Origin of the sequence: Catellatospora aurea, assembly GCF_042663325.1 — a bacterium.
Classification (GTDB): domain Bacteria; phylum Actinomycetota; class Actinomycetes; order Mycobacteriales; family Micromonosporaceae; genus Catellatospora; species Catellatospora aurea.
On sequence record NZ_JBHTAC010000024.1, the window covers coordinates 1 to 103591 of the forward strand.

Here is a 103591-nt window from a genome sequence, read left to right on the forward strand (position 1 = left end):
GTGAGCCCGGTGGGGCTCACGGCCGCTCCCCGCACGTCGCCAGGTCAGCCGCCCGCGATCACGCGAACGCCAGCGAGCCCACCCCGGCACCGGCTGCACCCGCGGCGAACCAGGCCGGAGCCGTGAGGACCACAGCCGCCACCAGGGGCACGGCGACGGGCGCCAGCATCATCAACTCCGTGTGATGACAGGCCAGCCAGCCCTGGCAGGCCGGCAGCGGTGTGCCGTACGGACCCCACGGATTCGGCGACGGCGTGACGCCGTAGCCGGGAGTCACCGGGCTGGTGACCGGCACCCGCACCTCGATCGGCAGCGGACCCGGCACCGGAGTGGGTAGCGGGCGCGGCACGGGCGTGGGGGCGGTCACCGGCGGCGGCGGGTTCTTCGGCGCCTTCGGAATGGGCGCCCGCCCGTAGAAGATCATTCCGGGCGCCCCGTTCTCGGTCCACGCCCGCATCGTTCCCTCGCTGGAGGGGATGAGGGGAATCGTGGGAAGTTGCGGGCCGGGGAGCACGATGCGGCCCTTGGCTCTCGGATCCGCCTGGAGGTGCTTGATGTAACGGGCCAGGTCGACGGGACCCTCCGTCCGCCCGTACCCGTTGCCGGGCTTGACCTCCCAGACATAGATAATGTCCTCACCCCAGAAGATGATGTCTGCTTCGCCGGGGTTTCCAGGAGTATTGCCGGAGGCTCCTGGAATGGTGTTCTTCTGGTAGTTCTTCGTGCCCTTGATGTCGACGGTGACCTCACCGCGGATGCCCTGGAACAGGAAGAACACCCAGATGAGCATGCCGTAGGCGAGCACGGTCGCATCGTGCCCGGAAACCGTCTTCCGGGAGTTGCGGTTCTTGCCGCTCGGCTTCAAGCCGGACGGGTCGGAGAAGGTCACCGGGTTGTTCGTGCCGTACACGTATCCCTGCAACTGCTGCGGATCCATGAAGTCGGCGACCGGGTCGACGCTGACGAACCTGCCGATGACGGGGTCGTACTCGCGGGCGCCCAGGTGGGTCAGCCCTGTGGCGTCCTTGGTGCCACCGACGAATCCCTTCTGATCCGGCCAGGACCCCGGGGGTGTTCCGCGGCCACCGCCGTACGGCGTCGTCCGCCGCCAGGTGATGGCGCCGGTAGCCGCGTTGATGGTGCACGCCGCCGTTCCGTGGTGATCGGCCACCTGGTAGGAGACGCCGGACGCGTTCCGCAGCGCGACGGCCTTGTCGCCGAAGGAGTAGTACCGGGTGCCGGTCACCACGCTGCCGTTGAGCGTGAGCTCCATGCCGGGCAGGTAGATGGTGGTCTTGCCACCCGGCTCCTTGCGGGCGATGCGGCTGCCACCCGCGTCGTAGACGTAGGTCGTGGCCTGCCCCCCGTTCGGCTTGCTGCTGGCCAGATGGCCCTCGGCGTCCCAGGTCAGGATCTGCTCACCGGACGGTGTCGGCGAGGTGCAGTCGTTGGTCGCGGTCGTGTTGGGCCGGCAGGTCGTATTGCCGGCCGGGTCGTAGCCGTAGGTGTAGGTCCTGTTCCCGTTGGGGCCGGTCTCGTCCACCCGGGTGAGGCTGTGTGGCCGGCTGCCGCCCTGAGCAGGCAGGGTGTAGTCGCGGACGGTGTCGGTGCCACCGCTCGTCGAGTGGATGGTCTCGACGTCGCGGTTGCCGACCTTGTCGAACGACCACGACTCGTGGTAGCGAGCCGGGCCGCTCACGCCGGTCGCCGCCACGCCGTCGGCGCACTGGCCCGCCGTGCCGTCATGCGACCATGCCCTGGTCAGGCGGCGCAGGCCGTCGTAGGTGAAGCACTGGATGTCCGCCTGGCCGCCACTCGGGGTGTCGGCGATGGTCAGGATGTTGCCGGCGGCGTCGTATCCATAGCGGGCGTCTCTGTCCACGGTGGCGATGCTCTGGCGGTCGACCCGGGCGCGGGTGACCCGGGCCGTGCCGCGCTCGTACTCATAGGTCAGCCAGGCCTTCTTGCCGGTGCCGCCGTCGTGCAACTCAGCCTGCAGGAGTTCACCGATGTTGCCGTAGGACACGGACGTCACGTAGCTGGTCGTGCCGGTCAGGCTGGTGGGGCGCAGCAGGCTGTCGTACGTGGTCGTCACGGCCTCCGCCGCCAGCCCTCCGGCTTCGGGCATGCCCGCCGACTGCACCGTGCCGTCGACGTTGTAGGCGGTGGTGAACTCGTAGGACTTGCCGAGCAGCGACCCGACGCCGCCGGCGGGAAACGTGTACCGCACTTTCAACGGCCGATACAGCACGTCGAGCGTGGCGTTGACCGTGGTGTAGGTCTGCCCGTCCACGAAGCGCTGGCTGTAGTGCAGCTGACCCTTGGCACCGGTCAGGGTGTCGTATGTCCAGGAGGACAGCTTCGTGCCGGTGCCGACGTCGCCGCGCCAGGTCTCGACTTTGCGGCCGAGCGCGTCGTACTTGTGCGAGACCTTCTCGTTACGCGCATCGGTCGTGGATTTCACATCGCCGGAGGCGTTGTATGTGTACCGGGTGTCGCCGGAGTCCGGGTCCTGCGCGAGGATCTTCTGGTTGCGCTGGTTGTAGTCGAAGTTCCAGCGGTTGCCCAGCGGGTCGGTGACCGTGTCGATCGAGCCCGCCGCGGTGTACGTGTAGTGGGTCACGTCAGCGGCGCCCGTGGGGCTGGCACCCTCGTACTCGTGCAGCTCGGTCATCTGGCCACGGGCATCCGTGACGGTGGTGGTGGGCGTGTCTCCGGCGGGCGGATCGACACTCACCCGGTTGCCGTCGTAGGAGGTGGTGGTGACCCAACGGGCGTCGCCCGCAACCGAGAACGTCTCGACGATCTGGCGGCCGGCGTCGTCGAAGGTCAGCGTGGTCTGCCCGTTGACGGAGCCTTCCGGCGTCACGATCGGCACGTCACCCGGGGTTCCCACCGCCAGGTAGGCGGCGTTGTTCTTGTACGCCCGGCCGTGACCGTCGTGGTAGGTGTCGCTCAGCAGCCATCCGCCGACCCCGGGCATCTGGGTCTGCCTGACGCGCAGCATGCCGTCGTACAGCTCGTGGCTGGCGCGGTAGCTGCCGTCGTTGTTGATGCGCTCAGTCGTGATCACGCTCGTCTTGTCCGCGCGAACGGAGTACGTGTATTTGACGTTCGGGGTCGCGCCCTGTGACTTGTCCCGATCGGGCAGCCACACGCCCGTCAGCCGCCCCAGCGCGTCGTAGCCGAGATCGGTGCGCCTGAGGTTCGGATCCACGGTCGCCGTCACCTGGTTGAAGGCCGGGTCCATCGTCGTGGTCGTCACGTGGTCCGCCGCGTTGGTGACCTTGACCTGGGTGGTGAGCCCGAATGTCTCCGTGTACTCGGTCAGCGTCGCGTAGGGGCGTCCCTCCTCGATCGCCCGCGCGTCCTTGACGGACAGGTCTCTGCCGTAGTCGTCGAGGCTGGTCGTCTCGCTGACGGTGAGGTAGACGACATTGGCGCCGTCGAAGTGGTCCAGCTGTTCCACCCGAGTCGGCGATCCTTCGACGGGCGGCTGCCCCCAGGCGTGGAGGTCATAACTCGTCCGGGTGTCCGACAGCAGCTTGGTGGTGAGGTCGGGGTTGGTGACGCCGCAGTCGTCGGCCACCGTCCGCACTCGCGCACCGAGCGAGTACATGTAGGTGTCGGGATTGTCGACGTACCAGGTGTGGGTGCATTTGTCGTCGTCGTCCTCGGCGACGTCGCCGAGGTCCTCCACCTCGACGGTCCGGCCCCACGTGGGGTCGAACTCGGTATTCGTCCTGGTCTCCCGCCAGACGGCGTTGCCCTGCGCGTCGTCGGGCATCGCCGTGAGCGTGCGGGCCACATCGGCGCGTATCATCGCCGACTCCTGGGTCCCCCAGCTCTCGGTGCGGGTGTGGGTGATGCGACGCCAGGGCTGCTTGATCGTCTTCGAGACGATGTCGGGTCCGTTGTAAAGGATCGTTTCCAGCTCATGGCCGGACCACTGGTCGTGGTCGGTGTAGCTGGTCCCCGTCGAGTCGGAGCGGGTGACCGTGGGCCGGCTCCCGTCTGCCACCTTGCCGCCGGACATGCCTCGCAGAAAGAAGTGCTCGACCCGCCCGGGCATGCTCTGGCCGTTGCCCGTGCGGACGGTGACCTGCTGGTAGCCCCGCCAGTCGGCCCACGTCAGGTCCTCGGTCTTGGTGATGCCGTCCGGCTCGCTCTTGCGCCACGCTGCGTCACCCACGTACTCGAAGGCCGTGACCATGTCATCATTGCCGCCGACCAGGTCGTCCTCGACCACGGAGTCGACGACGTACTTGTGGAACCAGTCCGTGACCTCGTCGTCGTCATCACCACCGAGCGGGTTCCACTTCACCGGGAAACAGCGCTTGGTGGAGCTGCCCGGCGTCGGCAACGCGCTCTTGTCGCAGTCCACGTCGGCGTAGTTGATCGTCATCTGCGCGCCCGAGTCGGTCTTGACCGTCGACAGGCGGTAGCGGATGAGCGGCCCGAGATTGTCGCCGTCGCGGACGATGCGGTTCGGCAGCTGGATGCCGTCGAGCTGCGTCGCCGGCATGGTGACGGTGGCGCCACCCCAGTGCCCCACGTGAGTGATCTTTTTGAGCCAGAGAGTTCGCGACGCGTCGTCATTGGCCTTGAACTCGTGCTCCAGCGCCCACGACTCGACGGGGGACCAACCGGTCGCATTGCGGAGTTCGGTTTGGATCTTGGTCAGGCGCTTACGGGTGAAGAACGTCGCCGACCCTTGGGTGTGCTCGCAGTGGGTGTCCGCCGGGCAGATCAGGTCCTCGGGAACATCGGGCCAGGACGCGGCGGTCGCCTCGGTCAAGTCCTGCGGGTCGCAGTCGACGCCGCCACCGGGCAGGCAGCGCTCCGCGGTGCTGAAGACCACCCGGGCCGGAGCGTCGGTCGCGTAGACCTGGCCGGCGCGCTGTCCGTAGTCGATGCGGGCGAGGTATCCACCCCGGTGGTAGGCGGCGCCGTCGACGTCGGTGCGGCCACCACGGGCGAAGTGGTTCGTCTCCCGGTCATAGAAGTAGGAGATCACGTTGCCGCGGGGATCGACCACGTAGTCGAGATTCCACCGCCACGCCTGGTCACAGTACGAGTCGTCGAAGCCGGTCGCCTGATAGCACGGCTCACCTGAGTCGTCACCGTAGACGGGCGCCGTCCACGTCGACTCCGTCTGCTCCTTGCCGGCGCTCCACCCGGGCAGCCGACCCAGCCCGAAAAAGTACTGGGTGCCGTCCGTCGACGTGACCTTCCAGTACTCGCCGTTGTCGTCGCCATTGACGGTGCCCACCATGCGCTGAACCTTGGAGCCGTCATCGTTGGACAGCTTCCACGTGTCGTTGTCGATCTTCACAAGATCACCGGAACGGCCCGACAGCACGATCGAGCCGTTGTACGACGCCCAGCACCTGTCCCCGGAGCCGGTGTGCCCGTCATCCGAGCAGGGCTTGTAACGCCGCTCGATGTAGCCGGGCTCATAGGCGAAGCCCTCGCCGATCCAGGAACCCTGATTGTTGGTGGCCGACGTGCGACCGTCGACGGCCTGTGAGGAGTACGACAGGGCCACCTGCGGGCCTAGCCCTCCCGGAGTCTCCGGGCTGCGGATGGGGTAACTCCACGAGAACCCCCCGGAGCTGAGCGCCGTCTCCCACGACGAGGACAGCGCGAGCTTGGTTGCCTTGTAATCGCCCTTGGTCGAAGAATCACCGGCTGTCAGGGCGAACACCGCCGCGCCGGTGGCTGCCAGGTCGACCTCGGCGGAGACCGTCTGCTCCACCTGGTTGTTGATCGAACGCACCTCGGCCGGCTTGCGGCACTCCGGCTTGTCCGGTGCCGTCAGCGCACAGGCCGGCATCGCGACGACGCGCAGGCGGGATCCCCAATCGCCACCATAAGCATGAGCGAACTGCCCGTAGCGGGTGGTGAGCTTGACCCGTCCCCCGGCCGCCTCGCCGTCGACGCGGCGCAGGGTGAACATCGGTCCGTCGACGCCCGATCGCGAGGCTGCGACGCGGTCGACGACCTGCACCGAGACCCGCCTGACCGTGGGGGTCGCCCCCGTCGCCCGCTCGTTGCCCGCCCGCGGGGTGGATGCGACGGCGATCGGCAGTCCGCCCACCAGAATGGGGACGGCGGCGGCCGAGACCTCCGTCTCGACCGTGCCCGCAGATGGCCACCGGACCGTATCGGGGCGGGTCAGCGTTCGGTTCGCAGACGGGTCCGGCTTGGGCTTCTCCGACGCCAAGCCGCTGCCTCTCGCGGGCGCCGCCTGCGCTTGAGTCCTGGGCGCGGCGCGTTCAGCCGCCGCCGCCGGGGGGACATGGACGAACCCCGCCACCAGCGCCACCGACAACGCCGCCGACAGATGCGGGACGACTCGGGCGCGGGCCAGGCGGGACAGGACACGGGAAGCGAACACTTCTGAACACCACCGAGGAGAGCATGAGGACAGTCCGGCATGTGCGGTTCCAAGAGCACTTGGACGGGCACGTTACGACACAGCCTCGACACTCGCTGTCCCGTGCGGTTCCTCCCAAAGGCCAGACGGGACTCACGATGCGATCGACGTCGATGGAGGCGGGCCGATCTCCACCGGAGATCACACACCGTGAGCGGGTACCCGATTCGCGGCCCACAGGAAAATTCATCTATGACATGACTCATAGCCGGACGCCGTCACCGGCGCGGATCCTTTCGCGGCGTCGCCATCCGCAAGCGCGCCAGACCGACGGTGCAGAGCCGACGCCACCGCCGGCCGGTGCAGTAGCCGCCGGTCAGCGGACGAAACGCGATTTCGGGAGCAGCCGAACCGGACCGGTCAGGAGCCGGTCCTGGCGGCATCGCGGAACACCTGGCGCTGCGGCGACTCGCCGCTCTTGCGCGGCCACTGCGTCGGGGTGCCCGCACGCAACGCGGGCGCCAGTGCCCGGAACACGCGTTCCACCGCGGCCTGGTCGTAGTCGCGGTAGTCGTCGGTGGCGAGCAGCCACAACCCGCCGTGGCGCAACTGCCGGACCTGGCCGAAGGCGCCGGATGCGGTCAGCGCGCCGGCTCCGCCCACGACCGCGGCGAGTTCTTTCGGCAGGATCGTCAACCACGAATAGCCCCGCAGGAACTCGCGGCAGTGGTTCACCGAGCTGGTGTGGTCCCACCATGGACGGGGGCGTTCCGGGCTGCGCAACGAGGTCTCGAAGGTGGTCTCGCCGTTGAACGTGTAGTCGATGTCGCCGAAGCCCGGGTCGAACTCGTCGGCGAACGGCCAGGCGGCTTCGAGGTAGCGCTGCTGGCGATCTTGTCCGCGCACAGGGTCGGTGAACTCCGGCTCGTCCAAATAGGCTTCCAGCCGAAGCCAGTCCGGCGAGTCCGCCAGCCGGCGCGCGCGGAGGTAGAGCAGCCGTCCCGACCGGTGGCCGTGCTCGTCCAACCGGCCGAACCACATCGACGCCTGGGCCGGCATGTCGGCGAGCTGCGTACGCAGCCACCGCATGCCCGCCGCCGAAGCGTTGCGCTCGGTCGTCGTGGACTCGAACGCCGTCTTCATCCGCGTGCACTGCACGACACCGAAGATCGTGCCGGGCTCGCCCAGCGGACCGAAGGGCGTCGGCGGCCGGCCGACGGTGGCGGTAAAAGGCGCCACCGCTGCCCGCGCCTCGGCTGCCACCCGGGCTGACACGTCGTCGAACCAGCGGTAGGCGATCTCGCCGAAGGAGCCGGCCGTGTGTTCCACGTTCAGCTGCACCTCTAGGGTGAACTGCTCATTCACAGCCGTCTCCCTCCGTCGACGTGGCCGTATCCGCGACGGTTTTCGTCGTCCCTCTTGTTGCGGGTCCAGTAGATGATGACGCCATGGAACTGCGGGCTGGGTCGCCCCTTGTCAGCGGACAAGTCGATCATGAGTGTTCGGCTCGCATCGCCCGGATGAGGGCGGCTGAGGTCCGGTTCGGCCAGGAGTCTGCATGGCCCGCCACCGCCGCTCAACGCGCGACGACCCCTGCCCCGAGGGCGGACCAACCGTCCACGCACGTCATGCCGGACGGACGCCTGGTCGGGCAGGTGCGGACCGGCTCGTCGTAGACGTTGGCGGCCGGCCTACGGTCTTAACAGCGGCGGATGCAGCGATTTCGCAGTGCCTCGCCGGTACAGCCGAGCCGGCCTGCCCGCACCGAGAGCCCGATGGGCATCGGTCTCCACGACGAAGCCCGACGTACCGGTGATCTTCCGATGAAAGTTCGGCGGATCCAGTGGCACACCCCAGACGATCTCATAAACCCGGCGCAGTTCAGTCATGGTGAAAGTGCTGCCACAGAACGCGGCAGCGACGGGTGTGAACTCGAGTTTCGCGCGCGCTCGCTCCAGGCCATCGACAAGGATCTGGTCGTGGTCGAAGGCGAGGGGATCTGCCGTACGTCCAGCGTCGTCGAGGGGTTCCCAATGTGCCCGGGCAGCGTCCGTGCCCGCGACCGGAGTCGGCAGGTTTGGAGCGATGGCGAGATACGCCACCGACGCCACCGGGCCACGGGGATCCCGATCCGCTGCGATGTAGGTGCGCAACTGCTCCAGATGCAGCGTCGAACCATCGAGGCCGGTCTCCTCCGTCAGTTCCCGTAGTGCCGTCGCTTCGAGACCTTCCGGCAGACGCACGAATCCACCCGGCAGCGCCCTGCCACCGAGGAACGGATCCTTGCCCCGCACGACTTGCAGCACGTGCAGCCGATCATCACGAATGGTCAGTATCACCAGGTCGACGGCTATCTGAAACAACGTAGGCAGTCGCTGGACGGCCATCCTAACGCTCCCTTGATCGAGGTATTGACATATTTACGTCCTTCGGTTAGCGTCCTAGCTTCACGACTTCTTGTCACCTCGACAATATACCCCCGCATGACGACGAAGTTGGAGACCCCTCATGGACGGCAATGGAGGCAACACGAACGGCAGAGTTCCACGACAACGCAGCACGCGCGCCAGTTCCAGGCGCACCGACGAGGAGATCCGGGACTACCGGGCCGCGACCCGGCATCTTTGTGCGGGCATGTACCTCGACGCCGACTTCCGACGCAGAGTGCTGCACGAAGTGCACAACGACAACCGTCGGCGAGTGGCGCCGTCGTTCGGATTCCGGCTGACCCCCGTGTTGGTACACGGCTGGCGCGCCTGGCGCATCGACCTGTGCCTGCACCTGGCCATATGCGCCCTGGCCTTGGTCGTTCTGTGGTGGGCGCCTCTCAGCGGAGCCGTGTTGATCGGAACACTCGGTGCGTGGCGCACGACCCAGGCGCTGTACGGCGTCACGCGACAGCTCTACGCGTACTTCGTCCAACGCAAGACCGAACATGAACTGCGACAGGTCCAGTATCGCTTCAAGGCGCTGGGCTTGGTGATGGCCGGCTGCCTGGCAATCGGCGGGCTCGGGCTGCTCGGCCTGTCTCTTCGAGGCTCCAGCGGGGTGGGTGAATGGCCCCTTCGTGGAGGTCCGCTCGACACCGCACTGTTCTCCGCAGCGCTCGTGGCGGCCGTGTCCGCTGCCGCCGCCCGTCGGCAGCGAGCACTGAACCAGCTGCACGACGAGGAAGCCGTGAACCAGCAACCCAGCAGCACCCGCCAGCGCATCATCGCATGGCAGGAGTCGCACACGTTCACGGTCTACTCCGGTTTCGATCCATTCATCGGCAGCGGACAGCGCATCCATCGGCGGTCCTGGTCCTTCGCCCAACCGTTACTGGAGGCCGAGGATCCGACCACGGTCTTTCATCCCGCGACGCTGAAGGAGCGCGAGTTCTCCGTTCCGCCCTTCAGGACGCACGAACTCGTCGCACACCTCCACGAGCGACTCCGCGCACTGGCAGACGAAGCCGATCCCGAGATCCGGCTGCCGGGACTCGACGTCGGCGACCGGATCATGCTCAACGGCGCCTACGTCGACGACTATCGCGAGGTGCTGGAACGCCCGACCACCGAGGCCACGAGGCAAATCATGGCCAATCCGAGTGACGCCGCCCGCCACCATCTGGCATGCCAGGTCGACTCCTGGGGTGGAGAGGTGGTCACCACGGTTTTCGTGCACACCTCCCTGCAGGGCAAGACGCTCTACATCGAGTTCTCCACGTACGCGCTGACGCCCACCAAGTCCACGTATCAATCGATTGACGTCATCGGCGCGACCGGCCCGGGCGCCATCCGCCGAGCCGTCGGGCGGGACCTCGCCCAGCTGCCCAAGGTACTTGGCCACGTCTGCCAGCTGGGGAACGAGCTGGGACTCGGCGTGAGAGCACGCAGAGCGGGGGTGGACCGCACCACCAAGTCTCGGCGCGGGTCCGACATCGGCGCCCGGTTCAGCACGCGGGAGGATGCCTCACAGCAGCCGCATGAGCGCGATGCACCTGCCCCGGCGAATGCCGACGCCGACACGAACTTCTTTCAGCTGGCCGACATCCACAAGCACGCCCAGGTCATCGAACGGCGACTGCTCTCCTCCATGATCCATTTTTTGAAGAGCAAGCGTGTCGACACCTCAGAGTTCAGGCAGCGCGCAACGGCGATCCTCAACAACGGCGTGATCAACCACGGAGACATGTCGATGACCGGCACGGCCGTCGGCCAGAACGCGATCGTCACCACCACCCCCGCACCCGCGGCCGGCTGACCCATGGAGGGTCCCATGACCAATCACAACAACGGTATTCAGAATTTCGGTCCCGGACAGATGACCATCACCGGGACCGCGGTCGGCGCCGGCGCACGGGTTCACTACTCACCCACGAGCGCCGCCGAGGAAGTGACCGAGCGATGGGACGTCGGCGTGCTCACCGTGGTGGCCGCCGAGGCGGGCGCGATCGGCACACTGGCCGCCGGCAGCACCGACCATCGCGAAGCCCGCCACGACGGCCGCACGTTCCACGAGTTCACCGTCGGCTACCCCGGGGGCAGTGCGAGACTGGTGTCCCTGCAGCAGTCCGACCGCGGCCAGCAGTCGACAGCCACCGCCTACCAGGCGATGCGCCACCGCTACCGCCCTCGCATAGTCGTCATCGTCGGCATCGCCGGCGGCATCCACCCGGACTTGGAAATCGGCGACGTCGCCGTGGCGAACCAGATCATCCACTACGACTCTCGCCGCGAGGATCCCGGAGAGACCAGACGACGGGCCAACGTCAACAAGGTTCCGCACTGGGTGCAGAACGCCATCAACGACTTCTTCGCCGAGCACGGCGAACCCGCCCGGTTCTCTCCACCGGACACCGCTGGATACATCGCACGGCCCGGCCCTATCGGCTCCGGCGAGTCGGTCATCCGAGACGCGAACAGCACCATCCGCGACTACCTGCACACCGTCAACGACAAGACCTTGGCTGTGGAGACCGAGGGCGCCGCCCTCGCTCAGGCCTCATACGAAGACGACCAGCATCCGGACGGGCCGAAGGGCTGGATGGTCATCCGCGGCATCTCCGACCACGCCGACCCGGCCAAAGACGACAGCCGGCACGACCTCGCGGCTCACAACGCCGCCCACACCCTCAGGGAACTCCTCCCGACGCTGATGAAGTGGATTGCCGAGACGGCGGGAAAACAGTGAACGACTTCATGCTGGGGGTCGTCAGTTCGCTCGTCGCCTCCGCCATCGCCGTCGTGTGCGGGTGGCTGGTCACCCGGCAGGGCCGGCGCTGGCTGACCCGACAACTCTCCGCGTTGACCGGCATCGGGATCGAACGCGCCTACGACCACCAGACGCTCGCGACCACAGACCTCGCCGCCGACCTCGCACAGGCCCGGTGGATCAAAGTCATGGCCGGTCGAGGGAACGAACTGACCCGCGAGTCGTTCCGCCCGGTATGGCTCGACGCCACCGGGCGGCTGGAATTCGTCGAGGTGCTGTTGCCTGATCCACGGCCGTCAGGCAGCTGGCTCGATCAACGGGAGCGGGAGGTGTGCCGCATCGACCCCGCCTTCCGCGGTGGTGTGCTTCAGGACCAGGTGCGCAACAACATCCGCTATGTCGAACAGATCGCGGAAAGGCATGAACGGATCCGGCTCAAACTCTACGACCTTCCCCAAGTGGCCCGGGTCATCGTGACCGACCGCGTCGCCTACCTGACTCCATACGCGGCACACCAACATGGCCGTCGCTCACCCTGCATGGTCTTCCGCAACCCGAGCACGTTATACGATCATGCGTTGCGCCTGTTCAACACGGCCTGGGAACGGTCGGAGCCGTCGACCGGACGGCTCACCCGCCTGCATGCTGCTCCGCGCAGCAGAACCGACAACTGCTGAGACTGCGCCGGGAGCGATGTCAGGAGCGCTTCGTTCCCAGGGCGTCGACGCCGGGTGGCTGAGGCCGACGGCCCACGCACCGCCGAGTAGGTCCGCAGGTCGTCGGCCAAGCCCGGGCGGTCAGTCGGGCCGGTTGAGCCGACGGCTCAGCCACACCACGGTCAGCACGAAGAACACGGCGGTCAAGCCGCCTAGCCAGCTGAGGTCCGCCACCCACTGATCGGTGGTGTGTCGCCACAGCGCGTCCGGAGGCGCCGCCGGGCTGCCGGTCCGCAGGTCCATCGAAGACGCGGTGGCGGCCAAGCCCCACCGGGTGGGCAGTAGCGCGGCGAAGAATCCGGCCGGCCCGCCGTCGGACAGGTCGGCGGCGGCGCCGTTGAGCGCGATCTGGCCGATCGCGACGAACGTGTTCCAGTTGACCGCCTGCTCGATCTTGTTGGCGAGCACCGAGATCAGCATACCGAGAGTCATCGCGGCGACGGTGGTCGCGGCGAGGTTCACGAACAGCTCCACCGTCGGCGGAAACGTGTGCGACGCGGTAGGGCCGGGTTTGAGGCCTACGAAGATGGCGGTGATGATGGCGGCCTGCGCGATCGCGGCCACCGCGAACACCAGCCACTTGGCCACCACGACGGCCGCCGTCACCGCCCCGGTGCGGTGCTCGCGCTTGATGACGTGGAACTCCGACACGATGTCGCTGTATGTCAGCGCCTGGCCGGACAGCATGCAAAGAGTGATCAGCAGGCTCAACGTGCCCAGTGCCGAGCGGCCCGGCCCGAGCCCATCGTCCTTGGCCACGGCGGCCGCGACCAGCGCACCGCCGACCGCGACCAGCAGCGGCAGCCCCGCCACGAGCGGGGTGGTGATCCGGTCGCGCCACCCGCGCTCGCTACGGTTCTTGGTCGAGCCGCGGGCCACGACCAGGGCGACTTGGCGCTGGATGAGCACCGGGAGCTGGCGCGGGAATCGCTTGAGCGGCCCGAAGCGCTGCCGCAGCCGGCGGGTGGCCGAGGTCGTGGCCTCAGCCTTGATCCGTTCCACCTCCTGCCGCGCCTCGTCCGCGGCGGGGCCTTGCGCGTAGCGCTGCGCCAGCACGTCGACGTCGGCCTTGGCGGAGTCCTTGGACAGCTTCTGCATCAGGTCGGCGTAGCTGTCCATACCCAGGTCGGCCAGCATCCGGTCAGGCGGACCGGAGTAGACCGGCCGGCCCTGGGTAGCCAGCACGAGCAACTGCCGGGCGTGGTTGAGGTACTGCGTGGTGTGTGTGATGACGATGACCAGTCGCCCCTCCTTCTCCGCGGCGTACTCCTCCAGCATCTTCATGACCTCGCGGTCCATGCCCGCGTCCAGGCCGGAGGTGGGCTCGTCGAGCATGAGCAGCTCCGGCTCGGCGAGCCGCTCCAACGCGATCGAGACCCTCTTGCGCTGCCCGCCCGACAGCGTCCCGACGAGCTGGTTCATCCGGTGCACCACGTCGAGCTGGCGGCACACATCCATGATCCGCTTCTCGCGGTCCTGCCGGGATGCCTTCGGCCGACGCAGCCGGTCGGAGTAACGCAGCAACTTGGCGACGGTGAGCGTGCGATGCAGGTGGTCGTCCTGCGGTACGAAGCCGAGCTTCTCGCGCACCTGGTCGCCCTGATCGCGCAGGCTGAAGCGGTCGTAGAACAGCTCACCGCGCTCGGTGATGCCCAGCTCCTTCATCAGGGCGTAGAAAAGCGAGGTCTTGCCCGCGCCCGACGGACCGAGGATCGCCAGCACGGTGCCCGCCCGCTGGACGAGGTTCATGTCGGTGAGGCGGACGGTGTCGCCCGTCTGCGCGGACACGTTGTACACCACCAGCTTGCACTCGCCGGGGACGAACCGTTCAAGCTTGGCACCGTCGGCCGAGATCTGGTAACGGTAGCCACCGAAGTCGAAGTGGTCGCCCGGCTCCAACCAGGCGTGGGTGATCTGCTCCTGGTCGATCCACGGGCCGTGCGCCTGGGCGAAGACGACCAGCCGGAACTTCTGCCCCGCCCGCTCCAGCGCGAAGTGCCGCGGGTCAGCGTAGTAGAAGTCAACGTACTCGACGTCGTCGGCCTGCGCCGAGCCGAACACGGTCCGATCGCCGAGCGGGATGACCGATCGCGCCGACACCACGGGTGGATCGTCGATCGCGCGGTGCTGCTCCAGCCATGGCCGGTCGGCGTCGCCGCCTTCGATGCCGGTGTTGGCCCACCCCGGGATATGCGGCTCCAGCACCCCGAGCACGTGGTTGACCCAGGGGCCGTCGGGGTGGGACCGAGCCAGCCGACGCCGGTACGCGGCGATGCGGCGCTGGGCGTGCTCCTGAATGCGCACCACGCGGGACCGGGCGACCACTTCGTGCCGTCGCGCCTCGTGACCGGCCGCCGCCAAGGCCGCCTCGGCGGCGTCACGGTCGCCCTGTGCCCTGCGCCGGCGCTGCTCGAACGGCTTGATCCGGCGCAGCCGGTCGCGCTCGCGGCGGGCCCGTACGAACTCTTTCGGCCGGCCCGCCTCGACCGTCCGGCGCTCGGCGGCCTCGGCGTCGGTCAGTGGTGCCGAGGCCGTGGCCAGGGCAAGTTCGGCCTGTGCCACGTCGGCGTCCGCGCGCAGCAGCCGGATCCGCGCGGCCGCGAGCTCGCGTCCGGACCGCAGCCGCGCGGACTCCAGGGTCAACCGCTCGCACTCGAACGCGTCCTGTGCCATGCGGATCAGGAATTCGCGGTGCGCGGTGGTGGCGGTCCGGGGCGCCTTTGCCGCCGACCGTGCAGGCTTCTCGGGCAGCCCGGCCAGGCCGTCACGCCACCCGTGATACCAGTCGGCGAACCTGGCAAACGGGCCGTAGAACACAGTTCTCATCGAGTCGGCCATCGGCTACGGGCAGACGATCCGGGCGATGATGGACCGGTTGAAGGCGGCCGGCGCCGGGTCCAGCGGCCCCTCGGGGCCCTTGTCGGGACGGTAGTACTTCGAGTAGGAGCCGACTCCCTCGGTCGTGATCGAGGCCGCGGGCACCCCGTACTCGATCAGGATCTTCTTGACCACCTCTGCCCGGTCCTTGCCGGTCCTCTGCTGCTCCTCCTTGGTGTTCCAGCGCGCAGTCGTGCCGAGCAGCTCGATGTAGGGCTCGCCGGTGACGGCGCGGAACCTGTCGGCGTAGGACTTCAGGAAGCGCCGAGCCGCCGGGGGATCGCGCAGCTCGGCGGTGCCGGGTAGGAAGCCGACGTCGCCGCCGTTGGACAGGCGCTGCTCGCCGCAGCCCACCGGCGGGAGCGGCGGCTTCGGGATCTTCACCAGGCTCACCGGCCGGACCCCCGTCAGCGCCGTGTTCGCGTGCGGCGGGTCGGTCAGCGTGTCGACGCACGGCGCACCGCCCGCCCGCGCGATGGCCCGCCATATCTCCAGCACGGTGTTGCGCATCGCCGGATCGAGCTGGTCCTGCGGAGCGGCCACGTCACCGAGTCCCATCAGGATCACCCGGCGGCCGGCGAGTTCGGGGATGGCCTGCTTGGCCACGAGCGAGGCCACCACCTCGGTGGGATCGGCCTCCAGCATCCCCTCGCCCCGGAAGTCGAGCGGGGCCGTGGTCTGCAGGCCCGAGTCGAAGAGCACGACGGTCCCGCCAGCGGGCGTGGCCCGCGCGGCCAGCCGCAGCGCCTTGAGCGGGTCGGCTTCCGCCTGCACCGATCTGATCTCCCCCATCGCCGCGAGCACGTCGGCGGTGAAGGTCTTGATCTCCTCCGCGAGCGGACCCGCGGCCTTGGTGGTGGTGGAGAAGCGCTCCTGCACCGCCGGTGAGGGGTCGCCGTCAACCCGGTAGACGACCAGCGGCTGCTCGGCTTCGGCGGCCGAGGAGACCAGGCTCGATAGCGCCGCGGGCAGCTCGGGCGACGGCATGTTGGCGCGCGCGCCGAGCGCGAAGGTCAGCGGGCCTGGCTGCGACGGGCAGATCCCCAGGTCGGCGTCCTCGCGCTGGAGATACAGGTAGCCGCCGACGGCGGACGCCAGCAGGACCACCGCTGCCGCGGCGAGCAGGACCCGGCGGGGAGAGCCGCCACCGCGCCGGCGGCGGTACGAGCGGGAACGCGGGCGGGAACGGGACGGCATCAAAGCTCCTCTGCGGGGAAGGGTGGTGTGGCGATCTGGTGGGAAAGGTCCTGGCGGACGGCTCGTGTGGGCCGCCCGCAGATCGGCGGGTACGGGCTCACGCCTCCTCGGGCAGGTAGACCTCGGTGAGGGCGGCGTCCTGTGCGCGCTCGGCGATGCTCGTACGGGCCCGTTTCTTCAGCTCCTCACCCACGTTGAGCAGCTCGACCTCGTCGGCCCATCGGATCACGTCGGCGATGGCGCTGCGCCGCTGCCACATCTCGACGTTCGCCCGCGCCTCGGCCAGCGAGCGTGCCGCCTCCGCGGCGGCCGCGACCGCCTTGTCGTGCTCTTTGCGGGACTTGGCGAACGCCGCGTGGGCCGGCTGGTGGGTGAGGTAGGCGCCGATCATCGCGACGAGCCCGGTGCCGATGTAGAGCCCCAGGAAGACGAGGGATGCGCCGAGAACCGGTGCCTGGCCGGCCGTCTCGGCCGCCGTCGCAGCGGCACCCTGGCCGACCACCTCCACCGTGCCGGTCCTGCCCTGCGGGTCGGCATTGGTCAGCCGTAGGTAGAGCCCCGCCCCACCGAGCAGCAGCCAGGCAGCCGCAGCCAGCACCGCGAAGTAGGCCGGGATCCAGTTCTCCCCAGCACGCAGCAGGCGCAGGATGACGCCCACGCAGTGCGCGAGGAAGAGCACGCAAGCGGTGAACCCGACCACGATGACGAACAGCAGCCAGTTCTGCTGGCTCGGCATCGCAAACTGGATGATCTGGAAGAAGTTCCCGAAGTCGGCGAGCGCGGCGAGCAGCAGCGCGAGGACGTACACCCAGACGCCGATCGAACGGCCGGCGACCAGCGCGGGGTCGACGAAGTCGCGGCGCGGGACGTCCGGCAGCACGGCGTCCGGTTCGGGCACGGTGGGCAAGGCCGGAGGCGCCACCTGAGTACGCCACGCAGGCAGGCGCGGTTCGGCGTTGCCGCCGAAGTCGCTGGGAGAGGGCGGCACTGTCACTCCTCGGGTCGTCGCGGAACGTCGGGCTCGGTCAGTGGCTGCGGGCGCAGCTCCTCGGTGCCCGTCAGCCGGGCGTAGGCGGCGTCGCGGGCGTGCCTGCGCTCGATCAGGTCGCGCTGGTCGGCCTCGTACATGACCGTCTCGTACGCCAGCTCTGCCTGCGCCTCGATCAGCTCGGGCATCAGCTCGTGCTGGTATATGGCCCACTGCTTGACGAGCCGGGCCATCTGCACCGCGGTGTACCGGTCGATCAGGCCGTCCAGCACGTGCGGCGTCGCTTCGTCGACCGCTGACGGCAGCAGCCGATTGACAGTCGCCAGCAGGTCGTTCTGGAACGGACCGTGGTCGACTCGCCCCGGCCGAAAGGGCTCCTCGGCGACCGGCCCCTCATCTTCTCGCTGCCAGAACCACCTCATGCGGTTCCCTTCTGATCGTCGTCGAGGCCGAGGACCCAGGACGGCAGCTGTGGCCCGACGGGGCGCAGCTGCGTGTTCAGGGCCCGGCCCTGCTCGTGGAAGAGCATGAGATAGCGCCAGTAGCCGGCGACCCGGCGCAGCACGTGTGCGTGTACGCGCCGTACGCGGGCCGCGGCCACCCGGCGTTCGGCGTCGACCCGCTCGGTCAGGTCCAGGACCTCGGCCGCCAGCCGCTGGTACTGCGCCAGCGTGGCCAGGTAGCGCTGCTCGGCCTCATCGGCGGCTCGGGCGTGCTGGACGAGGCGGCGGCCGCGGGACAGGTATGCCGGCCGATCCTTCTTGATCTCGACGGCCCGGCGGACCTGCTGCGCCTGCTCGTCCAGCGGCTCGGCTGCGGCCTTCAACCGCTGCTGGTGCTCGTCGAGCCGCGCGCGCAGATCGACCAGCTGCTCCCGGGCGGTCTCCAGCCTGCTGCGCAGCGGCTGAGCGCGGTCCTCCCAGCCGATCGCCTCGTGTGTGGCGAGCTCATCGAACAGGCAGGCCAGCATGGCGACGTACGGCGTGTTCACCGGCGTCACCGCGTCGGCCGGCACCATCGCGGCCGACGGCGCCGTGGCGAGTTCCCGCCCGTCCAGTACCGGCGACGACTCGTCGGTGCGCTCGGCCGGCTCGTCCGCCACGACGAGCGGCAGGCTGGACTTACCGTCCCGGCGGCCATTGCGCCGGTCAGCCCAGCGCTGCCACAGTCCGTACCGGACCGGTCGCGCCGGTCGCCCGGTCCACTCGCGATAGCGGACGTCCGCCGACATCCTCACCATTGCCGCCACCTCGTCCCCGCTCACAGCCGGTTGGCGTCGTCGAAGGCGCCGATGTCCAGCGCGTGCACTACCAGTGAGGCCGAGTTCGCCGCGGCCTTCTCCGGCTCGTAATAGGTTTCGCGCTCGCGTCCCCAGTCGGAGATCGCCTTCACCAGCAGCCAGGGCACTCGGGCCTCAGCCGCGGCGGCGTAGAGCGCGTGCCCCTCCATGTCGCCGCCGATCGCCCGGCTGTGATCCCTGCGCAGCCTCTCGCTGTACTCTGCCGAGCTCACCAGCACTCCGGACGCCAGCATCAGGCCCTTGGAGAAGGTGACCTCATCTTTCAGCGGCCAGTCGGTAGAAGCCGCCTCGATCCGGGTGACCATGACGGCGGAGGCGCCGGCACGGTCACCCTGCAGCTCCTCCCGGTCGTCGAACACGATCTTGCGGTCGAGGTCGTACACCGACGACGCCATCAGCACGTCGCCCAGCTTCTGGGGTCGGTGCTCCCACTTGTCGCCGAGGCCGAAGCAGATCCCCACCATGATCACGAAGTCGGGGCCCCAGCGCCGGATGGCCTCGGCGGCGGCAAGGGTGGCACCGCCGGGTCCGTTGGCTCCCTGTCGCGGGACCTGGACCATGGCTACCCGGGTGTCACTGACCGTACCCAGCTCGTAGATCACATAGTTGCCCTCGAAGGATCGCACTGGGGTGAATCCGTTCGTGGCCTTAACCGCCGCCAGGACGGCGTCGCGTTCGACGGGTGTGACGGTGAGCAGGAGCATGCGTGCTCGATTCACGGAATCTCCAATCAGGTCCAGCGCGATGTCCCGGGAGGCGCGCTGCGCGTTGATCGCAAAGCTGACGGACAGGTAGGTGACAGGCAGCGTGACGAGCCCCAGCAGGCCCAGCAGCCAGCCGATCACCAGCGAGTACGGGGCCTGCGCGGCAAGGCCGGGCGGGTCGCGGAACACCAGCTGCCAGGCCAGCCAGTGCAGGGCGGAGACGAAGTCGGCCGGGCGGCCCGCGCAGGTCGTGGCGGCGCACAGGTTCCGCTCCCACTCCGCCACCCAGACAGCGCAACTGAGCAGCACCGCGGCCACGCCGAGCAAGTAGATCGGCAGGAAGCCGCCGCGGTCGGCCTGTGGCTTGCGGTAACCGGTGACCGGGCCGGTCGGCAGGCGCAGGAAGACCTCGCTGTCGGGGCCGTACGGCGAGGTCATCGAGGTGCGGACGACCGAGCGCATCGCCCGCGTGGTGACTCCGCCGAGCGTGAAGACCAGCACCTCGCGCACGACGAAGGTGGCGGATTCGCCACCCCACTCCTGCCCTGCCTGCCGGGAGTAGGACTGCACCAGCCGGTTCATCTGCGACGCGGTGCGGTCGATCAGCTGCCGGCCCGGCCGGTCACGGCTGTCGTGCAGCAGCGGCACCGACCAGTTCCAGCCGGGCAGCGACTCCGCGGCGATGCTGTCGAGGGTGCGCGGGGTGCGGCCGAGGATCCTGCGCAGCGCGTCGGCGTCGGCAACCACGCGCGCGGTCATGGACATAGCCACATACGCCATTGCGCCCACCACCAGCCAGAGCCCCGCCACGACGAAGGTGCCGAACAGCGCCAGCACCGTCGCGGCCAGCATCGCGGCCAGCGGCGGGGTGGCCATGACCACGACGTCCCAGCGCCGGTCGATCAGCCGCAGCAGGCGTCCCCGCAGACCGAGCGGCAGGTGTGGCGGGCGGCGGGCGGCGGGCAGCTCCAGCACGGCGAAGCTTGCCGGGCTCTGCCACACCAGACGGCCCTCCCGCGCCGCGTTGTAGAGCAGCACGGACATCGGCCCGCGGCCGCGGGCCAGGCCGACCGCGCTGCGGGGGCGCAGGTGGGCGGTCGCCTCGGCACCGCATTCCGCGGCGCGCACCGCGCGAGCGGCCCGCCGGCAGGCGGCGAAAGTGACAGCGTCCATAACCTCACCAATCGGATTGTCGTGGCCTGGTGACTGGAGAACCGCCGCACGCGGCTCGTTCGCCCGGCCGGTGTGCTCGGCGCCCCGCCCGTCGAGCGATCAGTGCGCCGACCCTACGTGCGCAGGCCTTTGTGGACAGTCGTCCGCGGGTACGCCGGGCAGCGGATTTCGCGGCGTCGCCGTGCACGTACGGCGCGTGACGGAGTCCTTCCGGCCGGGCCGCGGACATCCCCTGTCGAGCGCGGCCACGCATCGTGTCGTCGCATCCCGCGATCCAGGCGCTTGACATGAACGATCGACGCGGGTGGAGCGGATGAGAGGGCAGGCGTGGCTGGTCCCCTTCGGGTCGGTCGTGTGGTGCGGGCGGCCCCTTCGTCCCCGAGGTTGAGCCCCACCGGCTGATTGATCAGCTTGAGCATCTCCGCGATGCTGGAACCCGCGCACGCGCATCCGGACGACGGCCTGTTCCGGGCCGACCGGTGTCCAGCTCGACGGCATCGCGCCGGCCGGCCACGCCGGACGTCCACCGGACAAGCGAGGGGTCGCCCGCATGGGAATCAGGCCGACCGACAGTGATGTCGCCGCCGCTCTTCGTACTTTCGGGCTGCGGTTGAGCACGCTGCGCCGAGAGGCCGCCGTGCCGGTCGGCGCGCTCGCCGGGAACGGCGGCATCCCGGTCGGGCGCACCCAGCTCTACGAGATCCTCGGCGGGCGGGTGCAGACGCCGCCGAGCTGGGATCTCGTCCAGGCGCTGGTGCAGCACTGCCGCCGCCACGCCGCAGCGCGGCAACGGGTGCTGTCGGTGCCCGTCGACCTCGCCTACTGGCGTCGCGAGCACGGATTCCTGGTGCAGCTGTGCGACCGGGCCCGAGCCGAGGAGGATCCCACCGCCGTGCCCGCTGGCCGGACGCTGACCGTCCAGGGGATCTACCGCGGGCCGGTGTCGCCGGCCGCGGCCGGGCCGCCGGCATATCTGGGGGTGGTCACCGGCGACATCCGCCAGGTGCGCTGCGCCGACGTGTGGGTCAACCCAGAGAACACGGATATGATCATGGCGCGGCCGCAGGAGTTCTCCGTATCCGCGATCATCCGCTACGACGGCGCACGGCGCGACGAGGCCGGACGGATAACCGTGGACACCATCGCAGACGAGCTCGAGAAGAAGGTGGCCCCGATCCGCCCGGTGGCGCCGGGCACCGCCATCGTCACCGGCGCGGGCGAGCTGCGCCAGCGCAACGGCGTGCGGTACATCGTGCACACCGCGACCGTGCACGGCGAACCCGGCACCGGCTTCCACCCAGTCCGGGGGATCGCGCGCTGCGTGGAGAACGTCCTGCTGGAACTGGACGGGCTCGACCTCGACCTGCCCGAACGGTCATGCGTGCTGTTCCCGCTACTGGGCACCGGCGTGGGTCGAGGCGACGTCCGTGAGCACGCCGGCGCCCTTACGCACAGCGCCGCCAACTACCTGCGGTCGGCGCGCCGGAGCCGGATCGGCACGGTGCTGTTCCTGGCGTACACCGATCTGGAGCTGCAGGCATGTCTCGCGGCCCTCGGCGAAGCCGGTGTCGTGGTCCGGGCCTGACTCTTCGGATCCGGCCCGGCAGGTGGATATGAACCCGACGGCGATGTGGATCCGGATCAAGCTGACAGAGCCCTCGTTCGTTTGCGTTTCCCGGATTTGCCGGTAAGCCCTCAGTCGGCAGCCCGGTGGTCGCGGGGGTGGGGGCCGAACGGACCTGGCCCGTGCCATCGCCGTTGCCCAGGGTCCGGGTTGTCGGACACCGAGACTAACCTGCTGCAGATGACGAAGCTCGATCCGCCGCCGGCACCCGCACATCTCATCGAGGCGGTGTACGAGATCTTCGGCAGAAGGTGCCTGCTCTGTGCGGCGGAGCGTCCACTGAACGTCGCCCACCTTATCAACCGCCGTGACGCCCGCCATCTGGCGCAGCGAACGGTGCAGGGTTTCAATCCGGAGCAGCGCGCGACACTGGAAGCCAGAACGACATCGTGGCATCCAGGCGCCGTGCGCCGGAATGCCGAGCGCTACCACCACAATCTCGGAAACATGGTTCCGCTCTGCGCCAACTGCCACACTCTGCTCGACGGCACGAAGTACCACGACGTCACCGAGGACCAGGTGATCAGGCGCCGTGACGCCGCTCTGAACACCCCGGAAGTCCTGCGGCGGGTCATCGGCTTCGTCCGGGCCGAGATGTCGGGGCGGCCCAACCGCTGTGACTGCGCCGCGTTTGGCCGGCAGCGGCATTCGCGTACGGTCGACCCGGACGTTCTGAGCGCGCCGATCGGGTGGCTGTCCCGAGGATATCGGCGGGGGGTCATCGCGGACGATCCGTACGTCATCTCAGCTCCGCGGACCCACTGCTGGGACTGGCTACTCGACCACCTGCATCTCGGTCTTCCGTTGACCTACGGCTGTGCTAACCGGGTAGGCAGATGCGGGGAGCCCCCCAGGCCGGCGACAACGTTGTACGGCGAGCTGTCCGCGGGAGACATGGCCGAGATTCTCGGTATCGATGCAAAGCATCTATATCAGGAGTACCTGCGAAACCACGACGCGGATCCGTTCGGCATCCGCCTGGGACAGCGTCTCACGGCCCAACTGGAAAACCGGATCTGGATGAACACCGACCTCCAAGACCGGATCCACGACAAGATCCTGGAGCGGGTTGCCGACGAGTATGCCCGAAAGCCGCTTCGCGAGCGCGCTGCGGCCGGAGACCCGTCCGCACTGTATGCCCAGGCCACGCAGCTCGAGTCGACGAACCAGCGGGAACAGGCCATCGCCGTGTATCGCCAGGCGGCGCAGGCCGGAAGCGCCGATGCGATGCTCGATCTCGGGGTCCTACTGTACGAGGAAGGTGATCACGACGAGGCTGAATCGTGGCTGCGGACCTGTATCGCGGCGGGAGGTCCGTCGTTGAAGTCCCGTCCCCTCATGGCCCATCACCACTTGGCAGTCCAGCTCGCCGCACACGGCGAACTGGACGAGGCCGAGCAGCTCTATAGGGAGGCGGCTCAGGCGGGTAACCACGGATCGGCAAACAACCTGTCCACGCTGCTGCGGCGGCGAGGGCACGTCAAAGAGGCTGCACGCTGGCTCATGCGGGCCGCCAAGGCCGGCAACGCCAATGCCGCCTTCACGATCGGAGCCGAAGCATTGAAGAGCGGCAACCGTGCACGTGGCGAAGCGTGGTTGCGGCGGAGCGTGGAGGACGGCAGTTCCCTTGCCTTCGCAGTACTCGTCGTCGAGCTGGCCAGACAGGGACGGACCGCCGAGGTGCAGCAGCTGATGAATCATCCGTCGGCAGCGCGTCACCTCGAACAGCCGGTTGAGGTGCAGTTCTTTCGTTATTTTGCCGACGAGTCGGCGGACAGATGAGCGGCGCGAATCATGAGCAACGGGGACGGAGACGGAAGGCCTCTCGGACGCCCCTCTTCACCGCAGGCGACGACCAGTACACCGCGCTGCGGAGGGCACTCGATGCCGCACTGCGCGAGGCTCGGCTGCCCGCACTGGAGTGTTGCTCCGAAGATCAGGCAGAGATGCCTGCGCTCACGCACGGGAACGAACTCGCTGAAGGAATCAACGCTCCAAGGCGGACGAGGACGAGGCGGCGATAGGAGCGTAAGCGCCGATCGCCGCCAAGGGGCCATCACTGCTGGTCCTTACTCCTCCGCCGCACGACATCGAGTACATGCGGCGCCTTCGCTGCGGGTACTGATCGGGCATGCGCCGCATGCCGCACAGACGTATCGGTTCGGAACAGTCCGCGCCCAGCACGGAGACGCGAGAGCGTCCCGTCCGAACACACGCTCGACCCAACCGAGGCCGGTGACCTCTGAACTCGGTACGTCGCGCGTGGGCTCGAGGAGCGGTATCCGCGATTGGCAGCCGCCGCACCTCTCATGCCCCCATCTGAAACCGCAGTCTCGGCAGGTGACCGAGAAGACATCGCCTGCTCGGGTCACCTGTTCCGGCCCGGCGATCGCGTCGCAGCCTGGGCAGAGCGCCTCGATGGCCAGGTTCGGGCGCTGGCGCTCGCGCAGTTTGCGATGAACTCTGATCCAGGTGCGACAAACCTGGGCGTTGAATGCCAGCGGCCTCGTAGATGTCGAGGACGTCCTCGACGGCGATGGCACTCGCCGCGAGCTGTCTGATGGCGAGTTCCACGTCGGCCGGTGCGGCAAGGCCGACGTGGAACTCGCTGCAGCAGGTGGCTCGATGTTCCCGCCGGGAGCGCTGCTGCTGGTGATCGCCCGGGGCGATACCACGGGCACCGACAGGTTGTGCTCCGACGTTACTGCCGGGCTGGTCCAGGAGCGACATGCATGACGGGTGGTCCCCGCCTGGTCCCCTCTAGCGGCGTCCCGGGCATGACGGGACTCGTGGCAGATCTACCTGATCCCTCATCGCGGACGTTGGCTACCGAGATCGACCTCTACGATGCCTCTGTGAGCAGCGAACGCGCGGTGAAGTACTGGGATCCGATGCCGCATGTCGCCGTAGTCCTCCGGTCGTTGCCACAACACGGCCTGCGACCAACGCGCGACGAGATCTTTCAAGGCAAGTGGGAGGAACGCAACTGGCGCAACCCACCCGGACCCTTCTACGGAGCCATGACGGACAACTGCTGGGTCGGCCGGCTTCACGCACCCCGACACGTGCTGTACGGCGACGACATCGAGTACGAGCAGGAGTTCTTGTACCGGCAGCCGCGAACAGTTCAGGAACTCCAGGACGTGATCGTCGCCATGCAGGAGGATCCCTGGGCCGGTTGGGCGTGCGACGGTGACGCCTGGTGGACCCCGAGCCTCGTGCGGCAGTGGTGGCGCGAGCGCGGTCGCCTTCGCGACTGGATCACCGCGAAGTACCGCGAGTGGAGCGCCTCGGACCGCGCCGACGAGCGGGAGGCCGCGAACGGGCTCACGGACTACGTTGCCTACCTCGACGGCGACCTCGCCAGCCACCTGCAGGCATACATGTACTTCCTCGACAACGGTGCCGGTCCCGCCCTCGGTGACCGCCTGCCGGCACTCTAAGACCGCCGGCGGTGTTGGCGCGACCGCAGATCCGGATACCGATCGGCTCACCGCGCTCGGCGGGCTGTCTCCCCTTTGAGCTGCCGGACGGTTGGCGGGGCACCACGTCTATGTCGATGAACGTGCGTGGTGCCTGCGCTCATACCTCGATGCGGAGCCACACATCGCCGGCTCGCAGCCAGGAAACCGTCGCGGCCCTGGCCGGACCGCATCACCACACGGCCCGGTACTGCTGCCTCGCGTTGATCCGTAACGGTCCAAACGTCGTCGACCAGTTCGGCGCGGAACACTCGAGTCGATCGCTCATTGTGGATCCGCCGTGTCAGGATCGCGCGGTTGCCGCGCACCGCCAGCCCGTCTGGAGAGCGCACAGGACTGCGCCAACTGGTGACCTCGCCAGTCAGCGGCGATATCCGCGTCAAGAAGGTGTGACCCTCACGCGGGCTGGAGTACCACGCCAACCACACCTGGTCGCATTCCGTGGCCGCTGCGAAACCAGCCAACGGCCACTCGGGCAGCCGACCACCCGGCACCCAGATGACCTGGCCTCGGTCACCCCAGCCTGCGAGGCCGGCCGCTGATTGCGGATGGCCTCCATAGATCCCCTCATCACCGTTAGCAGTCCAGATCGAGCCGCCGCGGTCGGTCACCAGGACGTCGATGTCGTCACCGATGCAGAATGCGATCTGCTGCTCCCCTTCAGGGAGAGAACAGTTGCGTTCGGCGGCCACGAACCCGCTTCACCCCGGGGGACGCGACCCTCCACGAGCACCAGCCTCGCGGCGGCTCCCACACCACCTCCACGCCGACATCGTCCGACACCGGCCCCCCTTCGCTCGCAACCACGCAGCACCGAGACGGAGCGTACGGAGCGCAAACCGTCGCAACAACGATCGGGATGCCACTCGGCCGGGGAGCGGAGGAATGCCCCGCCACCCCCGGCCAACTTTGATCACCATTCCGCACGCGGAAGCAGGGTGTGGACCAGGGTAGGACCAGGGCCGGATCAGCGGAGACACCAATGAGAAGCTGCGGAGGGCGACATTGGCTCGTGCGCACCGATAGTGACCCGACGGCGATGTGGCTCTGATAGGAGGCGGCATATCCACCTCCAGCGGCGCTCAAGTGGCCGCCCCCGTGCGACCTGGCCTCGGCCGCCAGCAGCGATCCCTCAGGCGTACCAGTACCCCACGGCTTCGTTGCTGCTGGCTGCGTCGGCGTAGAAGCGGCGGAGTTCGTGGACGAGCTTCTGCAGGTCAGCCAGTGGTCTGCCTGGTCTGCCGCCCTCTCCTGAGCTGTAGGCACCGGTGAGATCGGCGGTTTCGTAGCGGCGTTGGAACTCTTCGTCGGTTAGTTCGATGAGGGCGCGGCTCGAGGAGCTCCTGGAATGCGGCAAGCAGCGGCGCGGGCAAGCGTCGGCGCGACCGAGGCGACCGCCCAGGCGGGCAGCGTGAGGTCGATGTCGAGAACGCCGTCGTCGCCGACGGTCAGCGTGCTGCGGTGCAGGCCGTCGGCGACGTGGCGCAGCTCGGCGGTCTGTTCCCGCGTGATGTTGAGCGGGGCGCCCATCTGGTACCAGGCCTCGGCGACGTTCCCGTGCTCCCAGTCGAGGATCTCCACGGTGAGCTCGGTGCCCGGGCGCAGTCCCTCGACCCGGTGCCGGACGCGGCGCTCGGGGCCCATCTCGGCGAGGGCTCGCGTCTCGGCGTAGCCGTTGCGGGACGCGAGCCCCGTCGTGCCCATGTCTGCGGGGTAGTTGTAGAAGATGGCCGACACGTCACCCGTCGCGGACGAGCGGGTGATGGCGCCGTCGGGCAGCTCGGCCAGGAGGCGGTCACCGAGGCGGTGGAGCATGGCCATCGCGTGGAACGTCGGCTTGTGCAGGCCGTTCTCGTTGACGAACCCGAAGCCTCCGTGGAAGGGGCCGATGCCTCCGCCGCCCTCCTCGAACACGTCGGTGAAGGTCCAGTAGGAGATCGAGTCGGCCAGCGGCGCGCCCTTGAGGAACGCCCGGACGATGTACGCGGCGGCGAAGAGCGTGTCGTGGATCGCGTCGCGGCTCGACGGCGAGGTCGACCACTCGGTGATGTGCAGCTCGGCATCCGGGTACGGGCTGTTCTCGATGATCGTGCGCAGGACCTGCAGGTCGGCATACGTGGCGTCCTTCTGGCGCGTGATCGCTTTGAGGGTGCCCAGGGAGTCCGCCGCGTAGTCGGTCGGATACAGGTGGGTGGACAGGAAGTCGATCGGCAGCCCGCGCTGCGCGCAGTACTCGATCAGCTCGTGGATCCACACCGGCTGCCAGTCGAGCTCGTCGGGATCGGTGGCCACCGCGGTCTCGACCTCGAGCGACGGGTCGTGGGTCTCTCCGGAGTAACGGGCGTCGGGGACGAACACGCTCGTCGACGGGCCGCCGACCCGCAGCCGGGGGTCGATGGCTTTGATCGCGCGCGCCGTGGCCTCGTACAGCTCGAAGTACTCGGTGCGCGTCCCGGTCCAGAAGTTGGGCACGAGGTTCGGCTCGTTCCACACCTCGAACGGCCACTGCCGCACCTCGTCGATGCCGTACCGCTCGATCCAGTGCCGCACGGTGGCGTCGACCAGCGCGACCCATCGGCCCATCTCCTTGGGCGGGCTGCAGTGCGCCTTCCACCAGAACAGCGTCTCGGTCCGGGTGGCGAGCTCGCGCGGCATGAACCCGAGCTCCACGAACGGGCGGGCGCCCGCGTCGAGGATCGCGTCGAACACCTTGTCGACATATGCGAACGTGTAGACCGGCTCGGGCAGCGGCTGGTTCGGGCCGAAGCCGCCGCCGTTGTCGGTCCGGTAGACGAACATGTCGTCGTGGAACAGGCCGTGGAAGCGCACGTGCCGGGCGCCCAGCACCTGGACGGCCTCGCGGAAGTGCGCCTGCCAGTCCGCCCGCAACGCCTCATTCGCGCGGCCGGCACCGACGCACTCGTTCCACACATGATGCAGCCGTACCTCGGCGGGTTCCTGTCCGTCGATCAGCAGGGCTGACGTCGCCTGCTCAGTCATGAGCAGCTCCTTCGCTCCGTCGGTGAGCAGGGCTTGCGAGCCCGGTGGGGTCGCTGACCCGGAACCAGTCCACGTCGACGTAGCCTCCGGGCTCGGCAGTGGCGTAGTTGAAGAGGGCGAACCGGTATCCGGTGAAGTGCGCGAGGTCGTATTGCATCCGCAGGGTGTCGCCCAGCCACGTCCAGTCGCCGCCGTCGTACGAGTACGCGAACGACGCCGTATCGACGGCATCCCGGAAGTCGACGTCAGCGCGCAGGTAGACGACGTCCGCCCGCAGCGGCACCGGTGCGCTGGTGAAGGCGATGACGCCGTCGCCGCCCGCCCGGCGCATCACCAGGCTCTTGGTCGCGCCCTCCATCGTCACGGCGATGTATCCGTACTTGCGCTGGTAGGCGGAGATGCCTGCGATGTCGCCGTCCTTCATGTGCGAGACGTCCAGCGAGATGGCGCCGGAGCTCGCGGGTCCGAGCGTGCGTTGGGTGAGGGTGTTGCGCGCATCGAGGATGCTCGACGCGATGCTGCCCGTGGTCAGCCGCAGGTGTCCGGGCCGCTCGGTGAGCGACCAGAACCGGTTGTCCGGGTTGTGGTTCCACTGCCACTGGAGCCCCAGGTCCGACCCGTTCCATGCGTTCTCGGCGGACGCTGCCAGGTGGTCCGCGTTGGCCGTGTTCCAGTGGCCCGCGCGCTCGAGGAGGTTGGCGAAGTCGTCCGAGGCGACGACGGCGGCCCCGTCACCGGCCGTCCGTGCGGCCGCCGCGGGCGCTTGCGGATGGAGCGCGAACACCGGCCACCCGTCGTCGTCCCAGGTCACGCCGATCAGCTGAGGCGCACGACCCAGCGGGCCCTCGTCCTGGAACAGCATGGCGTACCACTGTCCGTCGGATGTCTGGAAGACTCCTCCCTGGGCGACGCCGGTTCCGGGTCGGCCCCCGACCGTCACGCCCTGGCTGAGCACGACCCGGCCCTCCCACACGCCGCCGGCCGACTGCGGCGTCAGCGACGTCGACCGCCACAGCACCTCCTGGCGGATGCCACCCGACGGCCACTCGATCATGAAGACGTAGTAGTAGTCCCCGATCTTGTACGCGTGCGCGCCCTCGGCATTCAGTCCGCTGGTCTGGCCGACGTTGGCGTCCTGCACGAGCCGGGTCGCCGGGCCGTCCCAGGCAAGGGTCCCGTCGTCGTGCCGCCGCAGCCTGCGCAGGTCGATCGACCCGCCACCGTAGACAAGCCAGACGTCGTCGCCGTCGAACAGCAGCGACTGATCGTGGGCGTACCCGTCGAGCACCGACCTGGTCCACGGCCCGTGCTCGATGTCGGGAGTCGAGTAGACGTACGTCTGCTGCGTGGTGAGGCTGCCGACCGACACGTAGTAGGTCCCGTCATGGAACCTGATGCTCGCTGCCCAGCTGCCCTGGCCGTACGCGTCCTGGCCGTTGCGCAGCGCCAGCGCGTCCGTGTCGTCGAGGATCGCCGCGGTGTACCCGGCGATGGACCAGTGCGCCAGGTCGCCCGAGCGCATGATCGGGACGCTCGGCGCGAAGTACATGGTCGTGCTGACCATGTAGTAGTACCGGCCGTCGAAGATGACGTCCGGGTCGGGCACGTCCGCGAAGATGACGGGGTCGGTGACGTCTGCCCGCGCCCCGCCGTCGCGGATGTTCACCTCCGGCCGGTCCATCAGCGCAGCTCGAGCGCCACGGTGACGTAGGAGTGGGCAGGCAGCTCGACCTCGAGCCCTCGGGGGTGGGGGTGCACGCCGGCATGGTCGGTAGGGGCGACGGCGTCGAGCTGTTCGGCAGTGTTGTGCGCGTCGAGCGCCTTGGCGGTCAGCACCCGCGCTGTGTGCCCGACGACATCACGGCCGCGCAGGTCCAGGACGAGGGTGCGGTCCGTGTCGGCGTCGAGGTTGGACAGCGAGACCAGGGCGGTGTCGCCCTTGACCGACGCGGACGCCGAGACGAGAGGCAGCTCGGTCGCGCCGACGGCGCGAGTCTCGACGCCGCGCAGGTGCACCGCGAGGGCGGCGGCGTCGTGGTGGCCGGTGTTCATGGCGAAGACGTGGTACGTCGGGGTGAGCACGAGCGCCCCGCTGTCGGGGTCGGTGAGGATCATGGCCTGCAGCACGTTGACGGTCTGGGCGATGTTCGCCATGACCACGCGCTCGGCGTGCCGGTGGAACGCGTCGAAGTGCACGGCGGCGACCAGGGCGTCGCGCAGCGTGTTCTGCTGGTACAGGAACCCGGGGTTGGTGCCCTTCTCCACGTTCCACCACGTGCCCCACTCGTCCACGACCAGGCCGACCTTGCGGTGTGGGTCGTAGCGGTCCATGACCGTGGAGTGCCGGGTGAGCAGCTCTTCCATGCGCCGGGCGCGGGCCATGGTCACGTACCACTCGTCCGTGCTGAACCCGGTGGCGTCGCCCTTGTCCGACCACGGCCCGGCCATCGTGTAGTAGTGCAGCGACACGGCCTGGAACGGGCCCGCCGAACCGGCTCGGTCCGCTGCCAGGTCGTCGAACGAGCGCATGAGCGTCTCGGTCCAGTGCAGGTCGGCCTCGTTCGCGCCCGCCGCGATCCGGTACAGCAGGTTGCCGCCGTGGTTGCGGCAGTAGGTGGCGTACTGCCGGGCCAGCGACGCGAACTGTTCGGCGCGCAGGTTGCCGCCGCAGCCCCACGCCTCGTTGCCCAGTCCCCAGAACGGCACGCGCCACGGCTGTTCGCGCCCGTTGGCCCGCCGCAGCGCCGCCATCGGTGAGTCGTCCGCCCGGGTCAGGTACTCCACCCACTCCGACATCTCCGCCACCGACCCGGACCCCACGTTCCCCGACACGTACGGGTCCGCACCGAGCAGCTCGCACAGGTCCATGAACTCGTGCGTGCCGAACGCGTTGTCCTCCACCACGTCGCCCCAGTGCGAGTTGACCATCCGCGGGCGGCTCTCGCGCGGGCCGACGCCGTCACGCCAGTGGTAGTCGTCGGCGAAGCAGCCGCCCGGCCAGCGCAGGTTCGGGATCGAGATCGCCCGCAACGCCTCGACCACGTCCGAGCGGATGCCCCGCACGTTCGCGACCGGCGAGTCCTCGCCCACCCAGAACCCGCCGTAGATGCACCGCCCCAGGTGCTCGGCGAAGTGCCCGTACACGTGCCGGCTGATCGTGGCGCCGGGCAGGTCGAGGTCGATCACTGCGATCGTGCTCGTCGTCATCAGATTCCTTCCGTGGATACTCCGGCCTTCAGGCCGGAGAGGAAACGGAGCTCCTGCGCAGCAGGACAGGCACAGCCGATCCGCCGCCTCGGCGGACCGGCGTACACGCTGGCGCGCAAGGCGGAGGTGCGCGCAGAGGTGCTCACAGCTTGGTTCCCTTCGACCGAACCGGGCTAGCGGGGCGCGCGGCGTTGCGCGCGTGAGTGCACGGCCCTACGCGCCACCGCGGGTGGAGCCACGCACCACGAGACTGACGGGCGCGACGACGTGCTCGGCTGGGCCGGTCCAGCCCGCCATCTGCCGGCGCAGCAGACCCACTGCGGTCTCGGCGACACCTTCATGGTCCGCGTCGACGGAGGTGAGGCCGGGCGGGACGAACCTCGCCATGTCGAGGTTGTCGAACCCGGCGAGCTGGACGTCGACGGGCACCCGAAGCCCGCTCTCTGCCAGGGCCGCGATCGCGCCGAGTGCGATGACGTCGGTGACGGCGAAGACGCCGTCGAAGGGCAGACCGGACGCGATGACGTCGAGCAGGGCCTCGCGTCCGGCCGCCGACGTGTAGGTGGAGACGGGCACCACATGGCGTGCGTCGACATCGAGGCCGGCATCGCGAAGTGCGCGCTCCCAGCCAGCGCGGCGGTCCGACGACATCATGTGCGCGGTGTCGAATGTGCAGCCCAGCGCAAGGATGCGTCGCGAGCCGTGCTCGATCATGTGCGCTGTCGCGAGGCGGGCGCCCTCTTCGTTGGCCAGCCGCACGTGGTTGAAGCGGTCGGGCACGTCACGCTCGCCGAGCAGCACGATCGGCTTGGGCGTGCGCACGCGGTCCAGCTGGTCGCGGTCGAGGCCGGCGACGGACAGCAGGACGCCGTCGTAGTACTGCAGTCGCGCGACGCTCACCGCCGCCATCTCATGCTCCGGGCTGGCGCTCGTCCGCTCGAGGACGAGGTGCCGTCCGTCGGCCTCGATCAGCGGCGCGATCTTGTCGGCGATCTCACCGAAGTAGTCGTGGAAGCTGGGCACGATGAAGGCGACGGTGTCGGTCCGTCCCGCGCGCAGGTGTCGCGCGGTCAGGTTGACCTCGTACCCCAGAGCCGCGACGGCGGCCATGACGCGGGCACGCGTCGGCTCGTTGACCGGGAGGCGCTCGTTGAGGACGTTCGACACGGTCATGGTCGACACGCCCGCCTCACGGGCGACGTCCGCCATCGTCACCCTCGCCATGTGTATCCTCCTGTGCGCGACGTTCTGCCACCCCAGCAACCTCTGACGAGAGGCTCGCGGCTCGGCCATACCGCGGGGTGCCGTCATATTATCGATAAAATACGGCTTGGCAAGTGAGTCCTCCGCGCCTGACGGCTCGAGATCGACGGCGTCACCGCCCCGGACCCGCGGTGCGCGTGCCTTTCCCGGTGTCCATCCGGCGGGCAATGCCGACAGATGGTGACGATGTCGGCGTACGAGCGAAGGCACCCAGCCGGGTACGGCTCAACGTACCCGGCTTCGCATGATCCAGAGTCGACTGTCGCGACGCCGGGTGGGGCATGCCGCCTGTCGGCGTTGGGTAGCTCGTCGTCCGCCGGAAGAGCGGCGGCGGGCTCGAACCAGCGCGGCCGGCCGGCCGCTTCGCGCACGCCGCGCCGGGCAGCTGCCAGGTCCGAAGTGGCCGAAATGAACGGGCAGTCACGCTGCGGAATCGATCGCGTACGGAGCTGGGTGCGTTCAGCCGCACCTACCCGTCCACGCCAACCTGTACGCCGGCAGGGCGTCGTTCTGCAGGGTGTGGCGCATGCGGCTCCTCGCGTGTGGACCGGGACGTCACGGCGGAGTCTCGGTAGTTGCGCGGGGCTTGACGGAACTCGATCGCCTCTCTACTTTATCGCTAAAATCACGCCGCGGTTAAGACGCGAGCCCGAATTCGCGTCCGCGGCGCACAGCTTCCGGTCAACATCGCCCGGACAGTTTTCTCACAGCAGAGAGGTCCGGACAGTTCCCGAAAGGAGAGACATGAAGCGCACCCTTAGACTCGGCGGCCTGCGCCGGGCCGGGCGGCAGCTCGCCGTGGCCGCCACGGCCATGGCACTGATCGCCCTGCCCGCCTGCACGTCGGACGAGAGCGCGGACGACTCGGAAACGCTGAGCCCCAGCAACCCGACGACGCTCTCGGTCTGGATCACGTCGGCCCAGCAGGCCCCGGCACCCGACAACAAGATCACCAAGCTGCTCAAGGACAAGCTCGGTGTCACCCTCACGTACGAGATCGTCACGCCGGACAACGAGGACCAGAAGATCGGTGTCATGCTCGCGGGCGGTCAGTACCCCGACCTCATCGGCACCGGCGACCTGAAGCAGCGTTTCCTGGAGGGCGGCGCTCTGCGGCGCCTGGACGACATGCTGAAGACTGGGACCTACCCCAACCTCGCCGCGCACGTCAAGGACGACATCAAGAAGATGAGCTACTCGGGCGATGAGGTGGACAAGGGCCTGTACATCTTCCCGAACTACAACCGCTTCTACGGCGACATCACCGGCGGCACCTACTACGGTCCCGCGTTCTGGATCCAGAAGCGTGTGCTCGCCGACGCCGGCTACCCGGACCTAGGCAACATGACGCTCGACCGCTACTTCCAGCTCATCTCGGACTTCAAGGCCAAGCACCCCCAGACCAACGGCGCCCCGACCGTCGGCTTCGAGATTCTGGCGTCCAAGGGCCGTGAGTGGGGTATGACCAACCCGCCGGCGCTGCTGGCAGGCTCCCCGAACAACGGTGGCGTCATCGTCGACGGCAACAACAACGCGTCGATCTACGCCGACAAGGACGCCGCGAAGAACTTCTACAAGGTCCTCAACCAGCAGTACAACGCGGGCCTCGTCGACCGCGAGTCCTTCACCCTGACGTTCGACCAGTACACCGCCAAGCTGGCCACCGGTGCCGTCCTCGGCATGCACGACCAGGGCTGGAACTTCGGGACCGCCACCCAGTCGCTGCAGAGCGCCGGCAAGGACGAGAACACCTACGTGCCCCTCATGCCCGTCTACGACGGGGTGACGCCCTGGTACGCCGACCGCGCCGTCATGAACATCAACCAGGGCTTCGGCGTCTCGGTCTCCAGCAAGCAGCCGAAGAAGGCACTGAAGTTCCTCGACACCATGCTCAGCGAGGAGTGGCAGAAGACGCTCTCCTGGGGCATCGCCGGCGAGGACTACCAGGTCGGCGCCGACGGCGTCTTCTCCCGCACGGACGAGCAGCGCAAGAACTACAAGGACATCACCTGGCGTTCCCACAACCGTCTCGACGCGCTGCTCGACATGCTGCCCAAGCACCAGGGCAAGTTCTCCGACGGCAACGCCTACAGCCCCGACGACCAGCCCGCCGAGTTCTACGCGACGCTGAGCGACTACGACAAGAACTTCATGGCCAAGTACGGCAACAAGAAGACCTGGCTTGACTTCGTGAACAAGGCGCCGGACAACCCCAAGTACTACCCGGCCTGGAACATCAAGCTCTCCGACGAGGCCAACCAGGTCAACCAGCAGCTGACCGACACCAGCGTGCAGAACCTGCCGAAGATCATCGCCGGCAATCCCGCCGACTTCGACAAGAACTGGCAGGCCTACGTCGACTCCATCCACAAGGTCGACGTCAAGGCGTACGAAGACGCCGTCAACGCCGGCATCAAGAACCGTCTGGCCAACTGGTAACAGTCTGCGAGCAGTCGTGGTGGGCGGCATGCGCCCCCACCACGACGCGTTCTCGATTACCGCCCACTGCTCCTGACGAGGTTGGACAGATGTCGGACACCACGGTCAGCACCCCTGTGCCCGCCTCCGGGGCCGAACCGGCCCCGGAGCCCGCGAGCACCTCGCGTGCCCAGCGGCGCAAGGCCCGAAAGAACGCGGCGAAGGATCCCAAGCGCAAGATCACCTGGGACAGGGTCTGGGCGCAGCGAGCCCTGCTCGCGATGGCCGTCCCGCTGCTGCTGTACCAGATCCTGTTCAAGTACGTCCCGGTCTACGGCTGGGCGATCGCCTTCCAGCGCTACAAGCCGGGTCGCGGCAGCATCTGGAACCAGCAGTGGGTGGGCCTCGAAAACTTCTACAACCTGTTCACCGGTGTCAACGGTGAGCGGTTCCGCCAGGTCGTGGTCAACACGATGGGACAGTCGGTCCTGACCCTGATCGTCGGGACCTTCGGGGCCATCGTCCTGGCGCTGCTGCTGAACGAGGTCAAGAACCTGCCGTTCAAGCGGATCATGCAGAACATCACGTACATGCCCCACTTCCTCAGCTGGGTGATCGTGGCGAGCCTGGCATCGGTGGCGCTCTCGCTGCCCTCCTCCGGCGGGTTCATCAACCAGGGCCTCATGAGCCTGCACATCGTCGACGAGCCGGTCCTGTTCCTGACCCAGCCGAACTACTTCTGGGAGATCGTCGCCGGGACGAACCTGTGGAAGGAGCTGGGCTGGAACACGATCCTCTACCTGGCCGCGATCACTGCGATCGACCCGGGCCTGTACGAGGCCGCCGAGGTCGACGGAGCGGGCCGCTATCGCAAGATGTTCAGCATCACGCTCCCGAGCATCAGGCCAACGATCGTCGTGCTGCTCATCATCAACAGCGGCTGGATCCTGTCCACGAACTTCGAGCTGCCGTACTTCCTCGGCAACGGCCTGGTGTCCGAAAAGTCCGAGACCATCGACGTCTTCGTGCTGCGCTATGGCTACCAGCTGGGCAACTACAGCCTCGCCGTCGTCGCGGGCATCTTCAAGACCATCGTCGCCGTCATCCTGGTGGGCTCGGCGAACCTAGCGGCCAAGCGCCTCAACCAAGAGACGCTGGTCTAGGAGGACTTCATGTCAGGCACCACTGTCGCGAAGCCTCTGCCGCGGCGCGCATCACGTGGCGGGTCACGGCGTCGCAAGCGGACGGTCGAGCAGATCATCTTCACGACGCTCAACACGACCTTCCTGCTGGCCCTCGCGGCGCTCATGATCTACCCGCTGCTGAACACGCTCGCCATCTCCCTCAACGACGGCAACGACGCCGTCCGTGGCGGGATCGGCATCTGGCCTCGGGTCTTCTCGCTGCAGAACTACAACGTCGTGTTCAACATGACCACGATCTACCAGGCGTTCGTCATGAGCGTCCTGAAGACGGTCGTGGTGGTGGCGACAAACCTGCTCTTCACCTCGATGCTCGCCTACGCGCTCAGCCGCAAGGAGTTCATCTTCCGCCGCTCGATCACCCTGATCTTCGTGCTGACGATGTACTTCGACGCCGGGCTGATCCCCAACTACCTGCTCATCAGGGACCTGGGCATGCTGAACAGCTTCCAGGCCTACTGGGTGCCGACGATCATCAGCGCGTTCAACCTGATCGTCCTGCGCACGTACATGAAGTCGATCCCCGACGAGATCATCGAGTCGGCACGGACCGACGGCGCGGGCGAGTTCCGCATGTGGTGGCAGATCGTGATGCCGCTGTGCAAGCCCGCGCTGGCCGTGGTGGGTCTGTTCGTGGCCGTGGCCAGCTGGAACTCCTGGCTGGACACCCTGCTCTACAACTCGGGCGATCAGGCGTTGTCCACCCTGCAGTACGAGTTGCAGAAGCTACTGGCGAGCTCGATGAACGCCGGCATGAACTCCGTTGCCGCCACGGGCAGCGCGCAGTCTGGCGGGCAGGTCACCACACCGATCGCGCTGCGATCGACGATCACCGTGGTGGCGGCCGTCCCCATCCTGTTCGTCTACCCGTTCCTGCAGAAGCACTTCGTGTCCGGTCTCGTGATCGGCTCCGTGAAGGGCTGACGGCGGCGGGCTCCCTCCTGCCGCGGCAGGCCGACCCCGTCCTCAGCACCCCGCAACTCCACACACGGAAAGGCCCCGACCATCTTCCGTTACCACCCCGCGTCGCGACTGTGGCGCATCCTGGACTCGCTCGGCTCCGTCATCGTGATCAGCCTGTTCTGGCTCGTGAGCCTCGGCCTCGTCGTGACGGCGGGAGCGGGAACGGTGGTCGCCTACGAGGTGTGCCGCCGCTACGTCCTGGGCAAGGACGCAGGCCTCTGGGCCATCGCCACGAAGGCCTTGCGGCAGAGCTGGAGGCAGGCGACCGTCATCGGCCTGCTGGCCGTCCCGGTCGCGGCCGCGGGCATCCTCACGCTCTCCTACCTGCCCACTCTCGGGCTGGCCGAAGTCTGGGTGCCGCTCATTGTCGTCGGACTTTTCCTCCTGCTCCTGGTCTTCTGGTGCCTTCCCCTCGCAGCGCGCTTCACCAACCCCACCTGGCGCCAGTTGCTCAACGGGCTCACGTTGGGGCTGACGACGCCCAGCCTGACGTTCCTGCTCGGGATCGCCGTGGTCCTCGGGGGCGTCGCCATCTGGAACTTCATGCCCGCGGTGTTCGTGATGCCCGGCCTGATCCTCCTGTGGTGGTGCTACCTGCTCGAGGGGTTCTTCGTCGCCCGGGGGTACGTGCAACCGGAGCCGAAGGAGGCGGAGGTCTGACGCTCTCCAGCCGAGGCCGCTCAGATTTCGAGTCGCAGCTCGAGGTCACAACCGACGCCGGTGTCACGGTCGTGACCTCCTGCGCACGCACCAAGGGTGCCTCGTCGAACACCATCTGCGGTGGCAATCCACTCTAGAAATCGAGATCATCAATGGCCAGCAGCGCTCTTACTTTCCCCGTCCCTGAGGCTGAGGTTACCGGCGTGGAGCTGCACGTCGCGAAGTCTGGTTCCGACACCGCCGCCGGAACCGCGCAGACCCCCCTGCTCACGATCGGTGCTGCCGCGGCGCTGGCCCAGCCGGGGGACACCGTCGTCGTACACGAAGGCGTATACCGCGAGTGGGTGAACCCGCCGCGCGGCGGTACGGCGGCCGCGCCGATCACCTACCAGGCTGCGCTGGGCGCGGATGGCCTGTTCGAGAAGGTGACGATCTCGGGTGCCGAGGTGATCGGCGACTGGCGTCCGCACGCCGGCCCGGCGGGCCGGGTCTGGGTGGCGACCGTGCCGAACTCCCTGTTCGGGTCGCGCAACCCCTACCTCGAGCGCATCGGTGGGGACTGGTTCTTCGACCAGGTCAACACCTGGCACACGGGCGAGGTGTATCTCGACGGCAAGTCGTTGTACGAGTCGCCGACCATGGCCGGCGTCGAGCACCCCGAGGTCACCGTCGACTCGTTCGACCAGGCGGGCTCGCTGCTGACCTGGTACTGCGAGGTGGGCGACGACGTCACCACGATCTGGGCGAACTTCGGGGGCGCCGACCCGGCCGAGCACCAGATCGAGATCAACGCGCGCAAGTTCGTCTTCTGGCCCGCCGCCACGGGCATTGACTACATCACGGTGCGCGGCTTCACCCTGACGAAGGCCGCCACGCAGTGGGCCCCGCCCACGGCGCTGCAAGAGGGCCTGATCGGCCCGCACTGGTCGAAGGGCTGGGTGATCGAGGACAACACGATCACCGACTCGAAGAACGTCGGCGTCTCGCTGGGCAAAGAGGCCAGCACCGGGCAGAACGAGGCCGCCGCCGGGCCGAAGGGCGCCAAGGGCGGCACACAGCGCGAGCGCGAGGTGATCCAGCGGGCGCTCGCCCTGCGCGGGCCCGCCGCGGGCGAGCCGCACCCGTGGGACCGGGATCACGTCGGCTCCCACACGGTGCGCCGCAACACGATCCGGGACTGCGAGCAGGCCGGCATCGTCGGGCACCTGGGGGCGGTGTTCTCGACCATCAGCGACAACCACATCTCCCGCATCCACGTGAAGCGTCAGTGGCACGGCGCCGAGGTGGCCGGCATCAAGCTGCATGCCGCGATCGACACCGTGATCAGCGGGAACACCATCCATCACACGCACCGTGCCCTGTGGCTCGACTGGCAGGCCCAGGGCACCCTGGTGCGGCGCAACGTCTTCTACGCCTCGACCTCCGAAGACTTCATGGTCGAGGTCTGCCACGGCCCGTACCTTGTGGACTCGAACCTGTTCCTGTCACCGTGGGCGGTCAAGGACATGTCCAGCGGCGGCGCCTACGTGCACAACTACATCGCCGGTCGCATCGCGAACTGCACCGAGCACCAGCGGTACACCCCGTACCACCTCCCGCACTCCACGGCCGTCTACGGAGTCTCGAACATCCTCGGTGGAGACAACCGGTTCTACAACAACGTCTTCGTCGGCGACGGCGCGCGCGCCGAGCACACCGAACCGCAGCCGGAATCGACGCTCGCGAGCTTCTGGTCCGGCGCGATCGACATGGACGGCGTGCCCGGGCAGGCCACCTTCATGCCCACCCCGGTGGGCACCTCGCAGTACGACGCCTACCCGACGGCGCAGGAGTACCCGAACGAGCACGGCAGCGCGATGGCCGGGCCACGCCTCCCGGTCTGGATCGAGGGCAACCTCTACGCGGAGGGCGCCGAGCCGTTCCGCGCGGAACCCACGGCCATCATCACAGGCGCATCACCCGTGCGAGTCGAGGTGCTCGACACCGCAGCCGGCACCCTTCGCGTCGAGGTGACCCACCCGGGCACCCACGTGGTCGCCCCGGTGACCACCGACCGCCTCGGGACCAGCTACCAAGCCGAGATGGGCTACACCAACCCCGACGGGTCTGACCTGGACCTGAGCGCCGACCTCTGTGGGATCCTCCGAGGTGAGGTTGTGCCCGGGCCTTTCGCCGCATCGGCGCCCGTCACCCGGATACTCGCCGCGCCAGAACCGGCGGGCCGGCGCTAGGACCGTCCTGAACAATCCGGTTTCTGGGGCCTTGGCGTCCGCGCGGGCGACGGGGAAGGCGTCTCAATGGCCGTCAAACGGCAGTCAGGTCACAGCGTGGGCCGTCGGCACATCTCGCAGGCATGATCATGAAGACTTCCGTGGCCATTCCCGCTGGCCGTCAGCGCATCTGAGAATGCCACCCAGGAAGCGTCACGCCACAACCAAGATCAAAGATGCCCTCGCCAGGTGAGACATACCAAGTTCCGTGGGCGGGGTCTGTGAAACCGTACGCTCATACGTGTAAAAACCGTGTCTCGAAGATCATCGAAGCCCGTTCCCGGAACCTCGGAAACGGGCCTCTACCCTACATTACACACTGTCGGGCTGGCCGGATTCGAACCGACGACCCCTTGACCCCCAGTTGTTGTGAGGGTCAGCGGTGTACCAGGCAACGTTTGCCGAGGTCGCCAGAACTATAAAGTGCCCCAGTCAAGGCTCTGTGATTGCACCATTTCCGCACTGCGTTTGCCCAGCATAACCGCATGCCGGACAGCGACTCCACTCCGAAGCCCGCCCAAATCGGAATTCCTCCAACCGGACGACCGCACCGGCTCCGGGGCCGTCGCGTCTGCTGCGGGATGGTCTGGAGCGACGGCCCGATCGCCCCGGTGAACGGCAGTTGGCCGGTAACCGGTGCCGCGGCGTGGTCGGCGTCCAGGCGTCGGACCGCGTTGACGCGGGTGTAGTAGCGCATGAGCGTTGCCGGGTCGTGGCGAAGGCGTTCGGCGCGATGAACTACGTCGCCACGTTCGGCTTCGGGATTGGCGTCGGCACCGCCGCCAACAACGCCGCCGGGCGCACGGAGTTCATGCCAATTCAGCTGCTGGTTGGCTGCCGCAGCTGTGAGGCGATCTGCGTCGCTCCCTGGGGGTGGCAGGAGCATGCGGGTGGTGAGGGTGCCGGTCATCGGGAAGGTGCGGGCGAGCCCATGCGGATGGGCCCGCCCGCAGGTTCAGTGTTCGGTCGGGTGGATGACCGCGACCGGGCTGTGGGCGTGGTGAACGAGCGCGCCGCTGACGGAGCCGAGCAGCAGCCCAGCGAATCCGCCGCGGCCGCGGCAGCCGACGACCGTCAGCGTGGCGCCACGCGACGCTTCGACCATGCTGTACTCGCTGTTGAGGCTGCGGATGGCGCGGGTCTCCAGCTTGAGCTGCGGGTGGGCGGTGATCAGCGCGGAGGTCGCGTCGGCCAGCAGTCGCTGTGCCCGGTCCTCGGCGGCGCGTTCGGCTTCGGCCTGCCGGTCGGTGTCGTCGGCGCCGAGCTGGAGCCAGGGCTGGGGCCAGTACACGTGCGTGGCGACCAGTGGCACGTCGCGGCTGATGGCTTCGTCGGCGGCGAAGGTCAGGGCTGCTTGCGCGGCGATGGACCCATCGATGCCGACCAGGACCGGCCCGGCGGCGACGGCGGCCGGCGTGGGCTGCTCGTGGCCGGGCTCGGTGGTGGCGTCGGGCACTGGGGGGCGCACGACGATGACCGGCCCGTGGGCGTGGGAGGCGACCTGCGCCGACACCGACCCGAGCAGCAGTTCGGCGAACCCGCCGACGCCCCGGCAGCCGACGACGGTCACGGCCGCGGTTCGGGACAGCTCGATCAGCGTCGGGACGGGGCCGCCGGCGACCTGCCGCGCGTGGACTTCGTCGAGGGTCGGATGCTGCTTGCGCAGGGTCTCGACGGCGTCGGTCAGGCTACGGTCGATGGCGTCGCGGGTGTCGGTCTCGTCGTAGTACGCCGCGGCCATGGGTTCGATGCCGAAGCCGTACAGGGGGCCGAGGTAGCCGTACACCAGGTGCAGGGGCGCCTGGCGGCGTACGGCGAGGTCGGCGGCGTAAGAGGCGGCGGCGAGGCTGGAAGGCGAGCCGTCGACGCCGACGAGGATCGGCCGGGTGGTCATGTCGGTCTCCTGTTCAGGGGGTGGGGTTGATGGACTCTTCGTAGGGCCGCCGGGTGCTCGGTGCCGGCGGGCCGGGTTGTGCGTAGCCGACGCGGACGCAGACCTGCGGGTGACCGAGGCCGGGCAGCAGGAGGCGCAGTTCGTCGCGGGTGCCGGGGACCTCGGTGACGTCGCTGATGGGTGCGCTGCCCAGGCCGTGGACGGTCGCGGTCAGCAGGACCGCGGACAGGGCCTGTCCGGCGTGCAGCCAGGCGGCCGGGGTGTCGTCGTCGGTGAACAGCACCATGTAGCGGGCTCCGGCGTCGGTGTCGCGGCCGGGGTGCATGGTGTCGCCGCCGAACGGGGCGTAGTCGCGGATCGGGACCCGCCGCGCGACTGCGCGAACGGTGGTTTCGGTGGACACGCCTTCGCCGCTCCACGGGGGCCGGTTCGTCCAGTCGGCCAGTTCGGCGCGGTAGTCCGGGTCGGACAACTGCAGCGCGCCGGCGCGGACCGCGGCGAGGGCGAGGACCGCTACCTGGTCGGCGCGGACGAGGTGGACGTGGGTGTGCTCGAGTTCCCCGGCGGTGGTCAGTGCCCGGCAGGTGGCGTCGGTGACCGGTTGCGTGGTGAACGGCCTGCGGTCGGTGTGTCGACGGCCGATCGCGGCGAGGGCCTGCAGTTCGGCCAGGGCCGGCTCGTGCGGGCCGACGATGCGGATCTCGGCGAGCAGGTCCGGGTCGGCCGGGTCGGGCAGTTCGCGGACGTCGGCGTCGAGGCCGGCGGCGGCCAGGGCGGTGCGGGCGTGGTGCAGGCCGGCGCCGCAGCTGACCGTCAGCAGGCGGCCCTGCGGGTCGGCGGTGGGCAGCTGGCGGTGCCGGTCGGCGTACAGGCGCAGCATCTCGGTGTCGGCCTGCCAGCGCCACGGCTGGGTGTTGAAGATCGACGGCGCGGCGAGTGCGGTGCGGGCCGCGTCATACAGCGCCGGTGCGCCGATCGTCTCGTCTGCGGTCATGGTTTCACTGTCCGCCGGCGGCGTCGGGCGGGGTCAGTGCCGGCGTGCCCAGGGCGGCAGGGGCGGGGGTCCTGTCTGCGGACGGGTCTTTGGTCCCTTCCGCGGCGAGTCGGGGCAGGTGGACAATGCGGGGGTGATCCGTGTGTTTCTGCTCGACGACCATGAGGTGGTCCGTCGCGGCCTTCGTGACCTGCTCGAAGCCGCCGGTGATATCGAGGTGGTCGGCGAGTCGGGTTCGGCTGCCGAGGCCACTCGGCGCATCCCGGCTCTGCGGCCTGACGTCGCGGTCCTGGACGGCAGGCTGCCCGATGGCAGCGGCATCGACGTGTGCCGTGACGTGCGTTCGGTCGACCCGGGCATCAAGGGCCTGATCCTGACGTCGTACGAGGACGACGAGGCGCTGTTCGCGGCGATCATGGCCGGTGCCGCGGGTTATGTCCTCAAGCAGATCAAGGGCACGGACCTGGTCGACGGGATACGCCGGGTCGCCGCCGGGCAGTCGCTGCTCGATCCGGCGATCACGCAGCGGGTCCTGGAACGTATCCGCAACCCGAAGCACGAACCGGACCAGCTCAAGTCCCTGACCGAGCAGGAACGCAAGATCTTGGGCTATGTCGCCGACGGGTTGACCAACCGGCAGATCGCGGCGCAGATGTTCCTGGCGGAGAAGACCGTCAAGAACTACGTGTCGAGCCTGTTGGCCAAGCTGGGCCTGGAGCGGCGTACGCAGGCCGCGGTGTTCGCGGTGAAACTGACCGGGCAGCCGCCCCGTTAGGCGATGGGCACGTTCCAGCGCAGCACGGTCCCGGCCGGGTCGCCGGGTTCGACGGTGAGGGTCCCGCCGTGCAGGGCTGCCCGTTCGGCGAGGTTGCGCAGCCCGCCGCGGGGTGTGGCGCCGCCGCTGCCGTTGTCGGTGACGGTCGCGGTGAGCCGCCCGCCGTCGACGGCGACCGCAACGAGGACGCGTCCGGCGTGTGCGTGGCGTACCACGTTGGACAGCGCTTCACGGATGACGGCGAGCAGGTCGGCGTGCATCTGGTCAGGCACGGCGCTGTCGACCGGCCCGTCCAGGACCAGGTCCGGACGGAATCCGAGCGATGCGGCCGCGCCGTCGACGAGAGTCCGCAGCTCAGCGCGCAGCGACTGCCCGGCGGGGCTGCGCAGCTCGAAGATCGCGCCGCGGATGTCACGGATGGTGCTGTCCAGGTCGTCGACCGCCGATTCGATCCGTTTCGCCAGTTCCGGGCGGGCCGAGACCATCGACGCGACGGTCTGCAGTTGCAGGCCGGTGGCGAACAGCCGCTGGATGACGACGTCGTGCAGATCGCGGGCGATGCGTTCACGGTCGGACAGCACGAGCAGCTGCTCGCGGTCCTCGCGGGCCTGGGCGCGCAGCAGCGCCAGGCCGGCCTGTCCGGCGAACGCGGTCAGCAGCAGCTCGTCCTCGGCTCGCGCCGCACCGGTGTAGGCGACCAGCAGCACACCCTGCCCGGTCGCGAACGGCGCTGCGATACCGCGGATGTCTGGCACCGCCACCGGCCAGGGCGCGGCCTTGCCGAGCTGCTCCAAGGACACGACCTGCTGGTTGGACAGCACCGGCGCGAACCCCGTCTGGGCTACCGGCAGGACTGCTCCCGCCAGGCCGGGGACGGGTTCGGCGGCGTCGACGATGGCCACGGTCAGGGTCGCGTTGTCCTCCTCGTGCAGTAGCACTGCGACGAGTTCGGCTTCGGCGACCTCGCGGGCGCGGCGGGCCACCAGCGCCAGCGCTTCAGCGGTCGTCGTGTCCTCACCGAGCGAGTTGATGATCTCGGCGGTGGCGGCCAGCCACCGCTGCCGGCGCTGCGCCACGGCGTACAGACGCGCGTTCTCGATCGCCGCGCCCGCCGCGGCGGCCAGCGCGATGGTGATCTCCTGGTCGTCGTCGGTGAACTCAGCCCCGTTGTGCTTGTCGGCCAGGTACAGGTTGCCGAACACCTGGTCGCGGATCCGGATCGGCACGCCCAGGAAGCTGTGCATCGGCGGATGGTTGGGCGGGAAACCGACCGATCGCGGGTGGGTGGAGATGTCTGGCATCCGCACCGGCTCGGGGTGGCTGATCAGCAGGCCGAGCACACCATGGCCGGTGGGCAGGTCACCTATCGCCGCGTGCTGCTCGGGTGAGATGCCGTGGGTGATGAACTCCACCAGGCGGTCGTCGGGGCCGAGTACGCCGAGCGCGCCATACTTGGCGTCAGCCAGGCGACAGGACGCGATCACGATCCGTTCGAGGGTGGAACGCAGATCCAGGTCGGTGCCGATGCCGACTACGGCGTCGAGCAGGCTGCGCAGCCGCTCGCGGCTGGCCATGACCTCCGACACGCGGTCCAGCAGCTCCTGCAGCAACTCGTCGAGTTGCACGCGCGAAAGAGGCGACAAGCCAAGCGATGTCCACTGCTGTTCCACAGCCATGATGCTATGGCCCTGGTGTGGGTGCGGCCATGCCCGATTCGCGATGTGGCCGGGCATCGGCGCCGGGGTCGCGGCCTAGGTGCGGTGGTCAGCGGGTCAGCAGGTTGACCAGGTCGCTGCCGGTGATGACGCCGATGGCGCAGCCACGGCGGTCGACGACCGCGACGGCGTCGACGTGGCCGGCACACATGTGCCTGGCCGCGTCGACGACATGCGCGTCGGCGTCGACGGCGGCAGCGGTGCTGTCCAGCAGACTCGCCACCCGGCGTCGGGACAGCGACCCCGGGTCGGACGCCCACGCCGCGACGACGGCGCGGTCGCTGAGGATTCCGGCGCAGCGTCCGGCTTCGTCGACGGCCACGAGGTGACGTAGCCCTGTCCCGGCCATCGCGGCCAGGGCCTGCTCCAGCGTTGCCGAGGCGCTCACCTGCGCAGGGGGTGCGCTCATCACGTCACGGACCGCAGTCTGTGCCTGTGTCGAGGACGCAGCCGGAACCTGGTTTGGATCAGATGCCGCTGTCATGGTGCTCCCCGTTCTCGAGTGCCTGAGGTCAGCTCCTGCGATCGGTCCTCGGGTCCGGGACGACCAGGACCGGGCAGGCGGCGTGGTGCAGAACCTGCTGGCTGACCGACCCGAGCAGCAGCCCGGCGAAACCGCCGCGGCCGCGCGCGCCGACGACGACCAGTTGCGCCAGCTCGCTGAGCTGTACGAGGATGCGTCCGGGCCGGCCGTAGACGAGGTGCTCGCTTCGGCTCCTGTCTGTACCAATTATCGACGGTGGGGGCGGTGCCGGCGGGCTGTCCGCCAGATGAGGGCGACCGTTCCGGGCAGCAGGCCGGCCGCGGACCTGCTGCGCGAACACCTGCCGCAGCTGCGGATCCGGGTCGTCAACGTGGTCGACCTGATGCGGCTGCAGCCGCAGACCGAGCACCCCCACGGGCTGCCCGACGCCGAGTACGACGCGATCTTCACCACCGACCGGCCGGTCGTGTTCGCCTACCACGGCTACCCGTGGCTGATCCACCGCCTCACCTACCGCCGAGCCGGCCACGAGCACCTGCACGTGCGCGGCTACAAGGAGGAAGGCACCACGACCACACCGTTCGACATGCTGGTCCGCAACGACATGGACCGCTTCCACCTGGTCATCGACGTCATCGACCGGGTGCCCGGCCTGGCCCGCAAGGCCGCCGCGCTACGCCAGGCGATGGTCGACAAGCGCACCGAGCACACCGCCTACATCCGCCAGACCAGGTGAAGCGGCTGCGGGCAGACCACCGCGGCCTGGACGTCGACGTGCACGTCGTCGTCGGCCGTCCAGCACCCGTGCTCATCGACGCTTCCCGCACGGCGCTGCTGACCGTCGTCGGCTGCCGCGGTATCGGCGGGTTCACCGAGCTGCTGCTCAGGTCGGTCAGCGCCCAGGTCGCCGCCCACGCGCACGGCCCGGTGCTGGTCATCCGCGCCCACCCGGCGGCGAGCAGCCCGCAGCAGACGCACCCATCCTGGTCGGTGTCGACGCCGCCCCGGGCTGCGCCGAGGTCGTCGAGGCCGCTTTCGCCCATGCTCACGCCCGAGGCGTCGGCCTGGTGGCGGTGCACTGCTGGGCGTCGATGGCAGCGCCCGGCGGCGACTTGGCCGGTGAGTACGACCGGTCGGCGCCCGAACTCGCGGCCCAGCAGCGGCTCGACGACGCCCTGTCCGCAACGAAGCGGCACTACCCCCACGTGCCGGTGATCGGGCGGCTGATCCGCACCGGGGCGACGGGCGCGGCAATGGTTCGGGAGTCGGCCGAGGCCGGACTCGTCGTCGTCGGCAGCCGCGGCCATGCCGGAGCCGCCGGGATGATGCTGAGCTCGGTCAGCCAGGCGCTGCTGCATCACGCCCTGTGCCCGGTGGCCGTCATCCGTTGAGCGCTACCGACCCCACCGGTCCGGCTTCACCCGTGAAGCCGGACCGGTGGAGCTTGTCCGAGGTCCCGAAGGGTCGGGACCAACGGCCCTGACCTGCTGCTCGTTCGGCCGCGACAGTGGAGACCATGATGACACCAGCAGCTCTGCACACGGCCCTGCCTGCGTCGGTCCGCGCCGCTGTGCGGGCGCCGTCGGTGCACAACACCCAGCCGTGGCGGTTTCGCCTCAGCGACGACAGCATCAGCGTGTACGCCGACCCGGACCGGCAACTGCCGCTGACCGACGCCGACGGACGCGCGCTGCGGCTGTCCTGCGGAGCGGCGATCTTCAACGCCCGTCTCGCGCTGGCGTATCTGGGCTGGGCGTCCGAAACCGTCCTGCGGCCAAATCCTGACGATCCGCTGCATCTTGCGACGATCCGTGCGGTCGGCCCGCGGGCCGCGACGCCGGTCGAGCAGGACCTCTACACCGCTGTCGAGCGCCGGCACAGCAACCGCAGCCCGTTTCTCGACACCGCCATCCCGCTGCAGACCCGGGCCCGGCTGCTGGACGCGGCCCGCGTCGAAGGGTGCTGGCTTGACCTGATCGTCGGACCCGTCGCCCAGAACATGATCGCCGAACTCGTCGACACCGCCGACCGGATTCTTCAGGCGACCCCCGGCTACCGCACCGAGCTCGCCGCATGGATCCGGGACCAGCCCAGCCCCGACGGCGTGCCGCGAGACGCCGGCGGTCCCGCACCCGAACCCCAGGACCTGCTCACCCGCCGCGACTTCGGCGGGCCGCCCCGCCCGCCGGGCCGCGACTACGAATCCGAGCCGTTCATCGCGGTGCTCGGCGCCTACGGCGACACGCCCAGCGACGACTTGCAAGCCGGCCAGGCCCTGCAGCGGGTCCTGCTGACCGCCACCGCCAGCGGTCTGGCGACGTCGCTGATGTCGCAGCCGGTCGACGTGCCCGCGATCCGCGAGCAGATGCGACTCGGGCTGCACCGCGCCGGATCGCCGCACATCCTGCTGCGCGCCGGCTACGCCGTGGCCGCCGGCACCACACCACGGCGGCCGGTCGAAGACGTGATGCTGCCGCCCGTGGCGTCGGTCCCGGCCGGCGGGAGCCGTTAGTCCCACCGGGTCGGGTCGGCCGGCACTGTGCGCGGCCCGCCGCGAGCGGTCGTATGAAGACGTCAACCGACGAGAAAGGACACGCAGATGACCGCGCTGTTCACCCCGCTCCCGCCGTCAACGGCCGCCACGGCCTCACCCCCGCCACGGCTGTCGCTGCGACCGAGACCGGTACGGCACGCGGACCGTGGCCCGACACCACTCGCGCATCTCGCGCCGACGGCCGCTGAGCGCAACAGTGGTCGTGCACCTGGCGTCGCCTAAGTGCGCTCTTCGGCCCGCGCCGCTGGCGGTCGCCGGCTCACGGCGACCGCGCAGGGCGGGCACAAAGACGCCCGCGGCAGAGACCTCCGGCCCTGCCCTGGGTGCCGCGGCTGGGATGAGTCTGGCATCGAACCTTTCACCCCCTCGCCGCCACGAGCGGCACCGAACAGAGGTGACACCCCATGGCCACCGTCGTCATCGACCGGCTCACCAAAACGTTCCCCAATGCGAGCCGCCCTGTGCTGGACGAGGTCGGCCTCACCGTCGGCGACGGTGAGTTCCTGGTCCTCGTCGGTCCGTCGGGCTGCGGCAAATCCACGCTGCTACGCCTGATCGCCGGGCTCGAAGACCCCGATCACGGTGGCATCAGCATCGACGGCACCGACGTGACGTACCTGCCGCCGAAGGTCCGCGACATCGCGATGGTCTTCCAGAGCTACGCCCTGTACCCGCACATGACCGTCGCCGAGAACCTCGGCTTCAGCCTGCGCATGTCCCACACCCCGCGTGAGCAGGCCGCCGCGCAGGTCGAGCGGGTCGCTCACGTCCTGGCGCTGGAGACCCTGCTGGACCGCAAACCCGCAGCGCTGTCCGGCGGGCAGCGCCAGCGTGTCGCGATGGGCCGCGCCATGGTCCGCCACCCGAAGGTCCTGCTGATGGATGAGCCTTTGTCCAACCTTGACGCGAAGCTGCGGGTGGCCATGCGCGGGGAGCTGATGCGCCTGCACCAGCGCGAGGCCACCACCACGCTGTATGTCACGCACGACCAGGTCGAGGCCATGACCCTCGGCGACCGCATCGCGGTGCTCCACGAAGGGCGCATCCAACAGGTCGGCACCCCGCAGGAGCTCTACCACCACCCGGTCAACGTCTTCGTCGCCGGATTCATCGGCTCACCTGCCATGAACCTGGCCCTCGGACGCGTCGAGGCCGGCACGGACGGTCCGGTCCTGGTGCTGGGCGGACACCACTGGCAGGTGCCCACCGCGCTGCTCGACCGCTTGGCCGGGCTGAACACCGACACCGGGCACGACGTCGTCGTCGGCCTTCGACCCGCGGCGCTGAACCTGGGCGCGCCTGCGGCCGGGCAGGCTGACGTCACGGTCACCGCGATCACGGTGGAGGCTCTCGGCGACGAGACCAACGTGCTGTTCATGCCGCCGTTCCCGGTGCCCGACGTGATCCGCGCCGGCACCGGGTCGACCGACACCGAACTGACCGCCATGTGGACCGCCCGGCTGGCACCCGACGTCACCATCACCGCCGGCCAAGAACTCACCCTGGCGCTGGACCTGGAGCAGGTGTACCTGTTCGACGCTGGCACCGGTGTGGCCCTGCGAGTGGACAAGGCCAGCTGCCCGGCGGCGTGACCAGCTGCTTCACGGCGCCCGGCTGTGCCGCTGCAACGGCGGCACAGCTGGGCGTCTGCAGGTCGGCAGCTGACAGGTCAGGACGTACGTCCCACCGGACCGGGTCCACAGACCCGTGACCAGGCTCAGGTAGCGGACGAGGCTCAAAGGCGAAACCACCGAAAGGTGAAGGAGAAAGGAGCAGTCATGCGCGCCTGCGTCGTCACCGACTTCGCCGCCCCGCTCACCGTCGGCGACGTGCCCATCCCCCAGCCCGGCCCCGGACAGATCCTCGTCCGGGTGGAGGCCAGCGGCCTGTGCCACACCGACATCCACGCCGCCCGCGGCGACTGGCCCGTCAAACCGGTGCTGCCGTTCATCCCCGGCCACGAGGGCGTCGGCATCGTCGAACGCCTCGGCCGCGGCGTCACCGAGGTCGCCATCGGCGACCGCGTCGCCATGCCGTGGCTCGGATACAGCTGCGGCACCTGCGAGTACTGCGTCAGCGGACGCGAGACGCTGTGCGAGTCGCAGCGCAACACCGGCTACGGCTTCGACGGCGCCCACGCCGAGTTCGCCGTCGCCTACGCCCGCCACGTCGTCAAGGTCCCCGAAGGCGTCAGCCCATTCGACGCCGCCCCGCTGACCTGCGCCGGCGTCACCACCTACAAGGCGATCAAAGTCGCCGGGGTCCGTCCGACCGAACGAGTCGCGATCTTCGGGATCGGCGGGCTGGGCCACCTCGCCCAGCAGTACGCGCAGATCTTCGGCGGCGACGCCATCGCCGTCGACCTCACCGAGGAGAAACTGTCCCTGGCACGCAAGCTCGGCGCCGCCCACACGATCAACGCCGCGCACACCGACCCCGTCGCCGCCATCCAAGCCCTCGGCGGCGCGGACGTCGCCGTCGTGCTCGCGGCCAGCCCCACCGTGCTGGAGCAGGCCCACGCCAGCCTGCGCCGCGGCGGCCGCCTGGTGCTGGTATCGCTGCCCAAGGACAACATCATGCGCCTGCCGGTGTTCGAAACCGTCCTCGGCGGCCTGACGATCATCGGTTCCATCGTCGGCACCCGAGCAGACCTCGCCGAAGTGTTCGCCCTGCACGCTGCCGGACGCACCAGCGTGCAGTACGAGATCCGCGACCTCGACGAGATCAACGACACGATCGAGGAGATCCTGGCCTCCAGCATCACCGCCCGGGTCGTGTTCCGCCTGTGAACCGACGGGCCGGGCGGGCCGCCGACGCGGCCCGCCCGGTCTCGTCTGCGCCGAACCCGTCAGAAACACCACCCGGACGGCCGGGCACCATGGATGATCAGGACGAGCCTCCAGCCGACCACCGGGGCCAACTCAGGAGATCGTCATGACCACCGCGCTGACCCTGAACGACACCGCCTTCCGCGACGTCGTCGCCGCCGCCGTCCGTGCCCCGTCCCTGCACAACAGCCAGCCCTGGCGTTTTCGCAACCTGGGCGGCGCGATCGAGATCCACGTCGACCCCGCGCGCTGCCTCCCGATCGCCGACCCCACCGGATGGGCTGCCCGCATCGCCTGCGGCGCCGCAACCTTCAACGCCAGGCTCGCACCGCCCGCCATGGGCCTCGCCGCGCAGGTGGAGCTGCTGCCCGACGCCGGCAACCCGCAGCTGCTCGCCCGCCTTACGCCCACGGCGGCGTGGCAGACAACCCCGGTCGAAGAAGCCCTGTTCGCGGCGATCGAGCGCCGCTTCAGCAACCGGGAGCCGTTCCATCCCGCCCCGGTCCCGGTCCATGCCCAGGTGCAGATCGCTGACGCCGCTCACGCCGAGGGTGCCTGGGCCGACATCCTCAGCGGACCCGCCTGCGTCGAGGTCATCTCCGAGATCGTCCGCGCGGCCGATGCCGCACTGGCCGGCGACGGCGCGTACCAAACAGAGTTGCGCGCATGGACCCGACCCGACCGCGACGACCGCGACGGCGTGCCCGCCCGGGCCGGCGGTCCGGTCCCACAACCAGGTGATCTGCTGCCGCGTCGCACTTACGGCCACCGTGAAGCCGTCCCGGGCAGTGACTTCGACCCCGACCCGCTCGTCGTCGTGCTTGGCACTGCTGGCGACACCCCGGCCGACCAGCTCCAAGCCGGTATCGCCCTGCAGCGGGTACTGCTCACCATCACCGACGCCGGTCTGGCCGCCTCGATGCTGTCGCAGCCGATCGAGGACCCCGCAGAACGGGACAAGCTCCGGCTCGCACTGGACCGCTCCGGAATTCCGCAGATGGTGCTGCGGGTCGGCAACGGCCGGGCAGGCTACCCCACGCCCAGGCGTGACTTGGCCGAGGTCATCGACCAGGCCTGACCTGCCATCATCACGGCGTGAAACCGCGATCGCTGTCGTGCAGTATCAACGGCAACTGAGGCTTTGACCGTGTCCGCCCGCGCACACTGGGCAGACCCGTGTGGTGCGGGCCGGACGGCAGGACCAGAGGGTGTCTTTGGTCCCGTGACGACGGGCCCTCCAACTCTGCTGGGACAGGTGTGGCGCACGGGATTCTGAGTGCAGACAACGATCCCCCGAAGGAGCCCACCATGAAGCGCAGGACCCTCGACCTGATGTTCAGCCTCGGCGGCGTCGCCATCGCGATCCTGCTGACCGTCGCCGGTGTCGTGCTCACGGCCAACGCGAACTTCGCCACCGACTACGTCACCTCGCAGCTGGCCGAGCAGAACATCACCTTCAAGACCCTCGACACCCTCACCCCCGCCGAGCGCGAGCAGCCCGGACTCGTCGAGAACGCCGGCCAGAAGCTGACCACCGGCAAGCAGGCCGAGGTGTACGCCCTGCAGTTCATCGGCCTGCACCTGAAGAACACCGCCGGCGGCAAGACCTACGCCGACCTCGGCGTGCCGCAGAGCCAGCTCCGGGCCCAGGTCGCCGAGGCGACCAAGAACAACGACCCGAACCTGGCCGCCCTGCAGCAGCAGCTGGCCGACGTCACCGCACAGCGCGAGACCATGTTCAAGGGCGAGACCCTGCGCGGCCTGCTGCTGACCACCTACGGCTTCAGCGAGTTCGGCACCAAGGCAGGCCAGGCCGCCCTGGTGGCCTACCTCGCCGCCCTGGTGATGGCGCTGCTGTCGATCGCCGGCTTCGTCCACGCCTTCCGCACGCCCCGGACCGAGGCCTTCGCCCCGGTCGAGGCGGGCCCGGCCCGTGAGAAGATCAACGCCTGACACTCCGGCTCCCTGTGGGGCGGCACGCCGAAAGGCGCACCGCCCCACAAACGTATGAAGGCCGGTGGTCGCACGTCCCGCCCTGGACCAACATCCAGTTCTAGGCCAGGATGGTGACGCTGCCGGTCGTGCCGTCGACGGTGACGATCTGCCCGTCGTGCAGCCGCGAGGTGGCGTCGCCGGTGCCGACGACGGCGGGGATGCCGTATTCGCGGGCGACGAGCGAGGCGTGCGCGGCAAGGGTGCCACCATCGGTGACCACAGCCGCGGCCCGCGCGAACAGCAGCGTCCACGCCGGTGACGTGGCCCTTGCCACGAGGACCTCGCCTTGCGTGAACGCAGCGAAGTCGTCCGGGCCGCGCACGATCCGCACCGGCCCGGTGGCCCGCCCGGCCGATGCCGGATGCCCGGCGATGGCGTCCGCATCAGGATCGCCGCCGCGGGCGGCGCGCACCGCGTTGTCGATCAGGTCCCCGATCAGCCGCGGCGGGCGGCCGAGCGTGACGGGCGCGGCCAGCCGCCGGCGCTGCTCCCATGCCGCGTGCCGGAAACGGGACCGCGCGGCGAGGTCGGCGGGGTCGGCGTCGATGGCGGCGACCACTTCGTCATAGGTGCAGAAGTGCACGTCTTGCGGCTGATCGAGGAGGTTGCGGTCAGCCAGGTACTGCCCTGTCCTGGCGGCGCAGGCTCGCAGGACCGGCCAGCCGAGGGTGAAGTCGCGAGCCTGTTCCTCGCGGATGGCCGCGTAGCGTTGCGCCACCCGCAGCAGCGCGTCGAAATCGGACAGCAGTCGTGTCCGGTCTGCCAGCACGGCACGGCAGGTTGCCTCAGCGGCAGCCCGCTGCTCAGACAGCATCTGGTGACGGGCGGTGATCCCGGTGTGGTCGGCGGCGATCGGGGGAAGTTCGGCAGCGACAGGCTGGTGCCAGTCGAGGCTTTGCACCTCATGCCCGGCCGGGGCCCCGGGTTCGGCGCCGGGCAGGCCCCGCAGCAGCACCTGCACTCCGATGTCCGGGTCGAGTACGCCGGTGAGATGCTCGCGGCAGAACCGGGCCAGCCGAGCCTCCATCTTCCAGGCCGAGCCGCCGACGACGGCCAGCAACCACATGTAGGCTCCGGCCTCCCGCGCGATCGCGGTGGCCAGCTGCGCCAGCCGGGCCGGACCGGCGGTGTCGACTTCGGCCTGCGCGGTGGTGACCAGTGCCCGGTAGCGGGCCAGTTGCACGTCGCGCCAGTGCCGGTACAGGCCTGACAGGACTTTGCGGTCGGCGGCGGCGGGGTCGCGGCCGACCTGGATGAGCGCATGGAACAGGGTCCTGATGGCCCGGCCACGCCCCCGGGCGAGGACCGCGGCAAGCAGCCGCGCTGACGGGACCGGGGCGGCGGTGTAGTACCAGTCGTTGACCAGAGCCCACCGGAACGGCACCCGCACCCCGATGGTGGTGTGCATGCCATCGAGGTATCCGCCCTCCAGCTCGGGCAGCAGCCACGTCGCGAACAGCGGCGTCACAGCCTCGGGCAGCCACTCGCCGACGCGGAAGTTGCGCATCCACAGACCCGGCCCCGGCGGATCCCAGGACACCGCGTCCGGCAGGGCTGTCATCGGGCGGGACTGCAGCAGCCACAACCTTCCGACCGCGTCGATGGCCCACTCGATGTCCTGCGGGCACCCGTAATGTGCGGCCACCCGCACGGCGAGGTCGGCGACCTCAGCGGCCTGGCCGGTGTTCAGCACACCATCGAGGCCGGACCCGGCACGGGTGCGCACCGCCTGGCCGGAGCAGACCGTCCACTCCTCACCGTTCTGCTCGCCGGAGACCAGGGACTCGCCAAGACCGGCGACGGCGGTGACGACGACCTGGTCACGGGCACCGGTCACCGGATGGGCGGTGAACACCACCCCCGCGGCAGCAGCGTCGACCATCGACTGCACCAGCACCGCCATCGTGGCCTCGCCACCCGGCTGCACCCGACGGTCGTGGTAGGCGCGGACCCGCTCGCTGCCTGCGGCGGCGAAACACCGCCGCACCGCCTCGGCGAGCCCGTCGGGTGCCACGTCGAGGAACGTCTCGTACAGGCCCGCGTACGAGGCGTCGGGCAGGTCCTCCGCCGCGCCCGACGACCGCACCGCGAACCGGCCGCCGCCGCACCGCGCAGCCGCCTGCGCCAAAGCCTCGACCAGGCCCGGGTCGGTAAGGGCGTCGGCGGTCACCACGAACCCGGGCGGCACCGCGAACCCGGCGCCGGCGAGTTCGGCCAGCACGGCAGCTTTCCCGCCGGCACGGCCCCTGGCGGCCGCCGCATCGGCCAGGTCGATCAGCCACGATCGCGTGCCCACACCAGCACCTCCATATGTAGCATCGCAAACTATGGTATTGCTACACTGGAGCCGCCCAGAACGCAACCCTCGCCCGGCAAGGAGAACCCGAAGGTGCTGCCGATGCGCCCCGAACTGCTCAAAGGCCACCTCGAGGCCATCCTGCTCGCCGTGCTCGAAGACCAGCCCCGGCACGGCTACGCGATCATCGAGGCGCTACGCGAAGGCAGCGGCGGCACCCTGGACCTACCCACCGGCACCGTCTACCCGGCACTGCACCGCCTCGAGCGCACCGGCCTGATCCGCAGCGACTGGGAGACCGTCGGCGGACGCCGGCGGCGCGCCTACCAGCTCACCCCGTCCGGCCGTCAGGCACTGACCGACCAGCGGGCCATCTGGGAGCAGTTCTCCACCGCCGTCACCACCCTGCTGACCCGACGGCCATGGCCGGCAGCCTCATGAGCACCGCGGCCACCGCCGACGGCAATCAGGTGCTCAACTGCTACCTGGCAGAACTCGCCACCCGGCTGCACGGCCCTCGCCGCGCGCGCACCCGGATCCTCACCGAAATCCGCGACGGCCTCGTCGACGCCATCGACGCGCGCGTCGAAAAGGGCACTCCACTCGGAACCGCCGTCGCAGCCGCCGTCAACGAGTTCGGCGACCCGGCCACCGTCGCCCGCTCGTTCGCCGGGGAACTGGCCACCGTATCGGCACGCCACACCATCGCAGCGTTCATCCTCACCGGACCGCTGGTCGGCATCTGGTGGCTGCTCCTGCTGCACCCCCAACCGTGGCGCGCGGGCGCTCACGCGATGCTGGCCGCCATCCCCGCCCTACCGCTCGTCGCCATCGCCGTCGCGACCGCGGCCGCAACCTTCGCCCGTACCGGAAGACTGACGCGCTGGCTGCCCGAAACGACCCCGCGAAACGCCGTCACCGCTGCCGTCGCCATCGCCGCGCTGTGCATCGCCGGCGACCTCACCATCCTCAGCATGCTCATTGCGAAGATCCTCGCCGGCAGCACCGTCGACACAGGACTCGCCGTCATCGCAGCGTCGGCGAGCACGCTGCGAGCCACTGTCACGGCCGCGATCCTCGTGCGCTGCATCCGCAGCCGCCCATGCAACGGCAGCTCGCTGCCATGCCGTCACAGCAAGCCTTTGCAGGGCGACGGCTGGCGCAGTCCTCGTAAGAGCCAGGTGGATGTGATCGCCGACCGGCGCGGCAGCGACTCCGACACCACTTGATGTTCTGCACCCGCCTTGACGGTGTCTCCTCGGACCCGGGCAGCGATGACGTCCGGCCGACAGCCTGGCGGCTCGACGTGGTCGACGGGCAGCCGCTTGGGGCAGCCGAACTATCGGACGTTTACGGTGCCCATCATGCCGAGGTCTTCGTGGTCGAGGATGTGGCAGTGGTAGACGCTGCGCCCGGAGTGACCGGTGAACGGGATGCGCACGCGGACCTGGCCATACGCCGGTACGAGGACGACGTCCTGCAGGATCCCGGCCGGTGGTGTCCCGATGCTCGCGTCCATGACGTGGAAGGGCCACGCGTGTAGGTGGAACGGGTGATCCATCGGGCAGGTGTTGACCACTGTCCACTCCTCGGTGGTGCCGAGGGTGACGGTCTGGTCGTCGCGGCCGGGGTCGAAGGTGCGTCCGTCGATGGTGAACGCCATGCCCATACCCATGCCCATGCCAGGGCCCATCCCCATGGCGAGGGTGAGCCGGCGCTGTCCGATGACCGGTCCCTGCGGTGTGGTCGGCGCGGGCAGTGCCGCGGGCAGCGGCGGTGGCGTGCCGGCTGCGCCGGTGACGGCCAAAGTCGCCAGGATGACCGGACCCCGTGGTCCACCCGTGGTCCCCATACCGCCCATCATGGCAGCGCTGCCGCGGTCGTAGGGTGCGGCCAGCAGCGCGAACCGGCCACCGGCCGTGGGACGCACGATCACGTCAGCGCGATTTCCCGGGGCGAGGACCACCTGGTCGCGGTTGACGGGCGCGGCAAGGAACCTGCCGTCGAAAGCGATCTGGGTGAGCCGGTGCCCGTCCAGGCGCAGGGCCAGCACCCGCGACACGCAACCGTTGATCACCCGCCACCGTTCCACGCTGCCCGCAGAAACGTCGAGGACGGGCTCGTGCTGACCGTTGACCAGCACCAGGTCACCTTCCCGGCCCTGCACCCTGGTCATGGCGTCGGCCGGCACGACGTGGCCGTCGCCGTCCAGCGTGGTGTCGGTTACCACCAGCACCCGGTCGGTAGTCACCGGCAGGTTCACGCCGTCTTCGACCAGGAGCGCGCCGGCGAGTCCGGCGAAGATCTGGTCGGCGACGGTGCCGTGATGGTGCGGGTGGTACCAGAACGTGCCGGCGGGATGATCGGACGGAATCGGGATCTCGTAGTCGAATCCCGCCCCGGGGTCGACGGTGATGAACGGGTTGTCGCCGTTCGCCTGCGGCGACACGTACAGGCCTGGGTGTGCAGGTTCGTCGGCTGCGCGAGCTGGTTGACCAGCTGTATCCGCAGCAGGTCTCCCGGCCGTACGCGCAGCGTCGGTCCCGGTGAGCTCCCGTTGTACCCCCACGCCGACGTGTCCAGGCCCGCTAGGCACGCGCCCGCAGCGGCCGTCAGCCGCACGTCCAGGATTCCATTCCGGCTGGCCAGCACCTCGGGCTGGCGCAGCGGCTCGCCCGTGTCGGCCGGTGACAGGCGGCCACCCTGCGACGGCCTACCAGAGTCGGTGTACCAGCCGGTCATCCCGGCAACGACGCTCGCCGCGCCCAGCCCGGCCAGGCCGAGAGCCCGGCGACGGCTGATCGGGCGCGCGGTCATGGCAGCTCGCCCTTGCGACGCCGGTACTCCTCTTCATCGATCTCGCCGCGAGCAAAGCGCTCATCGAGGATGCGCCGGGCCCGCGAGCGGTCCGGGTGGCGTGTGGTCGCCGGACCGTCCGGCCGGGTCTGCGTGACCCTCAGCGCGAGATAGCCCAGGACCAGCAGGCCGAACACGATCAGGAACGGCCAGATCCACATCCAGCCCATCGAATAGCCCATCATCGTCAGCACCTCTCTCGTAGTGGCGAGGCCGACACCGGCGTTGAAACGGACTGTGCAGGCCAGGCACCCTCAACGCTACGTACTCGTCCGGGCTCTCGACCCCTGCCATTGGTCCCGACCGCGGCGCCAAGTGACCCAGACCGATGCCGAACGACACCCAGCCGTGTGCGGCCGGGACATGCCGAGGAGGTGGGTCGTTCGCGGGTCACGACAAGGCGCAGGCTGACGATTGGCGGTCGTCGCCCGTGATCGCCGAAGCGCAGCGTGGCGGCATCGCCAATGGGCCATGCGGGACCAGCCGGTGGCACCTCCAGGGATCCCCTATCCGGTGCCGAGCCGGCGCCCACAGCATCGCCCTACGCTCGGCGGCGTTAACAGCTTGGGATCGAATCATCACTGTGAGATGAGGATGTGCTGTGACGAAGTCCGTAAACCTCCTCGGCCTGGCGGCGCTGACGACAGGGGTGTTGCTGTCCGGGTGCGCCGCGACCGACGCTGAAACACCCGGCGCCTCTGCCGCCACGTCCGCCGTCGCCGCCGCACCCGCCACGCCAGGAGCAGCGACCGTCGCGAAGATCTCCGCGAACACCGCGTCCGAGTCGGAGATCGCCGCCGCGCTTCGGGCAGCAGGGGTCACCAGCCCCGAGCGGTGGGCCGAGGAGGTCGTCGAATACCGCCCGTACGCCACCGACGACACGGCCCTGAACCGGTTGCGGCAGAAGCTCGCCAAGTACAACCCTGGCGAGGAGACCATGAACAAGATCCTGGCCGCGCTTCGGCCATGACAGTCCTCGACCGCATCCGTACGACCGACACCGCCACCAACCTGCGCGCGGGCATGCTTGTCCTGGCCGCGGTGGCGGCAGCGGGCACCGCGGTCGAACTGGCGACGGAGCGGCACTGGAACGGAGCGGTGCAGCTGATCCCATGGTTCGCGCTGGCCATGCTCGTCGCAGCGTGGGTACTGACGGCGTGGCGGCCCCGGCGCATGTCGCTGACCGCCGCGCGCGCCCTCACCGCTGTCGTGCTGCTCGCCTCGCTGTACGGCGTCTGGGAGCACATCGAGTCCAACCTGAACGCGGGATGGCTCGACGCGTTCTACGCCGCCGGCTGGCAGTCACTCGGCACCGGCACCCGCTGGTGGTACGCGATCACCAAGACGGTAGGCGCCGCACCGCCGCTCGCGCCGGGCATCCTCGCCCAGGCCGCGCTCCTCGTGCTGCTGGCAACCTGGCGCCATCCCGCCACGGCGGACCCCGACCCCGGGGCGCGCTGATCGACTGCACCGTCAGCCCGCGACCGTGCACGATTCGACTTCGCGATCAAGGACCCGCCAAGCCGTGCCTCGACGTGCCGCGCCACCCCTCTGCGGCAGGTCGGCGCGGTCGTGTGATGCGGTCCGCGTTGCCGCCGCCATACCCCTGGGGGTATGGTCGGATCATGCAGTTGAACGAAGCACTCGCCGGGGATGCCCTCAACAGGCTCAAGCGCGCCCAGGGACAGCTTGCCAGCGTGATCTCGATGATCGAGGAGGGCGAGGAGTGCGAGAAGGTGCTCACCCAGCTCGCCGCCGTGTCCAAGGCTCTGGACCGGGCGGGGTTCAAGCTGGTCGCCTCAGGCCTTCGGCACTGCCAGCGCGCCCGCGAGCGCGGCGAGGAGCCGCCGATGAACGAGGACGAGCTGGAGAAGCTGTTCCTGGCTCTGGCCTGATCCACTAGCCGACACCGGGTCCGGTGTCGGCTTCTTTCGGCCAGGCAGATACCCCTAGGGGTATATCTCACTTGCTGAAGTCTCAACGAAATATACCCCCGGGGGTATCAGTCAAGGAGTGGAAAGTGGAGATCATCTCGTTCCGCACGCCTGGTCTGGGCGACCAGACCTACCTGCTCACGCACGAGGGCCAGGGCGTGCTCGTGGACCCGCAGCGCGACATCGACCGGTTCCTGGCCGCAGCCACCGAGCGCGACGTGCAGTTGCGGTTCGTGCTGGAGACGCACCTGCACAACGACTACGTCTCCGGCGGTGAGCAGGCCGCCCTGCGTACCGGTGCCGAGCTGGTCCTGCCCGCCGCGGCCGCGGCTGCATATCCGCACACCCCGGCGTTCCACCTGGAAGACATCAAGGGCGGGCGGGGTCTGACCCTGCGCCCGATCCACACCCCCGGCCACACCCCGGAACACACCAGCTACCTCGTACTCGTTGACGGCGAGCCGGTGGCCGTGTTCTCCGGCGGTAGCCTGCTGGTGGCCTCCGCCGGCCGGCCCGACCTGCTCGGCCGGCCCCGAGCCCGCACCCTCGCCAAGCTGCAGTACGGGTCGCTGCACCGGCTCGCGGGACTGCCCCGCGACGTCGAACTGCTGCCCACCCACGGCGAAGGCTCGTTCTGCACGGCCAGCGGTGCCGGCCGCTACACCTCCACCATCGGCGCGGAGGTCGACACCAACCCGCTACTGGCTGTGGCCGACGCCGAAGCCTTTGCCCAGCGGCTGATGGCCGAGCCGATGCCCATCCCGGCCTTCTACCAGCACATGGGACCGGCGAACACGCTCGGCGTGCCGCCCATGCCTACGGTGACCGTTGACGAGCTAACCCTGGACGACGTCCCCGACGGCGCGCACGTGGTCGACATCCGGCCGCGGGCCGACCTCGCCGAAGGGCACCTGCCGGGAGCGGTCGGTATCGAGCTGGGCACCGACTTCGGCTCCTGGGCAGGGTGGCTGCTGCCCTACCAGGAGCCGATCGTGCTGGTGGCCCAGCGCGACCAGGACGTGGCCGAGGCGGTCACCCAGCTGGCGCAGATCGGCGTCGACAGCGTCCGCGGAATTGTCTACGAGCTCGGCGACGCCGCGTCCGCGGCCTTCGAACTGCTCGACCTGCGGGCGTTCACCGACTGCGTGAGGGCCGATGACGCGCAGGTGCTCGACGTGCGTATGCCCAGCGAGCAGGCCGCCGTCTCGCTTGACGGCGCAGTGCGGCGGTTCCTGCCCGGTCTGATCACCGAAGGTATCCCGGCCGAGCTGGACCGCAGTCGACCGGTGCTGGTCGCCTGCGGCTCCGGCCGCCGCGCCGCCATCGCCGCGACCCTGCTGCTGCGCGAGGGCTACCAGCCGGTGGTACTCACCGGCGCCGGCGTGCCCGACGTCGTCGCCGCGCAGTCCGCCTGATCAAGCACCCGTCCCGTGAAAGGAATCGCGCATGACCACGACCGCATCCGCCAACATCCGCGTCGACGCCACCCGGGCGTTGATCGCTTTCGACCCCGACGTGCTCCTTGTCGACGTGCGCACGCCTGGTGAGTACGAAACAGCCCACATCGCGGGGGCCGTCAACCTGCCCCTCGACCGGGTCGACAGCCACCTTCAGGACGTCGTCGCCGCTGCCGGCACCACCATGGTGATCATCTGCCAGTCCGGCAACCGGGCCGAACAGTGCCGGACCAAACTCGCCACCGCCGGCCTGACCAACGTGGCCGTCATGACCGGCGGCATGAACGCCTGGCTCGCGGAAGGCTGCCCCGTGGTACGCGGTCGGCGGCGCTGGTCGCTGGAGCGCCAGGTCCGCCTCGCCGCTGGAGGCATCGTGGTCGCGTCGGTACTGGTCAGCGTCTGGGTGCCCGCGGCACGGTACCTGGCCGGATTCATCGGTGCCGGGCTCACCTTCGCCGCCCTCACCGACACCTGCGCCATGGGCATGATGCTGTCCAGGCTTCCCTACAACCGACCCGCGAGCAGCACCGACGTGCGGCAGGCGCTCGCCGGGCTACGCGACAGGGCCGGCCGGTGACCGCCGGGCTCGTCCTCACCCTTGCCGCGTCCGTCGCTATCGGCGTGGCCCTGGGGCTGCTCGGCGGTGGTGGTTCGATCCTCACCGTCCCGGTGCTGGTCTACCTCGCCGGAGTCGAGCCCAAGCCGGCGATCGCCATGTCACTTGTCGTGGTCGGCGTGACCAGCGCGGTCGCGCTGGTGACGCATGCCCGGGCGGGCCGGGTGCAGTGGCGTACCGGGGCGCTGTTCGGCACCGCCGGAATGGCCGGAGCCTACGCAGGCGGCCGGGTCGCCCAGTACATTCCGGGCACGGTGCTGCTGATCGCTTTCGCGGTGATGATGCTGATCACCGCGGTCGCGATGCTGCGGTCCCGGCACGGCTCCACCGCACCGGACCGGCACCAGGACCAGCCGCTGCCCGTGGCCAAGATCCTGGCCGAGGGCGTGGCCGTCGGGCTGGCCACCGGCCTGGTCGGCGCGGGCGGCGGGTTCCTCGTCGTGCCGGCCCTGGTCCTGCTAGGCGGGCTGCCCATGCCCGTCGCCGTGGGCACGTCACTGCTCGTCATCGCGATGAAGTCGGTCGCGGGACTGTCCGGCTATCTGCACAGCGTCACCATCGACTGGCGCCTGACCGCCGCGGTCACCGCCGTCGCCGTCGCAGGCAGCTTCGCCGGCGGCAGGCTGGCCGGGCGGATCGACCCCGCCCTGCTGCGCCGGACATTCGGCTGGTTCGTCGTGGTCATGGGCGTGGGCGTCTTGGCCGGCCAACTCGCCGGGTAGAGGCCCTCCGCGGCTGGCCGGCGAGCGGAAGGCCGGCACTCGCCGGTTGTCCCTGAAGCAAGCATGAGCGTGGACCGCCGGCGATCCAATATACCCCAGGGGGTATATTGGCTTGGGAAATGAGATCTACGAAAGAGAGCGCCATGTGCCAGCGTGCCGTCTGCAGCAAGTGCGGCAAGGCGACGTACCAGGGATGCGGGATGCACGTCGAGCAGGTCCTCGCCGACGTGCCAATGCCGCAGCGGTGCACGTGCGACCAGGCACAGGACCGGCCGAGGCGTGGGCTGTGGGCAGTGCTGCGTCGCCGCTGAACACCCAGGCACCGCAACATCACAGCGGCCCGAGTGGACCAGTGGGCTGGCGAAGGTGCCCGTAGAACCGTCCCGTGGCCTGCTCCCCCATCCGGCGAAGGCGGGCCAGCAGCGGATGTTGCCCTCCGCGCTCGCCCCGCCCTGAATGCCAGTTCCGCGGCCCGAAGCGGCTCGGTGACCCGCACCCCGTGTGCGGGTCACCGGAATGGCACGCCGACGTCACGCGGTCAGATCGATGCGCACCGACGGCGGGTCGGCCAGGCTGTTGTGCACCGTGCAGTGCTCGATCACGGCACACAGGGCGGGCCGTCGATGAGCGGGCAGCGCGGCGGGGACGGTGACAGTCAGGTCGATCGCGGCCACGCGGGCCGGGCGGTCGGCGGCCATGCGGTACGCGACCTGCACGCCCAGGCCCTCGCGGGTGATGCCGTGGCTGGTCAGGAAGCGCCCGGCGTAGTAGGCGACGCAGCCGGCCAGCGACGCCACGAATATTTCGACCGGGGTCGGGGCCGCATCCTCGCCACCGGCCTCTGCGGGCTGGTCGACGAGAATGCGATGCCCGCGCACGGTGATCTCGTACCGTTCGCCGCCGTCGTGGCGGACCTGCAGGACGTGGGCCGGCATCTTGGTGATCGCGGTGGACATCGGCGTCCTCCCCCTAGATGAAGATGATCTGGGCACCGTCGGACTTCTCGATGAAGTCGGCGGCGCTGATGATGGCCTCGACGGGCTCGAACAGATCGCTTTCGGCGAGGTGCATCATGTCGGCCGACATCCGGCACGCCCACAGGTGACCGCCGGAGTCGACGATCTGCTGCAGGAGCTCCGGCACGCTCGGCACGCCGATCTGCGCGATCTGCTTCTTCATCTGGCGGGTCGCCATCGCGGTCATGCCGGGAAGCCCGCCCAGGCCCTGCGGCAGGTGGGTGGCGGTGTTGCCGAGCATGGTGAACTTCAGTTCGTCCATCCGCGACTTCGTGATCATGTCGAAGCCCCAGAAGGTGAAGAACAGGTGGGTCTCCACGCCCTCGCCGAGGGCGGCGTTGGCGAGGATGAGCCCGGGGTAGGCCATGTCGAGGTTGCCTTTGGAGCAGATGATCGCCAGCTTGCGGCCGGCCGGGGCGGTGGAGCCGAAGTCGGGCACGGTCGCCGCGTGCGGGATTTGCTCGTCGGCGTGGACGGTGGTCATGGCTTGCCTTCCTTTACACGCAGCCGTGCGGTTTGGGCAGCCCGGCGATGTAGGCCATCTTCTTGGCCGGCTTGCCGGGGAACAGGGTGAACAGGTCCTTGATCGGGATGCCGGTGAGGGTGGAGACCCGGCGCAGGGTCGCGGTCTGGCCGAGCTCGGGGAAATCCGCGCGCAGGAACCGGATCGGTGTCCAGTGCGCGTCGGTCATCTCGATGCCGATGGCGGCGGCGAGCTGGCGGCCGAGTTGCTCGTCCCACTCGTCGTAGTCGGTGAGGAAGCCTTCGGTGTCGACGTGGACCTGGGCGGTCCCGACGGTCGTGACGGGCATGGGTTACTCCTTGCTGATGTTGGGCTGGTGTTTGCCGGCCATGGACAGGTGGGCCGGCAGCGGAAGCCGGCGTCCGGGCAGCAGCGCGTTCCAGTACAGCCAGCGGAACGCGAGCTTGCCCCAGTGGTTGGGTCTGGTCTCCTCGAGCAGCCGGAAGGGTCCGGCTGTCGGTATGGGGTAGGTGCCGGGCAGGGGTTCGGTGTCGTAGTTGAAGTCGATGAGCAGCGCCTTGCCGTTGCCGGACTCGACGAAGCAGTTGGCGTGCCCGTCGAAGGCGCCGGTCATCGGACGTCCGTCGATCAGCTGCAGGAAGTTGGCGGTGAAGACCTCGGCCGCGAAGTGGGCCACCGATCCGGCTTTGGAGGTGGGAATGTCGTTGGCGTCGCCGAGGGCGAAGATGTTGGCGTGGCCTTTGGCCTGCAGCGTGTGCTTGTCGACCGGGACGTGGTTGAGCTCGTCGCCGAGGCCCGAGCGGGCGACGAAGTCGGCGCCCATGTTCAGCGGCACGGTGACCAGCTGGTCGAACCCGATCTCGCGCTCGTCGTAGGAGACCAGCGTCTTGCGGTCGGGGTCGATCCGCTCGACCAGGAAGTCCGCCTCGACGGCGATCTTGCGGTCGTCGAGCATCGACCCAAGCAGCGTCGATGCGATCGGCTTGGTGAACGCGCCGGTCAGCGGCGTGGCATAGACCATCTCGACCCGGTCGCGGATACCGCGGTGCCGGAAGTACGCGTCGGCCAGGAATGCGAACTCCAGCGGCGCCACCGGGCACTTGATCGGCATATCGACGATGTGGACCACGAACCGGCCACCGTCGAAGCCCGCGAGGGCCTCGGCCAGGGCGGTGGCGCCGTCGAGGGTGTAGAAGTCGAAGATGCTCTTTCGCCACAGCGGGCCGAGCATGCCCGGGGTCTGGTCCGGGCGCGGCTGCGTACCGGTCGCGATCACCAGGTAGTCGTAGGGCAGTACCGTGCCGTCAGCCAGGTGGACGGTGTTCGCGGCGGCGTCGATCCGGTCGATTTCTTCGATGACCAGGTCGACGCCCCTGTGCAGATGGCGCCTGCGGGGCTTGACGAGGTCGTCGGGCCGGTATGCACCGAACGGGAGGAACAGGAACCCCGGCTGGTAGGCGTGCGCGTCGTCCCTGTCGACGACCGTGACCTGCCACTGCGCGGCATCCAGACGGCGCCGCAGCTTGTTGGCCACGATCGTCCCGGCCGTACCCCCACCCAGAATCACCAACCGGCGCATCCCGGAACACCTCTCAGCTACTCAAGGAGTGGCCCCTTCACCTTCGACGGTATGGAAGCCGGTGTTCGGTGCTCAGGGCCGTAAGTCCTGCTCCGGCTGGGAAAGGTCCCGTTCGCGCACGCCCAGAAGCGACTATCGACTCGCACGCATGATCCGTCGGCCCAGGCGCTATGCGCGGCCCAGGTCCTGACCGACGGCCGAAGCCTGCGTAGGCGACGCACCCGGGACCTCGGACCGGGCGCACCGGGACTATCGGCCCTGACCAGGCAGCCCTCGGCACCCCTACGCTTACCGAGAAGCCACGCCTGCCCCGGGGAGGTTCTCGACGATGGCGGCAACGGGATGGCCTGCCATGGCCAGCGAGCCGGTCAGCCGGCGCCGGGCCCTGGCCCTGCTGGGGCTGGGCGGGATGGTCATTGCCGCCGGTGGGGTGGGCTGGACGAGCTGCGCCGCAGGTAAACCCGGCAGTGGCGAGGCCCTGACGCAGCCGCAGCTGCTCACCAGCCGCGACGGGCTCCTCGAGGTGACACTCACCGCAGCACCGGGCACACAACTGGCCGGGCGAGAATCCTCCGCATGGGCGTACAACGGCACCTCGCCCGGACCGACCCTGCGGGTCAAGGCCGGTGACCTGCTGCGGGTGAAGCTGGTCAACAACATCGACCAGCCCACCAACCTGCACACCCACGGCCTGCACGTGTCCCCGCAGGCAAACAGCGACAACCCGTTCGTCACCGTCGCCCCCGGCAACAGTTTCGACTACACCATCGCCGTCCCGGCCGACCACCCGCCCGGCACGTACTGGTACCACCCGCACCACCACGGCACCGTCGCCGACCAGATCTTCGCCGGGCTCGCCGGGGCGCTGCTGGTCCAGGACGGCCTTGACCTGCCCGTCGACGACGACATCGTCCTGCTGGTCACCGACACCACCCTCGACGGCGCCGGCAACGTCATACCGCCCAGCCCCATGGTCAGGATGGCCGGCCGAGAAGGCGAACTCGTGCTCGTCAACGGCCAATACCAGCCCGTCATCACGGCCTCGCCCGGCACCACGCATCGGTGGCGGATCATCAACGGTTGCGTCTCGCGCGTGCTCGACCTGCGGCTTGAAGGGCACCGGCTGACCCAGATCGCGCTCGACGGCGTGTTCCTGCCCGCCCCGGCCGAGCACGACCGGCTGGTGCTGGCCCCAGGCAACCGTGCCGACCTGCTTGTACGCCCGGCTGACAGCGGCCGGTACGCGCTGATCAGCGAACCCTACGACAGGGGCGGGCTGGGCATGATGGGCGACATGATGAACGGCGGATCGGCCACCCGCGGCCCGGTCACCCTGGCCACCCTTCACAGCCAGGGACCGGCCGCCGCGGCGCCGCCGCTGCCCGCGACCCTGCCCGCGCCGCCCGTCCCACCGGACACCGTGACCGCCCGGCGTCAGATCACCTTCGCCACGGGCATGGGCATGGGCATGGGATTCACCATCGACGGCCGGAGCTTCGACCCCGACCGCGACGATCAGCGGGTTCAGCTCGGCACCACCGAAGAGTGGACGATCGTCAACACCAGTCGCATGGACCATCCGTTCCACCTACATGCCTGGCCGTTCCACGTGTTGACGCCCCCCGGCACCAGCCCGGCGGCCGTACGCCAGGACGTCGTACTGGTGCCGGCGGGCGGCTCGGTCCGGCTGCGCATCCCGTTCACCGACTTCGCCGGCCGCAGCGTCTACCACTGCCACATCCTCGATCACGAAGACCTCGGCATGATGGCCACGGTCAACGTCAGTGCCTGAGCACCCCAGAACCATCCGCCCGAGCGGCACCGGCATTGGGGAGCCAGACGGCCGTCATCGTCGCAGCGATCACCACCGCCGGATACCAGGCCGTCCACGCGCCACAGACCTGACCTGCCACGCGCCGTACGGTGCCGGTGCGACATCAGCCAGGACAGGCAAGATTCGAGGATCCAGCGGCGGCGGCCGAGCCGCTTGGATGACTCGACACCCTTGCGGGCGACCCGAACCCTTGGTCCCGCGTCGACGTAGCTCCTCGCGCAGGGCACGCATGTCGTAGTCCCTGTCTGCGTGTAGCTTGGCCGACCGCCAGCGGCGTCGGCCGGCCGGGGTGAGAAACCGCGGGCACGCAGTCGAGCATGGGCAGTAAGACCTGGCTGTCAGGTACGTTTGCCGCGGTCGCAAGGACGGCCAGGGGTACGCCGGCCCGGCCGCAGATCATGTAGATCCTGCTGCCTGGCTTGCCTCGATCGACCGGGTTTGGGCCGGTCGCCGTCAGCGGATACCGCATCGAGTTCATGGTCTTCGAGCGTCGCGGCCCTCTGCCTCGGACGAGCCTAACGGTTGGGCACGGGCGGTCGATCCCTACTGGAAGCAGTACGGGGAACAGGCGGACCTATGCCTTGCCAGACATTCATCGGAACTCTGCGCCCTGGCTCATGCCGGTCGAGGTGCGCGCCGGTCGCGGCGACGCTCGAGTTCGTCCTCGTCCACGAAGGTGACCATCTGCGCTCCGGGCACACCCAGCATCACCACGATGAACCTGGTCGTCGCGTCCTCGAGATTGTTGGCGTCCTGGTAGTGGATCAGGTCTCCCCCGGGTTCCCAGAATGCCTCACCTGCCCTGATTACCCGTTCGGGCTCACCCTCGAGCTCGAACAGCATCTCCCCCTCGAGCAGGTAGCCGAAGACCGGACCGGAGTGCCGATGCGGCGGCAGACCGCGTCCACCCGGCGGTATCTCCACCAGCAGGGTTGTGACCTGGGTGGGTTGCGGGACGGTCGGCGGGGTCTGCTCGGACAGCGTTGTCAGGACCGAGGTGATCGGCCACGCTGGCTGCGGTGAAGAAGTCATGATTTCACGCTAGGCACGGTAGATGCCGTTTACGGCCAATTTCGATGCTTTGGCCCGGCGTCGACCCCGGGGCCCGGAGGGCTGCAAAACCCGCTTCTTGCGGCGACCCGGCGCTTCCTGATGTATGTGGCGGGCGATGTGCTCGGCCGAGCCGGCGTTGACGCCTAGATGATCTCTGACGTTCTAGGCAGGTGTCAATGACAGTGGCTCTTTGCCGGCCAGCCACAAATTTCTCGAGTCCGCCTATGCAAGGGCGGCCACTCACCGTGGTAGGCGATCTCCAAGGCTCGCATGTTGTGTGGTCACGCCTGGCCAGTCAGGATGCGTAGACCGCGGGCCGAGCGCGCGCGAGGTCATCGGGCGACCGCGCGCTCTGCACTGCTTGACCGCTGGCCGGTGCGGCGCTGGCCGTACGGCGTCACACCCCGGGGTTTGAACACGGCCAGGACTGTCGCGGCGAGCAGGACGATGATCGCGGCGACCGCGTCGGCGACGAGTTGTACGCGCACGCCGTGCAGGTCGGTGGCGTGTGCATCGCTGCTGGTGGCGAGGATGCCGATGGGTTGGGTGTGCAGGAGCAGCACGGCGGTGGCAGGGATGGTGAGGATGAGTTTGGCCAGGACCCAGTAGTGGCGCAGCAGGCCCCAGGGTGTGCCCAGCGACTGGATCATGCCGGTGAGGAATGACGCCAGCGCGAGCGGGACGATGATCGTCCAGGTGATGACGTCGGCGGCGAGGTAGAGGGCGTGGGCACGGTCGGGGTCTGTGGTGTTGAGGCCTGCGATGGCCAGGGCGAGGAAGGCGGCGACGGCGCCGAGCCAGCCCAGTGAGGTGGTGACGTGTGCGGTGAGGGCAGTTTTGCGAAGCCGGGGTGGCATGGCCATCACTGGCCGCCGTGTGCGGGGGTGCTGCCGGTGAGGTGCAGGGCGAGGAACGCTGCGACCAGTAGCACGGCGATGAGGCCGGAGACCTTCACCCAGCGGGGCATGCCGATCGGTGCCGGGGTGCGGTCGTCGCCGGCCGCGGTGTGCTGTGTCATGTCGACTCCTCGAGCGGGGTGTGCCGGTCCGCCATCACCTTATCGATACACATTGTCTTACACAATACACTGTGTATGTCTCATGACGGCTCGTACACTGCTCGGGTGCCCAAGCTGTGGAACGCCACGATCGACGCGCACCGCAACGCGGTGCGCGAGGCGGTGCTGGACGCCACTGCAAAACTCGTCGCCGCGCATGGGCTGGCGTCGGTGACGATGTCGCAGATCGCCGAGTCCTCGGGCATCGGCCGGGCGACGCTGTACAAGTACTACCCGGACGTCGAGTCGATCCTGCAGGCGTGGCACGAGCGGCAGGTCGGCGCACACCTGCACCAGCTTCGGGCAGTGCGCGAGCAGGCCGGCGACACCGGCCGGGCGCTGGTCAGCGTGCTGGAGGCGTACGCGCACATCTGCCATGCCCGTCACGGCGGGGACGTGGCGGCGATGCTGCACCAGGGCCCGCACATGGCTCACGCCCACCAGCACCTGCGCACGCTCGTCGCCGACCTGATCGCCGAGGGGGTACGCACCGGCGACGTGCGCAACGACGTTCCCCCGGTGGAATTGGCCGGGTTCTGCCTCAACGCCCTACAGGCCGCCAGCAACCTGACGTCGAAAGTCGCACTCGGCCGTCTCGTCGCCGTCACCCTCACCGGCCTGCGGCCGCCAGCCTGACCTCGCTCCAGCCGCATACGTAACCGCAGCCGCACAGGGCGGCCCATGGGACGGTGACGTTCGACGATGCGACCGGCTCCCACCACCACCCAGCACGGCTTGACCGTGCGTGACATCGCAGCAGCTCAGCGAAGTTGTTCTGGCCTCAGGTTGAAACCGGCTCGCCTTCTTTCCTAGGGTTGGTGACCAACTGCCGCGTACGCCTGGTTGCACCCCCTGCGACCCCGCAGCAGTCACCGCCGCCGGGCTCACCCCAACTTCCGGCCGCGGTCGGCGGCAAAGGAGATCCGGTGCCACCCCTCCATCCCGCGAACCGCCCCCTCGCGCACGCCCTGATCTTGGTGGCTGCGTTGACAGCCGGGCTGGTCTCAGCGGCTCCGGCGCACGCCGAGCCGACTCCCGCGGAGATCGAAGCTCAGATCACCACCGCGTGGAACAAGCTCGAGCCGGTCATCGAGGAGTACAACAAGGTCCACTCGGAGCTCAACAAGCTGAAGAAGAAGGCCGCCGCGCTCGATGCGAAGCTCGCTCCGCTGCGGCTGACGGTGGAGGCCACCCGGGCCCGGGTCGGCGTCATCGCCTCCGAGTACTACAAGGGCGGACGCGCTCAGGAGATCAACTCTCTGCTGTCCACGGGGTCACCTGCGCAATTCGCCCAACAGTTGTCGACCTTGACGCAGCTGGCGCACTCTAAGCAGCAGGAGATCGCCAAGACCACGGAAGTCAAGGCCGAGTTCGACCAGCAGAAGGCCGAACTCGACCAGATCATCGAAGACCAGGCGAAGAAGGACGCCGACATGGCGGCCAAGAAGAAGGCCATCGAGGCCGACATGGAGCGCCTCGCGGCCCTGCGGCTCAAGGCATACGGCAGCGGCGGCCCCGGCGGCTCGTTGAAGATCGGCAACCTGTGCCCGGTGCCGGCCCTCGGCACCCAGGACAACACGTCCACCAAGGGCAACACCGCTGCGCTGGCCGCGTGCAGGCAGATCAGCAAGACGTACGTGTTCGGGTCCAACGGCCCGAACACCTTCGACTGCTCAGGACTGACCCAGTGGGCCTGGGCGAAGGCCGGCGTGGAACTGACCCACTACACCAAGGCGCAGTGGACCGAGGGCAAGCGGGTAAGCACCCCCATCGTCGGTGATCTGGTCTTCTTCTACCCCAACGACGGCTTGCACCACATGGGCATGTACGTCGGAAAGGTCAACGGCAGAAGGGTCATGGTCCACGCGCCGCACACCGGCGACGTCGTGCGTATGCAATACGTCGATGTCATGCCGCTGGCCGGGTACGTGCGTCCCAGCTGATCGGCCTCCGCGCTGCACGTCGCTGTTCGTCGAGCACGCACGCAGTCGGCAACCGAGCCGAGCTGGGCGGTGCCGGGGATTCATCCCGGCACCGCCCAGCTCGGCTTCTCGACGTTCCAGCCCTGCCGCCTGCCTTCAGCGTTTAGCGCCTTCGCCGGTGTCCGCGCTAACCCAGGGTCTGCTGGTGGTTGGCACGCCGCTGTCGGAGCAGCTGCGACGTGAGCCGCCATGCGTAGTACGCAGCGAATGCGCTGGCGGCTGCCGTCAGCACGCCGGTGCCCTCGTAGAAGACCGAAGTGGCTTGCGGCGACCACAGCCGGTAGACGGTGGGCACCACATCCTGGTCGCTTCCCGGCAGGAAGGTCAGGTTCGACAGACCTGCCGCCTTGAGGACGTGGTCGAGGAACCCGTCGACCACGCCGAACCACCACACGACGAGCACGTTGTACAGCAGGTAAGCCGCCAACAGCCACCAGCTGGTCCGCCAGCGGTAGAGGGCCACCAGCACCAGCGGCACCAGCGACAGCCCGATCGCTGCCGGCAGCACCGCTGTGCCCAGCCGGAACACGTGATGAACACCGGTCGCGACCATGGCAACGGTGACGGCGACCAGGGAGCGGCGAAGCACTCGAGTCACGAAGCGTCCCTTCATTTTCCGAACATGATGTCCGGAAACGAACGCTACGTTCGCTAGGATGGCGGCACCAGGCACAGATGCCCCGGCACTGTCCCGTTGCGCACACCCGGCAGATGCTTCGTCCAGCAAAGGACCGTGATGGTGGCCACAACGTCAGACCGGCGCGTTCGACGCTCCCAGAAAGCGCTGCAAGAAGCACTGCTGAGCCTCATGAGCGAGAAGCCCTACGACCAGATCACCGTTCAGGACGTGATCGACCGCGCCGACGTCGGCCGCTCGACCTTTTATAGCCACTACGTCGGCAAGGAAGCACTGCTCGACGCCGCGCTTGGCGAGCTGCGGGCCGTCTTGACCAGCCGGGGCGTACCGCCGTTGGGTTTCAGCCTGCCGTTGCTGCACCACGTCCAGCAGCATCGCGTCCTGGGTCAGGCGCTGTTCAGCTCGGCCAGGCACACCTTCGTCGCGCAGCGCATCGTGGCCCTGCTCGAGGAGGCGATCCGGCACGATCTGGCGAAGGCGGGCTTGACGAATCTTCCACTGCCGCCGGATGGCTTCGTGAAGTACGCCGCGGGCGCCTACATGGCGATCGTGCAGTGGTGGCTGCACAGCGCAGAACCGATGCCCCCGGCGGAACTGGACCAGAAGGCCCGCGGGCTGATTCTCGCCGCTGCGCAGCCCTGACAAATCGACGTCGCCTTCGCCCCGCTCGGAGCGGTGGCACGCCCCGGACCTGCCGTTACTTCGATGCCCGTCGGTCGGGTCGCCGCCGACGGGCAGGTAAGAGCCGCATCGACAGTCAAGCGCATGCCGAGGTGCGCCGCACGCTGGCTGCAGTGCGCAGGCGGGCTGGCAGCGGCGTCCACTGCCAGCCCGCCTCACCACAGCCGCGCTCGCCGTGCGCGCGGCCGACCGGCCCGATTCAGCTGGCAGCCTTCGCGGTGACAGGCGTGCGAGCCGGCTGCGGCGCAGGCGGAGTGTGCCGACGTAGCAGCAGGGCGTTGAAGGTGACGATGATGGTGGAGGCGCTCATCAGCAGCGCCGCCCACTGCGGTTGCAGCAGGATGCCCAGGCTCGTGTAGAACACGCCCGCGGCGACCGGGATGGCCAGCACGTTGTAGATCGCGGCCCAGAACAGATTCTGCTTGATCTTGGTGCGGACCGCGCGGGCGATCCGCAGGGCGAACGCGACGTCGGCAGGGTTGTCGCGGATCAGCACCAGGTCGGCCGTCTCCACCGCGACGTCGGTGCCCGCCCCGATCGCGATGCCGATGTCGGCCTGGGCCAGGGCAGGTGCGTCGTTGACGCCGTCGCCGACCATCGCGACCTTCGCGCCGGCCTGCTGCAGCTTGGCGATGTTGCCTGCTTTGTCTGCGGGCAGGACCTCGGCGATGACGGTGTCGATGCCCAGCTGCCGGGCGACCGCCTCGGCGGTGGAGCGCTGGTCTCCGGTCAGCATCACGGTGCGCACGCCTGCGCTGTGCAGCGCGCTGATCGCGGCTTTGGCGGAGTCGCGGATCGGGTCGGCGACCGCGACGACACCCAGCGGTCGTCCGTCGACGGCGACGTACATGGCCGTCTTGCCGTCGGCTGCAAGCGCCGCGGCTTTGCCGGTCAGCGTGGCGATGTCGATGTTGTCGCGCTGCATGAGCCGGGCGTTGCCGATGAGCACCGTGCGGTCGTCGACGGTGGCCTGCACTCCGTGGCCGGGGATCGAGTCGAAGGCCGCGGGCGGGTTGACGGTGATACCGCCCTGGCGGGCGGCGTCGACGATCGCCGTGGCGAGGGGGTGCTGGGAGGGCTGGTCGGCGCCGGCGGCCAGCCGCAGCAGTTCCTCGCCGCTGACGCCGTCGGCGGGGATCAGGTCGGTGACGGTGGGTTTGCCTGCGGTCAGGGTGCCGGTCTTGTCGAACACGACGGTGTCGATGCCCGCGGTCGTTTCCAGGGCGGTCGCGTTTTTGAACAGCACCCCGCCGCGGGCGCCCTGCCCGACACCGACGGTGATGGCGGTGGGTGTGGCCAGGGCAAGGGCGTCGGGGCAGGCGATGACGATCGCCGACACCGCTGCGGTCAGCGCGAACCCGACTCCGTGCGCGCCCCACAGCATCCACGCGGCGAACGTCAGCGCGCCCGCGGCCAGCGCAACGTAGACCAGGTACTTGCCTGCGGTGTCGGCCAGGCGCTGCGCGGGTGCTTTGGACGCCTGGGCGTTGCGGACCATCTGCACGATGCGCGCCAGGGCAGTGTCAGCGCCTACCGCAGTGGCGGTGAACGTGAAAGCACCGGTGGTGTTGATGGTGCCGCCGACCACCGCGTCGCCGGGCCGTTTGACGACCGGCACCGGCTCGCCGGTGATCATGGATTCGTCGACGTAGGACTCGCCGTCGGCGACGGTGCCGTCGACGGGGACCTTCGCGCCTGGCTTGACGACGATCACGTCACCGGTGACGACCTGATCGAGGGGGACCTCGGCGTCCTGGCCGTCGCGGCGCACGATGGCGGTCGGCGGGGCGAGTTGCAGCAGTGCCTCCACGGCGCGGCCGGTCGCGAAGCGTGAGCGCATCTCCAGCCAGTGGCCGAGCAGGCTCAGCGTGGTCAGCATCGCGGCGGCTTCGAAGAACACCTCGTGGCCGCCGAGCAGGGTCGAGGCGACGGAGTACAGGTAGGCCACGAGGATGCCGACGGCGATAAGGGTCATCATGGTGACCTCGCCGTGGCGCAGTGAGCGAGTCGCGGAGGAGATGAACGGCCAGCCGCCCCACCACACGACGGGGGTGGCCAGGATCAGTCCGAACCAGCCCATGGACAGGCCGAACGGCGGCTGCGACGGGAACCCGAACACTTCGCCGATCGGGGAGAACAACACGATCGGGATGGTGAGGATCGCGCTGATGACGAAGCGGCGCAGCATCGAGGCGACCATGTCGGCGCCGTGACCGGCGTGTTCGTCGTGGCCGCCGTGTTCGGTGTGCTCGCCTGGGTGGCCCGGCTCGGCGGCGTGCGGGTGGTCCATCGTGGCTGTGCCGGAGTGCTGGTGGTGTTCGGCGTGGGCGTGGACCGGGTTGCCGGCGGGTGGGCTGGCGGCGGTGTGGCTGGGGTGGTGGGCGTGGGCGTCGGGTTCGTCGGTGTGGCCGGCGGCCGGGTGTCCTGGCTGGCAGCACGAGGCGGGGCAGTCGGCGCAGTCGCAGCCGTAGCCGTGCCCGCGTAGCAAAGCCTGGATGCCTGCGGTGTCGGTGCCGGCCGGGTCGTAGGCGATGTGCAGGACCGAGCGGGTCCGGTCGGCGACTGCGGAGGTGATGGCCGGCTGCGCAGTCAGGAATCGTTCGAGCGCAGCCAGTTCGGTGGCGCAGAAGCAGAAGTCCAATGCGACCTCGGCGACATGGCTTCGGTGTCCGCTGTCGTGGCGTCCGTCGTGGCCGGTGTCTTGGTGTTTCATCGCGGTTCCCCAGTCCCGTCTTTTCTAGATCCACTTCCGACCATACCCCGTGGGGGTAAGTCAGGCGCGGGATTTGATCATTATTCGAGAGCGCTGCCGGTGGTGCCGGTGAGGATCTGGTCGGTGGCGGCGGGCAGCTGCCGTGTCGGCAGCTGCCCGCGCGGTTGGTCAGGCTCGTACGTGGGCGTCGCCGGTCCGCCGTTCGGCGGCCGCCTGCCCGGCCGGGGCCGGGGTGGACGGTGGTGTGCGCAGCGTCAGCGCGGCCAGGACCGCGGCTGCGGCTGCGATGACGGCGGCGCCGGTGAACGCAGCCGAGAATCCGCCGGTCAGCGCCTGGGGGTCGCCGAGCGCCGTGGCGCCGTGGGAGGCGGCCAGGGCGGTCATCGCGGCCAGGCCGAGTGCCGAGCCGACCTGGTAGCTGGTGTTGACCAGCCCGGAGGCCAGGCCCCCGTCGGCGGGCGGTGCGGCGGAGATCGCGGTGCCCAGTGACGGGATGAACGCCAGCGCCATACCCACTGCGGCTAGCAGCGACGCGGCTAGCACGTCGGCGGTGAAGCTGCCGTCGGGGCGTACCAGCGCCAGCCAGCCGATGCCTGCGGCCAGGATCGCCAGGCCGGTGACCGTGGTCGCCTTCGGCCCGAACCGGGCGATGGCCCGTGGCGCGACGGTGATCATCGCGGCCATGATGAGCACCGTCATCGGCAGCAGCGCTGCGCCTGCGGGCAGGGCGCTGTAGCCGAGGACCTGCTGCAGGTAGAGGTTGAGGAAGAACCACATGGGGATCCATGCCGCGCCCAGCAGCGCCTGGGCGAGGTTGGCGGAGGCGAGGTTGGGTGAGCGCAGCAGCGACAGTCGCAGCAGTGGCGCCCGCCGCACACCCTGGATGATCACGAATGTGGCCAGCAGGGCGATCGCGGCGCCGAGTACGGCCCAGGTGTAGTGCGAGGTCCAGCCCCGTTCGGGGGCGGCGATGATGCCGTACACGAGTGCGGCCAGTCCGGCGGTCACGGTGAGTGCGCCGGCCCAGTCGATGCTGCCGCGGGCGCGTGTTCCTGCGGGCATCAGGGCCGGTGCGGCGATGACCGCGACGATGGCGACGGGGATGTTGAGGTAGAAGATCCACGGCCAGGACAGGTACTGGGTGATCAGGCCGCCGAGAAACACTCCGGCGGTGCCGCCTGCGGGAGCGGCCGCTCCGTACAGGGCCAGGGCCCGGGTGAGTTCGCGGGGGTTGGCGCCGAACAGCATCATCAGCAGGGTCAGCGACGAGGGGGCGATCAGGGCGGCGCCTGCGCCTTGCACGGCGCGGGCGCTCAGTTCGGTGGCGACGTTGCCTGCGGCTCCGGCCAGGGCGGATCCGGCCAGCAGGATGATCCAGCCGGTGATGAACATGCGCCGGGCGCCGAACAGGTCGGACAGGCGTCCGCCGAGCAGCAGCAGTCCGCCGAAGGCGATGACGTAGGCGTTGAACACCCAGGACAGGTTCTGCTGGGTGAAGCCGAGCTGTGTCTGGATGTGGGGCAGGGCGACGCCGATGATCGACGTGTCCATGATGACCATGAACTGTGCGGCGGCGATGAGCGCCAGGGCCCACCAGCGCCGCGGTTGCGTTGACATGACTTCGAGGTCCCTTCAGGGTTCCGGCCGGGTGGGCCGGCTGGTTCTAGGGGTGTGCGGTGTATCCGGCGGCGGCCACGGCGGCGGCGATGTCGGCCTGGGTGGCGGTGCCGGCGACGGTGAGGGTGGCGGTGGAAAGGTCGACGGTGGCGTCGGTGACGCCCGGCACGGCCCGCGCTGCGGCGGTGACGCGGGCGGCGCACGAGCCGCAGGTCATCCCGGACACGGTGTAGGCGCGGCCGATGGCCGCGACGGCGGTGGTCGAACAGGTGCCGTTGTCGCAGCAGCCCATGACAGAACCCCTCTCATATACCCATACCCGGTGGGGGTATGGCGTCTTCGGCAACGTAGCATACCCCCCGGGGGTTTCGCTATAGTGGTGTCATGACGACGCACGCCCACGCCCCGACGCCCGCGACAGCCGCCCCGGCCCGCGGCTACACCGCGACCAAGGACCAGCTGCTCACCCGCATCCGCCGCATCGAGGGCCAGGTGCGCGGCATCGAGAAGATGGTCGAAGACGACCGCTACTGCATCGACGTGCTCACCCAGATCTCGGCGATCCAGGCCGCGCTGGACAAGGTCGGCCTCGGCCTGCTGGACGGTCACGCCCGCCACTGCATGCACGAAGGCGCCGAGCAGGGCCGCTCCGAGGAGATGGCCACCGAGATGATGGCCGCGGTCGGGCGGTTGATGAAGCGCGGCTGAACGGGTCACCGCGTCGTGGACGGCGGGTGCAGGGCTGGTCCCTGCACCCGCCGCGTGCCGCTACTTCAGCCGGTCGAGGATCTGCTGCAGCGTGGCGATCTCGGCGGTCTGATCCTTCTCGATCTTCGCCGCGAGCTCCTTGGCCGCGGGGTCTGAGCCGTCGGCCTGCTCGGTCTTGGCCATCGTGATCGCGCCCTGGTGGTGGGCGATCATCATGCGGACGAACTCACGGTCGAACGCCGCGCCCGACATGCCTTCCAGCGCGGCCATCTGCTCGTCGGTCATCATGCCGGGCATCGACTGCATGTTGCCCATGTCGTGGCCCGGCATGGCGCTCGGCTGACCCCATGCCTTGAGCCAGTTCTGCATGGTCTCGATCTCGGGTCCCTGCGCGGTCTTGATCTGCGTGGCGAGCTGGGCGACCTGCGGGTCGGCTGCTCGCGTGGCGGCGAGTTCGGACATGCGCACCGCCTGCTGGTGGTGCGGGATCATGGCCTGGGCGAACGTGACGTCGGCGGCGTTGTGGGCCGCCCCGGCCGAGATCGACGGCGCAGGCGTGCCGGCGTGGCCGGTGTTGCCGCCGTGCTCGCCGGCGGCCGAGCAGCCTGCCGCGAACAGGGCAGCGGTGAGGGAGCCGGTCAGCAGCAGCCGCCGGACGGTGTTCTTCGCGTTCATGGGTGTGCCTTCCATCGGGGTGCCTGACGTGAGGTTTCCGTGCGGCCGCGGGTGGGCCGCCGGGTCGTCTCACGTCCGCGACACCGACAGTCGGGCTAGGCGTATGCGCAGTGGATCCACCGTGGGCGGGCCGCGTGAGCAGTGGAACGCCGCTGCGGCCGGCCGTGGCGGATGGACGCGGCCGGCCGCGCGGCGCAGCCAGAACAGGGCGATCGCGAGCAGGACCAGTGCCGACAGCACGGCCATGCAGACGCTGAATGCCTGCCATGGCTGGTGGTCGCCGCAGCCGTGGCAGTCGTCCTGCTGGAATGCGGGGACCGCTACGGGCGCGGCATGGGTGTAGGCGCCTGCCGCGTCGGGGTGGTGAGGGCCTGCGTGGGCCGCGTGGCCGAAGGTGTGCATGACGGTGAGGCCGAACAGCACTGCCATCAGCAGTGCTCGCAGCGTCACCCTGTGCACGTCGGTCACCTTTCCACCGTAGCCATGCTCTCGCCCGCGCAGCGGGCGATCGCGTCTGCGGCCAGCGTGCCACGCGCCGCCGCCGTGATACGGGCGGGGGGTATCTTCAGCGGGCGAGCAGGAGCTTCGAACATGGCGTCACCTGTCACGGGCCGGCGGCGGCTCGGCGCTTAGGGCAGTTGACGGTGTGGCCTGCGGGGAAGAAGCGTCTGGTGTGACGACGCTCATCACCGGCCGCTAGTCACACCCCCGGGGGGTATGCTACGGTCCGTGGAGTGATACCCCGTGGGGGTATCCTGAGGAGGGAGTTGTGATGGAGACCGTCTACACCGTGAAGGGCATGACCTGCGGGCACTGCGTGAACTCGGTCAGCGCCGAAGTCGGCAAGATCGACGGCGTGACCGGTGTGCAGGTCGACCTGGCGACCGGTGCGGTCACCGTGACCAGCACCGAGCCGCTGCAGCAGTCCGCGGTCGCCGCCGCGGTCGACGAGGCAGGCTACGAACTGATCGGAGCACAGTCATGAACACCCCGCTCAAGCTGAGCCTCTACGGGCTCGGCCTGGCCGCGGTCTTCGCAGCGTCGCTCGGGGCCGGCCACCTGGCCGGCCCCGGCTCCGCCGCCGACAACCCCCCATCGACCAGCCCCGCGCACGGCGGCCACACCGCCACACCTGCCGCCCCGCAGGCGGCCGAGGTGCCCGGCGGGCTGCAGACGGCACAGGACGGCTACCGGCTGCAGCTGCTGACCGCCGCCCTGTCCACCCAGTCGGCCACCGCAGTGCGGTTTGCGGTCCTGGGCCCGGACGGCAACCCGGTCACCGGCTATACGCCCACCCACGACAAGGACCTGCACCTGATCGCCGTGCGCCGGGACCTGACCGGTTTCCAACATGTGCACCCCACGCTGGGTCCCGACGGCGTGTGGCAGATCGACCTGAAGGCACCGGCCGCCGGGCAGTACCGGCTGTTCGCCGACTTCCAGCCCACCGGCCGCGACCGGCCGCTAACCCTCGGCGTGGACCTGCCCGCCGCAGGTGACTACCAGCCACAGCCGCTGCCCGCGACCGCACCCACGGCCACCGTCGACGGCTACACCGTCACCCTCGACGGCGACCTGGTTCCCGGCACCTCGTCAAAGCTGACGCTGACCGTCGCCAAGGACGGCGTACCGGTCACCGACCTGCAGCCGTACCTGGCCGCCTACGGGCACCTGGTCGCGCTGCGCGACGGCGACCTGGCCTACCTGCACGTACACCCCGACGGCAGCCCCGACGACGGCCGCACCGCGCCCGGACCGCAGATCGTCTTCTACGCCGAGGTCCCCTCGGCCGGGGCGTACCGGCTGTTCCTGGACTTCCAGCACGCCGGCGTCGTCCGCACCGCCGCGTTCACCGCGGTGGCCGGGCAGGCCGCCGCACCTGCTTCACCGGCGCCCGCGCCCAGCGCACCGGCGCCCAGCCCGTCGCACGGACACGAAGGAGGGCACTGATGAGCACCGACAGCAAGCCGCTCACCTACGCCACCCAGCAGATCGAGCTCGCCATCGGCGGCATGACCTGCGCCTCCTGCGCCGCGCGGATCGAGAAGAAGCTCAACCGCATGGACGGTGTGACCGCCACGGTCAACTACGCCACCGAGAAGGCGTCGGTGACGTTCCCCGACACGGTGAGCACCGATGACCTGATCGCCACGGTCCAGGCAACCGGCTACACCGCCGCCGTACCGGCACCCCCGCAAGCTGAATCCGACGAGCTGGCCGAGCCGGCCGACGAGCTCGCCGGGCTGCGCCGACGGCTGTGGACCTCGCTGGTCCTGGCGGTGCCGGTCGTGGTCCTGGCAATGGTCCCGGCGTGGCAGTTCACGAACTGGCAGTGGCTGTCGCTGACCCTGGCGGCACCGGTCGTGGTCTACGGCGGCGCGCCGTTCCACCGCGCCGCGTGGGTCAACCTGCGCCACGGCGCCGCGACCATGGACACCCTGATCTCCGTGGGGACCCTGGCGGCGTTCGGGTGGTCGCTGTGGGCGCTGTTCTTCGGCACCGCCGGCACGCCCGGCATGACGCACCCGTTCAGCCTGTCGATCTCCCGCAGCGACGGCTCCGGCAACATCTACCTGGAAGTCGCCGCCGCGGTCACGGTGTTCATCCTCGCCGGCCGGTTCTTCGAGGGCCGGTCCAAGCGCCGCGCCGGCGCGGCGCTGCGGGCGCTGCTGGAACTGGGCGCCAAGGATGTCACCGTCCTGCGCGACGGCCGCGAGCAGCGCATCCCGGTGGCGCAGCTGGCTGTCGGGGACAGTTTCGTGGTCCGGCCCGGAGAGAAGATCGCCACCGACGGCGTCGTCGCCGACGGCAGTTCGGCGGTGGATGCCTCGATGCTGACCGGTGAGTCGGTGCCGGTCGAGGTCGGTCCCGGTGACGCGGTGGTCGGCGCGACCGTCAACGTCGGCGGGCGGCTGATCGTGCAGGCGACCCGGGTCGGCGCCGACACGCAGCTGGCACAGATGGCGCGGCTGGTCGAGCAGGCCCAGACCGGCAAAGCGGCCGTGCAGCGTCTGGCTGACCGGATCTCGGCGGTGTTCGTCCCGATCGTCATCGCTCTGGCGGTCGCGACGCTCGCGTACTGGCTGGGCACCGGCAACGGTGTCGCGGCGGCGTTCACCGCCGCGGTCGCCGTGCTGATCATCGCGTGCCCGTGCGCGCTGGGGCTGGCCACGCCGACGGCGCTGCTGGTCGGCACCGGCCGCGGCGCGCAGCTGGGCATCCTCATCAAGGGGCCCGAGGTCCTCGAGTCCACCCGCCGCGTCGACACCGTCGTGCTCGACAAGACCGGCACCGTCACCACCGGCCGGATGACCCTGGTCGACGTCGTCACCGCCGACGGCACCGACCGCGCCACCGCGCTGTGGCTGGCCGGCGCGGCCGAGGCCGCCTCCGAGCACCCGATCGCCCAGGCCATCGCCGCGGCGGCGGCCGAAGCCGGGGACCTGCCGCCGGTGTCCGGCTTCGCCAACACCCAGGGTCTGGGTGTCACCGGCACGGTCGAGGGCACGGATGTGGTCGTGGGCCGGGCTGCGCTGCTGGCCGAGCACGGGCTGACCGTGCCGGCCGAGCTGGACGGCGCGCGGCAGCTCGCCGAACGCGGCGGACGCACGGCGGTGCTGGCCGGCTGGGACGGCGCCGCACGGGCCGTGTTCGCCGTCGCCGACGTCGTCAAGCCGACCAGCGCCGCCGCGGTGGCCGGGCTGCGGGCGCTGGGGTTGACGCCGGTGCTGCTGACCGGTGACAACACCACCGTCGCCAAGGCGATCGCGGCTGAGGTCGGCATCGACGAGGTCGTCGCCGAGGTCATGCCCGCCGACAAGGTCGAGGTCGTCAAGCGGCTGCAGGCCCAGGGCAAGGTCGTGGCGATGGTCGGCGACGGCGTCAACGACGCCGCCGCCCTGGCCCAGGCCGACCTGGGCCTGGCGATGGGCACCGGCACCGACGCCGCGATCGAGGCCGCCGACCTGACCCTGGTACGCGGTGACCTGATGGCCGCCGTCGACGCCATCCGGCTGTCGCGGCGCACCCTGGCGACGATCAAGACGAACCTGTTCTGGGCGTTCGCCTACAACGTCGCCGCCCTGCCGCTGGCGGCGCTGGGGCTGCTCAACCCGATGATCGCCGGTGCGGCGATGGCGCTGTCGTCGGTGTTCGTCGTGTCCAACAGCCTGCGGCTGCGCGGCTTCAAAACCGTCACCGCCCGCCCCTGACCGCACAACGCCGGGATGCCGCCCGTACGAGGGCGGCATCCCGGCGCACCATCTCGCCCGGAAGGCCACGCCTCATATGCCCTCCCCCGCTCCCACTGCAGGCACCTGCCGGGTCGTGTTGTGCCGCGGCTGCTGCTGCGGCACCCCAGATAAACACCCCGACACCGATCACCGGCTGCAGGCCGACCAGCTGCGCGCCGCTGCGGGCATCGACCTGATGGTCACCGGCTGCCTGGGCAACTGCGAGCGCAGCAACACGCTCGTGGTGCTGCCCAGCGCGGCAGGCCGGGCCGCGGGCGGGCGGGTCACCTGGCTCGGGCGCATCCTCGACGCGACGCTGACACAGGCCGTCGCTGACTGGATCGCCGCAGGTGGCCCCGGACTCGCCGACCCGCCGAAGGAGCTGGTCGCGCACGTGCAGCCGCCGGGCCGGCGCATTGCCGCGGCCGAGCCGGCCGATGCGCGCTGACCACACCGCGGTGCAGCGGCAGACTGCGGCCGGGCGCACCCCGTATCCTGTGCCCATGCGGCACAGCGCGACCCGACGAGCGGCGATGCCGCTGCGTGTCGTGCTCGTCGCGCTGCTGCTGGCGGGGCTGGGGCTGTGGCAGTCGTGGCAGTGCACCGACGACATGGCCCCGCTGCTGATCCCGGCGGCGATGGCAGCCGACTCCGGCCACGGCGGGCACGCGGCCGTATCCGGGCACGGTGATCAGCCCACCGACGATGACGGAGACGGCAGCCTGGCCGCGGCGTGTATGAGCGTGCTGGCTGCGATCGCCGCAGCGCTGATGCTGCTGGCCGAACCGTCTCGGCTGCTGACGTTGCTGCGCCGGGCAGGCCAGGTGCTGGTGCGCCCTGTCGGGCCGCTGCCGCGTGCGGCGACCCTCGCCCAGTTGTGCGTCCTGCGCACGTAGGAGTAACCCGCCCCGATGCATCCACTTATGTGGATGTTGTGCTGCTGGTTTCCTCCTATCTGCGAAAGGTCTCATCCCCACGTGTCGACGAATCTTTTCTCCGTGCTGCTGCTCGGCCTGCTCGCCGGCGGCGTGTCCTGCGCCGCGGTGCAGGGCGGCCTGCTGGCAGGCCTGGTGTCCCGTCAACGCCAACCCGTCACCACCGGCCCCCACCCCCGCCGCGCCGCCCCGGTTGCGCCGGTCGGTGTCGGTGACGACCTCGCCCCCGTCGGCGGGTTCCTGGCGGGCAAGCTCGCCTCCCACGCACTGCTGGGTGCGCTGCTCGGCGCCGTGGGCACCGCGGTGCAGCTCGGAATGCATCTGCGTGCCATGGTCCAGATCGGCGCCGGGCTGCTGATCATCGCGATGGGTCTGGGCCAGCTGGGCGTCAAGGCGTTCAAGGGCCTGACCTTCACTCCCCCGGCGTCCTGGACGCGGCTGGTACGCGGCCGTGCCCGCTCCCAGTCCGCGCTCGCTCCGGCCGTGCTCGGCGTGGCCAGCATCCTCATCCCCTGCGGGGTGACGCTGTCGGTCATGGCCCTGGCCGTGGCGTCCGGGTCGCCGTGGCAGGGCGCGCTGATCATGGCTGTATTCGTGGTCGGGACCGCGCCGCTGTTCACGGTGCTGGGCTTCGCGGCCGCCCGTGCCCGCCGTGCCGCCGGCGCCTGGGCCAGGCGCCTGGCTGTCGCGACCGGCGTGGTGATCCTGGCTCTGGGTGCCTACACCTTCAACGGCGGCCTGGAACTGTCCGGCTCCCCGGTCGCCGCCAGCCAGATCGCCTACGCCCTCGGCCTGACCGGCGACGCCCCCACCGAGGTCACCGGCCCCCGGGTCAGCGTCGAAGCCGGCCACCAGACGGTGATCGTCAGCGCCGTCACCGGCGCCTACACCCCGGCCAACCTCGACGTGGCCGCCGGGCTGCCCACCACACTGATCGTGCGCTCGAACAAAGCGCAGGGCTGCGTGCGCTCCTTCGTCATCCCCAGCCTCAACATCGAGAAGATCCTCCCGGTCAACGGCGACACCCGCATCGACCTCGGTGTCCTCAAACCAGGCCGGCTGGGGTACTCCTGCGGCATGGGCATGTACACCGGCCGCCTGACCGTCACGGAGCAGTCCCCATGAGCGCCACCTACGTATTCGCCGTCACCGGGATGCACTGCGCCAGCTGCGGACTGCTCATCGACGAGACCCTCGAAGACGAGGTGCCGGGCGTGCAGCGGGCCGAGACGAGTGTCCGCAAAGGCCGCACCGTGGTGACCAGCGACGACAGCCTCGACCCGGCCGTCATCGCCGCGACGATCACCGCCGCCGGGTACCAGGCGGTTCTCACGCCGCAGACCTGAGCACGAAAAGACACCTCCTGGTGCCGGTGGCGCGACGACCGCCACCGGCACCGGCGTTCCCACCGCCGAGCCCGGCTTGCCACGAAACCGCACCCATGAACGCTTTTCGGACATATGGTGGTCGAGGATTGCTGAACCTTGTTCCAGGGAGCCGACATGGGCCACACCGTTCGCGCGACAGCTGTCACCGCCGCGGTCCTGATAGCCGCCGGTGCCTTGTCCGGCTGCGCGGGCACGCAGACCACCCAGAACACCCCGGTGCCTGCCGCGGTGCAGCCGAGCCCGACGCAGCAGTTCAACGACACCGACGTGCAGTTCGTCCAGCAGATGATCCTGCACCACCAGCAGGCACTGATGATGGCCGACATGGCGGCGCAGAAGGCGGCCGGTGCCGACGTCAAACAGCTCGCCGTGCAGATCGGGCAGGAGCAGTCCCCCGAGATCGAGCAGATGAGCACCTGGCTGCGGCAGTGGGGCAAAGCGGTGCCGTCGATGGGCCCCGGCATGGCGATGCCGTCGATGTCGCCGCCGATGGGCCACGGCATGATGCCCTCGATGGGCCCCATGCCCGACATGGGCCAGATGCAGAACATGACCGGTGAGCAGTTCGACCAGATGTTCCTGCAGATGATGATCGCCCACCACGAAGGCGCGGTCGCGATGGCCAAGGCCGAGATCGCCGGCGGCGCGAACCCGGCAGCCAAGCAGCTGGCCGAGAAGATCCAGGCCAGCCAGAGCGCCCAGATCGAGCAGATGCGCCAGATGCTGGGCGCGACGCCGAGCCCCACCAGCTGACACCAGCGCCCACCTGACACTGCCCCGGCATCGCGACCGGGTCACCGCCACCGGCGTGGCATGACAACGCCACGCCGGTGCGACATAGTGGTGACCGTGCATGGCGGCGGCAGGCGGGACCGGTAGGGATGCGCGGATTCGGTGACCTCGAAGCCGTGATCATGGACATCATGTGGCGGCGCGAGTCGCCGGCCACCGTCCGCCAGGTCCAGCAGCAGCTGACGGCGGCCAGGCCGGTGGCCTACACCACCGTCATGACCGTCATGGACAACCTGTTCCAGAAGGGCTACCTGCAGCGGCAGATGACCGGCCGCGCCTGGTCGTATGAGCCCTCGGCCAGCCGGGAGCAGTACACCGCGCAGCTGATGCGCGACGCGCTGGAAGCCGCAGGCGACCAGAGCGCGGCGCTGGCACACTTCGTGGCGTCGATGAGCGAGTCGCAGTCGCAGATGCTGCGGTGGCTTCTGCGCCGGCGATCAGCTGGCGGGCGCTGATGCACATCGCCGAGTGCCTGCTGCTGTACGGCCTGGCGGTGAGCCTGCTGGCGCCGGCGGTGCTGGCCCGGGTCCGGCTGGGCGTGCTCGCGCCGCGGCTGGCGGTGGCAGCATGGCTGATCGCGCTGGTCACTGTCGTAGCCGGCTGGGCTGCCGCGGGTGCGGTGGCGGCCGCTCAGGCGCATGCAACCGCATCGCGGGCGCTGGCGTGGATCCTGCTCGGTGCGTTGACCGTCCGCGTGATGTGGGGCGTGTGCGTGACCGCGTGGCAGGCATCGGCCCGGCGTGCCCGCCACCGTGACGGGCTGGTCCTGCTCGGACGTGCCGACAACCGGCTCGGTGCGATCGTCGTGGACTCCGGTGAGGCGATGGTCTACTGCCTGCCCGGCCGCCGGTCGCTGATAGTGGTCACCACAGCGGCTCAGCAGACCTTGTCCGGCGAGCAGATGCGCGCTGCGCTGGCTCACGAGCGCGCACACGTCGCAGGCCACCATCACGTGGCCTTGATGCTCGCGTTCGGCCTGGCCAGGGCGGTGCCGTGGCTTCCGCTGTTCGCGTTGGCCGGCCGGCACGTGGGTCTGCTGCTGGAGATGAGCGCCGATGACGATGCCGCTCGCAGGCACGGCCGCACTGCGGTGGCCGGGGCGTTGGCGGCGTTGAGCCTGTCGGCTGCGCCCGCCTCGGCGCTCAGTGCGACCGGCGGGTCGGTGCACTTGCGTGCGTCCCGGCTTACCGGGCGGGTGCCGGGATGGCGTCGGCGGGGTGGCGGGCTGGCGTTGGCTTCGCTCGGCGCGCTGCTGGCGGCAGGTCCGTACTTGGCTGTTGTGTCGCCGTGGTGCCTGCACCCGTGGCTGTGACCACGCCACAGTAAACCTGTCCGGCCGTCTACTACGCTGCCTCGTAGTCACCCGTCACAGCTTCAGCCAGGTGCTTTGCGCGTGGCAGGTTCGACATCGCTATCCTGCTCGCCGTTAAAGGTTCAGTAATGCTGGCCTCGCAGCGGTGCATCTACGATCGTCCATAGTAGTTGTTGTCATATCGTTACCCATCCATCTTGATGGTCATCAATAAGGGTGGAATTCTCAGCGCATCCCCGTACACCCCGATGCGTTGGGAGTCCCTCATGCGCCTACGGCTCATCGCCGCGGCCACCGCCGCCGCCCTGGCCACCCTCGCCCTGCCCGCCACCACCGCCCAGGCAAGCCACGCCTGGTCCAACTACCACTGGGCCCGCACCGCCAACCCGTTCACGCTCAAGCTCGACAACAACGTCACCGCCGCGTGGACCTCCTACCTCAACGAAGCGTCTTCGGACTGGACGGCGTCGACCGTGCTCAACACCACGGTCGTGAGCGGTTCGTTCGGGTCCAAGACCAGCTGCACCCCGACCACCGGCCACGTGGAGGTCTGCAACGCCAGCTACGGCTCCACCGGCTGGCTGGGCATCGCGTCGATCTCGATCACGACCGGCAACCACATCAGCAGCGCCTTCGTGAAGGTCAACGACACCTACTTCGTGCAGGCCCAGTACAACACCCCGGCCTACCGGCGCCTGGTGATGTGCCAGGAGGTCGGCCACACCTTCGGGCTGGGCCACCAGGACGAGAACCAGACCAACCCGAACCTGGGCAGCTGCATGGACTACAGCCGCGACCCCGACGGCCCGCCCAGCAACGAGCACCCCAACAGCCACGACTACTCGCAGCTGGTGTCGATCTACAGCCACGTCGACAGCTTCAACACCCCGACCGTCGCGCCCGCTAACGCCGGGCAGGCCTGGGGACGGCTGGTCAAGGGCACCCACGGCCAGGGCGTGAGCACTTACGTCCGTGAACTGGGCCGCGGCAACTACACCGTCACCCACGTGCTGTGGGCCAACTGACATTGCTCCTCCCCTACCGGGCCGCCCGCGCCACCGCGCTGGCGGCCCGGGCTCGCTGCGCCGGCCGACTCGCCTGCAAGGTCGCCCGCAAGGGCGTCCCACCCGCAGCACCCGCCGGCGGCAGCCCGCCCCGGCGCAGCGGCCTCACCCGGACGGTGGACGGACGTAACAGCGCGACATGTGCCGGACATGTCAGCGTGGAAGCTGCCGCCGGCAGCCGGACTCGTCATGGGGGTGGATATGCAGCCAGCCGGGCCGCCGGCCGTGGCACCCGCCAACGCCCACACATGGTTCGACACCGTCTGGGATGGCAACTACCAGGCAATCCTCGCCTACGCACTGCGCCGCACCGACACCCCCGACGACGCCGCTGACGTCGCCGCAGAAACGTTCCTTACCGCTTGGCGCCGAGCAGCCGACGCACCCGACGGCGAGCAGGTCCGGCTGTGGCTGTTCGGGATCGCCCGGCGGGTGCTGGCCAACCAGCAGCGCGGCCTGCGCCGCTTCGACCGCCTCACCCAACGCCTTCGCGATCACACCGCGCGCCGGGCGGACACCTCGCCACCTGCCGACGGGCCCGAAGGTGTACGCGAGGCGTTTGCCCGGCTGCGCCCCGCAGACCGGGACCTGCTCACCCTCGTCGCCGTCGAAGGGCTCAGCACCGCCCAGGTCGCCGTGGTCCACGGATGCAGCCACGTCGCGGTCCGCGTGCGGCTGCACCGCGCCCGTGCCCGGTTCGCCCGCGAACTGGCCGCCTACGGCGTCACGGTGTAACAGTCGCCCCGATGGTGGACATGGCATGACAACCCACCCGGTGCACGCGTTCGACAGGGAGGCACGGCAGTGAACCACGACCGGCTCGACGACCTGGTCCGCCAGGCACAGACCCTCGACGCGACCCGCGCCGCAGCGCTGGGCGACCCGCACCTACGCCAGCGAATCCGTCAGGAGATCAACGCCATGGACACCACCTCGAACTCCCCCGCACCACCAGCACGCCGCACCTGGCGGATCGCCGCGATCACCGCCGCTACCCTGGCCGCCGCCGCAGCCGCATTCGCCATCTCCGGCCTTCCCGGCCGCGGCGACCAGCCCCCTGCGGCCGTCGCGCCGACAGCAGCCGCGAGTCCGGCACCATCCGGTGACGTGTTCGGCGGCGCCGCCAGCTGCGTCGAGCAGTACAGCCCAGACACCCTCGCCCAGCGAGCATTCGCGTTCGACGGGACAGTCCTGGCCGTGGGCACCGCCGATCCCGCCAAAGCCGAGCAGTTCCCGGAGGTGCCAGTCACCTTCCAGGTGCATCACTGGTACCGCGGCGGTGACGGCGACCAGGTCACCGTCGCCATGCTGCCCCCAGGCGGTCTGACCAGCACCGGCCGCGCCGGCTACGGCATCGGCTCGCGGCTGCTGGTCTCCGGCGAGGCCCGGTTCGGCGGAAAACCGCTCGACGACCCGGTCGCCTGGTCGTGCGGCTTCACCCGCTGGCACAACCCCGCTGACGCGCAGACCTGGCAGCAGGCGTTCCGCTGACGCTCACCGCCCCGACACCGTTGTAGGCGGCGCACCCGCCGCCTACAAACGATCAATTACCGAGACGGCCGCGATAAAGCGCCATGACCCCAGCCGACACATCACATCAGCTAAGCCCTCGCCGCTGGCATAGCTCGCCGCGCCGTGCCCACCTGAAACTGATGGACAGGGCTCACGCCGGATCGGGCACCGGCGGAGGCGTGTTCGACGGCACCGGGCTTGCAGGCGATGGCGACTGCGAGGGCTTCGGCGACGGCGATGAGCTTGCGCTCGGCGAACTGCTCGCCGGCGGCGGCGAGGAGCTCGCCGGCGGCCGCGGCGAAGCCGTCTGCGTCGGCGTGCTTGTTCGCGTCGGAGCGGGCTGGTTCGGGGCCGGGAGCGCGTCGACGACCCGGGTGGCGAAGTCGACCGAGCCCAGGTTGACCGTGGAGATCCGCACCACGTCGCCGGTGGTACGCGCCTGAACGACGCGGCCGTTGCCCAGGTACATCGCCACGTGGTGGATCGTGCGCCAGTCACTGGGATCGGTGGCGTAGAACAGCAGGTCACCGGGCAGCAATGCGTTCTTGCTGACCGTCTTGTGCCGGGTTCCGTAGTACTGGTCCTTGGCGACACGGTTGAGCCGGACGCCGGCCGAAAGGTAAGACGCGAGCATCAGCCCGGAGCAGTCATAGGTGTTCGGGCCCTCATCGCCCCAGCGGTACGGCTTGCCGCGCTGGCTGAGTGCGAACATGACTGCCTCGCGCGCCTTAGGATGGGCGACCAGCCCAGCGTTACTCTGCCCGGCGTCGTAGGAGCCGAGGTTTTCCTGCTCGAGTTCACGCAGCCGGTCGGCTTCGGACTGAAGCTCGGCCAGGCGCCGCTTCAGCTCCAGGAAGGCAACTTCCTTGCGCTTGAACTCCGTCTCCACCGCCGAATACGCCGACGACGCCTGATGTTCGGCGTCGATCGCCGCGGTGAGTACCGTGTACGCCTGGCGTTCGTCCTGCCGGGCACGGGCCAGATCGGCCAGTGCTGCCTCGGTATGCGGGGGCGCGTCAGTGTGCGGGATTAGCTGCTCAAGCTCATCGAGCGAGTTACCCAGCTGCGGTGGTGCCTTCACCGCGCCCTGGTAGGCAGCCACCGCCGCGGCTTCGGCTTCCTGCTTGGCGGTACGCAGGTCGTCGGCAGTCGCTCTCCACGCGAAGTCGGCGAGGGCTTTGGCCACAATGGCGTTGGCGTACGTCTGGTACAGCTCGCTGCGGCGTGCCGCGAGAACCGACAGCTCCAGCTCGGCGGCGCTGTACTGCGCCAACAGCAGCGCCTGGGCGGTAGTGGGCTGGGTGCGTGGCTGGCTCAGCGAGCCCAGTGGCAGCGCCGGCAGCCCTTCGGGCTGAGGACGGGCACCCGGGTCCGGGATCGCTGTGATGTTGGAGCCGACCGGCGGATCCGCAGCGGCAGGGATGGCGATGCCACCTGCGATGAGTGCACTCAGCACGGCGCTGCCCAGCGCAACCTGGCCCTGCCGCCTGTTTCGTCCACTTCGTCGTTTGGACACCGTCGTTCTCACTCTCCCCAGTCCCACCGCTTTCCTACCGGAGTCGAGCGACGGTGTCGACCCGTCAACGACGATGTGCGGCTGTGCATCTCCTGTGAACCATGACGAGTCGACACCCACAACGCCGCCCCGTCGCCGTCAGGCGAAGGCGGCCATATGCGCACCGGCCGCCAAGCCCACCACAGCATCCCGGCCACAGTTGTCCCAGGCTGCCGCAGGCGGCAGACCGTGGTGCGGTCACCGCCTGCGGCATGATTCGTGAGCTACGGAGTCGTGTCGTAGCTGTACCAGGCTGAGGCGTCGAGGACCTGGGACGGGGTCAGCGGCTCGCCCAGCAGCGTCACCATCGTGTCGTCCAGGCCCTGCCCGCTGGGCGGCTGCTCCGCGCCCGCGCCGGGCAGGTAGGTGCGGCCGTCGCGCAGCAGCCACGCCTCCCACAGCCGGTCGACGTTGCAGTGGTTGAGGTAGAACAGCGGGTCGTTGGGCGAGCTGCCCGGACCCATGTCGCCGCCGACCCACACGTGCACCCGGTTGTGCATCTGCGGGCTGCCCGCCTGCCCGATGCGGCGCGGGTCGATCCAGCCCTCCACCCGGTTGCGGAAGCCGTCGGAGCTGACGTCCCACGGCAGGCTGTCGTAGGCCAGGCCCGCCTCCAGGGCCCACTTGGCGTCCTCGGCCGTGGGCAGGCCGGGCACGTCGGTGTCGGTGCCCGCGGCGCGCTGCAGCGGCCGCGGCTCGACCGACCACAGCTGCGTGCCGTACCCGACCAGGCGAACCCGCATCGCGGCCAGCGGGCCGCTGACCACGTCGCCACGCGCGTCGCCGAGCGCCGTCGCGCCCCACAGGGAGCTGGTGTGCTGCTGGTCGAAGGACAGGCCGCCGTCGACGGTCCAGTCCCAGTACGGCAGGCCCGCCTCGGCGTCGCCGGTGATCCGCTGGATCTGCTGCTCCAGGCGCAGCAGGAACATCCGGTGCCAGGGCAGGAAGATCGGGCCACCGTGCGCCAGGTTGCGCATGGGCCGCGACGGGGAGCTGGGCATCTGCATGGCCACGAAGTGCCACAGCACGAACAGGTCCCAGGTGGTCAGTTGCTGGTCCACGCCGTACAGCCGGAAGCCCGGGATGGACGGGGACAGCAGCTGGTTGAGCTGGGAGGTGGTGTAGCCGGACTGCTCGGCGTTGAGCGCGACGACGCCGGCCAGGAACCGGTCGCGGGCCTGCTCGGAGTTCTGGATGTTGGCGCGTACGGCGGTCACCGGTGGCTCCCGTGGTCGTGGGTGTGGTCGTGGCCGTGGTCGTGCTGCTGCGGCATGGAGGCCAGCGTCGGCGCGGACGCCGGGGAGTCGCCGTGCTGGTGCTGGCCGTGGTCGTGCTGACCGCTGGTGTCGGGCACGCAGCAGGACGTGCCGTTGCCGCAGTGGTCGCCGTGCTCGCCGACGCCGCAGCCGAGCTGGTCGACGGCGGGCGGCTCGGTGCCGAAGTAGTCCAGCACCCGCTTGCACATGTCGATCGCTGACGGCAGCGCGTACTGCGGCAGGCCGTGGTAGTGCACCGCGCCGTTGTCGAGCACCTCCAGGCCGCCCTGCAGCGGCTTGCCGTCGATCGTGATCTTGTATGTGGTCTCGATGCGGATCTCGCGCCCCTTGTGGATCGCGGTGCGGACCCCCGTCGACACCCCGTCGACGCCGTGCGCGTGGCCGTGACCGGCCGCAGCTGGATCGGGCAGGCCATAGCCGCCGGCCCGCAGCGCGGCCGTGAAGTCGGCCTGTCCTGGGCCTTCGTCCTTCAAGAAGGTCACTGTTCCTCCACCGTCTCGCCGCGGCGGTGGGCCGCGAGCGAAAGCACTGTGGCACCACGCCGCAGGTGAAACAACGTGACGACGGCATTCCGACACACCTGCCGCTAGCCGACGACCGGAGGTGGCCGGCCCAGCCGCCAAGGGGACAACCGGACGCAAGGACACGTCCTCTGCTACTTGCTGATGGCCAGCTACTCCCGTCACAAACACCCCCCGGAGTGCGGCGGTCAGCATCCCGATACGCCTGTTTCATGCGCATGGAAGCTGTTACGTGTGGGTATACCTGCGGGCGTAGCGACCAAGGGAGAGCAGCACCATGACCAACGTGACCATGCCCATGCTCGAGACCTACCCGCTGGAGATCAACCTTGACCGGCGCCAGCTCGCGTCCGCGATCGACTCGTTGATCTCCTGCAGCGAAGCGTGCACTGCGTGCGCTGACGCCTGCCTGAGTGAGCCGATGATCGCCGAGCTGGCCAAGTGCATCCGCACCAACCTCGACTGCGCCGACATCTGCCAGGCCACGGCTCGGGTGCTGTCGCGGCACACCGGCTACGACGCCAACATCAGCCGCACGTTGCTGGAGGCCTGTGTCATGGCCTGCCGCACCTGCGCCGACGAGTGCGAGCGCCACGCAGACATGCACGAGCACTGCCGGATCTGCGCGCAGGCGTGCCGGGACTGCGAGGCGGCCTGCCAGCAGCTGCTGGCGGCGATGAAGTGAACGATCCTCGGTTCGCTCGCCCGCCGCATCAGGCGGCGGGCGAGCGAACCGCAGGATTGGTGTTGTTGCACAGGAGACGTTGATGAACCGGCACGTCAACGACATGCAGCATCCCCGGTTCGCCCGCTTCTACACGGCGATCAGCAACAGGGCCGAGGCTCACGGTGGGGCTGAGCACCGCGCTCGGCTGCTGGAAGGGCTGGCCGGGACGGTCATTGAGGTCGGTGCGGGCAACGGCCTCAATTTCGCCCACTACCCGCCGGAGGTCACCCGCGTTTTGGCCGTGGAACCGGATGACACTCTTCGCGCACTCGCTCAGCACGCCGCACAACGCGCCCCGGTGCCAGTGGAGGTCGTCGCCGGGCATGCCGATGCGCTGCCTGCGCCTGACAACGCCTTCGATACAGCGGTGGCGTCGCTGGTCCTATGCACCGTGCCCGACCCGGCCCATGCTCTAGCCGAGATCAGACGGGTACTTCACCCGGATGGGCAGCTTCGTTTCTACGAACATGTCCGATCTGACAAGTTCGTCCTGGGACTACTTCAAGACCTGATCGCCCCGGTGTGGGCACGGCTAGCCGGCGGTTGCCGGCCTAACCACGACACCGCCGCGGTCATTGTGGCCAACGGGTTCATCATCAGCAGCTGCACTCGGTTCGGGTTCAGTCCCTGTGTAGGTGTACCCCGGTTCGCCCACATCGCGGGTACCGCTTATCCGACCGCAGGCAGCCGGCAGAGCGCCTAGGCCAAACGGGTCGGCTGCCGCTGTGGTCCGTTCGGCGAAGGCGCAACTTGCACCTGGGTCCAGCGGAAGGCCGCAGCAGCAGGGAGCTGGCGCACCGTGGGTAAAGCCGTCCTAGGACCCTGGCCTGGTTCCTTTTGACGGGCTTTTCGCTGGCCCTACAGCGACTGCGGTCCTCGAGGTCACCGACTTGACGCAGTTAAGGGGTCCACCACTGGGGTCGCTCAGTCTCACGGCGAAGCGCGGAAGCAGATGCTAGGTGTCCTGCCTGCTGAGCATGCTCGCTTAGCGGTCCGCAGCGATGAGGGCGGCGATCACTTTACGTTCAATCAAGTGATCAGGACGGGAGCCCCGCCTCGGCGGTTTTGCTCGGGGGATGGCTCAATCGCGAGCCGCAGGGAATGGTGTCCGCCTGTGGTCCATCTCCCTGAGAACTTTTCGGAACTGGTGGAGCACTAGCGCCTGTTTCATAAGCGGGGTCAGAGCCATTCGTTGATCGCGGCGATGTTGTAGGTGGCCTGGTAGCGGACGGCGAGCTTGTCGTACCTGGTGGCCACGCCGCGGTTGCGTTTGAGCCGGTTGATGCCGCACTCCACGGCGTGGCGCTGCTTGTAGATCTCGGGGTCGAAGGTCGGCGGCCGTCCGCCCTTCGGCCCCTTCTTGCGCCGGTTGGCGGCCTGGTCGGCCTTGACCGGGATCGTCGCCTTGATCCCGCGTCGCCGCAGGTGGGCCCGGTTGGCGGCCGAGCTGTACGCCTTGTCGGCCAGGACCCGGTCCGGTCGGGTCCGTGGACGCCCGCCGCCTGGGCGTGGCACCCGGATACGGGCCAGGACCTTCGTGAACTGCGGGCTGTCGCCGCGCTGCCCACCGGTCACCACCACGGCGAGGGGCTTCTGGCCCTGCTCGCAGGCCAGGTGCAGCTTGGTGGTGAACCCGCCGCGGGACCTGCCGAGGGCGTGGTCGGCGGGTTCTTCCTCGACGCCGCCGGGCGGTTCCTTCTGCTCCTGCGGCCGGGTACGGGCGCCGGCGGCGTGCTGGTGAGCGCGGGCGATCGTGGAGTCGACGCTGACGTCCCAGCCGAACAGCCCGGCCGCGTCGGCGCCGGCTTGCAGGCCGGTGAGGATCTGCTGCCAGACCCCCGCGCGCTGCCAGCGGCGGAACAGCCCGTAGACGGTCTGCCAGGGCCCGTACGCGTCCGGGATGTCGCGCCAGGGGCAGCCGACCCGCACCCGCCACCTGATGCCGTCGATGAGCTGGCGCTTGTCCCACTTCGGCGGACGACCTGGCTTGCTGCCCTTGGGCAGCAGCGGTTGCAGCGCGGCCCACTGCGCGTCGGTCAGGTCGTGCCGCCTCGCCGCCGGTATGGTGGCCACGAGGTCTCCGGTGTCAGTTCTTCTTCGTCGTTGAACGGTCTACCGGAGACCTCGCTGTTTATCTATCAACGACACGCGCGCCAGCAGGGTGAGCGGTTCACGGCCGTGGGCAAGCGCTCCACCGCACTTCTGAAACAGGCGCTAGTCGATAGCGAGCAGGGACGGCGGATCACCAATCCGTTCGACGACGAGGCCGCGGCACGCAGGTCAGCCGAGACCGCCTACACCTACGGGCGGCGGTTCGGTCGCTGGCGCGTCCAACGCGCCAGCGACTACGCGCCGCAGGGAGCCTCCGTAACTGCCACAGGTTGGGAACCGCGGCCGCTGACCGTGGCGGCCTGAGCTCCTCAATCAGCCGACGTTGGCGACACCTGTCGGTTCCGCGGCTGTGGCTGAGCTTACGAAGGCTCCCTGGCTCGGGCTAAGGTTGTTCACCGTAGTCCAGGTATACGGCTGACCTTTTCGTTCTCCAGGTACAGCACATAGTGGATGACCTTGCCAGGTGCCGATCCGGTTTCGTCGTCCACTGGCCCTAGCGGTGCCAACGCGGTCTCTTCGTAGGCGAGCAGGTTTCCGCTGGAGGTGTCGATGACGAGCATGTCGCGCACGGTGTAGGTGACGGGTTTGTGGTCTGGACCCATGCCTTTGACGGTGCTTTCGGTTCCTACGGCGATCCCTGGCCTGCCCTTACGGTCGGTGACCTTGCCCCAGTAGCGCAGACCCGCGGCGGCGAGGACATCCAGCACGGCGGCGCGTTCGGCGTTGCCGAGGTGGTGCTGTCGGTATAGGGCGCCAACGGCCCGGATCAGCTGCCGCGGCGTGCCTCCGGGATGGGAGGCGGCAAGCTGTCCGGCAAGATTTCGGGGGTCCTCGGACGGGTCGGGAATCAGGACCGTGATCCCCGAGTCCGAGCTGCCGTCGGGGATGTCGTGGTAGCCGGTGAATGTGAAGCCAGCCGGCAGTTTGCCGGTGTAGTCGGCTCGGACTCGGTCGGGTTTCTGGCCGGGCAAGGTGGTGGTGCGGGTGTAGGCGTAGCGCTCGGCGTTCCACCAGACCTGCCTGTCTTGCGCCACGAGCAGCTTCGGCGGATGAGGGTCGGTGAGATTGAGCCCCCACTCTTGTAGCCGAACGTAGGTGACCTTCCTGCCCGGCGGCGCCTCCGGGCCGGTGATGTCGCTCATCAGTTGTCGCAGCATGCCGGCGGCATCTTCGTCGATGTCTTCGCGGGGCAGCTCGGCCGGTGTGTACGCGACGAGTCTGATGCCGGGCCGCGCCGAGGCACTAGGCCCTGCCGCCGTGGGTGAGGTCAGACCGGATGGCCCCGGGTCGCCGGGTCGCGCGTTCGGCATGATCACCGCCCCGCCGCCCAGCCATAGGAGAACTGCGACGATGATGCTTCCGCCTGCCAGAGCTTGAGGTCGCCGCGACCGGACTGGCCCGCGAGGACGATGCACGTTCGGACGCAGCCGTGGCAGCCTCCAGCGGGTGGCACGGCGGGCGTCCTCGGGTGTGCGCAACATTGGCGGCAGGGTCCAGTTCCGCAGCGGATCGGCCGCGCGCAGCAGCCGGACGACGTCGTCGTCGTGGCGGTCGGGTCCGGTAGGCGTCATGACTGATCTCCTCCGAGGATGAACCGCTGCGGGTCCTGGCCGATGCGGGCTGCGATCTGGTCGCGGGCGCGCTTGAGGCGTTGGGCAACGTTGCCCGGGGTTAGCTTCACTTTCGGGTACAGGGGCTGTAGTGCTGCGCCGACTTCGGCGTGGGTCAGGCCTTGGTTGTAGACGAGATTGAGGATCTGGCCGTCGACCTCGTCGCCGGCCGCCTCCATGAGCACGCGCCATACGTCGCTGTCCACGACCGATTCCTCTGCGGAGGGCGTCGGCCGCTCGGGAATCTGGCCCATGGGTGCGCGGCGATCTCGGTGGCGCGCCTCGGCCCGCCGCACCCGCTTCACCTCGTTCGCGGCGACCCCCAGCAGCCACCTGAGTGCGTCGTCGCCGTCGGGGACCTGCTCACGCTTTTTCCACGACACCTCGCGGACGCCTTGCACGACCTCTTCGAACAGGTGCCGCAGTGAGGGCTCGAGCACGCTGAGGGCGAACTTGGCGATCTGGCCGTCGCTTGCCTCGCACAGCTTGGCGTGCCAGTCCGTGTCGCGAGGGGTGCCGCTTTTCAATGACGTACTCCGTTCGTCCCTGCCCGGTGCCCGTTACTCCGGGCACCAGCTTTAGCCGCACCGTCGCTTGTAGACGCCCACGGAAGGCCGCGGTTATGACACTGTCGCGACCGCGAATTCGTCAAAGTCACCCACCCGACACAACGCATCGATGCTTGACTTATCCCTGCGTGCAACATGGCAGGTCATGGTCATTACATTCATTCATGTAAGTTTCTTAACATCGCGGATCGGCCGAGCGGCAGGCTCCCTACGATCGGTTCATCGGTCGCACTGTGCGACGACGTCCACACTCAGAGCTGATGTTGACGGGGACTCGGCCAACCCACGCACAGCGCTCACGATCGTCTCGCACCACGCTGGCACACACCCCGTGGAGGCTCCGTGAAACCCATCCCGCACCGCATCGCCCGCGCGCTGGCCATCGCCGCCGCAACGGCGGCGCTGTCCGTCCCGCCGACAGCCGCCCTCGCAGCGGCACCCGAACCGACCCTGCAGCATCAGATCGACGGCTACCTCGCCGCACATCCTGGCGGCACGCAGATCAACGCCACCGAGATCAGCTACAGCCAGGGCAAGTTCGTCGTCACGTTCGGCACGCGGCCCAACCGCGCCGCCGCAGCCGCCGGGCCGGTCGCCGACTGCCCGTCGGGATGGTTCTGCTTCTGGGACCAGCCTGACTACGCCGGCCTGCGCGGCAGGCTGTCCAGCTGCGGCTGGCAGGACCTCGCCACATGGGACTGGAACGATCGCACCATGTCCGCCTACTACGCCATGGGCAGCGGCTCCGCGCAGTTCCTCAACCACGCCGCCGGCACCAGCGCCCACACCCGCGACACCGTGCTGTTCACCATTTCCACCAGCAAGCGCGGACTGCGCCTGGTCCCCTCGCCGGGCATGGCCGATCACGTCAACCGCATCTGTTGAACCATCCACCCTCGCGGGCGGACATTCTGGTGACCGCCCGGGTGTCCGCCCACACCCCAACCTGACCGTCACTGCACGCAGTCAACGCACCACAGCCCGCGAGCGCTACAGAAGGTGGCCTGTGAGCTGCGCAAACATGGCGCGCCGAAACATGACACGATCTGCGGAACAAAACAGTCCACTAGACGTCACAACCGACGAATTCCGTCGACCGTGGCTCCCCACCCGCCCTAGATGGATCTTGACGATGGGCGCGACGTGAACACATTCACCACCATCACCGCCATCCGGACACCGCGCACACCCCCGCAACGAGCCGATCTTGGACACCTGACGCACCATCAGTGCGTTTGACACCCGCGCAGGAATTGACCGCGTCACACCGTGGGTGCACGATCGGCGGTTGGAGCCCCGCAGGTTCCAGGTATAGCGACGGCGCCCGAGTTGGACCCTCAGACGCCGTCTAAGCCACTATCCGCTGCCGCAGACAGGAGGCTCATGCCGACCGTAACCCCTGACGAGCCGCAAATCTATGGAACAGGTGGGCCATATCGGCCCAACCGCCGCCTGAGCACCTATCAGGTAATGGTCGCGGCACTGTCCACCGCCGCCGCCTACGGCGCCTGGTGGTATACCGACGGCGATGCGCTCATCACCGCATACGTCCTCGCAACCGCTCCCCTGATCCTCAAGAAGTGGACCCGGCCGTAGCGAATCAATGTGCTGGTGGTGTCCGGAGAACGACTGGACGCCACCAGCGCCACAGGCCAAATGCAGGCTCCGTCCACCGGCCGCTCCTGTACCAGCAGGCGCCGACCTGCGACCACTAACTACATCCCGAATACCATTGTGCGATGACCCACTCGGCAATGATCAACATCATGAACGCCGTTAAGCCAGGCGCCACCGCAAAGGCCAGCGCCCCACCAAGCCTCACCCGTGGTCAACCGGCACTTGGTGAAGGCACTTCAATCGTCGTCATGGACAATTAACCGGTGCTCCCACACCTTCTTCCCGGCGCAGACCGTCGCACGGCACTTCGCGTATTCACCGAGATCCACATCTCCGCCTCCAACCTGCGCGGCAACGGTGGCAACGGCAACCTCCTCGGCCGCTACCTCGACTGGTCGGACAACTCCGCCGCCCAGCTTCGTGGGCAAGTTCCCCGCGGCGAGATCGATCGCCTGATCTTCACCGACCGGCACCGTCTGCTGTGGGCTTCACACGCAGCAAGGTCCGCCGCAGACAATGGCGTCACCTTCGAACTCGACGAACGCATCGCCGCACTCGAAGCCGCGAAGAATGCCATCGCTGATCGGATACGCAGCTGGGAACGCGTCGACGTGTTCCTCGCCCTGGACACGACATTCTTCCTGAACCACGACAAGCCGCTACGCGAAACGAACTTCCACGACCTGCTCGACGACAATCGCGAAAACATCCAGATCCTCGTGCCGCTTGCCGTGATCGACGAACTCGACCGGCTCAAGGAAGGCGCGGAGCGCTACCGGGCCCGAGCCCGCTACTCGATCGCGGTTCTCGATGATCTACTGAGAGACCCCGACCGACCCGGCCTGCTGCTACCCGAGAACGGCACACCGACGACCAGCCGTCGCGAGACCCGGGTCGAGGTCATCCTGGACCGCCCCGGCCACATCCGGCTCGCCGACACAGACGACGAGATCGTCGACCGCGTCGCCGCCATCGAGTCCTTCGCGGGCAGGCCGATCATGCTTATCACCTTCGACACCGGCATGGCGTTACGAGCACGTGCTGCTGGGCTCACCGTCGCAAAGTTCAAGAAGGACCCGGGTCCCGAACAGAAGCCCCGCCGCGAGGACAAGTTCCACGGCCCATCAACATTCACGATCTGGCGCAGCCGCTCCCGGTGGGATTCCTGACCGATCAGGTTCCAAAGCAATCTTGCGTCTGACTCCTCAAAGTCTCGGGCATTGGGCGAACGACTGGTGATCAACTTCTATTGGACTTCTCCTCGTCCACCGCGACAATCGCGCAAGCGCAGCCCGCACCGTACGCATCCAGAGCCACGGCCGCATCCAGCAAGCGGCTTCGACGCGCGTCGTGCGCTTGGCTGTCCTCTGGCTCCATAACCGCTACGTGCGGATCCCCAAGCCGATCTTTGAAATCGTCAGGGCTTACCTTGAGCACTTTGACCATCGCGTCGACCATCCGGCCATGTGACACCTTCAGATAGTCGTTGATACCGACCACCTCATGACCTTGTAGCACCTTCACCGCCGTACCGCGTACCTGAACAGGCGCCAGACGCTGGTCAGGGTCGGCGGTAAGCCAGTCGCTACTGGGATAACGGTCATCGTCCGACCACGCAGTCAACGGAGGGACCTTCAGATCAGCTGCGAGCATGCTCGCGATCCGAGAGGTGGCCCAAGCGTAGTCCAGCGAAGCCTGGGCGTAGAGGCTCGTCATGTTCCAGTGATGTGTGATCCAGATGCTGTGCCACCGATGGCCGCGAGCGCCCACTTCGCCATAGGCGCCGGCAGCCTTCCCTTCGAGCATGGAAGTGAGGCTGTCCATTCTCGTGACACCGGCACCAGCTGCTGTCACGTCAGCGGCCAGATGGCGGCACAGGGTGTGCACGACCTCAAGCGAACGCATGGTCACTTCATCCACAGCTTGGAATCGCTCGCGTGGACCCTGCCACACGCGCCAGAACGGGTTGTCGATGGACACCGGGAATTGAAGCACTTCGTACTCCTGTCTCAGATGTTGTCCATCTTGTAGCCAGACACGGGCTGCCGGAAGCAGACACGGCCGCTCGCTCCTCTCACTCACGGGCCAGCGACTTGATCGAGCCACACTTGAGTAGTCGGGCCACGGCCTTCAAGGCGGCCCGTCGGCCACACCGTCTGCCATACGCAGCCTCCCCACCTCACCCCACCTCGACTGATCGGCGAGGTCAGCCGGAAGCCGTCATGAACACGCATCGGCAGATCGGCCCGCGCCTGGCGTCGCGTTGGGTGCTGTTGGGTGCTGTTGGGTGACCGTCGCTAGCCCAACACCGCAATCAACAACCCAAGGCGACCCTTTAAGGGCATGACCCGTAGCGATCTCAAGCAACATCCTGCACTCCGCTGGTCACGCAAAGGCAGCCAACGATCGGCAGACAGCTCTCCTGTGAACCGATCGCGCCCGCGTGGAGTCAACCATGACGTTTGATCCAGACCAGTTGATCTCCCGGACACCCAAGACGTGGGCCAGCTACCTACGCGACTGGGACCGATCCCTGCGTGTCAACGGCCATCGTGAGGTCGCCACTGGTGGCCAGCGAATGTCGCCACCTGTG

At 69.1% G+C, this 103591-nt stretch carries 93 protein-coding genes and 4 pseudogenes; 54 read left to right on the top strand and 43 right to left on the bottom strand.

The window, feature by feature from the left end:
- Positions 1-58: 58 nt before the first annotated feature.
- The 3 genes from ACFQO7_RS22295 to ACFQO7_RS22305 all read right to left on the bottom strand — a co-directional run bounded on the left by ACFQO7_RS22295 (position 59) and on the right by ACFQO7_RS22305 (position 8766).
- Positions 59-6100, bottom strand: coding sequence for an RHS repeat-associated core domain-containing protein (locus ACFQO7_RS22295; protein WP_376808161.1), 6042 nt, complete (start codon positions 6098-6100; stop codon positions 59-61).
- Between the two features lie 699 nt (positions 6101-6799).
- The gene (locus tag ACFQO7_RS22300; RefSeq protein ID WP_376808162.1) at positions 6800-7744 is read right to left on the bottom strand and encodes a hypothetical protein; all 945 of its coding nucleotides are present in this window, start codon (positions 7742-7744) and stop codon (positions 6800-6802) included.
- 326 nt (positions 7745-8070) lie between these two features.
- Positions 8071-8766 carry an NrtR DNA-binding winged helix domain-containing protein gene (locus ACFQO7_RS22305; RefSeq protein WP_376808163.1) on the bottom strand — a complete coding sequence of 232 codons (696 nt, stop codon included), beginning with the start codon at positions 8764-8766 and terminating at the stop codon, positions 8071-8073.
- Positions 8767-8887: 121 nt separating this feature from the next.
- Between ACFQO7_RS22305 and ACFQO7_RS22310 the strand changes: the two genes are divergently transcribed.
- Genes ACFQO7_RS22310 through ACFQO7_RS22320 form a run of 3 tightly spaced genes read left to right on the top strand, consistent with a single transcriptional unit; the run spans position 8888 to position 12252 of the window.
- Complete coding sequence (locus ACFQO7_RS22310; RefSeq protein WP_376808164.1) at positions 8888-10624, top strand: hypothetical protein; 1737 nt, start codon at positions 8888-8890, stop codon at positions 10622-10624.
- A 15-nt stretch (positions 10625-10639) separates the two neighbouring features.
- Complete coding sequence (locus ACFQO7_RS22315) at positions 10640-11554, top strand: 5'-methylthioadenosine/S-adenosylhomocysteine nucleosidase family protein (RefSeq protein ID WP_376808165.1); 915 nt, start codon at positions 10640-10642, stop codon at positions 11552-11554.
- Complete coding sequence (locus ACFQO7_RS22320) at positions 11551-12252, top strand: hypothetical protein (protein WP_376808166.1); 702 nt, start codon at positions 11551-11553, stop codon at positions 12250-12252. The genes ACFQO7_RS22315 and ACFQO7_RS22320 overlap by 4 nt, the downstream gene beginning before the upstream one ends.
- 120 nt (positions 12253-12372) lie before the next feature.
- Here the strand turns inward: ACFQO7_RS22320 and ACFQO7_RS22325 are convergent, their stop codons facing one another.
- The 6 genes from ACFQO7_RS22325 to ACFQO7_RS22350 all read right to left on the bottom strand — a co-directional run bounded on the left by ACFQO7_RS22325 (position 12373) and on the right by ACFQO7_RS22350 (position 20530).
- A complete protein-coding gene (locus tag ACFQO7_RS22325; RefSeq protein ID WP_376808167.1) occupies positions 12373-15117 on the bottom strand; it encodes an ATP-binding cassette domain-containing protein in 2745 nt (914 codons plus the stop codon).
- A gap of 15 nt (positions 15118-15132) precedes the next feature.
- The gene (locus tag ACFQO7_RS22330) at positions 15133-16365 is read right to left on the bottom strand and encodes an OmpA family protein (protein WP_376808168.1); all 1233 of its coding nucleotides are present in this window, start codon (positions 16363-16365) and stop codon (positions 15133-15135) included.
- 97 nt (positions 16366-16462) lie between these two features.
- A complete protein-coding gene (locus ACFQO7_RS22335; protein WP_376808169.1) occupies positions 16463-17353 on the bottom strand; it encodes a hypothetical protein in 891 nt (296 codons plus the stop codon).
- A 2-nt stretch (positions 17354-17355) separates the two neighbouring features.
- The gene (locus ACFQO7_RS22340; RefSeq protein ID WP_376808170.1) at positions 17356-17775 is read right to left on the bottom strand and encodes a hypothetical protein; all 420 of its coding nucleotides are present in this window, start codon (positions 17773-17775) and stop codon (positions 17356-17358) included.
- On the bottom strand, positions 17772-18593 hold the full coding sequence (locus ACFQO7_RS22345; RefSeq protein ID WP_376808171.1) for a hypothetical protein: 822 nt from the start codon (positions 18591-18593) through the stop codon (positions 17772-17774). Before ACFQO7_RS22345 ends, ACFQO7_RS22340 begins: the two co-directional genes overlap by 4 nt.
- Before the next feature lie 20 nt (positions 18594-18613).
- A complete protein-coding gene (locus tag ACFQO7_RS22350; protein ID WP_376808172.1) occupies positions 18614-20530 on the bottom strand; it encodes a 5'-methylthioadenosine/S-adenosylhomocysteine nucleosidase family protein in 1917 nt (638 codons plus the stop codon).
- A gap of 550 nt (positions 20531-21080) precedes the next feature.
- Here ACFQO7_RS22350 and ACFQO7_RS22355 point away from each other — a divergent pair.
- Together ACFQO7_RS22355 and ACFQO7_RS22360 are read left to right on the top strand one after the other, a co-directional pair.
- Entirely contained in the window at positions 21081-22115 is a 1035-nt protein-coding gene (locus tag ACFQO7_RS22355) for a macro domain-containing protein (protein ID WP_376808173.1), read from the top strand.
- 219 nt (positions 22116-22334) lie between these two features.
- Positions 22335-23936 carry a tetratricopeptide repeat protein gene (locus ACFQO7_RS22360; protein WP_376808174.1) on the top strand — a complete coding sequence of 534 codons (1602 nt, stop codon included), beginning with the start codon at positions 22335-22337 and terminating at the stop codon, positions 23934-23936.
- Positions 23937-24461: 525 nt separating this feature from the next.
- Here ACFQO7_RS22360 and ACFQO7_RS22365 read toward each other — a convergent pair.
- Positions 24462-24728, bottom strand: coding sequence for a type I restriction enzyme endonuclease domain-containing protein (locus tag ACFQO7_RS22365; RefSeq protein WP_376808250.1), 267 nt, complete (start codon positions 24726-24728; stop codon positions 24462-24464).
- Here ACFQO7_RS22365 and ACFQO7_RS22370 point away from each other — a divergent pair.
- On the top strand, positions 24627-24890 hold the full coding sequence (locus tag ACFQO7_RS22370; protein WP_376808253.1) for a hypothetical protein: 264 nt from the start codon (positions 24627-24629) through the stop codon (positions 24888-24890). The two genes, ACFQO7_RS22365 and ACFQO7_RS22370, sit on opposite strands and share 102 nt — an antisense overlap.
- A gap of 86 nt (positions 24891-24976) precedes the next feature.
- On the top strand, positions 24977-25597 hold the full coding sequence (locus tag ACFQO7_RS22375; RefSeq protein WP_376808175.1) for a hypothetical protein: 621 nt from the start codon (positions 24977-24979) through the stop codon (positions 25595-25597).
- 1350 nt (positions 25598-26947) lie between these two features.
- On the opposite strand, the gene ACFQO7_RS22380 is transcribed toward ACFQO7_RS22375, so the two are convergent.
- The 4 genes from ACFQO7_RS22380 to ACFQO7_RS22395 form a co-directional block, all read right to left on the bottom strand.
- Positions 26948-28636 carry a GH39 family glycosyl hydrolase gene (locus ACFQO7_RS22380; RefSeq protein ID WP_376808176.1) on the bottom strand — a complete coding sequence of 563 codons (1689 nt, stop codon included), beginning with the start codon at positions 28634-28636 and terminating at the stop codon, positions 26948-26950.
- Positions 28629-30317: a glycoside hydrolase family 43 protein gene (locus ACFQO7_RS22385; protein WP_376808177.1), complete on the bottom strand. Its 1689-nt coding sequence runs from the start codon at positions 30315-30317 to the stop codon at positions 28629-28631. Before ACFQO7_RS22385 ends, ACFQO7_RS22380 begins: the two co-directional genes overlap by 8 nt.
- The gene (locus ACFQO7_RS22390) at positions 30317-31843 is read right to left on the bottom strand and encodes an alpha-N-arabinofuranosidase (protein ID WP_376808178.1); all 1527 of its coding nucleotides are present in this window, start codon (positions 31841-31843) and stop codon (positions 30317-30319) included. The genes ACFQO7_RS22385 and ACFQO7_RS22390 overlap by 1 nt, the downstream gene beginning before the upstream one ends.
- 213 nt (positions 31844-32056) lie before the next feature.
- The gene (locus tag ACFQO7_RS22395; RefSeq protein WP_376808251.1) at positions 32057-33052 is read right to left on the bottom strand and encodes a LacI family DNA-binding transcriptional regulator; all 996 of its coding nucleotides are present in this window, start codon (positions 33050-33052) and stop codon (positions 32057-32059) included.
- Positions 33053-33850: 798 nt separating this feature from the next.
- On the opposite strand from ACFQO7_RS22395, the gene ACFQO7_RS22400 reads away from it, so the two are divergent.
- The 5 genes from ACFQO7_RS22400 to ACFQO7_RS22420 all read left to right on the top strand — a co-directional run bounded on the left by ACFQO7_RS22400 (position 33851) and on the right by ACFQO7_RS22420 (position 40580).
- A complete protein-coding gene (locus ACFQO7_RS22400; protein ID WP_376808179.1) occupies positions 33851-35545 on the top strand; it encodes a type 2 periplasmic-binding domain-containing protein in 1695 nt (564 codons plus the stop codon).
- Positions 35546-35634: 89 nt separating this feature from the next.
- Positions 35635-36687, top strand: a complete 1053-nt coding sequence (locus tag ACFQO7_RS22405) for an ABC transporter permease (protein ID WP_376808180.1) — start codon at positions 35635-35637, stop codon at positions 36685-36687.
- Between the two features lie 9 nt (positions 36688-36696).
- Entirely contained in the window at positions 36697-37650 is a 954-nt protein-coding gene (locus ACFQO7_RS22410; RefSeq protein WP_376808181.1) for a carbohydrate ABC transporter permease, read from the top strand.
- Positions 37651-37794: 144 nt separating this feature from the next.
- A complete protein-coding gene (locus ACFQO7_RS22415) occupies positions 37795-38349 on the top strand; it encodes a DUF624 domain-containing protein (protein WP_376808182.1) in 555 nt (184 codons plus the stop codon).
- A 203-nt stretch (positions 38350-38552) separates the two neighbouring features.
- Positions 38553-40580, top strand: coding sequence for a right-handed parallel beta-helix repeat-containing protein (locus ACFQO7_RS22420; protein ID WP_376808183.1), 2028 nt, complete (start codon positions 38553-38555; stop codon positions 40578-40580).
- A 994-nt stretch (positions 40581-41574) separates the two neighbouring features.
- On the opposite strand, the gene ACFQO7_RS22425 is transcribed toward ACFQO7_RS22420, so the two are convergent.
- The gene (locus ACFQO7_RS22425) at positions 41575-42513 is read right to left on the bottom strand and encodes a universal stress protein (RefSeq protein WP_376808184.1); all 939 of its coding nucleotides are present in this window, start codon (positions 42511-42513) and stop codon (positions 41575-41577) included.
- Positions 42514-42526: 13 nt separating this feature from the next.
- The gene (locus ACFQO7_RS22430; protein WP_376808185.1) at positions 42527-43507 is read right to left on the bottom strand and encodes an Acg family FMN-binding oxidoreductase; all 981 of its coding nucleotides are present in this window, start codon (positions 43505-43507) and stop codon (positions 42527-42529) included.
- A 133-nt stretch (positions 43508-43640) separates the two neighbouring features.
- On the opposite strand from ACFQO7_RS22430, the gene ACFQO7_RS22435 reads away from it, so the two are divergent.
- On the top strand, positions 43641-44282 hold the full coding sequence (locus ACFQO7_RS22435) for a response regulator (protein WP_376808186.1): 642 nt from the start codon (positions 43641-43643) through the stop codon (positions 44280-44282).
- On the opposite strand, the gene ACFQO7_RS22440 is transcribed toward ACFQO7_RS22435, so the two are convergent.
- The 3 genes and pseudogenes from ACFQO7_RS22440 to ACFQO7_RS22450 form a co-directional block, all read right to left on the bottom strand.
- Complete coding sequence (locus ACFQO7_RS22440) at positions 44279-45958, bottom strand: GAF domain-containing sensor histidine kinase (protein ID WP_376808187.1); 1680 nt, start codon at positions 45956-45958, stop codon at positions 44279-44281. The two genes, ACFQO7_RS22435 and ACFQO7_RS22440, sit on opposite strands and share 4 nt — an antisense overlap.
- A gap of 88 nt (positions 45959-46046) precedes the next feature.
- Entirely contained in the window at positions 46047-46406 is a 360-nt protein-coding gene (locus ACFQO7_RS22445; RefSeq protein WP_376808188.1) for a CBS domain-containing protein, read from the bottom strand.
- A 103-nt stretch (positions 46407-46509) separates the two neighbouring features.
- A pseudogene (locus tag ACFQO7_RS22450) lies at positions 46510-46704 on the bottom strand (universal stress protein); the annotation flags it as partial.
- Between the two features lie 93 nt (positions 46705-46797).
- On the opposite strand from ACFQO7_RS22450, the pseudogene ACFQO7_RS22455 reads away from it, so the two are divergent.
- From ACFQO7_RS22455 to ACFQO7_RS22490, 8 genes and pseudogenes are all read left to right on the top strand, one after another.
- Positions 46798-47205 (top strand): annotated as a pseudogene (locus ACFQO7_RS22455) (phosphoketolase family protein); the annotation flags it as partial.
- A gap of 8 nt (positions 47206-47213) precedes the next feature.
- Positions 47214-47363: pseudogene (locus ACFQO7_RS22460) on the top strand (universal stress protein); the annotation flags it as partial.
- A 101-nt stretch (positions 47364-47464) separates the two neighbouring features.
- Entirely contained in the window at positions 47465-47872 is a 408-nt protein-coding gene (locus ACFQO7_RS22465) for a universal stress protein (protein WP_376808252.1), read from the top strand.
- Between the two features lie 128 nt (positions 47873-48000).
- Entirely contained in the window at positions 48001-48993 is a 993-nt protein-coding gene (locus ACFQO7_RS22470) for an Acg family FMN-binding oxidoreductase (protein ID WP_376808189.1), read from the top strand.
- A gap of 446 nt (positions 48994-49439) precedes the next feature.
- Positions 49440-50627 carry an ABC transporter ATP-binding protein gene (locus tag ACFQO7_RS22475; protein WP_376808190.1) on the top strand — a complete coding sequence of 396 codons (1188 nt, stop codon included), beginning with the start codon at positions 49440-49442 and terminating at the stop codon, positions 50625-50627.
- A 186-nt stretch (positions 50628-50813) separates the two neighbouring features.
- Positions 50814-51824: a zinc-dependent alcohol dehydrogenase gene (locus ACFQO7_RS22480; protein ID WP_376808191.1), complete on the top strand. Its 1011-nt coding sequence runs from the start codon at positions 50814-50816 to the stop codon at positions 51822-51824.
- 145 nt (positions 51825-51969) lie between these two features.
- Positions 51970-52941, top strand: coding sequence for an Acg family FMN-binding oxidoreductase (locus ACFQO7_RS22485; protein WP_376808192.1), 972 nt, complete (start codon positions 51970-51972; stop codon positions 52939-52941).
- 230 nt (positions 52942-53171) lie between these two features.
- Positions 53172-53816, top strand: coding sequence for a hypothetical protein (locus ACFQO7_RS22490; protein ID WP_376808193.1), 645 nt, complete (start codon positions 53172-53174; stop codon positions 53814-53816).
- Positions 53817-53916: 100 nt separating this feature from the next.
- On the opposite strand, the gene ACFQO7_RS22495 is transcribed toward ACFQO7_RS22490, so the two are convergent.
- Positions 53917-56154, bottom strand: coding sequence for a PEP/pyruvate-binding domain-containing protein (locus tag ACFQO7_RS22495; protein WP_376808194.1), 2238 nt, complete (start codon positions 56152-56154; stop codon positions 53917-53919).
- Between the two features lie 102 nt (positions 56155-56256).
- On the opposite strand from ACFQO7_RS22495, the gene ACFQO7_RS22500 reads away from it, so the two are divergent.
- Together ACFQO7_RS22500 and ACFQO7_RS22505 are read left to right on the top strand one after the other, a co-directional pair.
- Positions 56257-56595: a PadR family transcriptional regulator gene (locus ACFQO7_RS22500; protein ID WP_376808195.1), complete on the top strand. Its 339-nt coding sequence runs from the start codon at positions 56257-56259 to the stop codon at positions 56593-56595.
- On the top strand, positions 56577-57383 hold the full coding sequence (locus tag ACFQO7_RS22505; protein WP_376808196.1) for a permease prefix domain 1-containing protein: 807 nt from the start codon (positions 56577-56579) through the stop codon (positions 57381-57383). Before ACFQO7_RS22500 ends, ACFQO7_RS22505 begins: the two co-directional genes overlap by 19 nt.
- A 110-nt stretch (positions 57384-57493) precedes the next feature.
- On the opposite strand, the gene ACFQO7_RS22510 is transcribed toward ACFQO7_RS22505, so the two are convergent.
- The 3 genes and pseudogenes from ACFQO7_RS22510 to ACFQO7_RS22520 form a co-directional block, all read right to left on the bottom strand.
- Positions 57494-58603 carry a multicopper oxidase family protein gene (locus ACFQO7_RS22510; protein WP_376808197.1) on the bottom strand — a complete coding sequence of 370 codons (1110 nt, stop codon included), beginning with the start codon at positions 58601-58603 and terminating at the stop codon, positions 57494-57496.
- 47 nt (positions 58604-58650) lie between these two features.
- Positions 58651-58971: pseudogene (locus ACFQO7_RS22515) on the bottom strand (hypothetical protein); the annotation flags it as partial.
- Positions 58968-59195, bottom strand: coding sequence for an SHOCT domain-containing protein (locus ACFQO7_RS22520; RefSeq protein WP_376808198.1), 228 nt, complete (start codon positions 59193-59195; stop codon positions 58968-58970). The pseudogene ACFQO7_RS22515 and the gene ACFQO7_RS22520, both read right to left, overlap by 4 nt.
- A gap of 416 nt (positions 59196-59611) precedes the next feature.
- On the opposite strand from ACFQO7_RS22520, the gene ACFQO7_RS22525 reads away from it, so the two are divergent.
- From ACFQO7_RS22525 to ACFQO7_RS22550, 6 genes are all read left to right on the top strand, one after another.
- Complete coding sequence (locus ACFQO7_RS22525; RefSeq protein ID WP_376808199.1) at positions 59612-59980, top strand: hypothetical protein; 369 nt, start codon at positions 59612-59614, stop codon at positions 59978-59980.
- The gene (locus ACFQO7_RS22530) at positions 59977-60471 is read left to right on the top strand and encodes a hypothetical protein (protein ID WP_376808200.1); all 495 of its coding nucleotides are present in this window, start codon (positions 59977-59979) and stop codon (positions 60469-60471) included. The genes ACFQO7_RS22525 and ACFQO7_RS22530 overlap by 4 nt, the downstream gene beginning before the upstream one ends.
- A gap of 164 nt (positions 60472-60635) precedes the next feature.
- Complete coding sequence (locus ACFQO7_RS22535; protein WP_376808201.1) at positions 60636-60905, top strand: metal-sensitive transcriptional regulator; 270 nt, start codon at positions 60636-60638, stop codon at positions 60903-60905.
- 125 nt (positions 60906-61030) lie between these two features.
- Positions 61031-62359: an MBL fold metallo-hydrolase gene (locus ACFQO7_RS22540; protein ID WP_376808202.1), complete on the top strand. Its 1329-nt coding sequence runs from the start codon at positions 61031-61033 to the stop codon at positions 62357-62359.
- 31 nt (positions 62360-62390) lie between these two features.
- A complete protein-coding gene (locus ACFQO7_RS22545) occupies positions 62391-62978 on the top strand; it encodes a rhodanese-like domain-containing protein (protein WP_376808203.1) in 588 nt (195 codons plus the stop codon).
- The gene (locus ACFQO7_RS22550) at positions 62975-63739 is read left to right on the top strand and encodes a sulfite exporter TauE/SafE family protein (protein ID WP_376808204.1); all 765 of its coding nucleotides are present in this window, start codon (positions 62975-62977) and stop codon (positions 63737-63739) included. The genes ACFQO7_RS22545 and ACFQO7_RS22550 overlap by 4 nt, the downstream gene beginning before the upstream one ends.
- A 530-nt stretch (positions 63740-64269) precedes the next feature.
- On the opposite strand, the gene ACFQO7_RS22555 is transcribed toward ACFQO7_RS22550, so the two are convergent.
- From ACFQO7_RS22555 to sqr, 4 genes are read right to left on the bottom strand one after another with little or no spacing between them, the layout of a single operon-like run.
- Positions 64270-64695 (bottom strand): OsmC family protein, encoded by a 426-nt coding sequence (locus ACFQO7_RS22555; RefSeq protein ID WP_376808205.1) that lies wholly within the window; start codon positions 64693-64695, stop codon positions 64270-64272.
- Positions 64696-64708: 13 nt separating this feature from the next.
- Complete coding sequence (locus ACFQO7_RS22560; RefSeq protein WP_376808206.1) at positions 64709-65239, bottom strand: DsrE/DsrF/DrsH-like family protein; 531 nt, start codon at positions 65237-65239, stop codon at positions 64709-64711.
- Positions 65240-65252: 13 nt separating this feature from the next.
- On the bottom strand, positions 65253-65567 hold the full coding sequence (locus ACFQO7_RS22565) for a TusE/DsrC/DsvC family sulfur relay protein (protein ID WP_376808207.1): 315 nt from the start codon (positions 65565-65567) through the stop codon (positions 65253-65255).
- A gap of 3 nt (positions 65568-65570) precedes the next feature.
- Positions 65571-66818, bottom strand: a complete 1248-nt coding sequence (gene sqr / locus ACFQO7_RS22570; RefSeq protein WP_376808208.1) for a type III sulfide quinone reductase, selenoprotein subtype — start codon at positions 66816-66818, stop codon at positions 65571-65573.
- A gap of 328 nt (positions 66819-67146) precedes the next feature.
- On the opposite strand from sqr, the gene ACFQO7_RS22575 reads away from it, so the two are divergent.
- Entirely contained in the window at positions 67147-68610 is a 1464-nt protein-coding gene (locus tag ACFQO7_RS22575; RefSeq protein ID WP_376808209.1) for a multicopper oxidase family protein, read from the top strand.
- Positions 68611-69267: 657 nt separating this feature from the next.
- Here the strand turns inward: ACFQO7_RS22575 and ACFQO7_RS22580 are convergent.
- The 3 genes from ACFQO7_RS22580 to ACFQO7_RS22590 form a co-directional block, all read right to left on the bottom strand.
- On the bottom strand, positions 69268-69684 hold the full coding sequence (locus ACFQO7_RS22580) for a cupin domain-containing protein (RefSeq protein ID WP_376808210.1): 417 nt from the start codon (positions 69682-69684) through the stop codon (positions 69268-69270).
- A 353-nt stretch (positions 69685-70037) separates the two neighbouring features.
- Complete coding sequence (locus tag ACFQO7_RS22585; RefSeq protein ID WP_376808211.1) at positions 70038-70562, bottom strand: DUF2269 domain-containing protein; 525 nt, start codon at positions 70560-70562, stop codon at positions 70038-70040.
- A gap of 5 nt (positions 70563-70567) precedes the next feature.
- Positions 70568-70723 (bottom strand): hypothetical protein, encoded by a 156-nt coding sequence (locus ACFQO7_RS22590; RefSeq protein WP_376808212.1) that lies wholly within the window; start codon positions 70721-70723, stop codon positions 70568-70570.
- Between the two features lie 105 nt (positions 70724-70828).
- On the opposite strand from ACFQO7_RS22590, the gene ACFQO7_RS22595 reads away from it, so the two are divergent.
- Both ACFQO7_RS22595 and ACFQO7_RS22600 read left to right on the top strand, forming a co-directional pair.
- Positions 70829-71398, top strand: a complete 570-nt coding sequence (locus ACFQO7_RS22595) for a TetR/AcrR family transcriptional regulator (RefSeq protein WP_376808213.1) — start codon at positions 70829-70831, stop codon at positions 71396-71398.
- A 341-nt stretch (positions 71399-71739) separates the two neighbouring features.
- Positions 71740-72705 carry a C40 family peptidase gene (locus ACFQO7_RS22600; protein ID WP_376808214.1) on the top strand — a complete coding sequence of 322 codons (966 nt, stop codon included), beginning with the start codon at positions 71740-71742 and terminating at the stop codon, positions 72703-72705.
- Positions 72706-72871: 166 nt separating this feature from the next.
- Here the strand turns inward: ACFQO7_RS22600 and ACFQO7_RS22605 are convergent, their stop codons facing one another.
- The gene (locus tag ACFQO7_RS22605) at positions 72872-73342 is read right to left on the bottom strand and encodes a hypothetical protein (protein ID WP_376808215.1); all 471 of its coding nucleotides are present in this window, start codon (positions 73340-73342) and stop codon (positions 72872-72874) included.
- 138 nt (positions 73343-73480) lie between these two features.
- Between ACFQO7_RS22605 and ACFQO7_RS22610 the strand changes: the two genes are divergently transcribed.
- On the top strand, positions 73481-74023 hold the full coding sequence (locus ACFQO7_RS22610) for a TetR/AcrR family transcriptional regulator (RefSeq protein WP_376808216.1): 543 nt from the start codon (positions 73481-73483) through the stop codon (positions 74021-74023).
- 238 nt (positions 74024-74261) lie between these two features.
- Here ACFQO7_RS22610 and ACFQO7_RS22615 read toward each other — a convergent pair whose 3' ends face one another.
- From ACFQO7_RS22615 to ACFQO7_RS22625, 3 genes are all read right to left on the bottom strand, one after another.
- On the bottom strand, positions 74262-76775 hold the full coding sequence (locus ACFQO7_RS22615; RefSeq protein ID WP_376808217.1) for a heavy metal translocating P-type ATPase: 2514 nt from the start codon (positions 76773-76775) through the stop codon (positions 74262-74264).
- A gap of 168 nt (positions 76776-76943) precedes the next feature.
- A complete protein-coding gene (locus ACFQO7_RS22620; RefSeq protein WP_376808218.1) occupies positions 76944-78392 on the bottom strand; it encodes an MFS transporter in 1449 nt (482 codons plus the stop codon).
- Positions 78393-78438: 46 nt separating this feature from the next.
- A complete protein-coding gene (locus ACFQO7_RS22625) occupies positions 78439-78684 on the bottom strand; it encodes a cation transporter (RefSeq protein ID WP_376808219.1) in 246 nt (81 codons plus the stop codon).
- Between the two features lie 92 nt (positions 78685-78776).
- On the opposite strand from ACFQO7_RS22625, the gene ACFQO7_RS22630 reads away from it, so the two are divergent.
- Complete coding sequence (locus ACFQO7_RS22630) at positions 78777-79100, top strand: metal-sensitive transcriptional regulator (protein ID WP_376808220.1); 324 nt, start codon at positions 78777-78779, stop codon at positions 79098-79100.
- A 60-nt stretch (positions 79101-79160) separates the two neighbouring features.
- On the opposite strand, the gene ACFQO7_RS22635 is transcribed toward ACFQO7_RS22630, so the two are convergent.
- Positions 79161-79775 carry a DUF305 domain-containing protein gene (locus tag ACFQO7_RS22635; protein WP_376808221.1) on the bottom strand — a complete coding sequence of 205 codons (615 nt, stop codon included), beginning with the start codon at positions 79773-79775 and terminating at the stop codon, positions 79161-79163.
- A 69-nt stretch (positions 79776-79844) separates the two neighbouring features.
- Positions 79845-80243, bottom strand: a complete 399-nt coding sequence (locus tag ACFQO7_RS22640; protein ID WP_376808222.1) for a DUF6153 family protein — start codon at positions 80241-80243, stop codon at positions 79845-79847.
- 304 nt (positions 80244-80547) lie between these two features.
- Between ACFQO7_RS22640 and ACFQO7_RS22645 the strand changes: the two genes are divergently transcribed.
- From ACFQO7_RS22645 to ACFQO7_RS22705, 13 genes are all read left to right on the top strand, one after another.
- On the top strand, positions 80548-80760 hold the full coding sequence (locus tag ACFQO7_RS22645) for a heavy-metal-associated domain-containing protein (protein ID WP_376808223.1): 213 nt from the start codon (positions 80548-80550) through the stop codon (positions 80758-80760).
- Positions 80757-81725 carry a hypothetical protein gene (locus ACFQO7_RS22650; protein ID WP_376808224.1) on the top strand — a complete coding sequence of 323 codons (969 nt, stop codon included), beginning with the start codon at positions 80757-80759 and terminating at the stop codon, positions 81723-81725. Before ACFQO7_RS22645 ends, ACFQO7_RS22650 begins: the two co-directional genes overlap by 4 nt.
- Positions 81725-83986 carry a heavy metal translocating P-type ATPase gene (locus tag ACFQO7_RS22655; RefSeq protein ID WP_376808225.1) on the top strand — a complete coding sequence of 754 codons (2262 nt, stop codon included), beginning with the start codon at positions 81725-81727 and terminating at the stop codon, positions 83984-83986. The genes ACFQO7_RS22650 and ACFQO7_RS22655 overlap by 1 nt, the downstream gene beginning before the upstream one ends.
- A 76-nt stretch (positions 83987-84062) precedes the next feature.
- Positions 84063-84455, top strand: coding sequence for a (2Fe-2S) ferredoxin domain-containing protein (locus tag ACFQO7_RS22660; protein ID WP_376808226.1), 393 nt, complete (start codon positions 84063-84065; stop codon positions 84453-84455).
- Between the two features lie 55 nt (positions 84456-84510).
- Positions 84511-84903: a hypothetical protein gene (locus ACFQO7_RS22665; RefSeq protein ID WP_376808227.1), complete on the top strand. Its 393-nt coding sequence runs from the start codon at positions 84511-84513 to the stop codon at positions 84901-84903.
- A gap of 81 nt (positions 84904-84984) precedes the next feature.
- On the top strand, positions 84985-86067 hold the full coding sequence (locus tag ACFQO7_RS22670; protein ID WP_376808228.1) for a sulfite exporter TauE/SafE family protein: 1083 nt from the start codon (positions 84985-84987) through the stop codon (positions 86065-86067).
- Positions 86064-86288 (top strand): cation transporter, encoded by a 225-nt coding sequence (locus tag ACFQO7_RS22675; protein WP_376808229.1) that lies wholly within the window; start codon positions 86064-86066, stop codon positions 86286-86288. The genes ACFQO7_RS22670 and ACFQO7_RS22675 overlap by 4 nt, the downstream gene beginning before the upstream one ends.
- A 156-nt stretch (positions 86289-86444) precedes the next feature.
- A complete protein-coding gene (locus ACFQO7_RS22680; RefSeq protein WP_376808230.1) occupies positions 86445-87083 on the top strand; it encodes a DUF305 domain-containing protein in 639 nt (212 codons plus the stop codon).
- 128 nt (positions 87084-87211) lie between these two features.
- On the top strand, positions 87212-87577 hold the full coding sequence (locus tag ACFQO7_RS22685; RefSeq protein ID WP_376808231.1) for a BlaI/MecI/CopY family transcriptional regulator: 366 nt from the start codon (positions 87212-87214) through the stop codon (positions 87575-87577).
- A complete protein-coding gene (locus ACFQO7_RS22690; protein WP_376808232.1) occupies positions 87541-88434 on the top strand; it encodes a M56 family metallopeptidase in 894 nt (297 codons plus the stop codon). The genes ACFQO7_RS22685 and ACFQO7_RS22690 overlap by 37 nt, the downstream gene beginning before the upstream one ends.
- Before the next feature lie 266 nt (positions 88435-88700).
- A complete protein-coding gene (locus ACFQO7_RS22695) occupies positions 88701-89459 on the top strand; it encodes a zinc metalloprotease (protein WP_376808233.1) in 759 nt (252 codons plus the stop codon).
- 189 nt (positions 89460-89648) lie between these two features.
- The gene (locus ACFQO7_RS22700; RefSeq protein ID WP_376808234.1) at positions 89649-90233 is read left to right on the top strand and encodes an RNA polymerase sigma factor; all 585 of its coding nucleotides are present in this window, start codon (positions 89649-89651) and stop codon (positions 90231-90233) included.
- Between the two features lie 69 nt (positions 90234-90302).
- Positions 90303-90989, top strand: a complete 687-nt coding sequence (locus ACFQO7_RS22705; protein ID WP_376808235.1) for a hypothetical protein — start codon at positions 90303-90305, stop codon at positions 90987-90989.
- A 172-nt stretch (positions 90990-91161) separates the two neighbouring features.
- Here ACFQO7_RS22705 and ACFQO7_RS22710 read toward each other — a convergent pair whose 3' ends face one another.
- From ACFQO7_RS22710 to ACFQO7_RS22720, 3 genes are all read right to left on the bottom strand, one after another.
- A complete protein-coding gene (locus ACFQO7_RS22710) occupies positions 91162-92538 on the bottom strand; it encodes a C40 family peptidase (RefSeq protein ID WP_376808236.1) in 1377 nt (458 codons plus the stop codon).
- A gap of 251 nt (positions 92539-92789) precedes the next feature.
- Positions 92790-93782: a tyrosinase family protein gene (locus ACFQO7_RS22715; protein ID WP_376808237.1), complete on the bottom strand. Its 993-nt coding sequence runs from the start codon at positions 93780-93782 to the stop codon at positions 92790-92792.
- Positions 93779-94324 carry a hypothetical protein gene (locus tag ACFQO7_RS22720; protein WP_376808238.1) on the bottom strand — a complete coding sequence of 182 codons (546 nt, stop codon included), beginning with the start codon at positions 94322-94324 and terminating at the stop codon, positions 93779-93781. The genes ACFQO7_RS22715 and ACFQO7_RS22720 overlap by 4 nt, the downstream gene beginning before the upstream one ends.
- 316 nt (positions 94325-94640) lie before the next feature.
- Between ACFQO7_RS22720 and ACFQO7_RS22725 the strand changes: the two genes are divergently transcribed.
- Together ACFQO7_RS22725 and ACFQO7_RS22730 are read left to right on the top strand one after the other, a co-directional pair.
- On the top strand, positions 94641-95048 hold the full coding sequence (locus ACFQO7_RS22725) for a four-helix bundle copper-binding protein (RefSeq protein ID WP_376808239.1): 408 nt from the start codon (positions 94641-94643) through the stop codon (positions 95046-95048).
- Between the two features lie 82 nt (positions 95049-95130).
- Positions 95131-95793, top strand: a complete 663-nt coding sequence (locus tag ACFQO7_RS22730; protein WP_376808240.1) for a class I SAM-dependent methyltransferase — start codon at positions 95131-95133, stop codon at positions 95791-95793.
- 476 nt (positions 95794-96269) lie between these two features.
- Here ACFQO7_RS22730 and ACFQO7_RS22735 read toward each other — a convergent pair whose 3' ends face one another.
- Positions 96270-97163: an IS5 family transposase gene (locus ACFQO7_RS22735; RefSeq protein ID WP_376808241.1), complete on the bottom strand. Its 894-nt coding sequence runs from the start codon at positions 97161-97163 to the stop codon at positions 96270-96272.
- A 30-nt stretch (positions 97164-97193) separates the two neighbouring features.
- Between ACFQO7_RS22735 and ACFQO7_RS22740 the strand changes: the two genes are divergently transcribed.
- Positions 97194-97505, top strand: a complete 312-nt coding sequence (locus tag ACFQO7_RS22740; RefSeq protein ID WP_376808242.1) for a hypothetical protein — start codon at positions 97194-97196, stop codon at positions 97503-97505.
- An 89-nt stretch (positions 97506-97594) separates the two neighbouring features.
- Here ACFQO7_RS22740 and ACFQO7_RS22745 read toward each other — a convergent pair whose 3' ends face one another.
- Together ACFQO7_RS22745 and ACFQO7_RS22750 are read right to left on the bottom strand one after the other, a co-directional pair.
- Positions 97595-98773: a hypothetical protein gene (locus ACFQO7_RS22745; protein WP_376808243.1), complete on the bottom strand. Its 1179-nt coding sequence runs from the start codon at positions 98771-98773 to the stop codon at positions 97595-97597.
- Positions 98770-99339 carry an RNA polymerase sigma factor gene (locus ACFQO7_RS22750; RefSeq protein ID WP_376808244.1) on the bottom strand — a complete coding sequence of 190 codons (570 nt, stop codon included), beginning with the start codon at positions 99337-99339 and terminating at the stop codon, positions 98770-98772. The genes ACFQO7_RS22745 and ACFQO7_RS22750 overlap by 4 nt, the downstream gene beginning before the upstream one ends.
- 384 nt (positions 99340-99723) lie before the next feature.
- On the opposite strand from ACFQO7_RS22750, the gene ACFQO7_RS22755 reads away from it, so the two are divergent.
- The 4 genes from ACFQO7_RS22755 to ACFQO7_RS22770 all read left to right on the top strand — a co-directional run bounded on the left by ACFQO7_RS22755 (position 99724) and on the right by ACFQO7_RS22770 (position 102167).
- Positions 99724-100266: a peptidase inhibitor family I36 protein gene (locus tag ACFQO7_RS22755; RefSeq protein WP_376808245.1), complete on the top strand. Its 543-nt coding sequence runs from the start codon at positions 99724-99726 to the stop codon at positions 100264-100266.
- Between the two features lie 498 nt (positions 100267-100764).
- On the top strand, positions 100765-100977 hold the full coding sequence (locus tag ACFQO7_RS22760; RefSeq protein WP_376808246.1) for a hypothetical protein: 213 nt from the start codon (positions 100765-100767) through the stop codon (positions 100975-100977).
- Positions 100978-101120: 143 nt separating this feature from the next.
- Positions 101121-101258 carry a hypothetical protein gene (locus ACFQO7_RS22765; protein WP_376808247.1) on the top strand — a complete coding sequence of 46 codons (138 nt, stop codon included), beginning with the start codon at positions 101121-101123 and terminating at the stop codon, positions 101256-101258.
- Between the two features lie 3 nt (positions 101259-101261).
- Positions 101262-102167: a PIN domain-containing protein gene (locus ACFQO7_RS22770; protein WP_376808248.1), complete on the top strand. Its 906-nt coding sequence runs from the start codon at positions 101262-101264 to the stop codon at positions 102165-102167.
- Between the two features lie 70 nt (positions 102168-102237).
- Here ACFQO7_RS22770 and ACFQO7_RS22775 read toward each other — a convergent pair whose 3' ends face one another.
- A complete protein-coding gene (locus ACFQO7_RS22775; RefSeq protein WP_376808249.1) occupies positions 102238-102993 on the bottom strand; it encodes a hypothetical protein in 756 nt (251 codons plus the stop codon).
- Positions 102994-103591: the final 598 nt, after the last annotated feature.

Excerpts from the sequence above, each read along its gene's own strand:
- ACFQO7_RS22470 (WP_376808189.1), top strand. The coding sequence starts at position 48,001 with ATGACACCAGCAGCTCTGCACACGGCCCTGCCTGCGTCGGTCCGCGCC.
- ACFQO7_RS22330 (WP_376808168.1), bottom strand. The coding sequence starts at position 16,365 with ATGCCGTCCCGTTCCCGCCCGCGTTCCCGCTCGTACCGCCGCCGGCGC.
- ACFQO7_RS22445 (WP_376808188.1), bottom strand. The coding sequence starts at position 46,406 with ATGAGCGCACCCCCTGCGCAGGTGAGCGCCTCGGCAACGCTGGAGCAG.
- ACFQO7_RS22400 (WP_376808179.1), top strand. The coding sequence starts at position 33,851 with ATGAAGCGCACCCTTAGACTCGGCGGCCTGCGCCGGGCCGGGCGGCAG.
- ACFQO7_RS22555 (WP_376808205.1), bottom strand. The coding sequence starts at position 64,695 with ATGTCCACCGCGATCACCAAGATGCCGGCCCACGTCCTGCAGGTCCGC.
- ACFQO7_RS22325 (WP_376808167.1), bottom strand. The coding sequence starts at position 15,117 with ATGAGAACTGTGTTCTACGGCCCGTTTGCCAGGTTCGCCGACTGGTAT.
- ACFQO7_RS22490 (WP_376808193.1), top strand. The coding sequence starts at position 53,172 with ATGAAGCGCAGGACCCTCGACCTGATGTTCAGCCTCGGCGGCGTCGCC.
- ACFQO7_RS22675 (WP_376808229.1), top strand. The coding sequence starts at position 86,064 with ATGAGCGCCACCTACGTATTCGCCGTCACCGGGATGCACTGCGCCAGC.
- ACFQO7_RS22530 (WP_376808200.1), top strand. The coding sequence starts at position 59,977 with ATGACAGTCCTCGACCGCATCCGTACGACCGACACCGCCACCAACCTG.
- ACFQO7_RS22305 (WP_376808163.1), bottom strand. The coding sequence starts at position 8,766 with ATGGCCGTCCAGCGACTGCCTACGTTGTTTCAGATAGCCGTCGACCTG.
- ACFQO7_RS22645 (WP_376808223.1), top strand. The coding sequence starts at position 80,548 with ATGGAGACCGTCTACACCGTGAAGGGCATGACCTGCGGGCACTGCGTG.
- ACFQO7_RS22345 (WP_376808171.1), bottom strand. The coding sequence starts at position 18,593 with ATGGTGAGGATGTCGGCGGACGTCCGCTATCGCGAGTGGACCGGGCGA.
- ACFQO7_RS22440 (WP_376808187.1), bottom strand. The coding sequence starts at position 45,958 with ATGGCTGTGGAACAGCAGTGGACATCGCTTGGCTTGTCGCCTCTTTCG.
- ACFQO7_RS22730 (WP_376808240.1), top strand. The coding sequence starts at position 95,131 with ATGAACCGGCACGTCAACGACATGCAGCATCCCCGGTTCGCCCGCTTC.
- ACFQO7_RS22485 (WP_376808192.1), top strand. The coding sequence starts at position 51,970 with ATGACCACCGCGCTGACCCTGAACGACACCGCCTTCCGCGACGTCGTC.
- ACFQO7_RS22380 (WP_376808176.1), bottom strand. The coding sequence starts at position 28,636 with ATGACTGAGCAGGCGACGTCAGCCCTGCTGATCGACGGACAGGAACCC.
- ACFQO7_RS22700 (WP_376808234.1), top strand. The coding sequence starts at position 89,649 with ATGTCAGCGTGGAAGCTGCCGCCGGCAGCCGGACTCGTCATGGGGGTG.
- ACFQO7_RS22520 (WP_376808198.1), bottom strand. The coding sequence starts at position 59,195 with ATGATGGGCTATTCGATGGGCTGGATGTGGATCTGGCCGTTCCTGATC.
- ACFQO7_RS22505 (WP_376808196.1), top strand. The coding sequence starts at position 56,577 with ATGGCCGGCAGCCTCATGAGCACCGCGGCCACCGCCGACGGCAATCAG.
- ACFQO7_RS22615 (WP_376808217.1), bottom strand. The coding sequence starts at position 76,775 with ATGAAACACCAAGACACCGGCCACGACGGACGCCACGACAGCGGACAC.
- ACFQO7_RS22765 (WP_376808247.1), top strand. The coding sequence starts at position 101,121 with ATGACCCACTCGGCAATGATCAACATCATGAACGCCGTTAAGCCAGGC.
- ACFQO7_RS22480 (WP_376808191.1), top strand. The coding sequence starts at position 50,814 with ATGCGCGCCTGCGTCGTCACCGACTTCGCCGCCCCGCTCACCGTCGGC.
- ACFQO7_RS22385 (WP_376808177.1), bottom strand. The coding sequence starts at position 30,317 with ATGGACCGGCCGGAGGTGAACATCCGCGACGGCGGGGCGCGGGCAGAC.
- ACFQO7_RS22610 (WP_376808216.1), top strand. The coding sequence starts at position 73,481 with ATGGTGGCCACAACGTCAGACCGGCGCGTTCGACGCTCCCAGAAAGCG.
- ACFQO7_RS22680 (WP_376808230.1), top strand. The coding sequence starts at position 86,445 with ATGGGCCACACCGTTCGCGCGACAGCTGTCACCGCCGCGGTCCTGATA.
- ACFQO7_RS22310 (WP_376808164.1), top strand. The coding sequence starts at position 8,888 with ATGGACGGCAATGGAGGCAACACGAACGGCAGAGTTCCACGACAACGC.
- ACFQO7_RS22745 (WP_376808243.1), bottom strand. The coding sequence starts at position 98,773 with ATGACGCCTACCGGACCCGACCGCCACGACGACGACGTCGTCCGGCTG.
- ACFQO7_RS22360 (WP_376808174.1), top strand. The coding sequence starts at position 22,335 with ATGACGAAGCTCGATCCGCCGCCGGCACCCGCACATCTCATCGAGGCG.
- ACFQO7_RS22580 (WP_376808210.1), bottom strand. The coding sequence starts at position 69,684 with ATGACTTCTTCACCGCAGCCAGCGTGGCCGATCACCTCGGTCCTGACA.
- ACFQO7_RS22535 (WP_376808201.1), top strand. The coding sequence starts at position 60,636 with ATGCAGTTGAACGAAGCACTCGCCGGGGATGCCCTCAACAGGCTCAAG.
- ACFQO7_RS22590 (WP_376808212.1), bottom strand. The coding sequence starts at position 70,723 with ATGACACAGCACACCGCGGCCGGCGACGACCGCACCCCGGCACCGATC.
- ACFQO7_RS22315 (WP_376808165.1), top strand. The coding sequence starts at position 10,640 with ATGACCAATCACAACAACGGTATTCAGAATTTCGGTCCCGGACAGATG.
- ACFQO7_RS22725 (WP_376808239.1), top strand. The coding sequence starts at position 94,641 with ATGACCAACGTGACCATGCCCATGCTCGAGACCTACCCGCTGGAGATC.
- ACFQO7_RS22500 (WP_376808195.1), top strand. The coding sequence starts at position 56,257 with ATGCGCCCCGAACTGCTCAAAGGCCACCTCGAGGCCATCCTGCTCGCC.
- sqr (WP_376808208.1), bottom strand. The coding sequence starts at position 66,818 with ATGCGCCGGTTGGTGATTCTGGGTGGGGGTACGGCCGGGACGATCGTG.
- ACFQO7_RS22625 (WP_376808219.1), bottom strand. The coding sequence starts at position 78,684 with ATGGGCTGCTGCGACAACGGCACCTGTTCGACCACCGCCGTCGCGGCC.
- ACFQO7_RS22340 (WP_376808170.1), bottom strand. The coding sequence starts at position 17,775 with ATGAGGTGGTTCTGGCAGCGAGAAGATGAGGGGCCGGTCGCCGAGGAG.
- ACFQO7_RS22660 (WP_376808226.1), top strand. The coding sequence starts at position 84,063 with ATGCCCTCCCCCGCTCCCACTGCAGGCACCTGCCGGGTCGTGTTGTGC.
- ACFQO7_RS22355 (WP_376808173.1), top strand. The coding sequence starts at position 21,081 with ATGGGAATCAGGCCGACCGACAGTGATGTCGCCGCCGCTCTTCGTACT.
- ACFQO7_RS22655 (WP_376808225.1), top strand. The coding sequence starts at position 81,725 with ATGAGCACCGACAGCAAGCCGCTCACCTACGCCACCCAGCAGATCGAG.
- ACFQO7_RS22585 (WP_376808211.1), bottom strand. The coding sequence starts at position 70,562 with ATGCCACCCCGGCTTCGCAAAACTGCCCTCACCGCACACGTCACCACC.
- ACFQO7_RS22630 (WP_376808220.1), top strand. The coding sequence starts at position 78,777 with ATGACGACGCACGCCCACGCCCCGACGCCCGCGACAGCCGCCCCGGCC.
- ACFQO7_RS22665 (WP_376808227.1), top strand. The coding sequence starts at position 84,511 with ATGCGGCACAGCGCGACCCGACGAGCGGCGATGCCGCTGCGTGTCGTG.
- ACFQO7_RS22650 (WP_376808224.1), top strand. The coding sequence starts at position 80,757 with ATGAACACCCCGCTCAAGCTGAGCCTCTACGGGCTCGGCCTGGCCGCG.
- ACFQO7_RS22425 (WP_376808184.1), bottom strand. The coding sequence starts at position 42,513 with ATGACCACCCGGCCGATCCTCGTCGGCGTCGACGGCTCGCCTTCCAGC.
- ACFQO7_RS22395 (WP_376808251.1), bottom strand. The coding sequence starts at position 33,052 with ATGGCGGACGTCGCCCGTGAGGCGGGCGTGTCGACCATGACCGTGTCG.
- ACFQO7_RS22390 (WP_376808178.1), bottom strand. The coding sequence starts at position 31,843 with ATGACGACGAGCACGATCGCAGTGATCGACCTCGACCTGCCCGGCGCC.
- ACFQO7_RS22685 (WP_376808231.1), top strand. The coding sequence starts at position 87,212 with ATGCGCGGATTCGGTGACCTCGAAGCCGTGATCATGGACATCATGTGG.
- ACFQO7_RS22760 (WP_376808246.1), top strand. The coding sequence starts at position 100,765 with ATGCCGACCGTAACCCCTGACGAGCCGCAAATCTATGGAACAGGTGGG.
- ACFQO7_RS22430 (WP_376808185.1), bottom strand. The coding sequence starts at position 43,507 with ATGACCGCAGACGAGACGATCGGCGCACCGGCGCTGTATGACGCGGCC.
- ACFQO7_RS22410 (WP_376808181.1), top strand. The coding sequence starts at position 36,697 with ATGTCAGGCACCACTGTCGCGAAGCCTCTGCCGCGGCGCGCATCACGT.
- ACFQO7_RS22405 (WP_376808180.1), top strand. The coding sequence starts at position 35,635 with ATGTCGGACACCACGGTCAGCACCCCTGTGCCCGCCTCCGGGGCCGAA.
- ACFQO7_RS22350 (WP_376808172.1), bottom strand. The coding sequence starts at position 20,530 with ATGGACGCTGTCACTTTCGCCGCCTGCCGGCGGGCCGCTCGCGCGGTG.
- ACFQO7_RS22635 (WP_376808221.1), bottom strand. The coding sequence starts at position 79,775 with ATGAACGCGAAGAACACCGTCCGGCGGCTGCTGCTGACCGGCTCCCTC.
- ACFQO7_RS22575 (WP_376808209.1), top strand. The coding sequence starts at position 67,147 with ATGGCGGCAACGGGATGGCCTGCCATGGCCAGCGAGCCGGTCAGCCGG.
- ACFQO7_RS22545 (WP_376808203.1), top strand. The coding sequence starts at position 62,391 with ATGACCACGACCGCATCCGCCAACATCCGCGTCGACGCCACCCGGGCG.
- ACFQO7_RS22560 (WP_376808206.1), bottom strand. The coding sequence starts at position 65,239 with ATGACCACCGTCCACGCCGACGAGCAAATCCCGCACGCGGCGACCGTG.
- ACFQO7_RS22695 (WP_376808233.1), top strand. The coding sequence starts at position 88,701 with ATGCGCCTACGGCTCATCGCCGCGGCCACCGCCGCCGCCCTGGCCACC.
- ACFQO7_RS22565 (WP_376808207.1), bottom strand. The coding sequence starts at position 65,567 with ATGCCCGTCACGACCGTCGGGACCGCCCAGGTCCACGTCGACACCGAA.
- ACFQO7_RS22620 (WP_376808218.1), bottom strand. The coding sequence starts at position 78,392 with ATGTCAACGCAACCGCGGCGCTGGTGGGCCCTGGCGCTCATCGCCGCC.
- ACFQO7_RS22475 (WP_376808190.1), top strand. The coding sequence starts at position 49,440 with ATGGCCACCGTCGTCATCGACCGGCTCACCAAAACGTTCCCCAATGCG.